Source organism: Streptomyces sp. NPDC051561 (assembly GCF_044454195.1).
Classification (GTDB): Bacteria; Actinomycetota; Actinomycetes; order Streptomycetales; family Streptomycetaceae; genus Streptomyces.
In genome coordinates, this window is record NZ_JBITDM010000003.1 from 114,797 (window position 1) to 230,139 (window position 115,343).

Below are 115,343 nucleotides of genomic sequence, written 5' to 3' on the forward strand. Positions count from 1 at the left end.
GCCCCGGTGCTGAAGGCGCTGGGCATGGAGGGCGCCCGGCTGGACACCACTCAGGTGCTGGGCGGGGCGCGGGTGGTGAACGCGGATCCGGTGGTCGGCGGGCTGCCGACGTACGGCTGGATGACCGGGATCCCGGTCGGGCCCGACGGTCAAGTGGTGGGTGGCAGCGGACAGTTGAAGGGCCTCAGCAAGGGGGCCGACTATCCGGTGGTCGACGCGGCGAAGGCCCTGGAGCTGCTGAACGGGGTGGGGCGCGGGGTGCGGCCGCCGGAGATCGGGGGCTGCGCCACGCCCGTACCGGTGAAGGAGCAGAAGCAGGACTCGGCGGACGACAACCCGTCGCCCGCCCCGCCGCAGGGGAAGATCCTTCCCTGCGAGCCGCGGCCGCAGAAGCAGTACACGGTGACGGTCGACCGGGCGGTCTTCGGACTTGCGGTGCAGTACGCGGACGGGCAGCAGATGCTGGTGCCGTCCTGGCTGTTCGAGGTACGGGGCAACGGTGACGCGAAGCCGGCGACGGTGACGTACCCGGCCGTCGACCCGAAGTTCCTGACCTCGCCGAAGCCGCCGAGGAGCACTCCCCCGCCGGAGCAGCGGGAGCCGCAGGACCCGGCGACGGCACCGGACCGGCACATCGAGTCGTACACGGCGGACGGCCGGAAGCTGACGCTCGGTTTCTGGGGCGGGGTGTGCAGCACGTACGCGGCGAAGGCGTCCGAGGACGGCGGGGCGGTGAAGGTGCGGATCGTGGAGAGCAACCCCGACCCGCAGCGGATCTGCATCGCGATGGCGAAGAAGCTGACCGTGTCGGTCACGCTGGATCGGCCGCTGGACGGACGGCGGGTGCTGGACGAGGACGGGAAGGCCGTACCGAAGGGCTGAGAGGCCTGAACCGAAGCGGGGCATGACGAAGGCGGTTGACCCGGAGTCCGGGTCAACCGCCTTCGTCGTGCCGCTCAGTGATGCTGCTTAGCTGAACGAGTCGCCGCAGGCGCAGGAGCCCGAGGCGTTCGGGTTGTCGATCGTGAAGCCCTGCTTCTCGATGGTGTCGACGAAGTCGATGGAGGCGCCGCCCAGGTACGGGGCGCTCATCCGGTCGGTGACGACCTTCACTCCGTCGAAGTCCTTGAGGACGTCGCCGTCGAGCGAGCGCTCGTCGAAGAAGAGCTGGTACCGAAGGCCCGAGCAGCCACCGGGCTGCACGGCGACGCGGAGCGCCAGGTCGTCGCGACCCTCCTGGTCGAGCAGGGCCTTCACCTTGGCCGCGGCGGCGTCGGACAGGAGAATGCCGTCGCTCACGGTGGTCTTGTCGTCCTGAACGGACATCTACATCTCTCCCGGGTTGTACGGACTGCTTGCCGACGGTTGCAACCGGCGGGGCCGCGGATTCATTCCGGGGCCGGGCGTCTGTCTTGTCCTTTCATGCTCGCACACCGGCGCCGGAGCGAGCGCGGGCCAGGGGGCACCCGGGTGCCGGGGGCCTGGAACCCGGGAATGCGTCACATCGACGAGATCGGCATCGTCAAAGTGACGCGAAGCGGTTATGATAGATAGTGTCAATTCGACGAAAAGGCCCCGTTCCTCGCTCTTCACGGGCCGCTCTCCTCGTAGAACAGAAAGGGTGCGTGTCGTGACCACCGCCCAGCCCCGCCAGGCCGTCGAGCTCGACGTCCAGCCCTCCCCCCTCGCCCTGCTGCTGCTCGGCCGCGAGGCCGACCCCAGGAGCGAGCGCGGCGTCGAGTGCCCCGGTGACCTGCCCTCGCCGTCCGATCCGGACCTGGTGGAGCGCGCCCGCGCGGCCAAGGAGAAGCTCGGGGACAAGGTCTTCGTCCTCGGCCACCACTACCAGCGCGACGAGGTCATCCAGTTCGCCGACGTGACCGGCGACTCCTTCAAGCTCGCGCGCGACGCGGCGAACAAGCCGGAGGCGGAGTACATCGTCTTCTGCGGCGTGCACTTCATGGCCGAGTCGGCCGACATCCTCACCGGCGACGACCAGAAGGTCGTGCTGCCGGACCTGGCGGCGGGCTGCTCGATGGCCGACATGGCCACCGCCGAGCAGGTCGCGGAGTGCTGGGACGTGCTGAGTGAGGCCGGGATCGCGGACCGGGTCGTTCCGGTGTCCTACATGAACTCCTCCGCCGACATCAAGGCTTTCACCGGCAAGCACGGTGGCACCATCTGCACCTCGTCGAACGCCAAGAGGGCACTGGACTGGGCCTTCGAGCAGGGTGAGCAGGTGCTCTTCCTGCCGGACCAGCACCTGGGCCGCAACACGGCGGTGCGGGACATGGGAATGTCGCTGGACGACTGCGTCCTCTACAACCCGCACAAGCCGAACGGCGGCCTGACCGTCGAGCAGCTGCGGGGCGCCAAGATGATCCTCTGGCGCGGGCACTGCTCGGTGCACGGGCGGTTCTCGCTGGAGTCTGTGGAGGACGTACGGGCCCGGATCGAGGGTGTCCGGGTGCTGGTGCACCCGGAGTGCAAGCACGAGGTGGTCGCGGCGGCGGACGAGGTGGGCTCGACGGAGTACATCATCAAGGCGCTGGACGCGGCCCCCGCGGGTTCGAAGTGGGCCATCGGCACCGAGCTGAATCTGGTGCGGCGACTGGCGAACGCGCACCCGGACAAGGAGGTCGTCTTCCTCGACAAGACGGTCTGCTTCTGCTCGACGATGAACCGGATCGACCTGCCGCACCTGGTGTGGACTCTGGAGTCGCTGGCCGAGGGCAATCTGGTCAACCGGATCGAGGTCGACCGGGAGACGGAGAGCTTCGCGAAGCTCGCGCTGGAGCGGATGCTGGCGCTGCCGTAGGGAATGTTGGCGCTGCCACCGCGGGTGTTCGCGCTGCCACCGCGGATGTTCACGCTGCCACCGGGAATGTTCGCGTTCCCCTCGCGGATGTTCGCGTTCCCATGGCCGGTACTCGCACCTCCGCGTAACGGAGTCGGACACTCCTGTGGCGGGCCCCGGACCGATGAGTTTGGGTGGGCGGGACGGTCTGCCTTCCATCGACCCATTGACCTTCGGACCGAGGAGCGTACGCACATGCTGTACATGATCCAGATGAATGTCGACATCGATGCGTGGGACGGCATGATGGCGGCGTACAACCAGGAAGACATGCAGGCGATGTTCGCCCACATGAACGCCCTCAACGAGGAGCTGACCACGGCCGGTGAGCTGGTCGAGGCACGCGGTCTCGGCGGGCCGGGGATGGCCAAGACGGTACGGGCGGGCTCCGACGGCGGCCCGCAGGTGACGGACGGCCCCTCCACCAGGGGCTCGATCCTCGCCGGGTACTGGATCGTCGACGTCAAGGACGAGCAGCGTGCGTACGAGATCGCCGCACGCGCCTCCGCCTCTCCCGGGCCCGGCGGCAAGCCCGGCAACGACCCGGTCGAGGTGCACGCGATTCCGCAGGACCCGACGGCCTGACAGCGCCGGACGCCCGCCCCGGCGTCTCCCCGTTACGGAACAGAACGAAGGGCCCCGGACCAGTAGCTGGTCCGGGGCCCTTCGCCGTGGGCCGGGGGGGCTCGCCCCCCCCCGTGTCAGGGCGCTCAGACTCCCGCGGGCTCGCGGTCGTCGTCGGTCTTCGGCGCCGGGGCCGCCTTCGCCTCGCGCTTGGCCGCCTTCTTGGCCGCGCGGCGCTCCTTGCGGAGCTCCACCATGGCGTAGAGGGTCGGGACGAGCAGCAGGGTCAGCAGCGTCGAGGTGATCAGACCGCCGATGACGACGATGGCGAGCGGCTTGGAGATGAAGCCGCCCTCACCGGTGATACCGAGGGCCATCGGGAGCAGGGCGAAGATCGTCGCCAGGGCCGTCATCAGGATCGGGCGGAGGCGGTGCCGGCCACCCTCGACGACGGCTTCGACGACGCCCATGCCCTGGGCGCGGTACTGGTTGATCAGGTCGATCAGGACGATCGCGTTGGTGACCACGATGCCGATCAGCATCAGCATGCCGATCATCGCCGGGACGCCCATCGGGGTACCGGTGGCGAGCAGCAGGCCGATCGCGCCGGTGGCCGCGAACGGGATGGAGATCAGCAGGATCAGCGGCTGGATCAGCGACTTGAAGGTCGCGACCAGCAGCAGGAAGACGATCGCCACGGCCGCGAACATCGCCAGGAACAGCTTCATGAACGTCTCGTCCATGTCGGAGGAGACGCCGCCGATCTCGACGGAAGCACCCTTCGGCAGCTGGTCCTTGAGCTCGTTGATCTTGCTGGTGAGCGCGGTGGTGACCGCGCCCGTGTCCTCGCCGACCGGCTTGGCGGTGACCGTGGCGGCGCGGGCGCCGTCGATACGGGTCATCGAGACCGGACCGTCCACCAGCTTCACGTCGGCGATCTGGCCCAGCTTGACCGGGCCGAGCGGGAGGTTCTTGAGCTCGGCGAGGGTGGTGGCGGGCTTGGCGGAGGTGATGACGATGTCGCGCTCGGTGGCGTCGAGCATCGCCTTGCCGGCGTTGGTGCCGCGGACGGCCTGGGCGACGGTGGCGCCGAGGGCCTGGTCGTTGAAGCCCGCCTCGGCGGCCTTCGGGGTGGCCTTGACCGAGATACGGGGCACCGACTGGGCGAGGTCGCTCTGGACGTCGGTGACGTTCTTGATGCCCGCGACGGCCGTACGGACCTGCTCGGACGCGGACTTGAGGACCTGCGCGTCACCGGCCTTGACGATCACGGAGAGGTCCTGGCTGCCCATGCCGCCGCCACCGCCGACCTTGGCGTCACCGATGCCGTCGAGCTTCTTCAGCTCCGACTCGATGCGCTCGGTCGTCCTCTCGCCGTCCTTGGCGTCCTTCAGGGTCAGCTGGTACGAGGCCTGGTTGGCACCCGAACCGCCGCCGAAGGCAGCCGCGAAGCCGGACGAGCCGATGGTGACCTGGTAGTCCTTGATGGTGTCGATCGAGTCGAGGGCCCGCTCGACCTTGGCCGCCGCCTTGTTGGTCTCCTCCAGGCTGGTGCCCGGCTTGAGCTTCTGGGTGAGCGAGAGGGTGTCCTGCTCGCCCTGGTCGAAGAAGTTCGTCTTGAGCAGGGGGGCCATCGCGAAGGTGCCGACGAGGACGACCAGGGCGATGGCGACGCTGGTGAGGCGGCGGCGGGTGGCGAAGCGCAGCACCGGGACGTACATCTTCTGGAGCTTGCTCCTCGCCTCCTTCTCCTCGGCCTTGCGGCGCAGCTCGGCCGGGTCGGCGTGCTCCGCACCCTTGGGGGCGCGCAGGAACCAGTACGAGAAGACCGGGACGACGGTGAGAGAGACCAGGAGGGACGCCAGCAGGGCGGCCGTCACGGTGATGGAGAACGAGCCGAAGAGCTGGCCCACCATGCCGCCGACCAGGCCGATCGGCAGGAACACCGCGACCGTGGTGAGGGTCGACGAGGTGACCGCGCCGGCCACTTCCTTGACCGCGGTGACGATGGCGGAGTGGCGCTCCTCGCCGTAGCCGAGGTGCCGCTTGATGTTCTCCAGGACCACGATCGAGTCGTCGACCACGCGGCCGATGGCGATGGTGAGCGCGCCCAGGGTGAGCACGTTCAGCGACAGGTCACGGGTCCACAGCACGACCAGCGCGAGAACCACCGAGAGCGGGATGGAGATCGCGGTGACCAGCGTCGAGCGGATAGACGCCAGGAACACCAGGATGATCACGACCGCGAAGAGCAGACCGAGGGCGCCCTCCGTGGTCAGGCCGGAGATCGACTTGGAGACGCCCGGACCCTGGTCGAAGACCGTGGTGATCTTCGCGCCCGCGCCGAGACCGGCGCCCAGGTCGTCGATCTTGTCCTTGACCGCGTCCGAGATGGCGACGGCGCTGCCGTCCTTGTCCATGGTGAGGGACAGGGAGAGGCTGGGCTTTCCGTTGGTACGGGTCAGGGAGGTGGCCGTCGCGGGCTTCTCCTCGACCTTGGCCACGTCACCGAGCCGGACCGGCTTCGGCGGGGTGGTCGCCCCGGGGGCGGGCTGGGCGGTGACGCGCAGGTCCTGGATCTGCTGCAGCGAGGTGAACGCGCCGCCGACCTGGACCGTGCGGCTCTGGCCGCCCTCCTCGAAGGAGCCGGCCGGGACGGACATGCCGCCCGCCTGGAGCGCCTGGGCGAGGGTCATCGGGTTGAGCCCGGCCTGCGCCAGCTTGCGGTCGTCGGGGGTGACGGCGACCTGGAGGTCCCGTACGCCTGCCACGGTGACCGTGCCGACGCCCTCGATCTTCTCCAGCTCGGGGACCACGCTGCGGTCCAGCTGGTCGGCGAGCGCCTGCTGGTCCCTGGGCGAGGTGACGGCGAGCACGACGGTCGGGATGTCGTCCGTGGAACCGGCGACCACCTGCGGGTCGACGTCCTTGGGCAGCATCGCCCGGGCCCGGTTCACGGCCTGCTGGACATCGGCCACGAGCTGCTTGGAGCCCTCGTCGCCGAAGTCGAACTGGGCCATGATCAGGGCGTTGCCCTCGCTGGCGGTGGAGGTGACGGACTCGATGCCGTCGACTGCCTTGAGGGTGGATTCCAGCGGTTCGACGACCTGCTTCTCGACCACATCGGGGGACGCGCCCTGGTACGGGGCGATCACGGACACCATCGGCAGCTCGATGGTCGGCAGCAGCTGCTGCTTGAGCTGCGGTATCGCGAGCGCGCCGAAGACCAGCGCGACGATCGATATCAGCCCGATCAGGGCCCGTTGGGCGAGGCTGAACCTGGACAGCCAGGACATGGGTGAGGTCTCTCTTCTGTGGCGAGCGAGGCAGGCGGACGCGGCCCATTCCTCCCGGTGGAGAGGAAGCCCCTCGACGGGAGGAAGCCCTCCGCACGGGGCGGCACGGGCGTCCTCTCATACGATCGGCCATCGCCGGGGGCCGATTTATCGCTCCCAGGTCCCGATTCCTCGCGGGCCGTACCGCAGGTGGAGTACGTGGGCGTACACCGTCACTCCACCCGTGGCCGTACCAGGCCCGATTCGTACGCGAATACCACCAGTTGCGCCCTGTCGCGGGCTCCGAGCTTGGCCATCGCACGGTTGACGTGGGTCTTGACCGTGAGCGGACTGACCACCAGCAGCTCGGCGATCTCGTCGTTGGAGTTGCCGCCGCCGACGTGCACCAGGACCTCGCGTTCGCGGACGGTGAGGGTGGCGAGGCGCGCGGCGTGCGCGCCGTTGGTGGCGGGTTCCGGGCCGGCGGGGTCGCCCTGCTTGAGGAAGGTGGCGATCAGGCCCTTGGTCGCGGCGGGCGAGAGCAGGGCCTCTCCCCCGGCGGCGATCCGGATGGCGTTGAGCAGTTCCTCGGGCTCGGCGCCCTTGCCGAGGAAGCCGGAGGCGCCGGCCCGGATCGACTCGACGACGTACTCGTCGACCTCGAAGGTCGTGAGCATGACGACGTGCACGCCGGTCAGTTCGGGGTCCGCGCCGATCGCCCGGGTGGCGGCGAGGCCGTCCGTCCCGGGCATCCGGATGTCCATCAGGACCACGTCGGGGCGGGTGCTGCGGGCCAGTTCGAGGGCCTGCGCACCGTCGGCGGCCTCGCCGACGACCTCCATGTCCGGCTCGGAGTCGACCAGCACCCGAAAGGCGCTGCGCAGCAGGGCCTGGTCGTCGGCGAGGAGCACCTTGATGGGGGGCAGCCGGCTTGCGCAGGACGGTGGGAATGCGGTGGTCATACGGTGCGGTCCTCCCCCTGGGCGGTCCCGGTGACGGCCTTCACGGCCGGGCGGGCCTTGTCCGGCAGGATGGCATGAACGCGGAACCCGCCGCCGTAGCGGGGTCCTGCGGTGAGGGAGCCGCCGAGTGCGCTGACGCGTTCGCGCATACCGATCAGGCCGTGGCCGCCGGAGCCGTCCGGGTGCGGGTCGCCGGTGGTGGTGCCGGTACCGTCGTCGAGGACCGTGACCTCGATCGACGTACCGACACGGACCACGCTCACCTCGGCTCTGGCGACCGGGCCCGCGTGCTTGCGGACGTTGGTGAGGGCCTCCTGGATGATCCGGTACGCCGCCAGGTCGACGGACGGGGGCAGCGGTGCCTCGTCGGTGCGGGCGACGGCGACCGGGAGTCCGGCGTTGCGGAAGGTGTCCAGGAGACCGTCGAGGACGGCGAGGCCGGGGGCCGGCTCGGTGGGGGCCGTCGGGTCGCCGCTCTGGCGCAACAGGCCGACGGTGGCCCGGAGTTCGTTGAGCGCGGAGCGGCTGGCCTCGCGGACGTGGGCGAGGGCCTCCTTCGCCTGGTCGGGGCGCTTGTCCATGACGTGCGCGGCGACCCCCGCCTGCACGTTGACCAGGGCGATGTGGTGCGCGACGACGTCGTGCAGGTCGCGGGCGATGCGGAGCCTCTCCTCGGCCACCCTCCTGCGGGCCTCCTCCTCGCGGGTGCGTTCGGCACGCTCGGCCCGCTCGCGGATCGCGTCGACGAAGGCACGGCGGCTGCGGACCGCGTCGCCGACGCTGGCCCCGACGCCGGTCCAGGCCAGCAGTCCGAGGTTCTCCTGCGCGTACCAGGGGCCGTCGCTGAACAGCATCGAGGCGGCCGTCAGCGCGACCATGGTGGACAGGCCGATCCGCCAGGTGGTGGGGCGGTCGGTGCGGGAGGCGACGGTGTAGAGCGCGACGACTGCGCTCATCGACACCGGAGCGGGCGGGTCGTCCGGCGTGAGCGCCATGGCCATCACGGTGAACGCGCAGGTCACACCCAGTACGGCGAGGGGCTTGCGACGACGCAGGGCGAGGGCGAGAGCGGCCAGCACCATCAGGACGACGCTGAGCACGTCGGGGGTCCTGGTCCCGAAGGTCGGCCCGTGCAGTCCGCCGTGCGGGTCGGTGAAGGAGCCGAGGACCATGCAGACGAGGACGGTCACGGCGAGGGCGGCGTCGACCGCGAGGGGGTGGGTACGCAGCCAGGAGCGCGGGCGGCTGAGGCCTGTGCCGAGGCTTCGGGGGGTCATACGTTTTACGGTACGTGGCCGGGGACGGCCGCACGCCGGTCACGACCCTCCCGGGGGCGGAACGGCGAGTGGCGGGCCGGCGGGGGGGCCTGCGGGTCGCGGGCCGGTGAGGCCGGCGAGTGGCGGACCGGCCGGGCCGGCGGGTCGCGGGCCGGTGGGGCCGGCCGGGCCGGCGGGCCCGGCAACGCAACGGCCCCGCCGTCCCCTGACGGGGAGGGCGGGGCCGGAGTCGTGTTGGAGGTCAGCCCGGGATGAGGCCGTCGTCGGAGAGCATGGACCGGACCTCTTCGAGCGTGGAGTCGGGGGCCGGGAGGATCAGCTCGGAGGGTTCGAGGGCGTCGTCGGGAAGGGGGCTGCCCAGCCGGCGTACCGCTTCGAGCAGGGCCTCCAGCGTGCGGCGGAAGCCCGGCCCGTCCCCGTTCTCCATCTCTGCGAGCAGCTCGTCGTCAAGCTTGTTCAGCTCGGCGAAGTGGCTGTCGGCCAGATCGAGCTGGCCCTCCCCCATGATGCGGATGATCATGGTGTCCCGCCTCCCGTTCCGGTGGATGCCTCTCGGCTACTGCTTGTCGAACTTCGGGTGGGACTGGCTCTGCCCGTTCCCGGCGGAACCCTGCTGCCCCTGGCCGCCCTCGATCGCCTGCTGCGAAGGACCGCCGGACAGCTCCGCCTTCATCCGCTGGAGCTCCAGCTCGACGTCCGTACCGCCGGAGAGGCGGTCCAGCTCGGCCTGGATGTCGTCCTTGGCGAGACCGGACGAGTCGTCCAGCGCACCCGAGGCGAGCAGCTCGTCGATCGCGCCCGCACGGGCCTGGAGCTGTGCGGTCTTGTCCTCGGCACGCTGGATCGCGACGCCGACGTCGCTCATCTCCTCGGAGATGCCGGAGAAGGACTCCGCGATCCTGGTCTGTGCCTGGGCAGCCGTGTAGGTGGCCTTGATGGTCTCCTTCTTGGTGCGGAAGGCGTCCACCTTGGCCTGGAGGCGCTGGGCCGCGAGGGTGAGCTTCTCCTCCTCGCCCTGGAGGGTCTGGTGCTGCGTCTCCAGGTCGGTGACCTGCTGCTGCAGCGCGGCACGGCGGGACAGCGCCTCGCGAGCGAGGTCTTCGCGGCCCAGCGCCAGCGCCTTGCGGCCCTGGTCCTCCAGCTTGGAGGACTGGCTCTGCAGACCGTTGAGCTGCAATTCGAGCCGCTTGCGCGACGTCGCTACGTCGGCGACTCCGCGACGTACCTTCTGCAGCAGTTCGAGCTGCTTCTGGTACGAGTAGTCAAGTGTCTCCCGCGGATCTTCGGCCCGGTCAAGGGCCTTGTTCGCCTTCGCGCGGAAGATCATCCCCATACGCTTCATGACACCGCTCATGGGCTTCGCGCGCCCCCTTCTGACGGACTCCGGCTCCTGGCCACTCCAACAGAACCCACAGTACGGGCCCTGTCTCTATTACCGCACTGTTCCGGTGCGGATGTGCTCCTCCTCCAGGACGACTGTGCGGAGACGGACTCAGGCGTAGGGAGTAGGGATTCCCCGGTGACACCCCGGGGGACGAGCCGGGTGACGAGGGGCGAAATCCGCGGAAAGCCGCCGACCGCCCGCATCCGGGCACAGGCGTTGCCGGATCGTTCCCCTCCGCGCTCGGGTCCATGCCTGTCAGCACGTACTCTGGGAATTGTGTTCCGTAGCCGTGCCAACTCCAGCGCCGAGAAGACCGCCGTCTCCGACAAGGTGACCGCCGATCTCTCCAAGACGCCCCGTGACCCGCAGGCGCCCAAGGGGCGCCCCACCCCCAAGCGCGCCGTCGCGCAGTCGCAGCGCCGCAGCGCCGTGACCGCACCGGCGAACCGCAAGGAGGCGATGAAGCGCCAGCGGGAGGCCCGCCGCGCCGACATGGCCAAGCAGCGGGAAGCCCTCGCGAGCGGTGACGAGCGCTACCTGCCCGTCCGCGACAAGGGCCCGGTGCGCAAGTTCACCCGTGACTTCGTCGACTCGCGCTTCTTCGTCGCGGAGTTCTTCCTGCCGATGGCAGTGATCATCCTGGTGCTCAGCATGGTCCAGGTCGGCAACCTCCAGACCATCGCGCTGACCCTGTGGATGCTGGTCATCGTGCTGATCGTGATCGACTCGATCGGTCTCGCGATCCGCCTGAAGAAGCAGCTCAAGGCCCGCTTCCCGAACGAGTCGCTGCGCGGCGCGGTCGCCTACGGCCTGATGCGCTCGCTCCAGATGCGCCGACTGCGTCTGCCGAAGCCGCAGGTCAAGCGCGGAGAGCGGCCCTGAGCCAGTACGCCCCAGACGCTCCGGGAGCCTCGTCGACCGCCGCTCCGGCGGGTTTCGACGGGGCTTCCGCCGCATGGCTGGCCGGTCTGGGGGGACTGCGCAACAGGGTGCGCCAGGAGCTGGTGGCCCGCCAGCTCGACGAGCAGATATCCGGCCGCTTCCCGGTGGGACAGCGGCTGCGCATCCTCGACGTCGGCATGGGCCAGGGCACCCAGGCGCTCCGCCTGGCCCGCGCCGGACACAAGGTCACCGGCCTGGAGTCCGACCCCGCGATGCTCCAGGCCGCCCACGACGCACTGTCCGGCGAGCCCGCCGGTATCCGTGAGCGGGTCCGCCTGATCCAGGGCGACGGTCACGCCACCGGGGTGCACTTCCTGCCGGGCAGCTTCGACGTGGTGCTCTGCCACGGGGTGCTGATGTACGTCGAGGAGCCGGACGCACTGATGGGCGGGCTGGCCCGGATGCTGGCCTCCGGCGGCCTGCTGTCGCTCCTGGTGCGCAACGCGGACGCGCTCGCGATGCGGCCCGGTCTTGCCGGGGACTGGTCCGGGGCCCTCGACGCGCTCTACACCGACGCGTACACCAACCGTCTGGGCCTGTCGGTCCGCGCGGACCGTCTCGACGCGCTGACCGCGACGCTCTCCGGGATCGCGGCCCCGCTGCACGCCTGGTACGGGGTGCGGGTCTTCACCGACAACGTGCCCAACGACGCGCCGCCGCTCCCCGAGGAGGAGCTGGCCAGGGTGCTGGCGCTGGAGGACCGGGCGGGGCGGACCGATCCGTACCGACGGGTGGCAGCGCTGCTGCATCTGTGCGGCGTACGGGGCTGAAACCCGCGGCGCGGCCCAGTCAGGCGGGGGGCACTGTTCTGCGTCTTCCGGTACGTGAGCCATGTGACCCCTGAGCAGTCGGCCCCCGCCCCCGCGGACGCCCCGGCCACCCCGAAACTGCCCGCCCGCGAGACCTGGCGGCACCTCTACCGGCACTTCCGGCCGCATCGCGCGGCCGTCCGCCCTCGGCGCGCTCTGCACACTGATCGGCTCGGCGAGCGGTCTCGCCCAGCCGCTGGCGGCCAAGGCGCTGGTCGAGCGGCTCGGCACGGACGGTTCGATCACCGGGATCCTGCTGGTGCTCACCGCGCTGGTGCTGTTCGGGACAGCGGTGCAGGCAGTCGGGCAGTACGTCCTGGAGCGCACCGCCGAGTCGGTGGTGCTGGCCGCCCGCAGGTCCCTGGTCGGACGGCTGCTGCGGCTGCGGCTGCCGGAGGTGGAGCAGACCCAGCCGGGCGACCTGATGTCCCGGGTCACCTCCGACACCACGCTGCTGCGTGCGGTCACCACCCAGTCGATCGTCTCGGCGGCGACCGGGACGCTCACCTTCGTGGGCATCATCGTGCTGATGTGGGTGATGGACCCGGTGCTGCTCGGGGTCACGCTCGGGGTGATCGTGCTGATCGGCAGCGCGGTGGCCGTGGTCATGCCGAAGATCGCCCAGGCGGCCAAGGAGTCGCAGGTGGCGGTCGGCGCGATATCGGCCGTGCTGGAGCGGGCGTTCGGCGCGTTCCGCACCATCAAGGCCTCGGGCGCGGAGGCACGCGAGAGCGCGGTGGTCGAGGCGGCGGCGCAGGAGGCGTGGCGGCACGGCGTGCGGTCCGCCAAGTGGCAGTCGGTGGCGGGGACCTCGATCGGCCTGGCGGTCCAGGTGTCGTTCCTGGCGGTGCTGGGGATCGGCGGGGCGCGGGTCGCGTCGGGCTCGATCTCGGTGGCCACACTGATCGCCTTCCTGCTGTACCTCTTCTATCTGATCGACCCGATCTCGCAGATCGTCTCGGCGGTCACCCAGTACCAGGTGGGGTCGGCGGCGGTGGCCCGGATCGTGGAGGCGGAGAAGCTGGAGACGGAGCATACGGAGGAGGAAGGGCCGGCCCCGGCACCGTCCGGCGGCGCCGCGAGCGTGGCCTTCGAGGGAGTCTGCTTCCGCTACCGCGACGGCCTCCCCGAGGTCCACCGCGGCGTCGACTTCGAGGTCCCCGGGCGCGGTACCACCGCCTTCGTCGGCCCCTCCGGCGCGGGCAAGACCACCGTCTTCGGGCTGATCGAGCGGTTCTACGAGGCGTCCGCCGGCCGCGTCCTGCTCGACGGCCGGGACGTACGCGACTGGCCGCTCGCCGAGCTGCGGGCGAACATCGGTTACGTCGAGCAGGACGCGCCCGTCCTCGCGGGCACCCTCCGCGAGAACCTGGTGTTCGCGGCCCCCGGCGTGAGCGACGAAGAGATCCACCAGGTGCTGGTACGGGCCCGGCTCGACGGACTCGTGTCGCGGCTGCCCGACGGGCTGGAGACCGTGGTCGGGCACCGCGGCTCCAAGCTGTCCGGCGGTGAACGCCAGCGGGTCGCCATCGCCCGGGCACTGCTGCGCAAGCCCAGGCTGCTGCTCCTGGACGAGGCGACCTCGCAGCTCGACGCGGTCAACGAGCTGGCGCTGCGGGACGCGGTCGCGGAGGCGGCCAGGGAGACGACGGTGCTGGTGGTGGCGCACCGGCTGTCCACGGTGACCCTCGCCGACCGGATCGTGGTGATGGACGCGGGCAAGGTGCGGGCGGTGGGCACCCATGCGGAGCTGGTGTCGGGCGACTCGCTCTACGCGGAGCTGGCGGCCACGCAGTTCCTGACGGCGGTGGAGACGGGGGACGCGGTGGAGGCGGCCGGGTCCACCGAGGCGGTGGAGTCCTCCGAGACGGTCAGGCCGGCGGAGGCCGTGGAGTCCGTCTGAGGGGCCGGGCCCCCTGTTCGGCCCCTGTCCGGAGGCCGTCACGTACGGACAGAAGAGACACTCCAGACATGTCAGACATGGACGGATCGTTTCACCGCGCCCCCGCACGTCGCCCCGCACGTCACCTGCTGCTCCCGCTCGTCGCGGGGACCTGTGCCGTGTCACTGCTCTCCGGCTGTTCCGACCCGGCGCCTCCCAAGTCCTCAGCCTCGGCCTCCGCCTCAACGTCGTCGGGCAGCTCCGACGGGCCCCGGGAGCTGGAGGACGACTACCAGCAGGTGATCAAGAACGTGCTGCCGTCGGTCGTGCAGATCGACGCGAGCGAGGGCCTGGGCTCCGGAGTGGTCTACGACGACAAGGGGCACGTCGTCACCAACGCCCATGTGGTGGGTGAGGAGAAGGAGTTCAAGGTCACCGTCGCCACCGGCGGCGACCCGCTGGCCGCCAAGCTGGTGGCGACGTACCCGGAGCAGGATCTGGCCGTCATCAAGCTGAACAAGGTGCCCGGCGGGATGAAGGCGGCCAGGTTCGGGGATTCGACCAAGGTCGAGGTCGGGCAGATCGTGCTCGCCATGGGCAGTCCGCTCGGTCTGTCCAGCAGTGTCACCCAGGGAATCGTCTCCGCGGTCGGCCGGACCGTGAGCGAGCCCCGTACCGGCGGCGGCACCGGGGCCACCATCGCCAACATGGTGCAGACCTCGGCGGCCATCAACCCAGGGAACAGCGGTGGGGCGCTGGTGGACCTGGACGGTTCCGTGATCGGTATCCCGACCCTGGCCGCGAGCGATCCGCAGATGGGCGGTGGGGCGGCACCCGGGATCGGGTTCGCCATCCCGGCCGCGATGGTGCGCACCGTCGCCGACCAGATCATCAAGGACGGCAAGGTCACGGACTCCGGCCGGGCGGCACTGGGCATCTCCGGCCGCACGGTGCTGGGCGACGACTTCCGGCCCGCGGGGGTCGCGGTGGCGTCCGTCGAGAAGGGCGGGCCCGCGGCGAAGGCGGGCCTGGAGCCCGGCGACGTCCTCATCGGCCTCGACGGGAAGCCGGTGGAGACCATCAACTCCCTCACCGAGGCGCTGGCTTCGATGAAGCCGGGCCAGCAGGTGAAGGTGGAGTACCAGCGGGACGGGGCGGAGAAGGTGGCCGAGGTGACGCTGGGCGAGATGTAGGGAGGTGAGGGGTGCGGCTCCTCGGCTCAGGAGCCGCTCCCCCGCTCCCTCGCCCTACCCCTCCGCGTTCAGGCTCATCGGGCCGTAGATCTTCTTGCCGTCCTCCGACAGGGTCACCTGCGAGGCCCCGCCCTCCAGAAGGTCCTTCCAGACCTCACCGAGCCAGGACTCCGCATCGCCCTGCGTGGTGAACTCCTCCGGCTCGACGGCCGGTTGGGTTTCCGTTCCTTCTGCCGTCTCGAACCGCCACGTCCACGCCATGTACGCCTCCCGGGTCGACCAGATGCTGCTGGCAGCGTAGCCGGGCGCGCAGAGCGCACAAGGACACGGGAGGATCGACCCGTGGAACTGACTCTCCTGGGAACCGGCGCACCGACCGGCCTGCCCCGCCCCGACTGCCCCTGCGCCACCTGCGCCACCGCCCGCGGCACCCTCGCACGTGGCGCGACCGCGCTCCTGGTGGACGGGGCGCTGCTGCTCGACCTCACTCCCGGGGCCGCGCTGGCGGCCGCCCGCGCGGGGCGCACGCTCGGCGGCGTACGGCAGGTTCTGCTCACCCATCCGCACGACGGGCCGCCCGTGGAACTGCCGCCGGGGCTGCCCCGGGCCGGGCGGGTGCCGGACGGCCAGGAGTTGACGCTGATCAGCGGGCACCGGGTGCGGGCGGTGCCGATGGACTCCCCCGGCACGGGTTACGAGGTGACGTCGGCGGAGGGCGAGCGGCTGCTGTATCTGCCGAGGGGCGGTGCTCCTGCCGGGGAGGGCAGCGGGACGCGGCCGTACGACCTGGTCGCGATGGACGTCGTCGGGCGCCCGGACGCGCTGGCGAAGCTCCGGGGGTGGGGGGCGGTGGTGGCGGCCACCGAGGTCCTCGCCGTACATCTGGACCATGACGTTCCGGGTGGCGCGGAGACGGACCGGCGGCTGGCGGCGCTCGGGGCGCGGGCCGTCGCGGACGGGACGACGCTGGTGGTCGGCGAGTACCTGGAGGTGCCGGACGTGCCGCGCCGCACGCTGGTCCTCGGCGGGGCCAGGTCGGGCAAGTCGGTGGAGGCCGAGCGTCGGCTGGAGGGTTTCCCCGGGGTTGTTTACGTTGCCACCGGCGGGCGGCGCGACGGCGACCGCGAGTGGGCCGAGCGGATCGGGCTCCACCGCGAACGCCGTCCCGGCAGCTGGCGCACGGAGGAGACCTGCGAGGTGGCCGGCCTGCTGGCCCAGGACGGGCCGCCGCTGCTGATCGACTGCCTGGCGCTGTGGCTGACCGACGCGATGGACCGGGTCGGTGCCTGGGACGAGGAGAGGTGGTCCTCGGGCGGCCGGGAGGCGCTGCGGGAGCGGGTTCAGGAGCTGGTGCGGGCGCTTCGGGAATCGGACCGGACAGTCGTCGCGGTGAGCAACGAGGTGGGGTCGGGGGTGGTCCCCGCGACCCCGTCGGGCCGCCGCTTCCGCGACGAACTGGGCCGGCTGAACGCGCGGGTCGCGACCGAGTGCGAGGAGGTACTGCTGGTGGTGGCGGGCCAGGTGCTGCGGCTGCGGTAGGGGCAGGGGGTCCGCGCCGCCCCGGCCGGTACTGTTCGGCAAATGAGCGCGTTGAATCTTGATGACTTCTCGGACCTGATCGAGCGTCCGGACAGCGGCGTACGCCGGGAAGCCGAGGACCGGCGCGAGCGCCTCGCCATCGCACCCGGCACCCTCGGCCGCCTCGACGAACTGGGCGAGTGGCTGGCAGCGGCGCAGGGGGCGGTACCCGTGCGGCCCGTCGCGCGCGCCAAGGTCGTCCTCTTCGCCGCCGACCACGGCATCGCCGACCTCAAGGTCTCGGCACGCGAGGCCGGTTCCGCGCACCGGCTGGTGCGCGCCGCCCTGGACGGCGAGAGCCCGGTGGCCGTGCTGGCCCGCCGGGCAGGCGCCCAGCTCCGTATCGTCGACGCCGGTCTGGACTGCGACCCGGACCTGCTCCCCGAGGAGGTCGTCCGCCATCGGGTGCGCCGGGGCTGCGGGCGTATCGACATCGAGGACGCCCTCACGCCCGAGGAGGCCGAGCAGGCCGTCCGTCTCGGCATGGCCATCGCCGACGAGGAGGCCGACGCCGGCACCGACCTCGTCGTGCTCGGCGACCTGAGTGTCGGCGGCACCACCGCCGCCGCCGTCCTGGTCGCCGCCCTCTGCGGCACGGACGCCTCGGTTGTCACCGGCCGCGGCGGCGCCCACATCGACGACCTGGCCTGGATGCGCAAGTGCGCCGCGATCAGGGATGCGCTGCGCCGGGCGCGCCCGGTGCTCGGCGACCAGCTGGAGCTGCTGGCCGCCGTGGGCGGGGCGGACCTGGCGGCGATGACCGGCTTCCTGCTCCAGTGCGCGGTACGGCGTACCCCGGTGATCCTGGATGGAGTCGTGTCCGCGGCGTGTGCGCTGGTGGCCCAGCGGGCCGCGTTCCGGGCACCGGACTGGTGGCTGGCCGGGCAGGTCAGCGGCGAGCCGGCCCAGGCGAAGGCGCTCGATCGCATGGCACTCAACCCTCTGCTCGATCAAGGCGTCACTGCAGGGGAAGGAACTGGGGCATTGCTGGCACTTCCGCTGGTCCAGGCCGCTGCCGCGCTCGCCGCGGAGCTGCCGGTACGGGTGGAGGAGACCGGCGAGGCCGAGGGCGCCGAGGACACGGACGACTGAGACGCAGGCTCTGAGCCCGGCCCGCCGGACAGGGCGGGCACGGCTCACTCCGTGAGCGACATCCCCCGAAGCGCAATGCCCCATATCATCGCGTTTTATGGGAGATGTCCGCTTGTCCGTCGAAGGAACACCCAAGGCCCCGACACCCAGGGCCGCTCCGCCCGCGTCCGCCGGGCATCGCAGCACCAAGCTGTCCCGGCGCAGCGCGACGGCCGCCGTCTGGTACCTGCGCTTCATGACGTTCGTCTGCTTCCTGAGCGCCGTGTGGGTCTCCCTCGGTCAGGACCTCAGGCGTCACAACGCCGGCGACTACTTCACCCCGTACCTGCTGACGGCCGGTTTCTCGTCCGGTCTGTTCGCACTGGTCATGGCGGTGACCATGCGGCGGCGCAAGCGGGCCGCATGGATCCTGAACCTGGTGCTCAGCGGGCTGTTGACACTGCTGTTCTCGGCGGTGATGTTCTTCCCCGAGATCCGCCAGTACGCGCACAACTGGGTCTCGCTGTTCCTGACCGGCGGGTTCTTCGTGGCGCTGCTGCTCGGCCGGCGCGAGTTCTACGCCAAGGGCGACCGGTCCAACCCGAAGCTGGCGGCCGTGGTCGCGGTGGGCGGGCTCCTGGTCACCTCGCTGCTGGCCGCACTGCTGGTCACGGTCACCAACACCGCCAAGCACGGGGCCGGTTCCTCGACCTTCCTGGAACGCTGGCGCTACGGCGTGGCCCGGCTGATCTCGCTGGCCGCGCCGGACGCCCAGTTCGCCGGGATCATGACGCCGGGCTGGGTCAACGTCACGATCAACATCATGAGTACGGCCCTGCTCATCGGCGTCCTCCTCGCGGCCTTCCGCTCCCGACGGGCCGTGGACCCGCTCTCCGAGGAGGACGAGGAGAAGCTGCGGGCACTGCTGGACAAGCAGGGCGACCGCGACTCCCTCGGCTACTTCTCGCTGCGCCGAGAGAAGAGCGTCATCTGGTCGCCGACGGGCAAGGCGGCGATCACCTACCGGGTGGTGGGCGGGGTTTCGCTGGCTTCCGGCGACCCGATCGGCGACCCCGAGGCCTGGCCGGGGGCGATCGAACCGTGGCTGACCGAGGCCAGGGAGCACGGCTGGACGCCCGCGGTGATGGGCGCCGGCGAGGAGGCCGGCACGATCTACGCCAGGCACGGGCTGAACGCCCTGGAGCTGGGCGACGAGGCGATCGTGGAGACCGCCGAGTTCACCCTTGAGGGCCGCGCGATGCGCACCGTACGACAGGCGTACAACCGCGTGAAGCGGGCCGGGTACCAGGTGCGGATCCGCCGCCACGAGGAGATCCCCGAGGCAGAGATGGCCGAACTGCTGCGCAAGGCCGACGACTGGCGGGACGGCGAGACCGAACGCGGCTTCTCGATGGCGCTGGGGCGCCTGGGAGACCCGGCCGACGGTCGCTGCGTGATGCTGGAGTGCACGGACGGCGAGGGCGCGCTGCGGGCCGTGCTCAGCTTCGTGCCGTGGGGGCCGAAGGGTCTGTCGCTGGACCTGATGCGACGCGACCGCGACTCCGAGAACGGACTGATGGAGTTCATGGTCATCGAACTCCTCCGGCGCGCCCCCGAGATCAAGATCACTCAGGTGTCGCTGAACTTCGCGATGTTCCGCTCGGTCTTCGAACGTGGTGCACGCCTCGGGGCGGGACCGGTGCTGCGGCTCTGGCGTTCGATGCTGAGCTTCTTCTCGCGCTGGTGGCAGATCGAGTCGTTGTACCGGGCCAATGCCAAGTACCGACCGATCTGGGAGCCTCGCTTCATGCTCTTCGAGAAGAGTGCCGACCTGCTGAGGATCGGCATCGCCGCAGGGCGCGCCGAGGGCTTCCTGGAAGCCCCGGGTCTGCCCAAGTGGCTGCACCGCAAGCACCTTTCGACGGGAAAGAGAACGTGAGCGCCACGGCCGTCCCCGTCTCCCCGCTCCGCCGGTTCGCCCGGCGCGAGTGGGGTCCGCTGTACGCGCGGGTGCGCGGGGCGCTGGTCACCGAGCGGTGGCGGGCCATTCCGATGACGCTGGCCGCCATCTGTCTGACCTCGGTCTTCCAGCTCGTGCAGAACCAGTCCTGGGGCTATCAGTTCGTCCAGAACATCGGCGCGGTGCGCGCCGAGGATCCCCTCCTGCTCTCCCTGCTCCGCACCCCGCTGTCCCTGTTCGTCCCCGCCCTCGACCTGCCGGTGTGGGGTGCGCTCGCGCAGATGCTGCTGGTGTTCGGCATCGCGGAGATCTGTCTGGGCCGCTGGAAGACGCTGTTCCTGGCGTACGTCGCCTCGCTCTCCGGCACGCTGTACGCCCGCGTGGGCGTGGGCCTGGGGCCGGACCACCCGATCGGGCTGCCGGAGATCGACAAGACGGTCGTGGACACCGGCCCTTCGGCGGCGGTGGTCGGGCTCGCGCTGTACGTGTGCTGGCGGTACGGGGCGCGGTGGACGGCCGCGGCGGTCGTGGTGGCGATGGTGATCGAGGTGATCGTCAAGACCAACCTGGCCGGCAAGGAGCACATCGCGGCGCTCTTGGGGGTGTTCGTACTGATGCTGATCGAGGCGGCGCTCCGTCGACGCAGGGAGCGGAGGGGCTGACGGCTGACGGCTGACGGCTGACGGCTGACGGCTGACGGCTGACAGATTTCAACTGACGGATACCAGCTGACAGATTTCAGATATCAGATGACAGTTTTCAATATCTGTCATCCCCCGTCTGTCATCCGTTTGCTGTCCTCCCGGTCCGGGGCCCCGCCCAGCCAGTCCTGGAAGGCGCGGCTCCGGCGGGCCCAACGGCGGTCGTGGCGGTAGACCCGGCGCATCGCCCTGGCGCGGGCCTTCGGGCGGTGGCGGTAGAAGCGGCGCGCCCAGGGAGAGTTGGGGCGGGCGAGCCGGATCGCGCCGACCACCCCGACCATCGGGACCACGATCCCGAACATGGCGGTGCGCACCTTGCCCTTGAACAGGGCGATCACCGACCACATACCGTTGAAGACCACGTTGGAGATGAGCAGCCCCCTGCTGTGCATCTCCTCGTCCGACAGGTCGTTCACCCCGAAGGGCAGCGACCCGGTGAGGACCAGCAGCACCAGGGCGGCGGTCAGCACCACGATCTCGACGCTGGCCCGCCCCTGTTCGGACCAGTAGACGTCGTCCAGGTGCAGGATCAGCGCGAACTCGTCCAGCACCAGCCCCGCGCCCATCCCGAAGATCACCGCGCAGATCGCCGATCCCACCCCGTGCCGTCCGCTGGCCACCGCCCCGAAGCCGCCGATGATGGTGAGGACCACCCCCGGGACCGCGTGGTGGATGTGCAGACCACCCGGGGTGATGTTCCGGAACGGCCCCCTCCCCGCCCGGATGAGCCGGGTGATGGTGCGGGTGACCAGGAAGGACAGCACGAAGGAGAGCAGCGCCAGGAAGAGCGGGAGCTTCCCCGGCTCGATGATGTTCCGGTACAGCCAGTGACTCATGCCACCCACTCCGCTATATGCGCTTTGCCCGTAATGCGTAACCTACCGGCCGATCCGGCCGGATAGCCTGCGGCCGGTGAGCACTCCTCCCCCGCCGTCGCCCTCCGTACCCTCCTCTCCCCCGGCCGCGTCCCTCCTCGACGGGCTGCGGTTCGCCTTCGGCACCCTCACCGTCCTTCCCGTGCGGCTCACCCGCTGGGACCGTTCGGCCGCCCGCACCGGGATGCTCTGCGCGCCCCTCGCGGGCGCGGTGGTGGGGCTCTGCGCGGCGGCGCTCGGCGGGCTGTTGCTGTTGCTCGGGGCGGGCCCGCTGCTCGCGGCCGTCGCCTCGGCCGCCGTACCTGCGCTGCTCACCCGAGGGCTGCATCTGGACGGGCTCGCGGACACCGCCGACGGTCTGGGCAGCGCCAAGTCGGCGGCGACTGCGCTGGACATCATGAAGCAGTCGGACATCGGCCCGTTCGGTGTGATCACGCTGTTGTTGACCCTGCTGGCGCAGGTGGCGGTGTACGCGCAGTTGTACGCCGACGGCTGGGCGCACGGTGCACTGGCCGCCCTGGTCGCGGGCGTCGCGGCCCGCCTCGCCCTCACCCTGGCCTCGCGCGAGGGCGTTCCGGCCGCCCGGCCCGAGGGGCTCGGGGCGGCGGTGGCGGGGGTGGTCCCGGTGCGGGGCGCGGTGGTCGCGGCTCTCGCCGTGACGCTGCTGTGCGCGGCGGCGGGGCTGGCCCTCGGCCCGTTCGCAATGCTGCACCACGCGGTGGCGGTGGCGGCCGGGCTGGGCGCGGCCCAACTGCTGCTCGGCCACTGTGTGCGTCGGTTCGGTGGAGTGACCGGCGATGTTTTCGGCGCGCTCGCGGAGGCCGCGGCGACCACGGCACTGGTCGTCCTGGCGCTGGGCTAGCGCCCCGGCGTCAGCAGGCCGTGCGCCACTTCCCCAGTTCGTACTTCTTCTCCATCGAGCTGAGCCGGAGCTCCCGTGCCTCCTCGCAGAACTCCCCCGCGTCGAGCTCGTACTCCACGTGGAAGACGGCCTTCCCGGCCGCGATGAACGGCTTCAGTTCCCCGCATTCGTCGAACTCCGCGCACTGCTCGTTCACCGCGAAGTCGAAGTCCCCCACCAGCTGGGGGATCTGTTCGAGGTCGTTCTTCAGCCCGACCGCCAGGCCCTCGCGGTGGGCGATGCGGGCGATCAGCCGGTTGTAGCGGAGCTGGTCGGCGGCGGTCAGCGGAAAGCCGGTCTCGTTGAGGTAGCCGTCCATGTTGTCCGGCTCGACGGCGTCGAAGCCCTTGGCACGGCACATCTCGATCCGGGCGGTCATCAGGGGTTCCAGTACGTCGGTGCGGCGGATGTCGAGCCAGCGCTCGCCCTTCCAGCCGTTGCCCTCGCCCAGGACCGCCTCCGGGAAGCGGGCCGCGTCCGGGCGGAAGTCCTCCCAGGCGCCGGTCGACAGATAGCAGATCACCTTGCGGCCCTTGGCGTGCAGTGCGGCCACGGTCGCGGCGGAGGTGGTGTGCGCGTCCACGTCGTACACCGGTACGTCCACCGAGAGGTCCAGCTTCCCGGTGAGCTGCCACTGCCAGGCCTGTCCTGGCCTGGGCTGCCAACGGGCTTCGGTGGGACGGGGTTTGGCGGGACGCGCCGTGGGGCCGGCCGGGTCGGTGGATTGGGCGGGGCCGGTCGTGGGTGTGGGGCTGCCGGACGTACCGGGCAGGCCCGGACCGCTGGGGCTGCTGGAGCCACCGGGTCTCGGCTCCTGCGTCGGCCCGGCCTCCGGCTCCGGCGGCGCCCCGCACCCCGCCACCAGGAACAGCATCAGCAGCAGAACTCCCGCGCGCCTCACCGGCGTACCCCCGCACCGAGACCGAGCCCGTGCGGCAGCGTCCCCCAGGGGTGCTCCCCGTCGCCGGGCACCGCGCAGTGCACCCCGGCGCCCCGCCCGGCCGCCAGCGCGGCGACGTCCGTCGGGGCGGCGTACACCAGATGACAGAAACGGTGCGCCGGGTGGGCCCGCGTCCACTCCGGAGGCCGGCCGTCCGCGAGATAGGTGTCCCAGGTGCCCTCGAAGGTCACCAGCACTTCGGCGAGGTCGAGGTACGCCGGATCGGGGTGCACGCCGTGGTTGAACACCAGGGTCTCGGCCCCGGCCGCCCTGGCTGCCACCGACAGCCGGCGGTAGTGGGCGTGGGCGTCGCGGCCGGAGGAGACCTGGTCGAGGAAGATTCCGTCGGTGGCGTACCAGTCGCGGTACTTCAGCAGCTCGTCCACCACCTGCGCGTGCGGGCGGCGCGCGTAGTCGGTGTCCGCGTAGCCCAGCACGCGCACCCCGGCGCCGCGCAGCCGGTCGGCGACCGCGACGAACGCCGGGTCGGGCGAACTGCCGGGTCCGCTGGCCGGGTTGAGGATCACCCCGTGCAGCCGCTCGGGCACGCGCAGGACCGCTTCCCAGGCGTCGGGGCGGTCGGCGGGGTGTTCGTAGAGCGGTACGAGGAGCTGGCTCACGGGGTGGGTCCTCAGGGTCCTCACGGATGCGGATGCGGGTGGAGAGGTGGAGGTGGGTGGAGAGGTGGAGGTGGGTGGAGAGGTGGAGGTGGGTGGAGAGGTGGAGGTGGGTGGAGAGGTGGAGGTGGGCGCGGGCTCGGGCCTGGGCTCGGGCTCGGGCCCGGGGGTCGGCGGGCGGCGGGCGGTCCTGGGGGATGGCTCTCATGGCCGGTGTGCCGCTGCCCTTCCCAGGGTGACGCAGACCAGGCCGGTCAGCAGCAGGGCCGCGAGGGCCGGTGCGGCGAGCGAGGTCTCCTGAGCGGCTCCGCCCAGTACGGCAAGAGTCTGTACGAGGGCGGCCGCGCCGCACACCGAGGCCGCCGCCAGCACCGCGCCGAACGCCTGGAGCAGCAGGCCGGTCCACATCAGGGTACCGATCAGCAGCAGGCCGAAGGCCCGTACCCCGTCGAAGCCCTCCGCCATTGGCCACAGCAGTGTCCCGGCTGCCGCGAGAGCGGCCAGGATCAGCAGATACAGGCCCAGGCAGCGGGCCAGCGTCCAGGCGGTGGACAGCCGGAACGCCTTGGGGGTCGTCGCCGCCCGCAGCCCGGCGAGAGTGCCGCTGCGGAAGCGGTGCAGCAGCCACTCGGCGGGCCCCATGCTGAGCGTCAGCGCGACCGCCCCGGGTGCGGCGGCGGCTCCCGTCTCCCCGCCGGACAGCACGTCGCCGAGCGCCGCGTGCAGCACCAGTACGCCGGTGGCCAGCCCGAACACCCCGTACGGCACCGACGCCAGCACCTTCGGTCCGCCAGGACCGCGCACCCGCCCGCGCCTGCCGCGCAGCACCTCGACCGCCGCGAGCACCAGCACCGTCAGCGGGGACACCGCGAGCAGCACGATCCTGACCGGGTCGGGGACGTCGTGCACCAGGGCGAGCACCGCGCCGACGGACATCGGGGCCAGCGCGGCGAGCAGCAGCCTCTCCCGGCCGAGCACCAGCAGGACGGTGGCCGCTCCCTGGTACAGGGCCTGTACGGCGGCGAAGGTGACGGCCGCCCCTTCGCCGGCCCCGGCAACGGCGAGCGCCACCGCGGTGCCGAGGAGGGCGCCGAGGGGGGCGCCGGTGAGCAGGGCGCGGGCGGCGGACGGGCGGTCGCCGAGGCCCAGCCAGGTGTACGCCCGGTGGGCCAGCGCCTGGTTCCAGGCCCAGCCGGTGAGGGCGCTGCCGATGAGGACGGCGATGGGGGTGGAGCCGGTGGCGAAGGGGGCGCCCAGGACGTAGGCGAGGCCGGGGAGGGCGAAGACGAGGCCGCGCAGCAGGCAGGGGAGGAGGCTGATGTGCCAGGGGTCGCCGGGAGCGAGGTCGGGTTCGGGGTAGGCGCGGGGGACGCGGGCGTAGAGCTCTTCGGCGAGTTCGAAGGAGTTGGCGCGGCCGTAGGTGAGGCGGATGTGTTCGTCGTTCATGCCGTCGGATTCGAGGATGGCGGCGATTTCGTCGGGGTGGACGGCGGCGGCGATGAGGTCGTGGAGGCGGTCGGCGAGTTCGTCGAGGGGGTCGGCGGCGGTGGCCCAGGAGGGGCGGGGGCGGGGGCGGGGTATGGCGGGGAGGGTGTCCTGGCGGTCGTCGGGGGTCAGCCACAGGGGGCCGCTCATGGGGTGCCTTTCGGGGCGGGGTGGGGGTGTCGGAGGGGCGGCCCGGGGGGCGTTACCGGTGGCGTAGGTGGGCCGGGGCGGGGGTTGCGACTCCGTCGGGGGCCGCCCCCTTGCCCGCCCGTTCCGCCCCCGGGGGGCGGCCCCGCCGCCCAAGAGGGCTACCGGGAGGGGAAGGGACGCGGCCGCCGGCGCCCGAGGGAGCGACGGCACGGGAAGGGACGCGGCCCCCGGCGCCCGAGGGAGCGACGGCATGGTGCGGAGGGGGCCGGCCCCGCCGCGCAAGCGGGCTGGGGTGGTGGGTTGGGCCTAGGCAGAGCGGGTGGCGTGGGTGGGGAGGTGGGGGGTGTCGTTGGGGGGGACGTACCAGGAGGAGCCGTCGGTGGTCAGGGCGCGCCAGGGGTCCGGCATGCGGAGTTGGACGGTCCACTCGTCGGGGAGGTGGTGGACGATCGGCTCGGGGACGCCGTCGAGCTCCTCGTAGATGCTGCGGAAGCCCTCGATGGAGCGGCGCAGGGTGAACTGGTCGATGACGCGCTGGCGGGAGGCCTCGCCGAGGCGGGCGCGGCGCTCGTTGTCGCGCAGGAGTTCCAGGGTGGCGCGGGCCATCGCCTCGGGTTCGCGCGGCGGAACGACCAGGCCGGTGTCGCCGACCGCCTCGCGCACTCCGCCGACGTCGGTCGAAATCGTCGTCCGGCCGCAGGACATGGCCTCGATGATGCTGAACGGGAAGCCCTCGCTGATGCTGGACAGCATCACGACGCTCCCCGCGGCGTAGGCCCGCGCCACGTCCGAGACGCGCCCCTCGTAGGTGATGCCGTCGCTCACCCCGAGTTCCGCGGCGAGCTTCTCCAGGGTGGTCCGGTACGGTTCGCCGCCCTCGGGCACCCCGCCGAAGAGGCGCAGCCGCAGTTCCGGGATCTCGGTGCGGCAGATCGCGTAGGCCCGTACCAGCGTTTCCAGGTCCTTGATCGGGTCGATCCGGCCCGCCCAGCTGAGGGTGGGCACTTCCGGTTCCGGCCCGGCGTGCGGGAAGAGCTGGGGGTCGACGCCGTTGTACACGGTGCGGATGCGGTCCGGGTCGGCGCCGCCGCGCTCCTCCCACCTGCGGTTGTACTGGTTGCAGGGGGTGATCAGGTCGGCCTCGCGGTAGCCGAGCGAGTTCAGTTCCCGGTAGAAGCCGAGGAGCAGGGCCTTGACCGGCCACCGCTGGGCGGCCGAGCGGTAGCCGAGGTAGCGCTCGCGGAGGTAGATGCCGTGCTCGGTGAGCAGGAAGGGCGCACCGTCGAAGTGCTTGGCGGTGAGCGCCGGCAGGGTGGCCAGGCCGCTGCTGACCGCGTGGGCGATGGAGCCCTCGGGGAGGCGGGTGCCGAGCGGGCGCAGCAGGTGGTCGATGAGGTCGGTGGCTATGAGTGCGTCGTGCAGGGTGGGCCCGGCCTTGGCGGTGTCCAGGTGCGGCATGGTCCAGATCCAGGTCAGGGTGCGCAGCACCTCCTCGCTGCTCAGGGCGGCGGTGAGCCGTCCCTCGCGGGCGAGTTCGGCCAGTGCGAACAGCTCACGGCCGAAGTCGCAGCCCGCCGACGGGTCGAGGATCGAGAGCAGGAAGCGCTCGTAGGTGGCGAGGAAGCCGCGCTTCTCCCGTCCCCTGGGCCTGGCCCTGCGGGAGGTGTCGGCCGCTCCCCACAGCGGCACGACGGAGTGTGCGTAGACATTGGCGGGCAGTTCCCAGGTGACGGGCTCACGCCCGGAGCCCGTGAGGGACACGACATGGAAATCGACATCGGGCATGCCCCGCACCAGTTGATCGCACCAGGTGCTGACACCCCCCTGGACATGCGGGTAGGTGCCTTCGGTAAGCATGCTGACATGACGCCCACGGCTCATGTTCGTGTCCCCCCAGGACGAGTTGCCGGCGACTGCGGTGGTTCTGCTGCCGGTGTTACGGAGTGGCCGGCAGCTTCAGCGTGAGCGCGGACTGCAGTGTGGCCGGCCCGTCCCACGCCGAACGTGCTCCCGCGTAGGGCGTCCCGAACGCGGGGGTGCCCAGCAGCAGGAGCTTCTTCGCCCCCTCCGGGACGGTGACCGGTGCGAGCACGCCCGCCGGTGCCTTGACGGTGACCCGGTCACCGATGCGGTACGCGGTGACCGTGCCGGCGGCCAGGGCCTTGTCCCAGGCGGCGCGGCGGGTGAACTCGACGCCGACCTCGCGCTGGGTGGGGTTCACCACGGGCGCGTTGTCCGCGTACAGGGCACGGTAGTCGCCGAGGGTCTTGTCCAGCACCGGGTAGAGCAGTCGCTCCTCGGCCAGGTTGGACTGGTGGACGTAGTGCGGGCGCGGGTCGTTGCCGACGACGTGGTTCAGGGCGGTGCGGGCTTCCTGCGGCACGATGTAGTCCGGGTAGCCGGTGGCCGGGTCGAGCGGGTCCTCCAGGCAGGTGGAGGCCGGGTTGTCCTCGCAGGCGCCGCTGCCGCCGTCGGCCCTGCCGGTGTAGATCCAGTTGTACTCGTCGGTCATCTCGGCGGCGGTGCCCACGTTGTAGTACACGTTCATCGGGTGCCGGGGCACGGTCAGCGCGGCGCCGGCGGCCCGCTGCTGCGGTTCGCGGGAGGCGTCACTGGCGAGCCACTTGACGCCGTTGTCGGCGAGCGCGGGGGCCAGATTGGGGTTGTCGACGGTCTGCTGCGGGGTGGTCCTCAGCCCGGAGTGCTCACCGGTGACCAGTTCCGACTTGTCGACCGTGATGCCCTTGGCGACGGCCCAGTTGTGGTTGTCGGAGATCTGCTTGGAGATCTCGGCGCGGCTCATCCACAGGGTGTTGCCCGCGGTGTCGGTGGCGCACTTCCACGGCACGACGGTGTTGTCCTGGGTGCAGCCCAGGAACGGGTGGGTGTAGGTGTGGTTGATCCAGCGGTACTGGGCCCGGTCGGCCACCAGTTGCGCGGTGAGCGCGTCGGTGTTGCCGTGCTCGGCCTTCCACTCCTCGCCCGCGCCGGCGTTGTAGACCATGTCGAGCTTGAAGTTCTTGTCCCGCTGCCACTGGGCGGCGTACTGCGCGTCGGCGGCGGTCATCCGGACCGGGTTCACGCTGCTCTCCTCACCGCCCTTGCAGTCGAAGTCGCCCGGGGTGCAGTTCAGTTCGCTGTCCCAGCGAGCGTCGGGGGCGAAGACGTCGTCGACGTGAACGGAGAAGTAGTTGCGGTTCTGACCCAGGTGTACGCCCTGTGTCAGCCACTCGACGACGCCGCGCGCCAGTACCCGGAACTGCCGCTGGTACTGGTTGTAGGCGAAGGTGACGACCAGTTCGCGGCGCCCGTCGTGGCTGTACTCGCCGACCAGGCTGCCGCGGGTGGCCCCGGTGCCGGTGGGCATGTCGACGTAACTGGTGAAGCCGGCGCGCGGGCGGGCGGCGTACCCGTAACTCTCCATCACAGTGGGCGAGTTGTCCTCGAACTTCAGCGGCCCGTCGAGGTACCCGAAGGGTCCCGCCCTGCCCGCGGCGGTGACGGTGGCGTCCACGCCGTCCATCGCGCCCGCGTAGCCCTCCTGGTCGGTGTAGTCGAGGCCGACGCCCGGGTGCGCCCAGGTGTAGGCGTCCACCTGGGGGATCCTGAAGGTCGTCTCGTACGCCGTGAGGGCGGCCGATTCGGCGGAGTTCGCGCCGAACGGTGCCTCGTTGGGCAGCACCACGCCCTGGAACTTGGCACGCGGCCTGCCGTCGACGGTGTCACTGAGGAACGCCGCGTTGATCACCGGCCGTCCGGCCGCGCCGATCTTGACGGTGGTGAACGGCACACCGCTGTCCCGGAGTTCGTCGGCGATGGCCGATACGGCCTCCCCGCCGTCGTCGACCACCAGCACCTTGAGATCGATGCGCGGAACCACTTCCGCGGCCATCGCGCCGGTGGGTGGCAGTGCCAGCACCACGCCGAGCAGTCCGGCGGTCAGCAGCGCCGCCCCCGCTCTGCCTGCCCGCATCGCCCCAGACGCGCTCTGACCTGCGTTTTTTTCGTACGGCATGCCGTACTCCCCTCCCCCTAGAAAGCTCCCTATACGCCATCCTTGCGGATTCGGTACGGGAGATCTGTGTAAATCATGCAAAGCAATCCCCTGATCCTTTGCACGAAGCCCCCCGATTGTGACGCATCGCTCACGCTCCGCGCTCCTGAAACCTCGGAGAGAAACCACTGACGAGTGAACCTGTTCCTGCCGTGATCGAAGGAGCCCGACGCGCGTAGTCTCGACCGATAGGCGCACATTCCCGCCCTCACCAGGAACCCAGGAAGCGAGAATTCACCACCGTGACTGCTCTCACTCTCAGCACCTCCGGTGCCGCGACGCTGCGCGCCGACGCGCTCGTCATCGGTATCGCCAAGGGCCCCAAGGGCCCCGTCGTCACCTCCGGCGCGGAGGCAGTGGACAAGGCGTTCGACGGAAAGCTGGCCTCCGTTCTGGAGACCCTGGGTGCCACCGGCGCCGAGGGTGAGGTGACCAAGGTTCCGGCCCTGTCCGGCCTGAAGACCCCGGTCGTCCTGGCCGTGGGCCTCGGCCCGGTCCCGGAGAAGGACGACGTCTGGGCCGCCGAGACACTGCGCCGCGCCGCGGGCGCCGCCGCCCGCGCCCTCACCGGCACCAAGAAGGCCGGCTTCGCACTCCCGGTCGAATCCGTCGAGGACGCCGAGGCCATCGCCGAGGGTGCGCTGCTCGGTGCGTACAACTTCACCGCGTACCAGGAGGACAAGGGCGACACCAAGCAGCCGCTCGCCGAGATCGCCCTGCTCGGCGCCAAGCCGCGCGACAAGGCGTTCAAGGCAGCGGCCGAGCGTGCGATCGCGCTGGCCGAGGAGATCAACCGGGCCCGCGACCTGGTGAACACCCCGCCGAACGACCTCTACCCCGAGTCCTTCGCCGCGGTGGCCCAGGCCGCCGCCAAGGAGCACGGCCTCAAGATCCAGATCCTCGACGAGAAGGCCCTGGTCAAGGGCAACTACGGCGGCATCCTCGGCGTCGGCGCGGGCTCCGCGCACGGCCCGCGTCTGGTGAAGATCTCCTACACCCACTCCAAGGCGGAGAAGTCGCTCGCCTACATCGGCAAGGGCATCACCTACGACTCGGGCGGCATCTCGCTCAAGCCGGCCGGCCACAACGAGACGATGAAGTGCGACATGGCCGGCGCCGCCGCCGTGTTCGCCGCCGTCGTCGCGGTCGCCCGCCTCGGCCTCAAGGTGAACGTCACCGGCTGGCTGGCGCTCGCCGAGAACATGCCGTCCGGCACCGCCACCCGCCCCGGTGACGTGCTGCGCATGTACTCCGGCAAGACCGTCGAGGTCCTCAACACGGACGCCGAGGGCCGCCTGGTCCTGGCCGACGCGCTGGCCCGCGCCTCGGAGGAGAACCCGGACGCGATCGTCGACGTGGCGACCCTGACCGGCGCCATGATGATGGCGCTGGGCAACCGCACCTTCGGGATCATGGGCAACGACGAGTCCTTCCGCACCGCCATTCACGAGATCGCGGAGGAGGTCGGCGAGCAGTCCTGGCCGATGCCGCTTCCCGCCGAGCTCCGCAAGGGCATGGCCTCGGAGACCGCCGACATCGCCAACATGGGCGAGCGGATGGGCGGCGGCCTGGTGGCCGGTCTGTTCCTCCAGGAGTTCGTCGGCGAGGACATCGCCTGGGCGCACCTGGACATCGCGGGCCCGGCCTTCCACGAGGCGGCCCCGTTCGGTTACACCCCCAAGGGCGGCACCGGCTCCTCGATCCGCACGCTGGTGAAGCTGGCGGAGCGCACCGCCGACGGCGACCTCGGTTAGTTCTCTCCCGTACGGCCCCGGGCTCATTCGGCCCGGGGCCGTACGCACGCGTTACGTCCGTTTTCGCCCGTAACGAAATATTTGTACGTACGTACGCGTTGGTAACCCCCGGGGCAGGCGTCAGCGTCCGTCCCGGAACCCGGCCCGGCGTCCCGCCATCCGTGAACAAGTGCGAAGATGGTTTACCGGCAGGACAGGGCCCCCACCACAGGGCCGAACAAAAAGCGGCCGTACACCCCCGCCGACCGGTCACGCGATGACCGGCGACCGGCGCACATGCATGGAGGACGTGACGTGGCGAACGACGCCAGCACCGTTTTCGACCTAGTGATCCTCGGCGGTGGCAGTGGCGGTTACGCCGCAGCGCTGCGCGGCGCCCAGCTGGGCCTCGACGTCGCACTGATCGAGAAGAACAAGCTGGGCGGCACCTGCCTGCACAACGGCTGCATCCCGACGAAGGCCCTGCTGCACGCGGGCGAGATCGCCGACCAGGCGCGCGAGTCCGCGCAGTTCGGCGTGAAGGCGACCTTCGAGGGCATCGACATCGCGGGCGTGCACAAGTACAAGGACGAGGTCATCTCGGGCCTGTACAAGGGCTTGCAGGGCCTGGTCGCCTCCCGCAAGGTGACGTACATCGAGGGTGAGGGCCGTCTCTCCTCCCCGACCTCCGTCGACGTGAACGGCCGGCGCATTCAGGGCCGTCACGTGCTGCTCGCGACCGGCTCCGTGCCGAAGTCGCTGCCGGGCCTGGAGATCGACGGCAACCGCATCCTCTCCTCGGATCACGCGCTCACCCTGGACCGGGTACCGGAGTCGGCGATCATCCTGGGCGGCGGCGTCATCGGCGTCGAGTTCGCCTCGGCGTGGAAGTCCTTCGGCTCCGACATCACCGTCATCGAGGGCCTCAAGCACCTCGTGCCGGTCGAGGACGAGAACAGCTCCAAGCTCCTGGAGCGCGCGTTCCGCAAGCGCGGCATCAAGTTCAACCTGGGCACCTTCTTCCAGGGCGCCGAGTACACCGAGAACGGCGTCAAGGTCACCCTCGCCGACGGCAAGACCTTCGAGGCGGAGGTGCTGCTGGTCGCGATCGGCCGCGGCCCGGTCTCGCAGGGTCTCGGTTACGAGGAGCAGGGCGTCGCGATGGACCGCGGCTACGTTCTGGTCGACGAGTACATGCGTACCAACGTCGAGACCATCTCCGCCGTCGGCGACCTCGTCCCGACCCTCCAGCTCGCGCACGTCGGCTTCGCCGAGGGCATGCTGGTGGCGGAGCGACTCGCCGGTCTCAAGACCGTGCCGATCGACTACGACGGTGTCCCGAAGGTGACGTACTGCCACCCCGAGGTCGCCTCCGTCGGTATCACCGAGGCCAAGGCCAAGGAGATCTACGGTGCGGACAAGGTCGTCGCCCTGAAGTACAACCTGGCCGGCAACGGCAAGAGCAAGATCCTGAAGACCGCGGGCGAGATCAAGCTCGTCCAGGTCAAGGACGGTGCCGTGGTCGGCGTCCACATGGTCGGTGACCGGATGGGCGAGCAGGTCGGCGAAGCGCAGCTCATCTACAACTGGGAAGCCCTCCCCGCCGAGGTCGCGCAGCTCATCCACGCGCACCCGACGCAGAACGAGGCGCTCGGAGAGGCCCACCTGGCCCTCGCCGGCAAGCCGCTTCACTCCCACGACTAATACGGTCGGTTACGACCGGCCAGGCCGGCCACCACCGGCCCGGTCGGTCAGCTGGGCGCGACGACCACTTCCACTTTTCGATAGGAGCAACTGAAACCATGTCGGTTTCCGTAACCCTGCCGGCGCTCGGCGAGAGCGTCACCGAGGGCACCGTCACCCGCTGGCTCAAGGCCGAGGGCGAGCGCGTCGAGGCCGACGAGCCGTTGCTCGAAGTCTCGACCGACAAGGTCGACACCGAGATCCCGGCTCCGGCCGCGGGCATCCTGGCCTCCATCAAGGTCGCCGAGGACGAGACCGTCGAGATCGGCGCCGAGCTGGCCATCATCGACGACGGCACCGGCGGTGGCGAGGCCGCCGCCGCGCCGGCCGCCGAAGAGGCCGCCCCGGCCCAGGAGGCTGCCCCGGCCGCCCCCGCCGCCGAGGCCCCCAAGCAGGAGGAGGCCCCCCAGGCCGCTCCCGCCGCCGGTTCTGCTGCCGAGGGCACCGACGTCACCCTCCCCGCGCTCGGTGAGAGCGTCACCGAGGGCACCGTCACCCGTTGGCTGAAGGAGGTCGGCGAGGAGGTCACCGAGGACGAGCCGCTGCTTGAGGTCTCGACCGACAAGGTCGACACCGAGATCCCGGCCCCCGTCTCCGGCGTCCTGCTGGAGATCGTCGTCGCCGAGGACGAGAGCGCCGAGGTGGGCGCCAAGCTCGCCGTCATCGGTGCCAAGGGTGCGGCTCCGGCCGCTGCCCCGGCTGCCGCTCCGGCCGCCCCCGCCCAGGAGGCCCCGAAGCAGGAGGCGCCCGCTCCGGCCGCCGCCGCTCCGGCCGCCGCACCGGCACCGGCACCGGCCGCGCCTGCCGCCCCGGCACCGGCCCCCGCGGCTCCGGCCGCACCGGCTCCGGCTCCGGCCGCACCGGCCGCTCAGAGCGCCCCCGTCACCCCGGCCCCGGCTCCGGCCGCGACCTCCGGTGACGACGGCGCGTACGTGACCCCGCTGGTCCGCAAGCTCGCCGCCGAGAACGGCGTCGACCTGGGCCAGGTCAAGGGCACCGGCGTCGGTGGCCGGATCCGCAAGCAGGACGTCACCGCCGCCGCGGAGGCCGCCAAGGCCGCCGCTGCCGCCCCGGCTCCGGCCGCCGCCGCTGCCCCCGCCGCGTCGAAGGCCCCCAAGCTGGAGGCCTCCCCGCTGCGTGGCCAGACGGTCAAGATGACCCGCATGCGCAAGGTCATCGGCGACAACATGATGAAGGCCCTGCACGGCCAGGCGCAGCTGACCACCGTGGTCGAGGTGGACATCACCAAGCTGATGAAGCTGCGTGCGGCCGCCAAGGACTCCTTCGCCGCCCGTGAGGGCGTCAAGCTGTCCCCGATGCCGTTCTTCGTCAAGGCCGCGGCCCAGGCGCTGAAGGCCTTCCCGGTCGTCAACGCCCGGATCAACGAGGACGAGGGCACGATCACCTACTTCGACACCGAGAACATCGGTATCGCGGTGGACTCCGAGAAGGGTCTGATGACCCCGGTCATCAAGGGTGCGGGCGACCTCAACCTCGCCGGCATCTCGAAGAAGACCGCGGAGCTGGCCGGCAAGGTCCGCGCCTCGAAGATCACCCCGGACGAACTGGGCGGCGCGACCTTCACGATCAGCAACACCGGCTCGCGCGGTGCGCTGTTCGACACGGTCATCGTTCCGCCGAACCAGGTCGGCATTCTGGGTATCGGTGCCACCGTCAAGCGTCCCGTGGTCATCAACCACCCGGACCTGGGCGAGACCATCGCGATCCGCGACATGACCTACCTGGCCCTCTCCTACGACCACCGTCTGGTGGACGGCGCCGACGCGGCCCGTTACCTGACCGCGGTCAAGGCGATCCTGGAGGCCGGCGAGTTCGAGGTCGAGCTCGGCCTGTAACGCCACCGAGTACATTCCGTACTCACATTCTCCACTTCAGCGGCCCCTCCGGAATTTTTCCGGAGGGGCCGCTGCGGGTTAGGGTCGCATCCAATTCATTCCGGTAGTGGGAGGGAGTCGGCGAATGCAGCCCGGCAGGATGAGCAGGGCAAAGCGCATATCCCTGGGTATTACGGGTGCTTTTGTGCTTGCTGGTGCGTTTACGGCTGGAATGGCCGGGTCCGCATCGGCCGACGGCGGGATCGCCTGGAGCAACGGGGCGGGCGGCGCCTCCTGGTGGGAGTCCACGGGCGATCACCATGTGGTGCAGGACCTCGCCAAGGACGGGCATTCGGCAGTGGGCCGGCTCTACGTCCCGTACCGGAACAAGGTCTACAACAACTGGGTGACCGGCGGGCTGAACTACCGCGCGGACTTCAATTTCAACCTCGCCGAGGACTCCGTCATCTCCTACCAGACCTGTGTCGGCGAGGCCGGTACGGGTGCGTTCAGCGCCTGCGGGCCCTGGGTGTACGGGAAAGCCTGACGCGTGCGGCAGTACGGAAAGGCGGCCCTCGCGGCCGCGGTCGCAGGGCTCCTGGCGGGCTGTTCCGCACCCGGCGGCAGCGGCGATCGTACGAAGACGCCGCCGGAAGCACCGTCAAAAGCGCCGGTGGCCGTCGGCCCGGCGGCCACTCCCGCCGGACCGACCAGCACCGAAATGCCGTTCGCCGCTTATCTTCCGGGTGAGCGGGAATTGGCCGCGATACAGCGGGCCGAGTCCGTGCTGCTGAATTCCTGTATGGCGGAATTCGGTTTCACGACGCATATCGACGCCCATTCGGATGCGGAACTGCTCGCCGATCTGCGCGGGGGCACGACGCTCCCCCGTACCCCCGCGGAAGCCGCCGCGTACGGCTTCCACAACGTGCCCGCCGCGGCCGATCCCCCGGAGCGCTCCTCCCCCGACCCCCGGCAGGCCGACCGCCTCCTGGTCCTGGGCGGCGCCGACCCCCGCCCCGCCCCCGACGGAGCTCCCGCCACCGGCCCCGACCGCAAGGTCAACGGCAAGGCCGTGGAGCGCGGCGGCTGCGCCGGACGCACCGAGCGGGCGCTGGCCGTGGGCAGCCCCGCCGAGAAGACCGAACACCCGGGCAACAGTGCGCTGAACACCTTGCTGCGGCTGCGTTCCGAGGCCTGGGCGCAGGGGGCGAAGGACCCGGCGTACACCAGGATGACGGCCGCCTGGTCGGCCTGTATGCGCACGGCGGGCTTCCGCTACGCCACCTTCGACGCGGCGGCCGAGGACCCGGCCTGGACGCGTACCGCGAAGGCCGGTTCCCGGGAGAAGGCCGCGGCCGGCGCCGACCTCCGCTGCCGGGGCGAGGTGAACTACCTCGGCGTCTCCGAGGCCGTCCACCTCGCGTACGAGCGGCGGGCGGTGCAGGACAACGCCGCCACCCTCACCTCCCTCAAGGCGCACTACGACGCGGTGGCCCGCAACTCCGCAAAGGTGTCCAAGGACTCCTAGAGCGGAGGCGCTGCGCCCTGCCGCCTCCCCGTATCGTCATCTCCGACACAGCCGGCCGCGCATGCATGCGTGAAGGAGCACCCCATGATGACCCCGCCCGTCGTCCACTCGCTGCGCGAACAGATCCGCGAGCACATCGTGGAGGGGATCGTCAGCGGGCGCTGGAAGCCGGGCGAGCGGATCGTGGAGCGCCGGATCGCCACCGAGCTCCAGGTGAGCCAGACGCCGGTGCGCGAGGCGCTGCGGGAGCTGGAGACGCTGCGGCTGATCGAGTCGGCTCCCAACAAGGGCGTGCGGGTGCGGAATCTGTCCGCCGCCGACCTGGAGGAGTCCTATCCGGTACGGGCGGGGCTGGAGCAGATCGCCGCCGAGCTGGCGGCGGGCGCGCTCGCCGACGACGTATCGGCACTGGAGCCGCATGTGGTGGCGCTGTACGCGGCGGACCGGGCGGTGGACGGGACGGCGCAGGTGCGGCACACGGTGGGCTTCCACCGGGAGCTGGTGCGGGCGGCCGGGAACGGGGTCCTGCTGCACACCTGGGAGGGCCTGGGCATCGAGGTGTTCACGGCGCTGTCGATCCGGTGGCTGGGGACCGTGCAGAAGTCCTACGCGGAGGAGCACGAGGAACTGGTGGACGCGTTCCGGCGGCGGGATCCGCGGATCGGCGAGCTGGTGAAGGCGCATGTGCTGGGGTGCGCACCGCGGGCGTAGGGCCCGTACCGGCCGCCTCTGAGACCCACGCAACACCCGCCCGTTCTGCCCGAATCATCCCGCTTACTAGTGACACTTCGTGCCCATTTTTGTGGCACGGGATGCCTATTTCGGTGCGCGGGAGAATTTTTTGGTCTCAAACTTTGATCGATCATCGATCAGTTGCTTACAGTCGACGGCGGACCTCATCCGGTCCGCACATCGGGTCCCGTCCTGCCAGACACAGACCCCCCGCACCACCCTCTCCACCCCACCCCCTCCTTTACCGGAAGGCGGCGTCATGACCGACTCCGTACGCAACCGTCCGAGCGAGCTCGACCAGCTCCCGGACCGCGACACCGAAGAGACCGCCGAATGGGCGGCCTCCCTCGACGCCGTCGCCAAGGCCGCCGGTTCGAACCGTGCCGAATACCTGATGCGTCGCACCCTCCATCACGCCGAGGCCGCCGGACTGGCGCTGCCCAAGCTGCTGGAGACGGACTACGTCAACACCATCCCCACCTCCGCCGAGCCCGAGTTCGACGGTGACCTGGAGATGGAGAGCCGGATCACCGCGTGGAACCGCTGGAACGCGGCGGCCATGGTGACCCGCGGTTCGCGCTTCGGCGTCGGCGGCCACATAGCCACCTTCGCGTCGGCCGCCTGGCTGTACGAGACCGGCTTCAACCACTTCTTCCGTGGCAAGGAGGGGGACGGCTCCGGCGACCAGCTCTACATCCAGGGCCACGCCTCCCCCGGCATCTACGCCCGCGCCTTCCTGGACGGCCGTCTGAACGAGAGCCACCTCGACAACTTCCGGCAGGAGTCGGGCGGCGAGGGCCTCCCCTCCTACCCGCACCCCCGCCGCCTCCCCTGGCTGTGGGAGTTCCCCACGGTCTCCATGGGCCTGGGCCCGCTGTCCGCGATCTACCAGGCGCGGTTCAACCGCTACCTGGAGAACCGCAACATCAAGGACACCTCGAACTCCCACGTCTGGGCGTTCCTGGGCGACGGCGAGATGGACGAGCCCGAGGCGACGGCAGCGCTCACGCTGGCCGCCCGCGAGGGTCTGGACAACCTGACCTTCGTCATCAACTGCAACCTGCAGCGCCTCGACGGCCCGGTCCGTGCCAACTTCCGCGTGGTGCAGGAGCTGGAAGGCGCCTTCCGCGGCGCCGGCTGGAACGTCGTCAAGTCGCTGTGGGGCTCGGCCTGGGACGAGCTGTTCCAGCTCGACACCACGGGTGCGCTGGTACGCCGGCTGCGCGCGGTCCCGGACGCCCAGTTCCAGACCTACGCCACCCGCGACGTCGCCTACATCCGCGAGCACTTCTTCGGCGCCGAGCCCGCCCTCAAGCAGCTCGGTGACGTCCTGACCGACGCCAAGATCGCCGAGTGCTTCCACACCTCGCGCGGCGGCCACGAGGCCCGCAAGGTGTACGCGGCGTACAAGGCGGCCGTCGAGCACAAGGGCGCGCCGACCGTGATCCTCGCCCAGACGGTGAAGGGCTACACGCTCGGCCCGACCTTCGAGTCGCGCAACGCCAACCACCAGATGAAGAAGCTCACCGGCAAGGAGTTCCGCGCGATGCGCGACCTGCTTGAGCTTCCGATCCCGGACGCCAAGCTGGACGACAGCCTCGTCCCGTACGGCCACCCGGGCGTCGACTCCGCCGAGGTCCGCTACCTCCAGGAGCGTCGCGCGGCGCTCGGCGGTCCGGCCCCGGCCCGTCGGGTGCACCCGGTCGCGCCCCTCCCCCAGCCGCAGGAGAAGTCCTTCGCCGCGCTGAAGAAGGGCTCGAAGCAGGGCATGGCCACCACCATGGCGTTCGTCCGCCTGGTGAAGGACCTGATGCGGGACAAGGAGACCGGCAAGCGCTGGGTCCCGATCGTCCCCGACGAGGCGCGCACCTTCGGCATGGAGGCGCTGTTCCCCTCCGCCGGCATCTACTCGCCGCTCGGCCAGACGTACGACCCGGTCGACCGCGACCAGCTGATGTACTACAAGGAGGCCAAGGACGGTCAGGTCCTCAACGAGGGCATCACCGAAGCCGGGGCCATGGCGGACTTCATCGCCGCGTCGACCGCGTACTCCACGCACGGCGAGACGATGATCCCGTTCTACATCTTCTACTCGATGTTCGGCTGGCAGCGGACCGGCGACCAGATGTGGCAGCTCGCCGACCAGCTCGGCAAGGGCTTCATCGTGGGCGCCACCGCCGGCCGTACGACGCTGACGGGTGAGGGTCTCCAGCACGCGGACGGCCACTCGCACCTGATCGCCGCCACCAACCCGGCGTCGCTCAACTACGACCCCGCGTTCGCCTACGAGGTCGCGGTGATCGTCCAGGACGGTCTGAAGCGGATGTACGGCGAGAAGCCGGAAGACGTCTTCTACTACCTGACGGTCTACAACGAGCCGATGCCGCAGCCCGCGATGCCCGAGGGCGTCGAGGAGGGCATCGTCAAGGGCCTCTACAAGTTCAAGGACGCCCCGGCGGCCACCTCGCCGGACGCCCCGCGCGCCCAGCTGCTGGCCTCCGGCACCGCGATCCACTGGATCCTTGAGGCCCAGGAACTGCTGGCCGCCGACTGGAACGTGTTCGCCGACGTCTGGTCCGCGACCTCGTGGGGCGAGCTGCGCCGCGACGCGCTGGACGCCGACGAGGCCGCGCTGCGGGGCGAGTTCCGCACCCCGTACGTGACGAAGGTGCTGGCCGACGCGCCGGGCCCGGTCGTCGCGGTCAGCGACTGGATGCGTCAGGTTCCGGACCAGATCAGCCAGTGGGTCGAGCAGGACTACACCTCGCTCGGCACGGACGGCTTCGGCCTCTCCGACACCCGTGAGGCGGCCCGCCGTCACTTCGGTGTCGACGCCCAGTCGATCGTGGTGGCGACGCTGGCCCAGCTGGCGAAGAAGGGCTCGGTCCCGGCTTCGGCGGTCAAGGAGGCCCGGGAGCGCTACGGGCTCTGAGGGGCTCAAGGCTCAGGGGCTGTGCCCCGAGGAGCTTCTGAATTGACCGGGGCCGGTGGCGCCGTGTGCGAGTGAGCACGCGGCACCACCGGCCCCGTGTCGTACGTCCCGCCCCGTAGCAGGATGGGGGCATGCGCGCTGCCCGCCTCATCAGAATGGTCCTGCTGCTCCAGTCCCGGCCGGTGATGTCGGCCGCCGAGCTGGCGCGCGAGCTGGAGGTCTCCGAGCGGACCATCACCCGGGACGCCCAGGCCCTCTCGGAGGCGGGTGTTCCGGTGTACGCCGACCGGGGCAGGACCGGCGGTTACCGGCTGATCGGCGGCTACCGGACCCGGCTGACGGGCCTGGGCCGCAGCGAGGCGGAGGCCCTCTTCCTGTCCGGACTGCCGGGCGCGCTGCGGGAGATGGGCCTTCAGGACGTGGCCTCGGCCGCCCGTCTTAAGGTGTCGGCGGCCCTGCTGCCCTCGCTCCGGGACGCCTCGGCGAGTGCCGCCCAGCGCTTCCACCTGGACGCCCCCGGCTGGTACCAGGAGCCGCAGACCCCTCAGCTGCTGCCCGCGATGGCGGAGGCGGTGTGGGGCGACCGGGTCGCCGAGACCCGTTACGCGCGGCGCGACCGCGAGGTGGAGCGGCGGCTGGAGCCGTACGGTCTCGTCCTCAAGACGGGCCTCTGGTACGTCTGCGCGCGGGCCGCCGACTCCGGCGACGTACGGGTGTACCGGCTGGACCGCTTCTCGGCGGTGACGGTCACCGATGAATCCTTCGTGCGGGACGAGGAGTTCGACCTTCCCGGCTTCTGGGAGGAGCGGGCGGCCGATTTCCTCCGGTCGATCCTGCGGATGCGGGTGGTGCTGCGGCTGACCCCGGCGGGGGTGCGGACGCTGCCCCGGGTGGCCGACCAGGCCGCCTCCCGCGAGGCCCTGGAGGCTGCTGGGGCACCGGATCCGGACGGCCGGGTGACAGTGAGTGTGCCGATGGAGTCGGTGGAGGTCGCGTACACCCAGCTGCTGGGGCTGGGTGCGGAGGCGGAGGTCCTGGAACCTCTGGAACTGCGGGAGTTGATCGCGGACACCGCCCGCCGGACGGCGGAGCTCTATCCCCCTCCCGGCGAGCGGCCTCGGCAGTAGGTGCCTCACCGGTAGCCCTCCCGTGCTGCGCCCTCAGCGGTAGTCGTCCGCCGACACCGTCTCCCCCGCCATGTACCGCGAGAGGTAGCCCCAGGCGTCCGGCTGCGAACCGTCCGCGTCGGTGACCCCGTACTCCTTCGCCAGCAGGGAGCTGGACAGCGACTGCCCGGTCCACCGGGCCCGGTCCGGGTCGGCCGCCAGGGCGGCGATGCCCCGGCCGACGTACACCGGCGACTCGGCGATCGCGAACGGCGGCTCCTTGGCGATGGCGTCGCGCCAGTTCGCCTCGGTGACGCCGAAGTGATCCAGCATCTGCTCGGAGCGCAGGAATCCGGGGGTGACCGAGACCGCCGTGCCGCCGACGCTCTTGAGGTCGTGCGCGAGGTTGAAGGCCATCCGGATCGGGGCGTTCTTGGCGAGGTCGTAGTAGAAGTTCTCGCGGAATCCGCGGTTCGTCTCGGCGGTGCCGTCGGTGATCTCGATGACCAGGCCGCCCTCACTCCGCGTCAGCAGGGGCAGGGCACAACTACTGGTGATGATGTGGCTCTTGACGCCGAGCTCCAGCATCCGCAGGCCGTGGTCCAGCCCGGTCTCCCACATCTTCTTGCCGAACTCGACCAGGTGCTCGCCGCCCCAGATGTCGTTCACCAGGACGTCGAGCCGGCCGCGCTCCCGGTCGATCCGGCCGACCAGGGCGCGGACCTGCTCGGGCTCCAGATGATCGGTGGGGACGGCGATGCCCTCGCCGCCGGCCGCCGTGACGAGCTCGGCCGTCTCCTCGATGGTTTCGGTGCTGCGCCCGACCTCGCTGAGGGCGGTACGGGTGGTGCGGCCGGTGACGTACACCGTCGCACCCCTCGCACCGAGCTGTACGGCGATGGTGCGGCCCGCGCCGCGGGTGGCTCCCGCGACCAGGGCGATCCGGCCGGTCAGGTCGCTCGATTGGCTCTTGTCGCTCATGGTGTGCTCCTTCGTACGGGGAGGCGTGGAGGGCCTCGTCCCGTACGAACGAGCATGTCGCTCAATCCGGACAGCTACTGTCGGGATTTCCGGCGAGCCGCGGAAATCCTCACGGGGGGAGTTCTCAGCGCAGCCCCTCCAGCTCCGAGCCGTCCGCCATCCTGGCCCGCAGCTGCGCCTGCGTCCCCTTCGGCGCCCTGACCGCCAGGAACGGCCCAGGTCCGGCCGCCTTCACGCCGCCGCTCGCCTCGATCCTGGTCACCTTCCGGCTGCCCGCCGCGAGCAGGTACCAGTTGCCGGACTTGGGCCCCTGCCAGCCGATGCCGGCCACCACGTGCTGGCCGAACCGGCTGCACGACGCGGTGTCCCGCACCTCCGCGACCGGCACTCCGGGCGCGGCCGGCCGGCCGCCCGGCAGCTGGAGCTGGATCAGTACCCGGCCGGGCCCGCGCCAGGTGTCGGCGCGGGTGCACACCCAGTCGGCGCGGCCCGCAGCCTCGGGGAGGTTCTGCTGGGCGTACACCCAGTTGTTGACCGCCCGGACACCCGCGCCGCGCAGCGAGGACAGGTGACAGGCGGTGCGTGCCCAGCTCTGCAGGGCGGCGGCGGAGGTGGCCTCGCGGGGCTGACGGGCGGGCGCGCCGCTGCCCGGGGGCGGGGTGTAGGTGAGGTGCACGGGGGCCTGGTCGCCGAGGTCGGTGAGGAGGAAGGCGTGCTTCTCGACGATCAGCTCGGAGGAGCGGAGCTGGAGGACCGGCCAGGAATCACAGGTTCCGCCCGCGCCGGGGCGGGGCACGGGGGCGGTCACTCCGTCGGCCCGTACCTCCAGGTTCCGGCCCGGCGCGTTCGGTTGCAGCAGATCACGCGTGACCGTCTCGTCGATCCAGGGCGCCGTCAGGAAGCGGGAGTTGGGGCCGTCCCGGGTGACGATCAGGGCGGCGCCGGTGACCACGTCGGCGTCGTCGGTGCGGGCGAAGTCGAGAACCGGCGGCTGTTTCGGGTCGGCGGGCTCGGCGTAGCGGACGGTGCGGTCGCCGTCGTTCAGCAGGACCACCGAGGTGCCGTCGACGTCGCCCGCGTAGAGCAGGCGGGGCGGCTGGGTGGGCGGCTGCGTCCCGGTACTGGGGGTGCTGGAGATCCGTACCGTACGGGCCGGACTCGCCCACACCTTGAGGGCGCGGTCCAGGAGCGCGGTGTCGTCCAGCCGGTCGCCGCGCGCGGGCCAGACGGTGAAGTCGACGCGCGAGGTGTCGGCCCATTCGTCCTTCCCGGCGCGTGCGAGGTTGCGGGGATCCAGGACGTGTTGGGCTATGGAGGCGTTGACCGTACCGGTGGCGGCCGCCCGTTCCTGGGGTTGCGGGCCTTCCCGCAGCACCAGCGGCAGGGTGACGGCGGCCACCGCGGCCACCACCACGGCCGCGCCCGCGGTACGGACGCGGTGGCGGCGGCGCAGCAGGTCGGTGGGGCGGGCGTGCACGAAGCAGGGGTCGAACTCGCCGGAGAGCAGGGGGTGCTGGGTGCCCTCGCCGGGCTCCCCCAGTGCCTGCCTGCCGAGCCGGTCGGCGGTGCGCAGGGCGAGGGCGGGTTCGGCGACACCGGCTTCGGAGAGCAGGGTGCGGGTGGTGTCCTCGTCCAGCTCCTCCACCCGGCGCAGGGCGAGGGCGGCTCGGGTGGCGGAGTCGGCCCCCGACAGGGCCTGTTCCAGGGCGAGTTCGGCGGCTCCACCGGCGGCGGGGAAGATCCGCAGGCCCCAGACGGCGGGGAGCGGGTGGCGCAGCCGGTGGGACCCTGGCCACCTGCCGGGCTTCTTCCCGTACGTCAGGGCCTCGCTCAGGACCCTGGCCCGGAGGGTGGCGTAGGCGCTGCGGGAAGCGGCCCGGGGGCCGCCGCGCTGGGCGGGGAGGTCCGGGGTCCTGCGCGTCCTGCGGGTGGGAAGCGCGCGCTGCACGATGCCGTGGGCGGCGAGGACCCGGCGATGACGGCCGAGGGTGGGCGGCAGGGTGATAAAGGCGATTCTGACCAGGCGCGGATAGTGCTCGACCAGGGCGGCCTCGGCCTGTGCCACGCCTAGTGGGGGCGGGGGGGCGCCGGCCGCGTCCGAGTGCTGCGTACGGTCTTCGATGTCCATCGCGAGGGCAACCCCTTTGAGGGTGAGAGTGCGTGCGTCGCTTTGCCCTTCAAACGAGTGAATCGTGGGACGGTCACACAGGTGGCGACAATGACGTCCGGAGGGACGTCGGAGCGGCCCGGTCCGGGGCCGCCGGCCGGAGCGTGAGTAACGAGACAGCCGACATCCGGCCGCTCCGCGTGCGTCGCACCCTCATAAGCCCGATGCTGGGTCACGTGATGGACGAGACGGAATTCTGGGAGATGGTCGACAGCACTCGCGCGGCCGCCGAGGGCGACCCCGAGGACCACGCCGAGCTGCTGGTCGAGCGACTGCTCCAGTCGGACCCCGACGCCGTCCTCGACTTCGCCAGACACTTCGAGGTGCGCTACAACCGCGCGTACCGCTGGGATCTGTGGGGGGCCGCGGCGGTGCTGCTGGGCGCGGCGAGCGACGACGCCTTCGACTACTTCCGGTGCTGGCTGATCGGCCAGGGCCGGGAGGTCTTCGAGGGGGCACTGCACGAGCCGGACGATCTGGCCGGGCTGCTGGACGAGTTCGACGACGAGATCGACGGGGACGGGGAGGAGTTGGGGTACGCCGCGGATGAGGCGTACGAGCAGTTGACGGGGGCGGTGGCACCGGATCTGGGGGTGCCCGGGCAGCCCGGGGAGCCGGTGGGGACGCCGATCGATCTGGACGACGACGGGGTGCTGGCTGACAGGTTTCCGCAGCTGTGGGAGCGGTTCGGGGACTAAGGGCCCGGCCCTTGGGGGGGGCAGGGCCTGTCCGGGGAGGGCTTGAGGCCTCTCTCCAGGGGGTGGGGCCTCTCCAGGGCGTGGGGCCTCTCTAGAGGCGGCAGCTGATCTCCATTCCGTCCTCCACCGGGAACGTGACGCTCTGATAGCCGTTGCGGGGGTCACGGACGTAGTCGAGGTAGGGCGCGAGGTCGTCCAGGTCGACGTCGTCGGCGACGACGAGGGTGCCGGGCGCGAGGCGTGGCTCCAGGAGGCGCAGGACGGGCAGGCAGAGGTCCTTCCAGCCGTCGAGGAGGACGAAGTCCGCGGAGCCGGCGGCCGCGAGGGTGTCGCGGGCATCGCCTTCGAGGACGGTGATCAGGTCGTCGAGGCCCGTCTCCGCGAACGTCCGGCGGGCGGCCGCGGCCTTCGCGGCGCTCAGTTCCGTACTGATCACCCGCCCCGTCCCGTTGTCGCGCACCGCGGCGGCGAGATGGAGCGTGGAGATGCCGAAGGACGTGCCGAACTCGACGACGGTGGCGGGGCGGGTGGCCCGGATCAGGTTGTAGAGGAGGCGGCCGCCCTGGGCCGAAATCGGCATGTAGACCTCCGCCTTGGCGTCGGCCTGCCCCTGCGGGTCGAGGTGCCGGAAGCCCTGGGGCCACGCCGCCCGGATCCGCTCGCTGGTCGCTTCGTCCTGTTCGGCATGCCGGAACATCCGGTCGAGAGCGGAGGCGACGCGGGGGTCTTCGAGGGTGTTGGTCGGTGTCATGGACTTAGAGTAGACGCACCGTTGCGTGCCGTCTAGAGTTCTGGCCTACTCTGGCAGCAGGAGGCAGACATGAAACGCGGAAGTACGGTCGCCAGGGCGGCCGGGCCGGCACCGACGGCACGCCATCACGGCAACAGGCACGGCCGTAGCGAGGAGGCCCGGCAGGCGGTACTGGAGGCGGCCGACGGCCTCTTGGTCGAGAAGGGCTTCACCGGCGTCACCATCGAGGGCATCGCCGCACGGGCGGGTGTCGCCAAGCAGACCGTCTACCGCTGGTGGAAGACCAAGACCGACATCCTCCTGGACGCCTTCCTCCAGGACGCGGCCGAAGCCCTGACCCCGCCGGACCACGGCGACCTGGCCGCGGACCTGCGCGCCCACCTGCACCAACTGGCCCTGTTCCTCACCGGGTCCGACGCGGGTGCCGTCTTCAGGGCCCTCATCGGGCACGCCCAGCACGATCCCGCGTTCGCCGCCGCCCTGCGGTCCGGGTATCTCGACGAACAGCGCCGCCGCGACCGGCTTCCGCTGGAGCGGGCGGCGGAACGCGGCCGGCTCCCCGCCGGGATCGACATGGCGGCGGAGATCGACCAGCTCGTGGGGCCGGTCTACCACCGCGTCCTGGTGACGGCGGAACCCGTTGACCGGGCGTTCACCGACCGCCTCGTCGAGGCCTTCCTGCGGCGCGTGGACGTAGCGGATGCAGCGGGTGCGGCGCATACGACGGACATGGCCGATGCGAGGGAGACGGGGAGCGGATGACTCTGAAGGCGGGCCAGCGGGTGGCGCTGGCAGTGGACATCCGGCTGACCGACTCTGCCGAGGTGGCGGGGGTCGTCGTCGGGATCCTGTCCCTGGCGGCCGGCACCGCCGGGACCGTGGAGCAGGTGGTCGGCCACCAGGACGAGAGCGCCGACGTACGCGAGTACGAGCGGCTCAAGTCGCTGCTCGACGCCTTCGGGGGCGAGATGCCCACCGGGAGCAGGGAGCAGCTCGAAGAGAAGATCGACTCCCTGGAACCCGCGTGGACCGCTTTCCAGGAACAGGCGCCCCGTGTGAGCGTGCGGGTCCGCTTCGACAACGGGTTCATCCTCGACGGGGCCCACGAGGACGTCTTCGTCCCTGCCTGAGGGTGCGTCGCGGAGCGGACCGGTGGCCGGTGACACCCCTGCCGGCCGGCCCCGGCCCGTACCCCGTCACAGCACTCAGTAGTGCGTGCCGCCGTGCACTCAGTAGTGCGTGCCGCCGTCGATCCGGATCTCCGTGCCCGTGATGAACGCCCCGTCCTCGGAGCCCAGCATGGCGACGACACCCGCCACCGTCTCCGGCCCCGCGAATCCCGCACCGAGGGCCGGGGCCAGCTTCATGAAGAGCGTCATGTCGGCGTCCTCGGGCAGGCCCGGGCCCCGGCCGCTGGTCATGTCGGAGGCGATGGAGCCCGGGGCCACGGCCACCACGCGCAGACCCTGCTTGCTGTACTCGGCCGCGAGGGCGTGCGTCATCGACTGGATGCCGCCCTTGCTGGCCGCGTAGGCGGACATGTAGGGGTGGGCGAAGGTGGCGGAGGTCGAGGAGAAGTTCACGACGACCGGCTTGTCACCGGCCAGCAGTGCCGGGAGGGACTCGCGGATCATCAGGAAGGTACCGGTCAGGTTGACCGTGATGATCTTGTCGAAGAAGTCCAGCGTGGTCTCGTGGGTGTGCGAGGAACGCAGGATTCCGGCGGCGTTGACCAGGACGTCGAGGCCTCCGAGGGTCTCGACGGCAGCGGCGACACCGGCCTTCACCGAGGCCTCGTCGGATATGTCCACGACGGCGGTCGCCAGACGCCCGGCGGCCTCCGCGGACACGGCCGCGGCCTGCTCGGCGGTCTCCTTGAGCCCGGCCTCGTTGACGTCGACGGCGACGACCCGGCCGCCCTCGGCGAGCACCCGGTGCACGGTGGCCCGGCCGATTCCGGAACCCGCACCACTGATCAGGACGCGGCGGCCTTCGTAACGCTTCATTCTCTGTCTCTCCCGGTTCCTACGAAGGGCCTCGGAGCGGCCCATGTCCAACACGGTACGCCTGCTTGGCACGTTTTGCCACTACGTCAACACACGCAGGCAGCTGCTCGGCGGGCGTAGTCTGCACTGGTGACCACCCAGCCATCGCCGCCGACCGCCCAGCCCTCCCTGACGGAGCGGCGCAAGGCGGCCACCCAGCTCGACATCGCCCGGGCCGCCGCCGAACTGTTCGCGGAGCACGGTCCGGACGGCACCACCGCCGAGGCCATCGCCACCCGCGCCGGGGTCGCGCTGCGCACCTTCTACCGCTACTTCCGCAACAAGCAGGACGCGGTCGCCCCACTGCTGGCGGCCGGCGGTGACCAGTGGCGCGAGCTGCTCGCGGCGGCGGAACCGGGGGCCGGAGTGCTCACCGCACTGGAGCGGGCGGTGGCGGAGGTGCTGTCCGCCCCGGACGCGCACGCCGTCGAGCAGCTGGGCTGGACCCGTGGGCTGCTGCGGGCGGCCGAGGAGGACCCGGCGCTGCGCGCCGTCTGGTACCGGGTGAACCAGGAGTCCGAGGAGCGTCTGACTCCGATCCTGGGCGCGCTGGCCGGGAAGGACGCCGACCCGCTGGAGGTGCGGCTCGCCGCCGCTGCCGCGACCGCCGCCATCCGTACGGCACTTGAGGCCTGGGCACTCACCGACGCCGCAACCGAGGGCCCGGGGTCACCCGCCGAACTGGCGGCCCGCTGCCTCAGGGAGCTGACGGGCGGGATGAGCCTGTCCTGACGGTCGGGGTGGGGTGAGTGGGGCAGGGTGGGGTGGTGGGGCACTGCCGACGGGCATCCGCCGCCTCGGCCTCAGTGGCCGTCCGGCTCCAGGAGCAGCAGTGCCACATCGTCGGCCCCGCTGCCGTCGGCACCCTTCTTCGCCCTCTTCGCGTTCCTCGGGTTGCCCGGATTCCTCGGGTTCCACGCGCTCTTCGCGGCGCCCGTGAACCGGGCCAGGTCGGCGAGGATCGCCTCCGTCAGCGCACCGGGCCCGTCAGCCGACGCCGCCAGCCCGGGCAGGCGGCGGGCCAGCGGATAGAAGTCGCCCTGTGCGTCGCGGGCCTCGGTGACGCCGTCGGTGTGGGCGAGCAGCCGGTCGCCGGGGAGCAGCGGGACCACGGTGACCGTCGGGGCGCCGAGTCCCGCCAGGCCGAGACCGAGCGGCGGGGCCGGGTCCAGGCGGAGCTCGGAGGCTTCGCCCGTGCGCAGCAGCAGGGGCGGCGGATGCCCGCAGGAGACGACCCGTACCTCCTGCTCACCCGACGGGAACTCCATCAGAACGGCGGTGGCGAAGAGCTCCGCGTGCTCGTCGGCGGCCGAGTCGACCACCAGTCGGCGGTCCATCCTGGCCGCCACTTGCGCCAGGTCCGCGTCGTCGAGCACGGCCTCGCGGAAGGCGCCGAGCAGGGCGGTGACGGTGGAGACGGCCGACAGGTCGTGCCCTTCCACATCGGCCACCACCGCCCGTACGCCCCAGGGCCCGGACCGTACGTCGTACAGGTCGCCGCTCACCAGCGCCCCCTGCTGGGCGGCACGGTAGAGACCGACGCAGCGCACCCGCCCGACCCGTTCGGGCAGCGGGGGCAGCACGGCGAGCTGGGCCGCGTCGGCGACGGTACTGACGCTGACCAGCTGGGCGTCGCGGCGGCTGCGCATCCAGGCGAAGCCGACACCGAGCAGCGCGGCGACGACGAACGACACGGTCGCGCCCGGATCGCCCTGCCAGCCGGGGGTGTAGGGGTGCACCAGGCCCAGCACCGCGAGACTGAGCAGCCCGGTGCCGAGCGGCCCGAAGGAGACGGCGGCGAGCGCGGGCAGCACGGCGAGGACATGGTCCAGTTCGGCCAGGTCGGAGAAGAAGTCGGCGACCGCGAGTACGGCCAGCAGCACCAGCGGCAGTGCACGCGCCCAGCGCGGCGCGGGCGCGCCCCGCAGCCACCCGGGAATCTCCTCGCCACGACGGGCACGGACCGAGCTCATACGGAACGGGCTCCTCTGCAGCCGTCGATCCGAGCGTTCAGGACGATCCGGCGCACCTGATGACACACCGGTTCGCCCCACTATGCCCCTATTGCGACAGGCGTGCGCCCTCAGTCGCCCGGCCCCGCCACAGCCGCGTCCGCCCTACTCCTCGGTGAGCGAGCGCCCCATCAGTACGTCGTCCACGTACTCCCCGCCCAGGAAGAACTCACCGGGCAGCACTCCCTCCACCACGAAGCCCTCCGACGCGTACAGGGCGCGGGCGGGCGCGTTGTGACTCAGCACCCGGAGGGTGAGCCGGCGGGCGCCGCGACGGGCGGCCTCCTCGCCGGCGGCCCGCAGCAGCAACCGCCCCAGACCCGTCCCCCGTGCGCTCTCGGCGACCGCGAGGCCGTTGATCTGGAGGACATGCGCGTTGCAGGCGAGCGGAGTGGGGCGCACCAGGCGGACGTATCCGCATATCGCGCCCCCCTCGGAACCGCCGAAGCCGCCGGAGTCCTCCGCGACGAGCACCTCGTCGGGCCGGTGAGTGACGTCGAAGTAGGGCTCGTACGGCGGCTCGGGCAACGGTGTGACGGCGTGCCGCGGCGACCAGGTATCGCGGTCGAGCCGCGCGAGCGCCGTGTCGTCGGCCAGGGTGGCGACGCGAATGGAGGGGGTGGGGGTGCGGCGCGCGGATTCCGTCTCTGGCATGGCGCCACTGTGCCACGGCGCGCACGGATGCCCTCTTCCGGGGCAGGATGGCCATATGCGGATCGCGATCAGCGGCTCTACGGGCCTCATCGGTACGGCACTTGTACGTTCCCTGCGCGCGGACGGGCACGAGGTGGTGCGTCTCGTGCGGCGTCCGGCCAGAGGCGGGGACGAGGTGACCTGGGATCCGAAACGCAGTTACGTGGACGCCGGCGGCCTCATCGGCTGCGAGGCGGTGGTGCATCTGGCCGGGGCGGGGATCGGCGACCACCGGTGGACCGACGCGTACAAGAAGGAACTGCGGGAGAGCAGGCTGCTCGGCACCGGGGCGCTCGCGGAGGCGGTGGCCTCGCTCGACGTACCACCGCGGGTGTTCGTCAGCGGCTCCGCGCTCGGTTTCTACGGGGAGACCGGCGACCGGCGGGTGGACGAGGAGGCGCCGCCCGGGGACGGGTTCCTGCCCGAGCTGTGCGTGGACTGGGAGGAGGCCGCGACGCCTGCCGAGGAGGCGGGGATCCGGACCGTGTTTCCGCGGACCGGGCTGGTGGTGGGGCGCGGCGGTGGCGCGTGGGGCCGGATGTTCCCCCTGTTCAAGGCAGGTCTCGGCGGGCGGCTCGGGGACGGGCGGCAGTACTGGAGCTTCATCGCCCTGCACGACGAGGTCGCGGCACTGCGGCATCTGATCGACACCGAGTCGCTGTCCGGGCCGGTGAACCTGACCGCCCCCGAACCGGTCACCAACCGCGAGGTCACGGCGGCGATGGGCCGCGTGCTGCACCGGCCCACCCTGTTCGCCGTACCGGCACCGGCGCTGCGGATCGCACTCGGGGAGATGGCGGGGGACGTCCTGGGCAGTCAGCGAGTGGTGCCGCAACGACTGCTGGAGTCCGGGTTCACCTTCGCCTTCCCGTCGATCGACGACGCGATCCGGGCGGCCCTGCACGACGACTGACAGACGACTGACATCGAACAGATGACAGATATCGATATCTGTCATCTGAAATTTGACGGCTGACGGCTGACGGCTGACAGAGGGCAGATATCAATTATCAATTTCTGTCAGCCCATTCCTGACTGAATCAACCCCCACCTCGATCATTCAGCGACCATTCCCCCCTCTCGTGCGACCGCCATGCATCGATGCCCGGGAGGTGCGCGGCTGCCGGAGCGCCGGGGCGGACTCTTACGCTGCACCTCCAGCGCGGGTATTCCGCAAGGCTGTTGGGGGCATGAGTCCTGCACCACAGCCGGGCCGACCTCGGGGAGGGGCACGTGCTCACCACAGCACACCATGCGGACGTCGTCATCGTGGGAGCAGGGGTCGCCGGCCTCTGTGCCGCCCACCAGCTCATCAACGCCGGGGTAACGGTCAGTGTCCTGGAGGCCGCCCCTTACGTCGGCGGCCGGATGTCCACCGAGCGGGTCGACGGATTCCGGCTCGACCGGATCGGTCAGGTCCTCAGTACCGCCTATCCGGAACTGCAGCGCACCCCCGGACTCGAAGGTCTCACTCTCCGCCCGTTCGCCCCTGGAGTCCTGGTCCACAGCGAGGGCCGGCGCTACCGGGCGGGCGACACCGGCGGCGGCCGGAGCACCCGGAGCGCACGGGGCGCACTCACCGCCGCACGCGCCCTCGCGAGCGCCCCACGGAGCTCCAACAACCGGGGCGGTACGCCGCCCTCGGCCGCAAACCCCCGCCCGCTCGGCAGCCCCCTGGACCAGGCGAGGCTGGGTACCGCACTGGCCAGGTTCGCCACCACTCCGACGGACAAGCTCCTGGCACGCCCCGAACTCCCGGCGCTGGAAGCCCTGTTCAAGCGCGGTCTGCCACCCCGTACCGTCAACGGCTTCCTGCGCCCGCTGCTGTCCGCACTCCTCTCGGACCCCGGCCTCACCACCTCCAGCCGGTGCGCCGATCTGGCCCTGCGCGGTTTCGCGGGCGGCCGGCTCGCACTGCCCGAGGGCGGGGCCGGGACCCTGCCTGAGCTGCTGGCGGCGGCCCTGCCGCCCGGCACCGTTCGTACCGGAGTCCATGTCACCGGGGCGTCCATCTCCACCGTCACCACCAAGGAGGACGGCGACCTGGGCTGCCGGTCCCTGCTGGTGGCGACCGGGGCACGGGCCGCCGCCGAGCTGCTCCCCGGCCTGCGGGTGCCGGGCTTCCACCCCGTGACCGTGCTGCACCACGCCGCCGACTCGGTGCCCGGGACCGGATCCGCCCTGATCCTGGACGCCGACCGGAGCGGCCCCGTCTCGCACTCCGCCGTCGTCAGCGCGGTCGACCCCACGCGCGCGCCCGACGGCCGGGTGCTGATCTCCTCCACGGTCCTGGGCACTCCCCCACCCGACCTGGACGACCGGGTCCGCTCCCATCTGTCCCGGATGTACGGCACGTCGACGGCGCGCTGGGAACTCCTCGCCGTCCATCACGACCCGGAGGCCGTGCCCGCGATGCCCGCACCGCACGACGTACACCGTCCGGTCCGCCTCCTCTCCGGCCTGTACGTCTGCGGCGACCACCGCGAGACCAGCACCGTTCAGGGTGCCCTGCACTCGGGCCGCCGGGCCGCCCGCGAGATCCTCCGCGACTTCGGCATCCGTCCCGGTTACGCCGCCGAGGAGCTGCGCGAGGCCGCCTAGGGGTGCCTCCGGGGCATCGCAGCCACTCCCCCATACCTCCGATCTATGGCCCCGGATCGGAGTCGGACCCGCAGGAAAGTCCAACTCCCTCTCCTGCGGGTCCCCTTGTCACGTGCGCGACCTCTCACTACGGTCCCGGGGAGCTCGTTCCCCTCAGGAACACCGGAGGCCGCAGTGAGACATTCATCGGATCGATTCCGCTCACGCTCGTCCCGTAGCCGCATCACCGACCGCACCCCCAGCCGCGCCCCCCACCGTGGTCGCACCCGCGGAAGACTCGCGGGCGCCGTCGCCCTGGCCGCCGCCGCAGGTCTCCTCGCGGCCCACCCGGCCCCCGCCGCCGACCGCGCCCCACAGCCCGGCCCGCCCCCGGCGGCCGCCGCACCCGGGTCGCAGCTGAAACTGTCGCCCCTCCCCTCGCCCCAGCCCCAGCCCCAGCCCCAGCCCCAGCCCTCGAAGGACTACGAGCCCACCACCGAGTCCCTCAACTCCCACCCCACCCCCCAGTGGTTCAACGACGACAAGTTCGGCATCTTCATCCACTGGGGCGCCTACTCGGTCCCGGCCTGGGGCCCACGCGGCAGCTACGCCGAGTGGTACTGGTCGTACCTGAACCAGAAGGGCAGCCCCACCAGCAAGCACCACCAGGACACCTACGGCACGGCCGCCGGCTACGACGACTTCATCGGACAGTGGAAGGCCGAGAAGTACGACCCGGCCGCCTGGGTGAAGCTCTTCAAGAGCGCGGGCGCCAAGTACTTCGTGCTCACCTCCAAGCACCACGAGGGCGTCGCCCTGTGGGACTCCAAGGTCTCCGGCCGCGACACCGTCGACCTCGGCCCGGGGCGCGACCTGGCGGGCGACCTCTTCCAGGCGGCCCGCGCGGACCGTACGCCGGGCGCCCAGCTCAAGCCCGGCTTCTACTTCTCGCTGTACGAGTGGAACCACCCGGCGTACACCGGCAAGCAGCCCACCAACCCGTACACCGGCGCCGAGATCCCGTACCTGGGCGCGCCGAGAATCAACAACTTCGTCGACGACCTGATGAAGCCGCAGCTGACCGAGCTGATCAAGAACTACGACCCGGACATCCTGTGGTGCGACGGCCAGTGGGAGAAGCCCGCCTCGTACTGGCAGACCGCCCCGGTCCTCGCCGACTACTACAACCGGGCCAAGAACCGGCCGAAGCCCAAGGAAGTCGCGGTCGCCAACCGCTGCAAGATCCAGACCGGGAACCTCGACTCCACCGAACTCGACTTCCAGACCCCCGAGTACACGGTGAAGCCCGACATCGACCCCGACAAGTGGGAGGCCAGCCGCGGCATCGCGCACTCCTACGGCTACAACCAGAACGAGCCCGAGGAGGACCACCTCACCTCCGATCAGCTCGTCGACTCCCTCTCCGACATCGTCTCCAAGAACGGCAACCTCCTCCTGGACGTGGGTCCCAGGGCCGACGGCACCATTCCCGAGATCCAGGCGAGCCGCCTGAAGGACATCGGCGCCTGGCTGCGCACCAACGGCGAGGCGGTCTACGGCACCACGTACTGGCACCACGCCGAGGAGCCCACAAGCGACGACAAGATCCGCTACACGGTCAAGGACGGCGCGCTCTACGCGACGACTCTCGAATGGCCGGGCACGGAACTCACCCTGGGAGCGGACACTCCGGTACGGAACAACTCCCGCGTCACCCTCCTCGGCGGCGACGGCAAGCCCCTCCCCTGGCGCAAGGACGCCCGGGGCCGCGTCGTGGTGAAGACCCCCGCGACCGCCCCCGCACACCTGGGGCACGCCTACGTCTTCGCGGTGACCACCCCGGGCGTGCACAGCCTGATCCGCACCCGCACCGAACTCCCGGCCGAAACCACCCCCGGCGCCACCGCCAAAGGCACCCTCCACCTCACCAACACCTCGCGCCGGTACGCCCCTTCGACCCGTCTCGGCCTCACCGGCCCGGCGGGCTGGCAGGTCACGCCCGCCTCGACCCGGCTGAGGCCCCTGCCGCCGGGCGCCGGTACCGCGCTCCCGATCACGGTCACCCCGCCCGCGTCGGCGGCCCCCGGGACGTACGACCTGAACATCACCGTCCGCCACAACGGCCTCACCAGCACCGTCAAGGTCACGGTGAACGTCGCGCACCCCAACCTCGCGCAGGGCAGGCCCGCCGCCCAGCAGAGCACGGGTTACGACGCTCCGGCGGCCCGCGCGGTCGACGGGAACACCAACGGCGCGTTCGACGGCGGTTCGGTGACCCACACCGCCGAGCCGTCGAAGCAGGCCTGGTGGCAGGTCGATCTCGGCAGGCAGGCCGAGCTCAGCGAAGTGGACGTGTGGAACCGCACCGACTGCTGCGCGGAGCGCCTCAAGAACTACTGGGTGCTGACCTCCGGCTCCCCGATCACCGCCGACGGACTGGCGGAGGCCCGTAGCACCCCAGGCGTCACGGCCGTCCGCGTCACCGCACAGGCGGGCAGGCCGAGCCGGATCGCGCTCCCGGCCGGGACGGCCGGACAGCACGTCCGCATCCAACTGGAATCCGCCACCGACCCGCTGACCCTGGCCGAGGTCCAGGTGCGGGGCCGAGCCGCCAACTGACATACCGCACCGCGGAACTGACGTACCGCACCACAGAGAGACACCGCACCACAGAAAAACGTACCGCACCACAGAATCGAGGCTCCATGCGTCGCGCCGTACCCGTCCTGTCCCTCCTCGTCGGCCTGCTCGCCACCGCCCTGACCGCCCCCGCCTCGGCGGCCCGCGCGGCACCCGGGCCGGTGCCCGACGTCGTGCCCCGGCCCACCTCGTGGACCGATCTGGGCGGGTCCGGCGCGCTCTCCGCCCGCAGCCGGATCTTCGTCGTACCCCGCACCTCCGGCCCCACCGGAAACACCCTCCCCGCCGCCCGCAGCGACCTCATCGCCCCCTCCTCCCAGTCCCCGGTCCAGGTCGCCACCCAGCTCCGTACGGACATAGCCGAGGTCAGCGGCCTCACCCTGCCGGTTCGCACCGACGCCCAGCGGGCCACCGCCGGCGACATCGTGCTGCGGCTCACCGACGACAGGGCGCTGGGCGCGGAGGGCTACCGGCTGGACAGTTCCTCGGCGGTACGGATCGAGGCCGCCTCCACCCACGGCCTCTTCTACGGCACCCGCACGCTGCTCCAGCTGCTGCGCGCCGCCCCCGGCCACCGCGCCCTGCCGCGCGCCCGCTCCCTGGACGTACCGGCGCAGCGGATGCGGACGGTGATGCTGGACGCGGGCCGCAAGTACTGGCAGCTGCCGTACCTGGAGAACCTGATCCGGAGGATGGGCGACCAGAAGCTCAACACGCTCTTCCTGCACCTCTCGGACTCCGAGGGCTTCCGCCTCAACAGCCCGAAGTTCCCCGGCCTCGCGCACCCCGCGAAGAGTTACAGCCGTGCCGACATCGAGCGGCTGAAGGTCTTCGCCGCCCGCCATCACGTCCAGATCATGCCGGGAATCGACGTCCCCGGGCATGCCACCGTGCTCACCGAGGCGTTCGGGATCGGCTTCGGGGACGGGCCGGATCCGTGCACCCAGGCGCAGACCCACTCGCATCTGACGCCCAACTGGATGATCGACATGACCAGTTCACGGGCGCTCGCGAAGTCCAGGGAGATCGTCGCGGAGTTCGCGGGCTGGTTCGACGCCCCGCTGTTCAGCATCGGCGCGGACGAGCTGCCCGGTCAGCTCGCCGAGTGCGCCCGGGTGAAGGACCACCTGGCGGCCGATCCGGCCGTCTCCACCCTCGGCGATCTGCTCAACCAGTACATCAACACCCTCGACCAGGTGATCACCGCGCAGGGCAAGCGCACCGCCGTGTACAACGGCTCGGAGCACATGAGTGCCCCGCAGCAGAAGGTGAATCCGTCGGTGGTCTTCATGACCTGGGAGGGCTCCGGGACCGATCCGATGATCCCCGGCCACGACGAGATCGCCATGGGCCCGTTCTACGTGACGCCGAACAACTACCACAGCCTCTACCCCAACGAGCCCTGGATGTACGGCACCTGGGCGCCCAGCACCTCCCCCGACATGCTCGGCTCGATGATCACCAACTGGGCGGACTACAACTTCTGGGCCGACGACGAGTACTTCGAGCAGCACACCCGGGCCCCCCGCGCCGTCCTCGCCGACCGCTCCTGGAACGCCTCCCCGGCCCCCGACACCCTTTCCGACTTCCGGACCCGGCTGGCCAGGATCGGCGATCCGCCGGGCGTCACGGCTCCGGTGTCCAAGCCCCGCACCGGCGCGTCCAGGCCCTCGCACCACTGGACCTTCGAGCCCAGGCCGTACCCCAGGGGCTGGACCTGGGCGGGCAGCCCCGGCAACACCCTGTACGCCGAGGACAGGGCGGGCTCGCTGCCCGGGACCTCGTACATCATCAACAACCCCACGCCGGTCGCCGACGGGATCCGGGGCCGGGCCTGGCGCTTCGACAGTGACCGGGACGGGGTCGGTTTCGGCGGTGTGGACGTGGCCGAGCCGTGGACGGTCTCGGCCTGGGTGCGCTCGACCGGGAGGACCGCCGACCAGGTGCTGCTCAGCTCCGCGGCGGGCGCGCTGAAGCTCCAGCAGTGGGGCACCGGCCGGGTCGGCTTCACCCGGTACGGCGTCGCCGACCACTCCTTCGACTACACGCTCCCGCTGGACGCGTGGGTGCAGCTGACCTGGGTCACCACCCCGGGCAGCACCACCCTCTACGCCGACGGTGAGCGCGTCGGTACGGTCGCCGCCTCGATGCCGCTGCCGCTGCGTTCGATCGGCGCCCCGAAGGCGGGTCTCCGCGGTGACCTGGACGAGGTCCTCACCTGGGACGCGGCGCTGACCCCGTCCCAGGTGCGTGACCGCTACACCGGCACCCGCCAGGCCTCGGGGAGCCGAATCTCCGCGGACCCCGGGAGCCGGATCCCCGGGGCCTGAATTCCCAAGGCCGGGTCGTCACCCCAGCGCGGCGACCCGGTCCCGATACCCCCGTACCGCCGCCGCGTCCCGGTACGGCTCCAGCCGCCGCTCGAACTCCCGCACATACTCGGTCGCCCGTGCCGAGCGCATCTCCGAGGCCTGCTGGGCCGCCTCGGCCCCCAGCGCACACGCCTGGTCAAGCTCCCCGAGCCCGAGCCTGGCCTGGGCGAGCACCACCCGGCAGAACAGCCGGCTGCGCGCATAGCCGTGCGGACGCAGCTGCAAGGACCGCTCGGCGTGCTGGGCGGACGCCCGGTACTGCTGGAGGTCCCGGTGGCAGTGCCCGAATTCGTCCGCCAGCTGCCCCTCGTCGAAGAACTTCGCCCAGTGCGGTACGTCGTCGCCCGGCCGGGACGCCTCCATCGCCCGTTCCGCCCGTACGAGGGAAGAGGTGCAGGCCCGGACCTCGCCGAGCACTCCGTGGCCCCGCGCCTCCACCGCGTGCAGCAGCGCCTGCACCACGGGCGGCGCGGAGGAACCGACCCCCTGCTGGGCGACCCGGGCGAGCTGGACGGCCTCCCGCCCGTGCCCGAGGTAGACGGCCTGACGGCTCATGGTGACCAGGACGTACGAGCCGTAGGCCCGGTCGCCCGCCGCCTGCGCCAGCCGCAGCGCCTGGACGAAGTAACGCTGGGCGAGCCCGTGGGCGGCGATGTCGTACGAGGTCCAGCCCGCGAGCCGGGTGAGGTCGGCGGCGGCCGAGAACAGCCGTCGCCCGGCCGCCTCCCCGTAGACCCCGCGCAGCATCGGCTCGGCCTCGTGCTCCAGGTAGCGGACCAGGGCCTGGCGGGCGTGACCGCCGCCGTACGCGTGGTCCAGGGTGCGGAAGAGGTCGGCCACCGAGCGCAGGGCCGCGATGTCCCCGGAGGTGACCCGCTGGCCGGGACCCCGGTCGGTCTGCCGCTGGCGGGGCATGGTGAGGCCGGGCGGCCTGCCTTGGGCGGGGACTCTCGCCGGTGCCGCCCCGTTGGCCTGCGGGGGTGGCTCGGCGCCCCGGCCGACCCGGTCGTCGGCGCGGCCGATCAGCCAGTCCCGGCTGGGGACGACGAGTCCGGCCGGGGTGAAGGCGATCTTGCGGAGTTCGGCGTGGCTGCCGGAGTCCTTGCGCCAGAGCCCGCTGACGATGTCGACGGCCTCTTCGGGGGTGGCCGCGAATTCGAGCCCCGCGTACACGGGGGCGCAGGCGTCGAGCCCGAGGTCCTGGGCGGACAGTCGTCTGCCGAGCCTCCTGGTGAACACTTCGGCGATCAGTGCGGGGGTGGTGCCGCGTGGTTGCTGGCCGCGCAGCCAGCGGGTGACCGACGTCTTGTCGTACCGAAGGTCGAGCCCGTGCTCCAGGCCGAGCTGGTCCACCCGTCGGGCCAGGCCTGCGTTGGAGAATCCCGCTTCTGCGATGAGCGCGGCGAGCTGTCGGTTGGGGATGCGCTGCGGAGGTCGTTCCGTCATCAGCTCTGAGCTCTCCTGCCTTCCGGGCCCCGGGTGGCAGCCCTCATGGAACGGCGCGAATTTAGCGATAACGGGCCCTTCAACCAGCCTCTGCGCCCCTACTTCATCCGATCGTGTGACGATTCACCGAAGGCGCTGACGGCAACCCCGTCGATCGCCCTGCCCATGGCCCCGCCTTTCCGCCGCCGTACAGTGGCCCGGGGCGTGGCGATACGAAGGAGACACCACCGTGAGTGAGCTGCGGTTTGTCCGACTGGGGTTCGGCGACGATGCCGTCGAGTACCAGGAGGCATGGCAGAAGCAGCGTGAGGTGCACGCCGCCCGTTTCGCGGACGAGGTGCCGGACACCTGTCTGCTCCTGGAGCACCCGCCCGTCTACACCGCCGGACGGCGCACCCAGGACAGCGAGCGCCCCCTGGACGGGACGCCCGTGGTGGACGTGGACCGGGGCGGCAAGATCACCTGGCACGGTCCGGGCCAGCTCGTCGGCTACCCGATCCAGAAGCTGCCGCGTCCGGTGGACGTGGTGGCGCACGTACGCCGACTGGAGGACGCCCTGATCCGGGCCTGCGCCGAATTCGGTCTGGAGACCACCCGTATCGAGGGCCGCAGCGGAGTGTGGGTGCTGGGCGATCCGGTCGAGCAGCGCCCCGCGATCGGCGGGCTGTCGCTGGACTTCGACCCCCGGCTGTCCGACCCCGAGTTCGACGCCCGGCTGAACGGTCCCCAGTACGCGCCGTCCAACGCCGGTCAGCGGCGCGAGGACCGCAAGCTCGCCGCGATCGGCATCCGGGTCGCCAAGGGCGTCACCATGCACGGGTTCTCGCTGAACGTGAACCCGGACAACACCTGGTTCGACCGCATCGTCCCGTGCGGCATCCGCGACGCGGGCGTCGCCTCGCTCGCGAACGAGCTGGGCCGGGAGATCACCATCGCGGACGTCCTTCCGGTGGTGGAGAAGCACCTGAACGCGGTGATGGCCGAGGCCACCCCCGCGCCCCGGGTCGTGGAGAAGGCCCCGCAGGACGCCCCGCAGAGCCCGCAGGCTGCCGAGAAGGCCCCGGAAACGGCCTCCGCCTAGGGAATGCCCTTGTCCGGGCGCAGGTTGACCGGACGTAAAGCCATACAAATATCGGGCGTACCCTGGTGTTCGCCGAAGAATCGAAGTCGTAGGGAGCTGGACGTGTCCGCTGTCGCACCCGACGGACGCAAGATGCTGCGTCTGGAGGTCCGGAACAGCCAGACCCCCATCGAGCGCAAGCCCGAGTGGATCAAGACCCGGGCGAAGATGGGTCCCGAGTACACCAAGATGCAGGCCCTGGTGAAGGCCGAAGGACTGCACACGGTGTGCCAGGAAGCTGGTTGTCCCAACATCTACGAATGCTGGGAGGACCGCGAGGCGACCTTCCTCATCGGCGGCGACCAGTGCACGAGGCGCTGTGACTTCTGCCAGATCGACACCGGCAAGCCCGAGGCGCTGGACCGTGACGAGCCGCGCCGGGTGGGCGAGTCCGTGGTCACCATGGACCTGAACTACGCCACCATCACCGGCGTCGCGCGCGACGACCTTCAGGACGGCGGCGCCTGGCTGTACGCGGAGACGGTCCGCCAGATCCACCAGCAGACGGCCGGCCGCGAGACCGGCCGTACCAAGGTGGAGCTGCTCGCTCCGGACTTCAACGCCGTCCCGGCGCTCCTCGAAGAGGTCTTCGCGTCCCGCCCCGAGGTGTTCGCGCACAACGTGGAGACGGTGCCGCGCATCTTCAAGCGGATTCGCCCGGGCTTCCGTTACGAGCGTTCGCTGGACGTCATCACGCAGGCCCGCGCGGCCGGTCTGATCACCAAGTCGAACCTGATCCTCGGCATGGGCGAGACCCGTGAAGAGGTCAGCGAGGCGCTGCGCGATCTGCACGAGGCGGGCTGCGAGCTCATCACCATCACCCAGTACCTGCGTCCCTCGCCGCGCCACCACCCCGTCGAGCGCTGGGTGAAGCCGATGGAGTTCGTCGAGCTGAAGGACGAGGCCGACGAGATCGGCTACTCCGGTGTGATGTCCGGGCCGCTGGTCCGCTCCTCCTACCGCGCGGGCCGTCTGTACGGCCAGGCGATGGAGCGTCGCGGGACTCCGGTGGCCGGCGCCCGGGCCGTATAACGGCCGGCACCGCCCGAGAGGCCGTGTGAGTCGCCGCACAAGCGGCGCTTGACCGGTGACTGCCGTAATGATGCGGCCCGTACAGCCCCCGCAGGTCGGGGCGTCGTACGGGCCGCATCAACGTTTTCACCCGTACCGTCAAGGTTTCATCGGTGTTTGACCGGTCGGTCACGTGCTGGTAACACCAATCAGTGACCCTGGGTTCACGCACCGCAGTTCTCCGGTCACGCCGTTACGCCGTATCTATGAGGGGGACCCCCGACATGCAGGCCGTACGCGCCAACGCCCTCCCGTCCGTCACCGACGCACTGCGCCTCGTCGAGTCGCTGCTCATCGGCACCGGCCAGCGCACCGCCCGCCGCAACGCCTGGACCGCCGTGCTGGACGACCGGCGCCGGGCCAAGGACAGGGTGGAGACGGAACACGTACTGGAGGCCGTGTCCGCTCGTACGTCCTAGGCAACGTAAACTTTCTCGCATGGCGAGGAAGGAACGCGCAGCGAACGCGGACACTGCGAACCCCGGGCGACTCAAGCAGATTGCCCAGACCTACAAGATGACCCGGCGGCACGACCCCAAGGTGGGTCTGATCGTCGCGGGCGTGGGCATCGTCATTTTCGGTGTCCTTCTCGGCCTCGGGTTCTTGATCGGTCACCCGGTCTACCTGGGCATTCTCGGCTTCCTGCTGGCGTTCCTCGGGATGGCGATCATCTTCGGGCGCCGCGCCGAGCGCGCCGCGTTCGGGCAGATGGAGGGACAGCCGGGGGCCGCCGCGGCGGTGCTGGACAACGTCGGCCGTGGCTGGACCACGACCCCCGCTGTGGCGATGAACCGCAGCCAGGACGTCGTCCACCGGGCCGTCGGCAAGGCCGGCATCGTGCTGGTCGCCGAGGGCAACCCGAACCGGCTCAGGACGCTGCTCGCGGCCGAGAAGAAGAAGATGGCCCGCATCGTCGGCCCCGAGGTTCCGGTGCACGACATCATCGTGGGCAACGGCGAGGACCAGACCCCGCTGAAGAAGGTCCGCACCAAGATGCTCAAGCTGCCCCGCCCCCTCACCGGCCCGCAGGTCACCGCGACCAACGACCGGCTGCGTGCGATGGGCGACCTGATGAGCAACATGCCGCTCCCGAAGGGCCCGATTCCTGGGCGTGGGAATGCTGGTCGCCCCCCTCGCGCACGCTAGTCGCGGCCAGGATTACACCAGGTCGCACCCTTCCAGTCATCTCCATCCTTGGGAGCCTGTGCCGGGGGGCCACAGGCTCCCCGGCACAGCCGTTCATGGCCTCTATGACGCGCTCCCAACGCCCCTGACTGCTCCACCTCTTCCAGTGCCCTACAAGGCCCGTAGAGCCGTACTCAGCGTCAAGCTCCGGCCATGCAACACCGGTACGCGCCTTCTTCAAGAGAGCTTCCAGCACTGTCCTCGGGGCCAAACCGCCCCGCTGACGTGGCCGTAGTCCACCATGCGGGAAGCCCTCTAGCTCGACAATCCGGTCCCACACCTGGTCGTCAAGAACCGGAACCCCTCTTTCACGCTCCTGGAACCACTGACCGACAGGACAAGCCAGCCCTCTTCGCATCGGAGGCGGAGTTTCAAGGATCTTGACCTCTATATCCAGCAGAGCAAGTAACTCAGCCTGCTGCACCTCGGAGAAATTAACCAACCGGTTCTGAGCAGAGGCGGCAAGTGAATGAAGGTCCTTCAACCTTTGGCCAGTCTGCTGGGCGTCTGACTGCCAAGATTCAATATCAGCCCTCTCACTGCGCAGCTCCTCAATCTCCGCGTACAACGGCTTTAGCTTTCGCTCTACTGCAACTTCAGCAGCCCGGCCTACAAGACCTTGCCGAGTAACCTGCTTTGCAGCCACAGCCATCATCAGATCAATCGTGCCATCTTTCTCCGCGATCTTTTGATCGAGCGAAGCAAGCCGGGATGAGTAGTCGATTTGCTTCGATGTCGCCCTACTCGTCCACTCTTCGGCCAATGACACGAGCCGACTTCTATCCCTCAGCAAGTCACAGACGTTTTTCCAAACCCATTCTTCAATTCCTTCAGCCCACACCTGAGGGCAGGAACACCCTCCTGCACCCGCGTACTCTTCCCTTTTACCGGAGCACACATAGTGAGGGCTCTCCACCTTCGAAGGGCTGCTACCAATGTAGTGGCCCCCGCATATACTCAGCAGTCGGCCTGACAACTGGTACACCCTCCCAGCTACGGAGGGCGCTCGGACAGGCTTACTTCCAGGGCCACACAACTCGGCAACCTCTTCGGGGGTAAACATTTCGGGCAGCTTTAGGGTAACCGACTCCCCCCAAATGGGGTTTCCGGCAGCATCTATCTGCGCACCGTTTTCAACGTTCCGGAATATGTACTCGGCATTCAAGAGACCGTCATTCAGCAAACGCCCACGAATGTTTGCAGCAGACCACGGCTTACCTGACCGCGTGTAGAATCCCTCAGCGTTCAGGTACGAGGCAACTCTATTCCAGTTCCTTTTCACACGGACAGCTACATTCCGAGCAAAGCGCAGCACGTCAGCTTCGTGTACCGCCTCGCAGGGGAAGGTTCGAGTGCACGCACTACCCCCATCACATACATCGAGCGCAAGTAGCTGTTCGCCTTTGACGCCTTGATTTTCAATGCGGTACCCATAGCGAGCTTGCCCCCCGGGGAACCCGCCCATCTCGGCTTTCTGCTGTATGCCACCCTGGGTACGCATTCGGATCTTCGCTAGTTCCTTGAATGCCTCGTTGGCCTTGTCGCGCATCCGCGACTCGCCCTCTTCTGTGGTGTTATCGATATCTTCATCCGCAACGGCCACAAAGATGCCAAGATCCTCAAGAGCGTAAACCCACTCCCAAAAAACGCGGTTCTTCCTGCCGATGGCCCGCGTCTCATACACACATACAAGATCAAACGGGCGGGGTTGTTGAACGGCAAGTTCCATGATCTTGGCGGCACCGTCTCGCAGTTCCCAAGGCAGGGTCCCCGACTCGCCCTCGTCCGGGAAGGTTCCCACGTGAACCCATTGCTTTCGAGCGATGTGGGCAGCGGTGCGCTTCCCCGTGTAGGCGATGCCATAACCTTTTGCCTGGTCTTCGGTAGAAACGCGCAGATAATCAACGGCCCGAAGATTCCCGGCCTGGTTGCGGGCTGCAATATTGATCGCAGATATGACAGACTTACCCATGTCAGTCCTCCCAGACTGGCCAGACCCCGGGGCGCTTCCAACGCCGCCGGGGTCACCCATGTGATGCCGCAACTGTACGACAGTCAGGCGCAGTTGGGGCCGAAGAGCATTTCAAGCAACCTTCGATGTGCCGCGTCAGCCTCCAAACCTTCCGCTGGACGCCATGTGACCTGCGGTGACACATCCGCTGTGCGGTGCTGCCGTGAGGTCTCACCACTGCGCCCACCAACACCACCTGAAGCGGCCTCGGCCAACCGTCCACCGTCGCCGCTCACCACAGCCGTCGGCGCTTCGCCTCCCGGCTCACGGCCTCGAAGCAGGCCCCAAGCGAGATGGCCTCAGCGTCCTCAAACTCACCTGGGTAGTGATGCGCGTGATCCACGCGCTCCCAAAGGGCCTTATACAAAGTGCTGATATCAACGTCAGGGATGGCACTCAGATCAACCGACTCCACCAGCAGGCCCCCTCAGATCAGATATGAGCTGCTCCACCGCTCGATCATCCTTGCCGTCACAGACATCCAAATAGTTCGCCAGCGCCCGACGAATCAGCAGCAACTCATCAGCAGAGAGCCTCACTTCAACTCCCAGGTATCTGCTTATTGCCATCAGCGGTTCTCCTCCAGCCACGGGAGGTCAAGGGCGTGAGAGCCTTCCTCCACCCTGAAAATGAGCTGCCACTCATCCCCGAGCCTCCAGTAAATTTCCCCGCCTCTGACGCCCTGATAGGTGTGCGCGAATTCATGCCCATCCCAGCGGACATGCGGGGGCCTCTCCCAGCCCACACCAGCCTGAGCGCCGAGGAGGGACTCGTGATACCTGATCTCGGGGCTTCGCCCCGGAACGATGGAAGCGAACACCTCCGCCTGAAGCATGCGCCGGAAGCCGTCGCAACGGGCCTCCATCTTGGTCGGCATCAGTCGAGCCCCTCTATCTGCTCTTCCCAGATGACCCGGGCCCGCTCGATTCCGGATCCCACGACGCCCTCCAAGGCTTCCCCGCCGGCACCGATTGTGTGGCTCGTACGCTGCCCCTTGGCAACCCCCAGCGATGTGTAAGGCCCGTAAACAGACCTCACAGTCTCGGTGTCGCTGTAGATGCACCGCTTACGCCTCTCGGGGTCCTCGCTGTGCCACAGGTAATCAGGGTTGTGCGCCCATGCCTTTCGCAGGACGACCACCCGGTAAAACTCAGTGTCATCATCAGCCATTTGCCGTGCTGCCATCAGTCCTCATCCCCTTCAATAACGGTGTGCGGGGTACTCATTACCGCAACCCAGTAGTCAGAGGTCATTTCCCGAGCCAGATCCGAAGGGACGCCGGCACTCACAGCAGTGCGGCAGATCAGGCCTGCCAGTTCCACAACCACCAGGGCGTAAGCCGCCTGGACCTTTGCCCGCTCTGCATTGATCTCAGATTCAAGGGCCTGAACCATTGACTCGAAGCTTTCGTCATCCATTCCAGACCTCGTATCGCATGTTGTCCCCAGCCCGCCACTCCAGGTCTGTGGCCCCCTGACTGGAATCATCAATGTGACTTACTTCAACGGTCGCCCACTCATCGTCTGGCTCCCAAATGGCTGGCTCGATGATGAGCCCATACTCCAGGCTCAGGGCGGTGAGCTTCTCCAGAAACTCCGGAATGTCTTGGTACTTGATCTCGCTCAATGCTTGCTCGCCTCCAGCTCCAGGACGCTCCCCCAGGAACGCCCGCCTATCTCGACGTCAGTGGGAATAAGGACACCCCTGAATGTGAACTCCATGATCTTCGCTGCTTCCCTCGCCAGATCCTTTGCCTCTTTCTCCGGGAAACTGAAGATCAGTTCATCATGGATTGGGAGTCGCATCAGATCCGTGAATCCGGCCTCCGAGAGATTCAGGATTGCTCGGGCAGTCACATCACGACTGCCGCTCTGAACCGCATAGTTCTGGGCGCTGTATTCGCGGCCCCGGTCTACTGGGAGCCTCCGGCCTGTGGCTGTGTAGATATAACCACTCTTCCGGGCTTCTTCACTCAGACCCTTCGAGTACTTACCTACGCCAGGGTAAGTATCTCCGAATGCTCCGATGATTCTCTTTGCGGTTGCCTCATCAATTCCATCTCCCATGAGGGCCCTCCAACCACCACCGAATACAGTCAGAAAATTCGCGCGTTTCCCAAACTTGCGAGGAACTCCCGCAGCATCAGCGGTTATCTGGTGGAGGTCAAGCCCCTCCCTGAAAGCCTGCAACATAGTGGGATCTCGGCAGAGAGCTGCCAGAAAGCGAAGCTCCATGGTCTTGTAGTCGATACTGCAACTGACGTGCCCCTCTTCAGCCAGGAACATATGCCGAACGTATCCAGAACCAGCGGGGAATGTCTGGGCTGGCACACTGCCAGTAATTGTCATCCTCGCTGTCCTGGCAGCCAAGGAATTCAATGATGCGTGCACCCTGTCTGAGGAATCCCTGCCAGCCAGGGCATTTTGAAACCAGGTCTTGCGGAACTTCCCGGCACGCTTGGCGTCGATTACCGCTTGCGCCAGTGGGTGGTCAATAGACTGCAACACAGCATCGTCAACAGAAGTATTTCCCTTTGGCGTCTTCTTACCCAGCCTGGATCCATGCCCGAGCCGAGTGAACGCCTCAACTAGCTGATCTGTGCTGCCTACCTTGCTGACTCCATAGGAGAGAGCTGTATAGGCCGCCTCCTCCTGCTTCGCTGTCAGCTCTGCACAGCAGCGCTCCGCGTACTCGACATCGAGGAGATAGCCAGTCCGCTCCATCTGGGCACAGGCATGGGCTAGTCGGTGCTCCCAGCCAATGAGGCCGGAGGCCTTAGACCTCGCCGGCACCAGGGGATAGAGGATCTTGAATAGCCGATAGGCAAACACGGGGTCCATCCCTGCGTACAGCAAGAAATCGGGATCCTGGAGTTCCACCACCTTCCACATGACCGCCTTGGTGGTCTTGTACTTCTTCGCCAACTCCCTTGCGGAGCCTTTGACTTCGTCAGCCGCCACCGGGTCGATGTAGTGCCGAACGAGGTCTTCCAGGCTCAGACCTGGGCCGCCCTCTCGGGTGGCCCTCGGATCCACCAGGTGGGCCAGCAGCTTGGTATCCCAGACCTTGGGTGCCAGCTCCTCCATGGGGATGCCTAGGCACTCCTCCACTACGTGGAGGTCGTACGAGGCGTTCTGAGCCACCAAGGCCTCAACACCTCGGAGGGCCTGGACCACAGCGGCCCCGTACTGGGGGCCCGCCTCCACGGGGACCACCCAGGACTCGGCCCCTGTACCGAACTGCGCCAGGCGGAGGCGGAACCCCCCTGACTTGGCATGCCACCAGTCCAAGCCTGTTGTCTCTGTGTCCCAGCCCAAAGCCGGATGGCGTCGCCAGAAGGCCTCAAAGGCCTTCAGATCCTCAGGTGACTCAACAACATTGATCTGGATGGGCTGCCCTCGCAGCCGGTACAGAATCTCTCGCATTGCCCTCCCTCAGGGGCTAGCTGATGAAGTCGCGGACGAACGAGAAGCTCACGCAGAACAGAACAAGACCGAATCCAGCTCCGAACCCGAGGACCATTCCGGTCCAGAGATCAGTCAATGACTTCACGTCGACTCCTTTAGGTGGTTCAGGAACGCCCTGCCTATGTGCTCCGTGTACACAGGAGGGATGCACTCACGGATTCCCTCACGGGACATCCAAGGGACTTTCAGGTCAGACTTGGCGTCCTCTACGCCGATGAAGTTCCCGACGTATACACCCATTTCCTCAGGCTGTCGGCGGCGCCCCATCTTGGTTTGGCGCCTGATGTGTTCGGGGTGCTCGGGAGGCCTCAGGTCCCATCCACCAGCCTCAAAAAGGCGATGCCGATAAGTGTGGAGGCCGAAGGACGCACCGCAGAAGAGGACTGGATCCCGCATTTCTGGTGCTGCGCCCATGACGTTCTCAATCACCCAGGGGATCCCAACAGCGTTGAGCGCATCCCGAGTTGGGGCCAACAAGTCTGGGTGATCGTTCTGCCGTATTCGCTGCGTCTTGCTGTAGAGCTGGCACGGCGGGGACGCATGTATGAAATCGAATCGGTGGCCGTAGGTGAGGAGGAACTGAATAGCCTCGGCCTGTATGAACTCATAGGGATAGCGGGGCTGGAGGCTGATATCTACGCCCACCAGTTCAAACCCCGTGCTGTAGTAGCCCGCTCCTGCGCCTCCCTGGCAGCAGTAGAGGTCAAGAACTTTGGGGATCGTTAAACCCGCCTATGCAGTTGTGTATTCGGTTGTAAGAGGGGGCCGAGCCGAGCCCAGCCCCCTCCGGTTACGCGGTACTACTTGGCCTTGTAGGTGCCGTCCTTCTGGCGCCAAAGGGGGTCACACTGGGACGACTTGGGTTCGGCCTGGCAGAACATGGCCGCCCAAGTGCCCTTCTCCACCAGCTTCCGGCCGTGAGTGCAGTCGTCATCGCCAGCACTCTCCTTGGCGACGACTCGCCCGCCCTTGAACTCCTTGGGGCCATTTCCCGAGGGGGCGGGGCCGTAGACGCTCTGAGCCTTGGTTGAGGCCTGGCTCAGCAGCTCCGGAACTCCGTTGTCAATGAAGGCCTTCAGCACGGCTGCGTTGTTCTTCGCCGCCTCATCCGGGGTCATGCCAGAGGACCGAAGGACCAGCCAAGGGGCATCAAATCCGGCACCAAACTTGATGGTGTTCGACGCCTCAAAAGGGTTAGCAACATTCTCAGAAATCTCGGTCAAGTTCTCTTCTTTCTTAGGGGTGTTGGACTCGCCCCAGGGGGACGGTCCGCCAAAGGGTGTGGTCAAACTCGGTGGCTCCTCAGGTCTCGGTTCATCTGCCGGGCCAACATGTCTACGGCCCGGTTGGCAGCCTTGCGCTCTGTGTCGCCTTCACAGGGGATGCCAAATACGTACCGCCTCATTGCCCTTTCCCTCTGATCCTTAGGGAGCCGGTCCAGGGCCTTGTCTGCATCCAGTCGGGCAGACACGAGATTGTCAGTGATACGGCAGCCGAGAAGGTCATCCCTACGCCCCATCATCTGGCCTATCTCTTCGTCAGAGTAGATAAAGGAGGCAAGGGCCAATCGGGCCTCAGTGGGGGTGTAGTAATACTGCTCGTCATTGACGTCCCGGGCGTCTCTTTCCCGGGAGGCGTATTGCTGTCCGATCATCTTGCAGAAGCCCCACAGGAAGCCTTGATTCTCTGCATGCGGCTCAAGCGCCGTGCGCTGCTCATAGCAGGCCATCAAAATCTCTTGCTTGACATCGTCCTTTTCAACGATGGGCCAACTGGCGGCAATGGACCGTGCCACCTTGTCCGCTGTATCAGCCATAGAGGCCCAGTCGATCTCTGTCAAAAAGTCACGCCCCTTACGAACTTTCCATCAGGCCCCCTGCTCGGACCCCCGTACAACTCCCCTTCGACGATGAATGAGCCGTCTCGGGCGACGTCTACAGCAACCGGCGCCACCTGCTTGTCAGTCACATAGAGGATCGCGAATCCCGACTGCCAATTAGCTACACCACCAGGGCCAAGGTAATTCGCTTTGGAAGGTGCCATCAAATGACCCACTTCGAGCCCCCATCGGATGCCTCGCCGGCCACCCTGGTGCCCTGTACCTACCCGCTGCACACCAAGCCGATGGGTATGCCCCATGACCACATTTGTATCTGCCTTGAGTGCGTGCCGAAGGGCAGTCTTACCGGCTTCCTGAGAAAGGCCCTTGATTTCATGTCCGTGCATCAGGGCTGTATCCGGCCCCACCTTGAAAAATGGCGGAATGAGGTCAACGCCGAAACCATCAAAATCAAGGAGTTTGGAAAAATGGAAGGCGTCCGCATATTCGGCCAACGCCGGGGCCTGCGCCGATAGATACGTTCTCGGCCGTAGGTCGTGGTTTCCCTCTAGGATTCCAAACGGCCCGCTCCATCGTGCTCTGATGGGCTCCAGAAACACACGCTTAGTGGTCTCGGAATCCCTCCTTACATGCTGCTCGTACTCAAGGCGTGTGCCCGTGCTCCACCGTGACGGAGTGGGATAATCGCAGAGATCGCCAATTTGGTACAGCTCATCGAGATCGTAATCACCGATGAAGGTGATCAGGTTTTTCAGTAGCTTGGATGCATGGTATGGAATCTGCACATCCGGTATGACAACAATTTTCTTCAAACGCGCTTCCCCATGGCTGCCTCATACGCACCTTCCCAGGAATAGCCACTGTCCTGGTATTCCTGAATGCAGTCAAAAGTGCGCAGGGTAGGCGAGGAAAGGGACGGGAACAGCTTCGAAAAAACCTGTTGTGCGGCATTGCCCTCATGCATGGCAAGCTCTTCGAGGGGCACCCCCAGCCGGTACGCCACGTGCCCAAACAAACAACCGGGCCCTACCAGGCCCCCACTCACATTGGTGTGTACGTAGTAACACGCGTCGCCATTCTCCTGATGCGCCGGCGCCTGGTAGACACGCTCGGGATCATGTTCAACGACTTCCTGAAGCATGGCAATGGCCTCTGAATCAGCGTGTGTGTTCATGCGGCCCACTTCCCCATGACGCTCTCAAGCGTCACCTTGAATATCGCGTCTGCCTGCGTGTGGTAAACACAGACACCCTCAGGCTTCGAAAAGAAGGGCGAGGCAATGGAACCGATCTGGTGGAGGTTTCCCAAAGCCCGAACGATTTCTGCCTCACTGAAGGGACCCCGGTACATGACCGGCACTACTTCGATGTATGAATCCCCCGCCTTCCGGCGCATCAGATCACCCCAACGGGAAGTATTAAATAGGCTGAAGGTCCGGTAGGGTACCCCATAGCCCCTCTGAATTCCCTTGCCCCACCACTCGCCGTAATGAGTGCCAGGTCCAAGCAGGCTTGCCAGGAAATTGGAATTCTCGTGAACCCACTTGGCGAAACCGTAATTGTCGCTTTCAGGCGTAATCAATCGCTTCCGCGACTGAGCAGCGACTACGTAGGCGCCTCGGTCGTCTTGGGCCACATGGATAGCTGCATTGGTACCGTCGATCTTTTCGGTAACAACGATCTCTCGAATGAGTCGGGCAGTCTTGGGCCATGCCTTGAACTCGATCTCAGCCACTTGCCTTCTCTTTCTTCAGCCGATCGATTTCTCGGTCGACGTACCATCGGGCCTTTTCTAGGTCTTCCAGCTCCGTGCTCGCGCTCTTGCGGCCGGCGCGAAGCGTGTACTTGACGACATTCCCGAGACAGAAACTGAGTCCCTCGGTCAAGTCAATGACCTCAAGCCCCTGAGGTAGCCACGTGTAGTGACTTGGGGAATTCACAGGATCAGAATCGGCAGGGCTGATCTCGTCTGCGTTTACATGCGAAGCGTGAGTAATCTTCCCTGCGTCAGCCTCCCAGGCCACCTCATAGGGATACGGCACTGTGGGGGCCTCATTCACCGACTTTACGCGCCCTCTCCGAAGCATTCCGCCTTGGCTGATCCAAACCTGATCACCCTCCGTGAACTTCAAATGCCCAGCCTCTCCGTCAAGGCCTGCGGCCCGTGCTCTATCAGCACTCGATTGCTGTCAAAACCATCAGGAAGACGAATCACTTTCGCATTACTCATTTCAGCGGCCAGAGCTTCCATGCAGTCCTGGCCGGCCTGGTCTCCCTCAGCTATCAGGTAGACCACCTCGTATCCGAAGAACGGCGGATGCCAGTAGTCCCGCCAGGAGCCCGTTCCGGGGATGCCAACCGCCGGCACGCCGACCACAGTCCATGCCAAAGCGTCGAATTCGCCTTCGACCACAACCATGAATGCACTGTCAGCGATCAGGGCACGTGTGTTGTGCACCCGGGGCGGATCACCGGGCAGGCTCAAATACTTACCATGGCCCTGGTGAATCTCCTTCTGATCGCTCAAGAACAGATACTCTCCATCGGCGCCCTTCACACACTGGTCTGCAACACATCGGAATCGGACAGAGGCAACGCCCTCCGCCCCGCCGGCGGGGCGGAGGTAAGGAATTGAAAGGAAACCGCGGTAGCGGTCATGACCAGGAAGCGCCGAATGGACGTAGCCCAGTCCGACCGACTCGGCTACGGGACCTAGGCCCCGAGCCCCCACGTACTCCTCCGCCGGGCTTCCCGGCATCATCTGGTGATACGTCCTCGCCGCGTCCCCAGCGCCGGCTACGTGCAAATTCTTGGGCGTCAGTGAACCCACATGACTCCTCTCTCATAATCACTGCATAGGAGTCCTCAGACAGTCGACAGACAAAGCAACTCCACCGGCAGGCAACGGTGTTGACCGAGGCACTAGGCGAAGAGTCGTCATGGAGAGGGCAGGAGACCTTTTGGTGACCGGCCCTCTCCTCGACCCGAAGCCCGTAGTAGTGCCGTAGGACTGCCGCTATGGGGGGCTTACTCATCCGGCCCATGGCCGGGCGTGTACCGAGGCCCCAAGGCCTCCCACGCGGGATAGGCCTCTAGGTAGTCGGCTGCTCTGCGGAGGACTTCAGGCCTGTCCCGCGCTCCGCGCGCCAGGAGCTGGGAGTTACAGCGGGCACAGAGCAACCCTCGAACCGCCTCCGTCCGATGGCAGTGATCCACCGCCAGATGCGTACGCCGGGTCTCCCGGCAGATGGCACAGCGGCCCTCCTGGTGGTCCAGGAGCTGCTTGTAGTCCTCGGCGCTCAGGCCGTAGGTCCGCTCGATCCGGCTGTCCCGGCTTGCCGTCCTCCTGGAGGACGTCCGACAGGTGGCGCAGACCCGCCCCCGGGGGCTTGAGAAGAACTTCTCAGCTCTGCTCTTGGTGCACTTCGCACAAGGCCTGTAGCCCTTGCGTACGGCCATCAGGCCGCCGCGCGGATAGAAGCCTCTAGCCGCAACTCGCGCTTCAGGTGGGCCTCTTGCTCGACAACCATCAACAGCGTCAGGATTGGCAGTACTTCAACCAGATCCTGAGTCTTGATGTGGATCACTGCGGTACCCACACCGCCCTTGGCGGCCTTCATCAGAACCGTGAACAACGCGTTCAGGCTGAACCACTTTGGATCCAACACAGTCACCACCAGGGCCACGGCGTCCGCCGGCACCCCGGATGTGTCCAGCTTCGGGAACATCTCCCCAAGGGAAGAAGTGAACTCCCGAGTGGCCGTGAAACCGCCCTTGATCTTTTCCTCAGTACCGAGCATTGCAATCCCCCCACAGGATTAAGAAGCGAAAGCTACTGGAAACTCTTCCTCCAGCTCCTCCAAGCGGAGGCTGGAGCGATTCAAACGGTAGCTGGCAAAGGTCTTACCACTACTGTCTTCAAAGCCCTCTCGGTTTTTCACCGGACTGAAATTGAGTATGCGTCCGCCCATATCGTCGATCTCTTTGTGGATGGTCAGCGCCCCGGCGGGAACGCGGGCGTTCTTACCCTTGATGCCGGAGAGCGGAATGGGGGTGAGCCCATCTGACCATTCGCCCGTCGTGTGATGGGTACCAAGGACGTGAGCGTCTGTCTCTCGGGCCATCTCCGAGAGATACTCACTCAGGTTCTCCAGCCCGAACGAGAAGCTCTCAGCATCCGACATCGGCCCCGTATCAACGTTGGTGATGTTGTCAACGCAGATGAGTTGAGGCAGACATCCAAAGGTCTCCAGGAACGCTAGGAGATCCTTTTCCATTTCACTCGGCGTTGGCCTGGCGGAGAAATTGAACCGCAGCCACCAACGTTCGCCAAGGGCTTTTCTGTAGTGCTCAAACTCTCCGGCCAAAAGGGCTGCCTTGACCTTTTTGGAGTCGTCGCCCGTAATCATTGCGGCGGCTCTGGCAACCTGAGTGGCAGCCGTGGAATCCGCACTGAAGTACAGGCAGGGAATGTTTCCGTAGGTCGCCAAATTCAGAGCAACGATGCTCTTTCCCGTCCCAGGGCCGGCAACTGCTAGGGAGAACTCCCCTCGCCGGAATTCGTACTCCATACGGGACAAACTCTTGAACGGGTTCGGGATCGGCTCCCCCGCAGACCCCCGGATCCTGACTGACTGCGTTAGTGAGTACATGCAGTTCCTTTACGGTCTCAACCATTTAATGTTTTGGCAACCACCAGGACAAAAAAAATGGTTACCTCTTGAAGCTGCAAGCATGTGAGACGTCGCAGAATCGACAGAGAAACCCGGGCTTGGCCGGGAAGTTACCAGCCTTCACGCCCTCGTCAAGAGCCTTGAACGACTCTCCTACTTCCTCTTCCGTGACTTTGGTGAGATCGACCGTACGGGAAAGGCCGCCCGTTTTTGCCAGGTACCAATCAGCGGAGTTAACCACCGCCCCCAACACCTTCCTAGCAAGGATCCCATACGTTTTCAACTGGAATTTGGATTTTGTGGATCCAGTCTTGAGGTCTCGGATTCTGAGTGAACCATCAGGCTCCGTGGGAACCTGATCAACGTAGCCCTGCACCTTGATGCCGGAGATCTCCGCAGTCAAGTGCAGCTCAATACCTAGTCTGCCCCCCTGAGACTTCCAGAGCTGTGGCTGATTCTTCTCCGCCCATGCCACATAGGCCGCAGTCTGCCTCATCCCCAGCGTGTACCGCTGGGCGATGTCGTCGGCCCCCGAGGGGCCGGCAGTCATCCACTTGTCCGTATCAGGCTCCTGGTCGAGCGAAGCGTTCGCAAGAGCGCTGTAGCGCTCGCTGTAGACCTCCTCAACCTCCGCACTGCCCATAGCCCGACCGCTGCCCTCGTATACCTCGCAGGCCTCGTGAAAGGCGGTTCCTTGGTGGGACCACGCCGCAGGCCTGGGGCTCACCTTTTCGACCCGTCGCAAGCGGTACTGTTCCGGGCACTTCTCATATTGTTCTACCTGACTCACTGAACGAGTCATGGTGGCTACTTTTTCAAACCGGGTGCTCATAAGGCCTTTCCTACATGAATCACGTGAACCGCGTAATGCGTCGAACAGAAGAGTTTCGGGTGGGGCCGATCATAATGATCCGTCTCCACCACAAAGTCCCTCCAGCTACCTGGCAGATCTCGCTCCATTTCCCTGACTGCTGCTACGTCCGAGGCCTGGATCAGATCACATTCGGCCATGTACCACACTGGGCCGTTTTCTGTCTGCCCACGACAGATCAACATTGACTCAGACCGGTAGATTTCGCGTACCTGACTTATGGAAACTCCAGACAGAACATGCCTGCCCGCCGTACCCGTGCTCACTAATTCGCCCCCCAGAGCGACAGGGCAGAATTCTCGGCCCTACGTGTGCGTAATAGGTCCTCCGCGCGCTCCCCAGAGCACGGAGGACCCTCCTGCATGGTCTTGCAATCAAGCTATCCCCAGCTCACATCACCCGGGGTGCTGGCTGGCACAGGCTCAACAGGGGGCTGTGGGGCCTCTACAGCAGCATGTGAGGTCTTCTGCCAACTCACGTCATCAGCGCTTGCCACCCCCGTCGCCCCAGCAGTCCCCAGGACCGCCAGCGCAATAACGGCGACCAATTTGCTACCCAGCCTGCTATGCATCTGCAACTCCTTCGGGGCATATGCCCCTAGATACACTGAGTGTTACCTGCGTAGGATCCGACAACTCGACTCCGACCAAGGCTGTTGGGAACCCGCAGGCCACCGGAGTTCTGCGCCTCCGATGCCCTGCCCCTCCGAAGGGACTTGGTCACATTCGGTAGCCTGGGGGCACTGCACAGGGAGTGGCAAGCGTTTGCAGGGGTCACATGTGTCCGCGCACAAAAAATAGGGGGCCAGAAGTGGGCGAAGAGGACATTGAGATGGTCGACACCGCCGACGCACTAGAGGCGATGGCCTTGCTCAAATCTGGGGCATACCCGCCGCTAGATCACCCGGGAATCAGCGACCTTGTCAGCCTGGGTGTGCTGAAGCGGCAGCCCATAGAGGGCCCTGACCATATGCCTTACGCCGTGCTGGATCCATTGGACGTGGGACAGCGTGTCCTCGAAGCCCGCCTAAAGAAGATTGTGGCAGACGCTGAGTCGGCGGCGAAAATCCCGGCAGTGTATGCCGCCCTGGCTAGAGTCAGAGAGGCCGAATCCGCAGTTCCCGGTATTCATTTTCTAGCAAACTCGGGTGAAGCAGACAACGTCATTGCTTCCGCCATGGAGTCCGCCAGAAGAGTTTATGCAATCCATAACGACGGAACACCGAGAAAAGAATCGAACCTGAAGGCGCGTCTACCTATTGACCTTGAGCAGGCCGATAGAGTTCAAGACTGGCGTGTTATTTACACGCGTGCGCACAGGTCAAACAAACACTTGGCAGACTGGGGCAACCAGTTGGCCCCAAAAGGCGTCGAGATCAGAACCACGCACGAGCAAGTGCATCGAGTCCTCATCATTGACGACCAAGCATTGATCATGGACGTCACAAAAGATGTGGAAGACCGGTCCGCCTGGCACATAGAGATTCCGTCGATTACGGAATGGATGGCCGGCTATTTCGAAGCGCTTTGGAAGCGCTCAGAACGATGGATAGGTGGCGGAGTGGGCCCCATAAGAGGGGAAACCATCAGCTCGGACACCAGCCGACGCATCATGCATCTCTACCTTGAAGACAAAAACAGGGCCGAAGTAGCGAAGGCCATGGGGGTGCATCCCACCAGGATAAACCAGCTCTTGGAGCCGCTATATAAGAGTCTGGGAATCAAGAATCTACACGCGTTGCTTGCTTGGTTCGTTCAGAGCGAGGAAAGACACCTCAGCCCTTGAGCCTCGCCGCCCCATTGAGGTCACACATTTCCTGGGCCTTGGCAGGATTCCATGTAAGCAATCGGCGAACTTGCGGGCCCGGCTCCCCCATGATGTCGGGCCACGCAACTACCAGATTGGCCGCATCTGAGCGTGGTTCGTAAACGAACTTCTCACCCTCGCGAAATGAAACCACCTCGCCCTTGAGGAGGCGATTTATCAACGTCTTACGAGCGGTGAAATCCTCCATCGAAACAGACCTGCCATCTAGCCATGAGACGTACCCCCTAAGGCCTTTGTAAATATGTAGCCGCAAAAGTGCAGGCCTTGAAGGCACCGATGAAAGATCCCATGGCAACAGGTCGACAATCACGGGGAAGGTCTGCCGACTAACAACCTTCCCTTTCAGTCGCTGTGAAACAGCCTGCCTCGACACTCCGTAAGCATCTGCGATTTGTTGATGGGTATAGCCAGCTACGACAAGCTTGATCAATGTATTGTCGTCTTCAGGAAGATCACTGCGGCTTCTCACTGGGGCCTCTCCGTCACCAAACGCCCAGGCAGGACGCGCCGAGGATACATGTCCAGGCAACTGGCTAGCAACGCAACACCGTCCGTAACGTGACCTGCATCACACTTTCACCCAGGCTGTCCCAGCAACCCCCAGGGGACACCAACGTACTTAGTGAGATCAGTTAGAAATTAACTAACTCCTTAGATACCTATTGGATACTAAGAGTTAGAGACCTAATCTAATAGAAGTAGACCTGTTACTAACTGTTTACAGAATTTCTATTGACTTCCCTCCTGTTGAACTCCCTGTAGATCTTCATAGATCCAGGTAGAGAGCCAGGGTGGGACAGTGGCCCCGGCGCCAGATCAGTACCCGCCGGGGCCACCACCAACCACCTAGGGGGTGAGGGCCAGTGCCTAGAGCTGCCTCAATCTGTTACCGCCCCGGCTGTCCTCGCCGAACACTCCGCCTCGGCCGCTGTGCCCTTCACGCACCGCCGGCACAACCCTGGGCCAGGACAAGCGCCAGGAACCAGGACCGGACCCAGCACCCCGTATGGCAACGGAGGATCAAACCCCGGGCCCTGGCCCGGGATGGCTGGGCCTGCGTCGCCTGCGGCTCCAGAGAGGCCCTGGAGGTCGACCACATCATCCCCATCGCCAAGGGCGGTGAATGGTCCTTGGAGAACGCACAGACCCTCTGCCAGCCCTGCCACAGGAGCAAGACCCTGAAGGACAGGCAGCCCTAGAACGCCCCTCCCTTGTGGGGAGGGAGCCAGCAGGCCCCCTTGAGGGTCTGCCCCGCCTCATTTGCTCAGCTTGGCAGAGCGTCGCCCTCATAAGGCGGAGGTCCCTGGTTCGAATCCGGGATGAGGCACAGGGAGTGATTCACGGTCTTACTCCCTCCAAAAACTCTTCCCGTGCGCGCTTTCCGGTACAGCGTGGAGAAACCGGCTTAGTCATGGGGGTAGCTCCCCCAGTGCTCAGAGGCTGCCTAGGCCAAGGCAAGAATGTGAGCGGTGTCCATCGTCTAACGGTAGGACCCCTCCCGTGCAGGGAGGAGATGCCGGTTCGAATCCGGCTGGACACACCACTACAAGGCAGCCGCCCATCAGTAACCACGGCCAACGGCCGTGCCGAACGGGGTTGTAAGCCCGCTGGCTTGTAGTCCTCTGGCTGTAGCTCAGTTGGTAGAGCACCCGCTTTGGGAGCGGGAGGCCACAGGTTCGACTCCTGTCGGCCAGACCACCACTCAGGCCCCTCCTCCCCCGGAGGGGCCTTCTTCATGCCCACAGGAGTGATGCCCCCATGCAGCAGGACCAGGACCACCAGGACCAGGCCGAGGAGTACGAGGCCCTGCCGGCACCTCCTACCAGGGCGGCTCAGCAGCGCTCATGGCGACAGGAGGCCCTTTGGGACCTGGAGGAGTGGAACGAACTGCACCACGGGGCCCAGCCCCTCCCTGAGGTGAGGCTGTGACCAGAGGGCCCCGCCCCAAGGACAACGCTGTACGGCGGAACGCTCACCCCTTCGCCCAGGCCCTCGCCGACGAGGCCCAAGAGGGCCGCGAACTCCCCAAGGCGCTCGGAATCAAGACCGGCGGGGCCAAGAGGTTCTGGAAGACCTGGAGCACCTCCCCCCAGTCAGCCGGATGGGCCGAAACGGACTGGGCGGAACTGGAGCTGACAACCAAGTTGGTAGACGCCCTGTATCAGGGGGATTTGAAGCTAGCCGGAGAGATCCGCCAAAGGGTCGCCAAGTGGGGCGCGACCGTTGAGGACAGGGCTCGGCTCCGTATGACCCTGGAGAGCCCCGAGGGAGACCCTCAGGAGGCCCAGGAAGTGTCTCAGGCAGTCGACATGGATGAAGAGCTGTACAAGCTCCTCAACGGCTCTTAGGCCTCTTTGCAGTCCTCATGCGGCTGGTCAAGTGGTGCTGCCTTTACGAAGTTGAAGGCTACTTGGAAGACCTCTCCGCACTCCTCGCATTCGTACATCGCATAGGCAGACATGATGTTTCCTACGGGCTTCTCATTCTCCATAGGGCAAGTCTAGTTACGTAGGGGGGTGGTCGTCTCGCAGACGGGCAATCTTCCTTCAGAAGTACCGAAGCCTAACGAGACTCTCGGGTATCAGATCATCCGTTGGTGCCAGACGTACATTGTCCATCCTGACGGCGACCGTGCCGGCGAGCCCTGGCAGTTCACCCCTGAACAACTCAAGTTCGTCTTGCACCTCTACCGGGTCACCCCAGATGGGGGGTGGGCCTACTCAGCCGCAACGCTCCGCAGAGCAAAAGGCTGGGGCCTAGCAAGACCCCCCTTCTCGCAGCCCTCGCCATTGTCGAGTTCCTTGGACCCTGTCGCTTCAGCCACTGGGACGCCTACGGCCTTCCCGTAGCAAAGCCTGTTCCCTTGCCTGTAGTTCAGATCGGCGCCACGGCGCTTGATCAGTGTGAGCAGACAATCGACTTCATACGAGGGATGCTCTCTGAGTCTCCTGCTGAGTCGGAGTACGGGCTGGAGATCGGCAAGAGCGTCATTCAGTTCAAGAGCGGTAAGCCTGGAAGTATCAAGCCAAAGGCGACCGCGGGGCGAACCAACGAAGGGAATCGCCCAACTTTTTGCGTCATGGACGAATGCCATCACTGGGTTGGTTCGACAGGCGGCCCAGAATTCTTCCAGACCTTGAAGCGGAATATCGAAAAAACCGCCAAGGCTGGTAGTCGGTGGATCTCAACGACCAATGCGTATAACCCCAATGAAGATTCCGTTGCTCAGATCATCCACGAGTCTGACATGGTCTCTAAGGGCTATTGGCTGTACGACTGCCTAGAGGGCGCGGTCTCCCCTGAGGAACTCAGGGATGAGGCCAAGGTTCGTGCGGCCCTTACAGAGGCCTACGGGGATGCCTCGTGGGCTGACATCGACGGTCTGACTCGTACGGTCCTCTACGACCGTACGACGCCTGACAGCACCTATCTGCGCTTCTTCTTCAACGCTATTGCGGAGTCGTCAGACGGCTGGATGTCCAAGTCAGAGTGGGACGCCTGCTTCTCTGAGGACAACCCGATTCAGGATGGTGACCTCATAGCCGTCGGCTTTGATGGCTCAATTCGAGGCGACGCCACGGGACTTGTTGGTGTCCGCCTGAGGGATGCCAAGTGCTTCGTGATCGGTGTGTGGGAGCGCCCCAAGAACGCTCACGATGACTGGGAAGTCGACGTATTGAGCGTGGAAGCGGCTGTAGCTGACACCTTCCGGAAGTACCGCGTTGCGTGGATGTACTGCGACCCGCCCTACTGGCAGGAAAACATTGGCCGTTGGGCCCTTGAGCACGGGGATGACACCGTTTTTGAGTTCTGGACGAACAAACCTTTGAGGATGGTTCAGGCAACTGAACGCTTCCGGACTGCTGCCATGGTCGGAGACCTCAAACACGATGGGGACTACCGCCTGACTCGGCATGTTCTCAACGCAGTTACCCGTGAAGTACCTCAAGGGTTGATGATCCAGAAAGACAGTCCACGTAGCCGACGCAAGATAGACCTAGCCGTCTGCGGAATTCTGGCGATTGAGGCTCGCGCTGATGCAATCGCAGATGGGCGAATGACCATACGACGGAGCCGTGTAGTGGGCTTCTAAGGAGGCCCATTGATTGTTCCCCCAGCCGGAGGCGGCTCCTTCATAGGAAAGCCTGAGACTCCGCAACAGTGGCTTATGTATCTCCATGGGAAGCTGCCGGGACCTGCCCACCCTTCGCAGATCTACTCTCAGTACTATGAGGGTGAACAACAGAAACTAATGTTTGCTCAGTTGCGGTACAAAGCCGCTTTCGCCGAAGTCTTTGAGCGGTGGCGGGACAACTTCTGCGGCGTCGTGGTGGACGCAACGAGCGAGCGACTGCACGTCGACTCATTCCGGATTCCAGGTGAGGACGACAACGCGCAAGCCCGCGACTTCTGGCAGCGGTCTTCCATGGACGCCTACTCCACCTCTGTGCACCTGGAGGCCCTCATCACAGGGACCTCATACGTTCTGGTGTGGCCTGACGATAAGGGCGATCCCCGGATTACGCCTGTCTCGGCCGACCGTATGGCAGTCAGCTACAAGGCTGGAACGCTTTGGGAGATAGAGGCCGCAGCCCGCTTTGAGCCCGACCCCTGGGGCCGGCAGCAGGTGACGCTATGGACTGAGGACTACGTCTATGAGATCCCCTACGGCGTTGACTCCTGGGACCAGGGGATCCGGAGTACGAATCCTCTAGGCACCATTCCCGTGGTCGCATTTCAGCGACGCCCACGGCTTGGCCGTCAACCCACCTCAGTTCTGGTCAACTGCGTCCCCATTCAGGACGCGATCAATAAAACCTTGATGGACGCTCTCACCGCCTCTGAGGCGGCGGCCTACCCCCAAAGGTATGCCACAGGTATTGAGATCCAGGAGGACGAGAACGGTAATCCCGTTGCTCCGTTCCATGTTGGACTAGACAAACTCCTCCAAGCAGAAGACCCTCAGGCCCGATTCGGATCCTTCCCGGCAGTTGATCTGAGTAACTACGTGTCCCTCGTGGACCTTTTGGTTCAGCACCTTGGCGTAACGTCGAGGGTCCCCAGTCACTATTTCTTGGTGAACTCGTCCAACTCCCCTTCTGGTGAAGCCATCATCTCCGCTGAAGCTGGGCTAGTCGCACAGGTCAAGGAATTGATGCTCCACTTCGGAGAGTCCTGGGAACGTGTCATCCGCCTGTGCTTTGCGGTCATCGGTGACGCACGTCAGCACGCCTTCGAAATGGAGACCCGTTGGCGTGACTGCGAGTACAGGACTGAGGCCCAACACATCGACGGGCTATTGAAAATGAAGCAGCTTGAAGTACCCCTAGAGGTTCTCTGGGGAGAGGCAGGCTTCACCGCAGCCCAGATCAGTGACTTCCGCGAAATGCGGAAAGCCGACGCCAAGGCCTCCGCCGAGATTCAGGAGCTGGGGCCACAGCCCCAGCAGGACCCTGCGGCGCTGGAGGCCAAGAAGGCGGCTTCCAAGCCACCTCAGGGCAACTCAGGGAACGTCAGCAGGAAGCTCCACGAGGCCAAGTAACCACCTTCAGGCGCCAGGGGAAACCCCAATTGGCTCCCCGGTGCCATTGACCCGAAACGGACGGCACCAAATGACTGAACAGAACCAAACTCAGAATCAGACCACCCCGCCCACCTCCGAGTCCGTCCCTGATTCGGCTGCACTTCAGGCTGAGGTGGAGAAGTGGAAGGCGCTGAGCCGTACCAATGAAAAGCGCTGGAACGAAACTAGTACGGAGCTTGATCAGTTCAAGAAGGCATCTATGTCCGACCAGGACAAGGCTCTTGAAGCTGCGCGGACAGAGGCGCGAAATGCGGCTCTCTCTGAGGTAGCAACCTCCCTCGTTGAGGCAGAGATTCGCGCCCAGTCCGCCGGTGCCGGCATCAGCGTTCCCACTGAGTATCTGGACTTCTCCCGGTTCCTCACCGATGAGGGAAAGGCCGATACGGGGAAGGTCAAGACCTTCGTGGACTCCCTCCCGAAGCCGAGCACCCGACCCGTTTTTCCCAAGATCCAGGGTGGAACCAGTCATTCCCAGCCCGGCAGCACCCAGCCAACTTCCATGGACCCCACTGAGCTTGCGGACCTTATCGCGGGCGGGCGGTTCATCTAACTTAAGGACTGCCTTTGCCTACTACGCATCACTTTAATCTTGACCCAAAGCAGGTCACCATTGCGGCTCTTGGCCTCTTGGACCGACAGCTAACCCTTGGCGGGCTTCCGGCCCGATATTCCGAACTCTCTTTCACTGGTGGCCTCGGTGACGTGATCAACGTCAATCGAGAGTCGCGGGGGATTCCCGTTCAGGCAGCGGGTATCTCGGCTCCCATTGCGAATCCTGTGAAGGGTGACAAGAACCTGTTTGCGGCTGCGTCGGATCGTCCTCTTCCAACGACTGACCGACGGGCGGCCAACGGATTCATCCGCGAAAGCCGCTTTCCTGTTCAGCTTACGACCTTGGCCCAGAACGCAACTACTCTGAGCATGGAGCAGGTTGCCTTTGACCTTCGCCAGTTCGGCTCTCAGGTACTGACCAAGCTGACTCGGGGTTTTGCCGAGTATTTTGATGACACGACTGCGGCTTTCATTAAGGCCAATATCAACCGGAACGGCCTGAGCGCAGCCGCTAAGAAGGCAGTTGGCGGAGACATCGCAGTGACCATCCCTACTGCGGACGGCACTCCTGCGAACCTCACGGCCCGCGCCCTTGGTATCCGAACCTCTCTGGTGGATGCCCGTATGGCTCTGAGTCTGGCTCAGGTGCCGGCCTCTGAGCGGTATCTCATCGCAGGCCCTGAGGTAGAGGCCATCCTCCTCAAGGATCCTGAGTTCGTGGCTGTTGATTACTCGGGCGACACCAACGCCCTTCGCAGGGCAATTGTTGGCCGGATCTACGGTTTCGACATCGTGATTCACAACTCCTTCGGCCTGGAAATGTACCTCTTCCACAAGAGTGCAATGCTCCTGGCTTCTGCCTGCCCTGCTATCCCTATGGGTGCTGTTGTGGGCTCGACGCAGAACATCAACGGGATTGCTACTCGGATGCTCGTGGATTACGACTACGGCCTGAAGGCCGACACGGTTGGTCTCGACACCATGTATGGCCTCGCTGTCGTCAATGAAGACCCTGACTACGCAGTCCGGGGAACGGTCATCGGGGAGGCCTTCGTACGAGGTCTGAAGATCAGCATCACCGAGAAGGCCCCGACCGGAGGCGCCTGATAGGAGGCGCCTTGCTTGCCACAGTCGATGATGTAACCGCCAGGCTCGGGCGCCCTCTGACAGCTGAGGAGGCTCTCAGGGTCCCCGCCCTCCTGGCGGACGTGACCGGCCTAGTAGAGGACCACTGTGGGCGGGACTTCACCCGCCACCAGGACCAAGTCCTCAGCCTCCACTCAAAGGGCGGGACCGTCCTTCCTGTCCCTGGGCGGCGCACTACCTACCTGACTGTCTCTGCCGTCCACCAGGACGGCCAGCAGCTCGACGGCTGGCAGCTCGCCGGCACTCGGCTACTCCGGGATACGGAATGGCCCCCGGGACCTGTAGAGGTGACTGCCTCCTGGGGATACATCGAGATACCTGCCGCTCTTCGAGCCGTCGCATGCTCGGAGATCATCAGGTGGCTTGCCCTCTCTCCTGGCATCGAGTCGGAAAGAGTCGGAGAGGTCGAAGTCAGGTTTTCGGGCGGAGGCGTCTCCCTCTCCTCCGCCACCAGGTCCGCCCTCCGTCGCTACAGGCGGGCAGGCCTGGCCAGCATTCCGCTAGAGCGGGAGCCCTCCATCATCAGCAGGTGGGAGGCCAATGCTCCCCGGTACTGACCTCGTGCACATCGAGGTGCACAGAGCCCCAGTGACTGACTCCGCCTACACCTCTCGCCCCGACTGGGACCAGGCCGTCAGAGTCTGGAGGGGAATGGGCTCGGTCCAGCCGGACCGAACCTCTGAATCCCCAACCCCCTCAAGGGCGTTGACCCAAGAGCGACTCTCGGCCTGGCTCCCCCTAGAGGCCTCTGTCGAGGCCTCAGACAGGCTCCTGGTCGGCTCCCTCTGGTACGAGGTCGACGGGGAGCCACAGAGGCACACACAGACCTCACGGAGGCACACACGCCTCACGGCCTGGAGGGCAGTCAAGTGACCCCCTCCCGAGTCAAAGTCGTCTTCCATCGTGGATGGGAAGACATCGCCTTTCGGTCTACTGAGACCAAGTCCCTGATTTCCCTGCATACAGCCAAGCTCACAGCAGCAGCCATCAAGCAGGCGCCCAAGAGACTCAGGAACAATTCCTACACCGCGACCAAGAACAACATTGAAGGATTCGTCGAGAATTCTTACCGCGGCTGGTATGGAAATGTAATTGTCGATCGAAATTCGAGAGTACGTCACGCCCTGCTGACTGATCGCGGATTCAGTGACCGAGGGGGCCGCCGGCACCCGGCAAGAAAGTGGCTCAAGGCCGCTCTCTTGAAACAGCGGATTGAATAGGAGGCAGCCTCTGAGAATCGATCCCGTTGACATCCTGGTGACCTACCTCAGGACCCAGCAGGACATTCCGACAGAAGCCCCCAAGGGCGACATGACCCGCCATCAAGTGGGAGATACCACGGTCTACCTGGAACACAATGGCGGTTACCGCGTCGTCAGGGACTCTGCTGACAGGGCTGACATTGAATACGACGTGTACGCCCTGGACCGCAAGGCCGCCGTGGATCTGGCCTACCTCGTACGGGAGAGGCTTCTAGAGGATCTCCCTGAGACCTCCCTCCTGGGCTGTCTGGTCCTGGACGTGGAAGAGATCTCCTCCCCGGTGTACTACCCGGATGACTCCTCCCGAGAGCACATGTACGGCGGAGAGGTGGCCGTGTACATCGTCGCTGTCTGACTGCCCCTCACGCATATACGCAGGCCCCCTCTTTGGGGGCCTTTTTCATGTCCCCGATCAGAGGAGGCCTCCTCTTGGCCAACGACGCTAAGAAGATCAGGTTTGCACCTAACGGAAACATTTATATTGCTCCCGCTCCGGTTGACGGAGCGACCGGTGGCACGGTCGTGCCGATTGATCTGGGAACGGTAGATACAGCCCCTGCCGGCTACAAGGCAGTTGGATACGCGGACGAGTCGGGCGTGACCATCACCCCTGCCGTGGAATCGAAGCCCGTCACGGCCTGGCAGTCAGCCGTACCAATTCTGTACAACGTGGAATCGGCGAGCTTCTCTGTCAAGGCTACGTTGATTGAGACCAACGAGCTGACCACGGAACTCTTCTTCGGTGCCCAGTGGGAAGAGGTAAAGGGCCAGGACAACACTCCAACGGGGATCTTCCGCCTGGACCTCTCCTCCACGCCTGAGTTCAAGGAAATTTCGATTGTGGTCGATTGGAATATGGCCGCTATCCGGTATCGCTGTGTCATCCCTCGGGCCATGATCTCCGACCGTGGGGCAATTCAGCTCCAGCGTTCCGAGAGTGGCAAGTACGAGCTGACTCTAGAGGCGCTGGACTTCCAGGGTCGGCTTGGCTACCTCCTGACGAATGACGACATCATTCCGACTGCTAAGCCGTAAGGCCCTTGCCGGGGAGGCCCTAAACCCCCGGCGCCCAAGCTTTCCCCATCTCCCTCTTCCTCCCTGGAGATCACATGACCGAGCCTGCTAAGAAGACTGCTGCCAAGAAGACCACGGCCCAGAAGGCGGAGGCCTTGGCCGAGTCCACCTCCTTTGAGTTCAACGGCATTACTTATACCTTTGGTGACTTCAAGACCTGGCCTCTGGAAGTGCTGGAGACCGAAGACGAGATTGAGGCAACTCGCCTTATTCTGGGCGAGGATCAGTGGTCCGCCTTCCGGAGTGCCGGCCCAACTATCGGCGACTTCTTCGGTCTCGCTGAGGCCATGTCTGCGGCCAAGGGCGAGGACGCTGATTCGGGAAACTGATGGCTGTCCTCCGGGTGGTGCACGAATACCCGGAGGAACTAGAGGCTGATTTGCTGGAGTACTTCCAAGTCGATCTACTCGACCTCTGGAGAGGATCCCTCTCCCTGCGCCGTGTAGGCGTACTCATCAAGTCCCTGATGGCCAAGCATGGCCGCTCAACTCTCCTTCTTGCTATGGATGAGCGGTCTCGGTGGGCTGAGTCTGACTACCTCCTGGCCCGCATCAGTGATGCCATGGAGCTAAGCAACTTCATCGCCATCAAGGCGAACGCTGAGGGCGCTGAAGATCTCGAATTTCCCTCACCTGTCCCACGCCCTGGAGACCCCGAGCCTGAAGACACTATTCCCACGCCCTCCCGTATGTCCTCTCCGGATGAACTCACGGACTTCTTCGGGCACATGAACAGCCTCTAGGAGGTCCGTATGGCAGAGGGCAGGGCTCCCATAAAAATTGGGACCGGGTACATAGAGATCGTCCCCAAGGCCACCACGAAGGACATGGCGGATCTTCGCCGGAAGGTAACTTCTGAGCTGGAGAAGATTGGTGCCTCCGCCTCGAAGGTCATGAGTAAGGCCGCTAAAGACGGACTCCAGTCCCTTCCCCGGGACTTGGCAACTCAGGCCAAGAAGGCAAAGGCAGCCGTTGAGAAAGAGGCTGTCGACACCAAGAAGACTCTGAACCGTATTGAGAAGCTGATCACCCGAGAATACGGGGAAGAGGCGGGCAGGCGGTTCCGGGAATTCCAGAAGCTCGAAGTCAAGAAGCGCAAGGAGCTGGAGAAGACCTCAGCTGAGACCCGCAAGGCCTTGGGTGACGCGGTCCGCCTGGAGGAGAAGGCCAACAGGGACAGGCTCCAGTCCGCGACCCGCCTTGAACGTGACCGCCGGCGCATCGTGAATCAGGCCCACACGGAGGCCTTGAAGCTGCTGCGGGACCAGGAGCGGGCCGAGGCCCGCGCCTTCCAAGAGCGTCGACGGATGCTCAATCAGGCTCACGGTGACGCTCTGCGCCTTATGCGGGATGAGGCGCGTCAGCGGCGTCAGGTGGTGAACCAGGCCCACTCAGATGCCCTCCGCATGATGCGGGAGGAGACGGCAGCCCGAAGGGCCGCCACACAGGCTCAGATAGCCGAGATCCGCCGTATGGCAGCCGCAGAGCGCCAGTGGCTGCAAGCAGGCATCGCCGGACGGCAACGGCATATGGCCGACCTCAGAACTCAGATGACGGCTGCACGACGGGATATCACTGCGACGTCCAACACAACTGCGGGATTCCTAAAGCGTGTTGAGACCGGAATGAAGAAGACTGGTACCTGGTTCCATGAGCTGGGGACATCCGTGGTGGAGGCCGGAAATCTTCTGACAACCAGGTTCCTGGCTCCTCTCGCCGCTGCTGGAGCGGCACTTACCGCCATCGGTGTTAAATCTGCGGATCAGCGTCTCTTGGGACAGCTTGGCCTTGGTGCGGCCGGTGTAACGCCTTCTCAGTCGGCCAAGCAGATGAACAATATTCAGACCTACGCGATTGATACTCCCTTCAGCATCGACGTAATGCACGAGTACCAAATGAAGCTGATCAGGTCCGTTGCCGGCGCCGACAAGAATTGGTACGGCAAGGGTGACAAGCGGACCAAGGCAGCGAACTCCGCTGCCGAGAAGACCACTGACCTGATCATGGCTATTGGTGACTCGATGGCTCGTGCGGGAAACCTGAATCCTGAACAGTTCAGGCGTGCTATGTACGCGATGGACATGATTATGGATATGGACCGGGCCCCTACCCGGTCCGTCAAGCAGCTTGCTGCCGCGTCAGGTATGCCAGCCTCTGAGCTTGCCAATCTCCTTGGGTTTAAGAATTCTCAGGAAATGTGGAAGGTCATTGGTACACCTGCTGCCAAGGGCGGCGGCGTATCGGGTACTCAGATCATGAACTCGATGCTTAATTACTGGGACCCTGAGAAGTACGGTGAAAAGTACGGCCCCATGCGTGATGGAGGCTCCGTAGGCTCTGCTGAGAAGATGACCAGTGAGACCATCACAGGCCGCATTCAGCAGATGAAGGAGCTTGCTTCCTTCAAACTGGGAAACCTCTTTGTAGATGAAGGCAAGGGCGGAGCCTACGCGTACACCAAGCTTGGTGAAAAGCTGATGGGCAAGCGGGTTCCCCAGTACAGCCAGGACAAGTTTGGTGGCCAGTACGTCAGTGGGTACAGCACTGAGGGCGGCCTGATTGAACAGGTCCAGGGCATGGGCGAGAAGTACGGCCCGGACATCAAGAAATTCCTTGGCCTCTTCCTGGACTCGCTGAAGAATTTCATATCAATGGTCGACCGTGTGACCACCTGGTTCAGGGATAGCCAATTCGCAGGCATCACAGTTGCCCTAGCAAAATTCCTGGTGGAGTGGGGCCCCCTCATTCTTGCCGTAGGCCTTCTCTCAAAGCTCATCGGCAAAATTATTGGGGTGGGCGGTCGTCTCCTGTCCCCCCTCCGCGTCCTTGGTACGGGTGTGACCCAGGGAGGCCGGGCAGCAGCTCGCACCCGCTCTCAGCGCCAGGCCCGCTCTGCTGCACGCACCGCAGCTCAGTCCCGGGGGGAGTCCCGCCGGGAGGTCACCCAGGCAGGCCGCCAGGCCTACCGGGAGCGTCGAGCCGAGAACCGCAGTGGAGACAGCCGGGGACCTGTGGCCCGTAGTCGTGACTCGCTCCTGGGCGTATCCGTCGGAGGAGATCAGCAGCGCCGACAGTTGGCGGAGCTGGACAGGCAGATGGAGGAGGCCAGAGCGGAAGCGGCCCGCCTCCGGGACGAGCTGCGACAGGTCAATGAGCAGTCCCTCAGGAGCATTCAGCAGGCACTTGGAGGCTCAGGGGGCAACTCGGTTCAGGGGGCTGCCAATCAGGCTCAGAATGCCTTGAGGAACACAGTCACTCAGGGAGTCCAGCCGCTGAACGGGGCCAACCTGGGATCCCTCCGCCAGGAGATTGACCAGGCGGAAGCCAGTGTTCGGAAACTGAGCAGTGAATTCGACCAGGCGAAGGCCAAGGCCGACAACCTCAACGGGGCTGACCTGGGGAAGATCTACCGGGAAATCAATCTCCTCGGCGTCGCAGCCGAGGAAGCCGGCAAGGACATCACCAGCGTCGAGACTCGTACAACCAACCTGCGAAACAAGGACGTTGGGCCTGTCACGGAGTCCTTCCGAGGACTGACCAAGGCTGCCAAGGACTCCGCCGACCAGATCGGCATTGGCACCATGAGCGCCTCTGTCTCCGGGCGGATCGAGAACCTCCGAAAGCGTCGACTGACCGACATCATTGGCGAGTTCGAGAAGCTCACGGCTGCTGCCCAGGACACCTACGTGAAGGTTGGGCAAGGCACAGGAGCAGGGTCGCTTGCGGGCCGTATAGGGCTCCTCAACGGCCGTTCTCTGAAGTCCATCAAGGGCCAAGTGGACGACCTGGCCAAGGCTCTCAAGCGGGCCAAGGATGAGGGCGATGGTCTTGATGGGGCTCTCGACAGGATCGGGAAGAAGTCCCCAGGAGGAGGGGGCGGAAGTTCTGGAGGAGGCAAGGGGAAGGGCAAGGGGAACAGAAATGCCCGAGGTGGTGTTGCCACACAGGCTGATGCCTCCCGGTACGGGGTTCTCCCCGGCTATTCCCCTTGGGTAGACAACATCCCCTCAATCCTCTCCCCTGGTGAGTCCGTTCTCAGGCCTGAAGTCACTAGCCACCTTGGCGAATCCACAATTAACACCTGGAACGAACTGGCCATCCGGGGTCAGCTTTCCCGCAGGGCACGGGGCGGAGTCGTTGGCAGTAACGGCGGAGGCCGTCTAGGACTCGACCAGCTCTCACGAATGATGGAAATCACCAATGAGATGCCTCGAATTGGGTCCGCGGTTGTAAAAACAATGCGCCTGGACGGGACTTCTGATGCCCTTGGCGGCAGCACACAGGCGGGAATTCTCGGCACAGGGACTAAGGCTTCGGAGGTCACGGGTAAGGCCGGAGCGAAGAATTTCCGGGGCGCCTATGACTGGATGTCCAAAGATATTTGGTCCTTCCTCAAGAGGGCTCCAACTCTTGTAGGCCAGGCGGCCGGTGCTCTCGGCGGTGCTCTTGCCCCTGTTGCGGCTGACTACTTTTGGCCGGATGTTTGGAAGGGCTCCGGGAACATCGTCCAGCGTGGCGAGCGCTTCATGGGACACATCTTTTCCATGGACACTCTTGGCCGAGTGGTGACGGATCTTCTCGGAGGAGTCTGGGAATCCGGCAAAGCCATCTGGGATGTTGCATCAGACCCAATAGGCTCCCTCACGGGGGCCGTAAGCACAATCTATGAAACTGTCGCGGATGACATCAATGGTGTCGTAGGAATGGTCGACATGGTAAGGGATCTCAACGGAATCTCCCTCCCCTACGCAGACCGTGTGAGGTCTGAGTTTATGGATAACGCCGAAGAGGCGATGCCCAACACAAAGGGCCTATTTGACTTCGGACAGGATTCAAAGGTATCTGCGACACAGAAGGTGCCGTTCGACGTTGCAGCCGTTTTCGGCAAGCCGAATGCTGGCAGCAAGGTCACAAGGTGGACGAATGTGGTTCTCCAAGCGCTCTCAGCTCTCGGACTCCCTCCCAGCCACCTGGGTCTGATCCTCCACAGAATCGGTGTGGAGTCCGGCGGAGACCCCAATGCAATCAACCTCTGGGACTCCAATGCAAAGGCGGGACATCCGTCTCAGGGTCTGATGCAGACCATCCCCAGTACCTTCAACGCATATGCCGGGCCGTATAGAGGTCTGGGAATCACCAATCCGCTTGCATCGGTCTATGCGGGCATCAATTACGCCCGCAGCCGGTACGGCTCCCGATGGACTTCCGTCCTCGCAGGAACCACGGGATACGCCACAGGCACCCTTTCCGCCTCACCTGGTCTCGCCATGGTCGGCGAGAAAGGCAGGGAACTCGTTGACTTCGGTGGAGGAGGCGCCAGGGTCTACAACAATGACGAAACTGAGGCCCTCCTCAGTGGCGGCAAGAAGTACGAGATCCACATTCACGAGGCTCGTACGGAACCGACACCTCACGCAGTAATCCGAGCGCTCCAGCAGGCGGAGGCCCTTTACAGCACACTCTAAGGAGGTCTCTTGCCTATTCCGGTAAGGGTGGTACCGACTCGGCCACCGGTCGTGTACCCGGTACCGCCCACCCCGGTCCTTTGGGACCGGACAGCAGTCAGCATTACAGGGGCCAGCGGTGCCGGCGAGGAGATTCCCCTCACGGGCTTCACAGGGAGGGCCTGGCCCTCCATCGTCATGCAGGCCGGGGCCACAGGTCTTGATATGCCGCCCTACGCGATTTTCAGTGACGATTCGCCGAGTCTCGACGGATCCATTTACCGGTCTTCCCGGACCACTTCCAGAGAGATTATGATTCCGCTCTATCTGTACGGGGTCGACAGGCAGACCCTGAACGCCCTCAAGCGGAAACTCTTTCAGGCACTCAATCCGAAGCGCGGTTTCTGTGTTCTGAAGTTCACCGAGGGCAGCGGGCAGGCCCGCCGGATATCGGTCTATTACAAGGATGGATTGGACGGGGCCGAAGGCGTTGACGTATCAGGTTTCACCTGGTGTAAGTATGCTCTGCTGCTCACCGCAATGGATCCCTGGTTCTATCCCTCCGCCTCAGAGTCCACACGGTGGGACTTCGGGACAGGACTTCCCTTCCTCAGTACCTCCCGGAAATTCTTCCCCATGCAGATCAGTAGGGGGACGATGGGAGGGCCTGGCAGTGAGTACCTGGTATCCAATCCGGGGGATGAGGACGCCTGGCCCGTCTGGGAGCTCACGGGGCCTATCAAAAGCTTCTCTCTCACCTCTCCAAAGGGAGAGGTCCTGAAGGCTGCCCCTCCTGACAACGGAATCGACCTTGTACCCGATGGCCGAGTCATGGAGATAGACACCAGGCCGGGAAAGAAGACTGTCAAGGATGACCAGGGCATGAACTATTGGGCTGCCCTTGATGCCAACCCCTCTTTCTGGCCGATCGAACCGGGCGACTCCAAGTGCTCAATTTCCGTGGTCGCCGGCAGTGGCAGAGCTTCCGTCCGGCTTGCCTACACCCCTCGCTACGCGAGCTACATTTAGGAGGGTCATTGGGCTACCGGGTTGAGGTATTCGACAGAGCCAAGAAGCGAGTAGGGGAGATCGATACATGGATCTCCCTGGACTTCACAGTCAGATGGTGTGCAGAAGGAATCTGGCAACTCCTCATCAAGGATGGGACTCCTCAGGCCGACCTCATCGAGAAAGGCGGCGGGGTAGCCATCTGGCAGGAGGGTGTTTCTGAGCCTCTTCTCAGTGGTCAGGTGGATCAGTACCAAAAGTATTGGACCAAGGTCCAGCACACGGGACCCGGTTCTCTTTACATATCAGGCAAGTGTCACAACCGGTTGGCATACAGCCGCCTGGCCTTCCCTGAGCCCGCCTCTCCCATTCCAAGGCAGTACGCAGGACGTAGTACCCGAGCTGTTGCCTCAGGTGCCGGCTCTGCCATCTGGTCTGAGCTGAGTTCAGCTCTGGGGCCTTCCGCTCTTCCTGATCGCAGAATCCTGGGCCTGAATGTCGGTACGGATCCTCAGTCAGGAGGGAAGGTCACAGACAGCCTGAGGTACGACGTGATCGGCACCAAACTTGAAGAGTGGTGCAAGGCACGCGACTTGGGATACCGGTTCATTTACAACGCCGACAGTCAAGAGGTCGACCTCAAGGTCTATGCCCCTCGGGACCTGTCCAGGGAAATCCGCTTCAGTCCTGAGCTGGGGAACCTTCGGGAATACATCTACACCCTGACTGGCCCTCGGATCACAAGAGTTGTTGTGGCCTGCCAGGGCGAGGGCAGCGCCCGCTACATCTGGCAGTTGATCGATAGCGCCTCTGAGTCCGAGTGGGGCACGTCCTACGAGCAGTTCGTAGACAGACGAGATGTGCCCTTGAAGACCTCCCCCACCGGAGCCCCCGAGCTGGTGACCACCACAGGCTCAGACGGTTTCGAGGACATCGGGCAGAACCCCAGCGGCGCCGACTGGACTCCCTTGGTCATAGCCGCCAGGAAGACGCTCACAGGCGCCGAGACTGCGGCTCAGAAGGCTGACGAGACGCACGACAAGGCCAAGGGGCCGTACAACCAAGCTGTCAACGCCCTAGAGGACGCTCAGGGAGCCGTCACGCGGGCGAAGAAGCGGCTTGCCGATGCGGATACCGCAGCCGAAAAGGCGGCGGCACAGAAGGCCCTGGATGAGGCTGAGACAGACCTAGGCAAGGCAACCACAGCGCACACGAAGGCCAAGGGGGATTTTGATACCTCCAAGGCTGCGCTGACGGAAGCCACATCAAATCTGACTGCGGCTAAGAACGCACTCAAGGCCGCCCTGACAGCGGCAAAGCCCGTAGCGGTTGAGCACTACCTATCGGTGATCCGAGAGGCAGCAGAGGCAGCCCTCAAGGAGGGTGAGAAGTCGGGGAACTTCCAGGTCTATCCCATTGACACTGACTACTGCCAATTCGGCAGGGACTATTTCGTGGGTGACAAAGTCACTGTCGCAGTCGACGGCACCGAGTACGTAGACATAGTGCGCGAGGTGTCCATCAACGTCGATGAGGCAGGGAAGACGAATGAGGTAAGTCCCAAGATCGGGCAACAAGGTTCCGGGGAGCCTCTGAATCTGTACAAGACCGTGTCTGAGCTTCAGAAGAAACTCAGGCGACTAGAGGCGAGAATGTGAGGCCCCATTGGCTGAGATCAGCTATCCGTTCAATGCAGACTCTGCCAGTGGCGGAACTTCTGTTGTGTCTCAAACGCAGTGGCAAGAAATGGCCCACATGTGGGGCGGAGACAGGGTTGATTTCCAGCTCACTGCCTCCACCTACTCAACTGCGGCCCTGCCCTTCAATGGGCGCGTCACCAATAACCGGTCCGTTGAGATCCAGCCGGGCAAGGCCTTCGTGGGAGGCTTCTACTACCAACTCACTGCGCCTCAGGCTGTGTTGGTCGCTGCCAACGCGGGCGACAAGGCCCGGAAGGATCTGGTGGTGATCCAGGCTGACTCTGCCAAGGGCTCTGTGAATCTGGCGGTTCTCCAGGGTGCCCCTGGCGCTACCCCCGTACCTCCTCAGCCCCGCCGCAAGGCTGGCGGGCTCTGGGAAATGCCCCTCTTCCTGGTGGACGTAGCCGCCCGCAATGCTTCAGTGACCGTCACTGATGTGATGCCCTACAGCACTCCCCCAGCGGCTAGTTACCCCTGGAATGTGGTCGACGGAGCAAGGTTCCTGCCCCGGGGATCCCTTGTCTATGACGCGGACTCGAATACCAATGACTCTCAGCTAGAAGGGTTTGTGGGGCGGGATGGCTATGTGGTCACTCGCCACTTCGGAAAGTCCCGCACCTATATCCCCAGTTTCATGAACGGCCAGACCCCCAACGCGGTCAACCGTAAGGGCCGTTACCGGTGGATCGCCCCGAATACGATCTACTTCAGCGCGAGTATTGAGAACCCCACCAACGCTGACATGTGGCTTTACAAGGATCAGTGGATCAGGGGTATCACCCTCCCCGTTGACGCCTGCGGCCTTACTGGTCAGGTTTTCACAGGTCATCTGAACAACAACAACAAGGCCAACCAGACGCTGCCCAACTTCGTATCTGTCACAGGGAAGACCTCCACCGGAGGAAGTCAGGGTGCGGTGTACCTCTACATTCCCGGCTTCAAGAATTCGGGGCAGGGTCTTGATGCTCTGGCAGTCCTTCCCCGAGGAGCAGTCCTCACCATCTCAGGCACCTATGAGGCCAACGAATTCAAGGAGTGATCCGCATAGCTAGATATCTGTATGGCGGTACAGCCGCCGATGCGGCGGAGGACTCCGCTGGTGTCCGTGCTCCTGGCGCTCGTGGATCCGTCTGGGACGGACTCTCCGCAGGAGCTACCCAGCTCACTGACCTGATGTCCCTCGATGACGTACCTATGGCCGAGCTGGTGGCTGACGACGCGGGCATGGTGCCCGCCTTCCGGGGCCCCGACGGAGGCCCTGAGCGGGTCTACGTGGACTTCGGCGGGGGCCGCGTCGCCCTGGTCCCCGATGTGAGTACGGTCCTCCGTGATCACCAGGCCGCGCCCGATCCGCATGGCACTGCGGCCACTGTCCTCGGTGACATCCAGGCTCGTGCCGGCGCCCCCGGAGGCCTCGCCACTCTCGACGAAATGGGACTCGTCCCCCTGGCCCAGCTCCCAGAGGGAATCGGTAGCGGCGGGGGTGGCAGCCGACCGCCGGTCGACTGGATCAACGTCCGCTCCTACGGAGCCAAGGGCGACGGGGAGACCGACGACACCAGGGCGATTCAGAGGGCCATTGATGCCGCAGGCATCGGCGGAATCGTGTACTTCCCCAAGGGAATCTATGCGATCTCTGCCCCTCTCGACCTCCCCAAGGGTGTAACCCTCATGGGATCCCACTCAAATCTCATGGTGGGCCCTGGCATGCTGGACGAGGATTTCCCCTGCTACATCCAGGCCCTCCCCTCCTTCAAGGGCATAGCGATGATCACCATCATTGGCCAGGACGACGGGGAACATCCCGCGATCAACGGAGAGCAAAGACTTTTCAATCTGATGCTGGACGGATCCCGCCTTACGGCGGGGTTGACTGACGGAATTTACAGCCGCGGGAACGTCCAAAATGTTGTTCTGAGGGATGTATGCATTCGGAAGGTTCCGAACAACGGAATCATCACCGCATCCAATCCCGGGGGAGAGTGGCCCTATTCATGGCGCCTTCATTCCGTCATGGTCGACAACTGCCGTGCTAATGGCATCGTCTTTGAGCGACAGACTGACCTCAGTCTCATTGACTGTCAGGTGATCGGCGTATCCGCCGTAGGAGTCAAGCTTTCGAACTGCGCCAATACCATTTTGATGGGCTGCCGAGTCGAGTGGACCGGATCCCATGGCTACCACTTCACCGGTGACTGGGGGAACTGGCCTGGCTCTGGGGCCATGACTATGACTGCCTGTTCCACCGACAGATGCGGCCATGACGGAGTCAGGATCGATGCCACAGGTAACGGACCCTTCCTGATCAATGCCCTGATGACCCGTAGGGACGGACGTAACGGAGGGCCAGGAGGCGGAGGGTACGCAGGCCTCTCCCTCATGGGTCGAGCCCCCGTCGTCGTCCAGGGCGTGACCTGCTACCCGGGAACGGATGACCAGGGCACGGCCACCACGAGCCCCCAGTACGGCGTACGGATCTCCAAAGCCCGTGATGTCCAGCTCGACGGGGCCTACCTGCATGCGGCCCTGAAGGGCCTGTATGACGACGGAACGAACGAACGCGTACAGCTCGGAACCAACATCACGACAGTCGCCGGCACCAACTACTCGGAGGCCCGTACTCAGCTCCATACCTACGCCAAGACTTCTCAGAGCGACTACACAGCCAAGGGCATCTATGTTCCGCCCTCCTGGGGGGAGTTCTGGAAGCCCAAGCGGGATGCTGCTGCCACTGGAGGGAAGGCCCGAATCATCGTTGTCGGAGGCTCTGCCTCACAGGGTTACTTTGCCTCCAACCTTCAGACAAAGGGATGGGTGGGTGAAGCCAGGACAGCCCTTCAGGCGAAGTATGGAAACGGCGGATCCGGGATGTTCACCGCTTCCCGGTCCATGTCCTGGGTGGGCAAGCCGGACACTGTGCCGGCCATCACTGAATGGCTGGCTAATGGCTCTGCGGCTGCCCAGACTGGTACTTGGTCGACTGGAGCCAGCACCTACGGTCCAGGTATCGGCTACGTCATCACCGATACCACCGGCTCCTCCATGACGTTCAAGGTCACTGGCTCAACTGTCAAGATCTACACGCTTACTGGCCCTACCGCGAAGGCCGGATACATCTACAAGATTGATGCTGCTGCGCCTGTGACTGTGGCCAATGGCGGGGGCACCACAGCGGCTGTTCAGACGACCACTGTCGGAGGCCTCACGCCGACTGAGCACACGGTGACTCTCACCTGGAACGGAACTGCTCCGGGTACGGGTCAGTACCTCTCAATTATGGGAGTCAGCGGAGAGAACGCCTCAGGGATCGTCGTTGACAATCTGGCTAAGGCAGGAGCTAAAGCCTCTGACTATGGCGATGCCACAGACGCAGGCCTTAACGCCGTTTGGAACGGCGGAAAGATGTTCCCGGCAGATCTTGTCATCTTCACGGCAGGCCCTAATGACGCCTCAACCGGTACGACTGGAGACGCATGGGCCAACTCGGTTGCCCGGTATATCCAGGCGGTCAAGAACGCCAACAACGGATCCACTGACGTAATGCTGATGCTCCCTCACTTGGGGAAGCACGATACGACCAACTACCTCTACCAGGACTACGCACAGCGGGCCCGAGGGCTGGCGGAATCCTACGGGGCAGCCTTTGTGAACATGTGGGCTATCGGTCGAAACTCCTGGGACTTCTGGAACTCCCTCGGCTACTGGGGAACTCCGGCCGCAGCCGGCCAGGCGGGTACCAATTCTGTGCACCCCTCGGATCTTGGTTACGCCCACATGGCAAACCGGATTACCCCCATCCTCATGTCCTGACCTCACCTGAAACGACACAGGGCCCCGGCTGATGCCGGGGCCCTCCTCATGCTGCCCACATTGGAGGCCTATGGACCTCTCTCAAAGCACAACCCTTATTGCCTGCCTGGCAACCGTCTCCGCTGCCGTAATCGTGGTCATCGCTTCTCTCCGGACCAATACCGCGAAGGTCTGGCGGGAGGAAGCGGAAGCCCAGAAGGAACGAGCCGACAGGCTTGCAGGAGACCTGACGGAAATCAAGAACCGTCTTGCTCGGATTGAGTCCGAGAACGCCCGGCTGATAGGGCTCCTGACTGCTCTCGACCCTGCCCGGCTTTCTCTCGTACGACTCACACAGGAGGACTGATTTTGGATACACCAATGACCGCTGAACAGTTTGTGAAGGCCCTCAAGACTGAGGGTGTCACTGTCAAGGAGCATCCCGGTTGGAAGACCCATAACCGGAATCACAAGGGCTCTTGGGGCCCTATGCACGGAGTGATGATCCATCACACCGCAGGGTCTGACTCCCTGAATTTCTGTTTCAACGGATCGACGGATCTTCCGGGGCCCCTCTGCCACACCCACCTGAACAAGGCGGGTACCGCCACGATGGTGGGTAACGGCCGAGCGAATCACGCTGGGACCATTGCTCAGAACGCATTCGATGCCGTCCTGAATGAGTCCAAGACTCACCCAAAGCCCGGTGCCTCAGAGCCCGTTGACGGCAATCGGCACTTCTATGGGATCGAGATCGAGAACCGGGGCGACGGAAAGGATCCTTATCCATCGGCCCAGTACCAGGCGGCTGTCCGCTGGGCGGCGGCGATCTGTCGCCATCACGGTTGGTCTGCGGACTCTGTGATCGGTCATGGGGAGGGCACTCGACGGAAGGTCGACCCCTCCTTCCCGATGGGCCAGTTCCGCAAGGACGTAGCGGCTCGCCTGGCCGGCAAGCCCGAGACTCCCAAGCCCCCGACCAAGCCAAGTCTTCCCCTCTTCCCTGGGAAGGGGTACTTCCGTCCTGGCGCCAAGAACAGCCACGTGACCGTTCTCGGCAGGCAGCTCGTAGCCAAGGGCTACGGGCGGTACTACTCCCAGGGTCCTGGGCCCTCCTGGACCAACTCCGACCGCACCGCAGTACAGGCCTTCCAGAAGGCTCAGGGCTGGACTGGGACTGATGCGGATGGCTACCCCGGTCCCTCGACCTGGAGTCGTCTTTTCTCCTGACGGAGACCCCTTTAGACCCCTCGATTCACCTATCTATGGAGTGGTGCTCTATCAACATCCTTTCCCAGCATGCTGTTCGTATCTACGCCGTTGCCACGGCGCTCATGCCTCTGCTCCTGGTCCAGTGGCCGGAGCTTCCAACCGTCGCCCTCCTGGCGCTCATTGCTGCCGTCCTCGGTGTGGGTGAGGTGGCTCAGCGGGTCGAGAACACCAAGACCCGCCGGGCCCTCCAGGAGACCCCTCCTGCGACCCCTCAGGGTGACGTCAACTGGGGCTGAGGCCCTGGTGACCTGACCTCCGGAAGTACGTCATGGAAACGTGGTCCTGGTTCTCGGGCCTTGCAGCGCCTGACCTGCTCTGAGGCAACAAAAAAGCCCCCTCCCGAATGGGAGGGGGCTTTTTTGCGTTACGCCTCAGTCCAAGCAGGCCGGTTGCTTCTTGCCGGATCCGGTCCGCACTGACAGGGCGAGTGCCCGTCACTCTGGCAGGCGTGACACGGGGCCTGATGCCACTCCCTCGCCTCTTCGGGGTAGTCCCTGCGGCAGTTAAAGCAAATCACTTCCTAGCCCTTCTTTGGTTCCAAGTCTTAGAGGTTTGGGTTCAGCGACTTGAGCCCATCTGAGAAGTCTCCAAGGGTGGTGACCAGTTCATCCCAAGCACCATCCTTGTCCTCTGTTTCGAAGTCACTAGGAGATTCAATCATCTCTTCCATCTCGTCCAGCTTCTCAGTGAACTCCCCCCCATTTATCAGTCAGGCCGGCGACGGGATCATCCTCACTGATGAACGCCTCCCAGGCGTTCTGTACAACCTCAAGCCGCGCCGTATAGGCGTTAGATGTGAGGCCCTGGGAATTCAGTTCCTGTGCGGCGGTAACCAGCTCAGAAAGTTCAGCTCCAGCGCCTTCACGAAGAGCGTCGAGCTTCTCCGCCAAAGCCTCGATGTGCTCATACGAGGTATCTTCGAAATCCTGCTTCCATTCACTGATTGCCTCATAGCTAGCCTTGCTGCGCTTACGCTTGCACAGCTTCTCAATGCGCTGAATCTCAGAACCCATCAGATTCCCTTCCCTTCCTCGGTCCCACTCTCGGGATCTAACTCAGCCTGATGGCGTCCGCTTCCTGAGCATCTTTCCTGTAGGCAGTAGCGTAGCGCTCTCGGTCTGCTTTGATACGGGATTCAGGAGAAGGGGCGTCCTGAGGGAAATCACCCTCCCTCTCCATGTTCTTCAGGAGGATCAAAGCTGCATCCTCCATGCCCTTAGCAACTTGCTTGACCCTCGCAAGAGAGGCCTTCTTGCCAGGGTGATACCGCTCACTGTTATGGACCAGGGACCAAGCCGCAGTCACAATATCGGCGTACGTTCGATTGACTTCCTCTACAAGCCCACCATGTAGGTATCGCCGTTCATTCATGGCCCTCCCCATTCCCCTTTCTCATTCTGCCGTGCCAGCTGCCTTTTGGCCTGATTCTCTTTGGGCCACGCTCAAGTACTCCGGGGCGGTGAGGAGACCATTTCGCTCAGTGCCCTGATTACCCTGCGCCTGTGCTGAGGCCCCCTGCCTCTGTTGCCCGCCGTCCTCTTCTGCTGTTCCTCGTAGTCCCTCAACAGCTCCTCAGCATCGCCCCTGCGAAGCACTACCGAGACCCACTGTGTAGTCACTCTCCTGACCGCCCTCTCTAGCCCATCCTCCCTCAGCAACCGCCCCACTGGGGGCGGTTGCCGAAGGCGCTACGGAGAAGGCCCCCGCCATGGTGGCGGGGGCCCTAATACTCGTCCTGCTAGTGCTGGAGGTCAGGAGTTGGCCTTCTTGTAGGCCTCCTGGATGGCAGCAGGGATGCGGCCCCTCTCGTTCACGTTGTGCCCGTGCTTCTTGGCCCACTGACGGATAGCCGCCGTGTCACTACCGCCACCCGTGGAAGCCTTGCTGCTGCCACGGGTGACCCTGCTGGCAACCTGCTTGCCCCCCGTACGGCGACCGTTCTTGGTGTAGGGGTCCAGCAGCCCCCGGAGCTTCTCCGCATTCGCGGTGGTGAGGTCGATCTCAAAGGCCTTGCCATCGAGAGAGAAAGTCACAGTCTCGTTCGCCTCTCCCCCATCGATGTCGTCAATGAGGAGGATTTCAACCTTCTGCGCCATGATCTTGTTACCTTTCAAGGTGCTGTCTTAGTGCGCTCATTAGAGCACACGGATTCAAGTGGTGAGAACTTTTAGGGAAAGCTCTCAAGGTGGAACAAGTCAGTCAGTCAAGCTTCCCGGGGAGGCGTCTTCCCACTCCCGAGACATCCCCTCACTGTCCTTGAGGAGATATCCTACGAGGACATCCGTACCCTCCCGGAAGACTTCGTGTCGCCAGAGCATCCCGTGAACGGGGTGGAGCTTCAGCTCATTGAATTCCTCTTCATCCTCTACCTCTTCCGGCACCTGGACCGGCTTGGCCGGAGACTTCTCCTCAGCCACCTTCTCAGCCTTGGCCTTCAGCTCCGGGGGAGCCTTATCCTCAGGGAAGAGCGACGCTGCAAAAGGATCCGCAGCAGGCTTCCGCTTCTTCGCCTTCTTCTCCTGCTTGGCCTCAGCCGCTTGGGCCTCTTGGAACAACCCCTGATAGTCAGCCATAAAGTCCTTGGCTCTCGTCCGCTGTGTTTCGGAGCAGTACACTCCATGCCGTGTCAAGGGCTTGAGTGTATCCAGGAGCCATCCCAGGGTGCTGTGAGATACCGATCCCAGGTTCCGGTGGAACGCTTCAAGCTCCGCCTTGATCTCCGACCGCTCCTCTCCCTTCCCTACTGCCGTACCGTCCAGGTACTTCATGAGGCTTGGGACGATCTTGACTTTGTACGTTGGACCCATCACTGTCCTCTTTCTCTCTCAGATAAGGTGGGCAAAGGATCCTTGCGGAACCTTCTTGGTCTTGGGCTTGGACTTGGGCGCCTTGCGCCTGGCCGACACAGGGACAGGTCTGGGCACTGCCGGAGGTCGGACAACCCGGAGACTGGGGCGAGTTGCGGATTCAGCCTCTCCGGCCGCCAGGAGCCGCACCTCTAGAGGGGCGGGGCCCGGCTTCCCTGGATCCTTCGGAAGAACTCTTGTGGCAACGTCGGGCATCTCCCTGAAGGCTTCCCGAACCTTGTCCGCAGGCGTCCGTCCACCACCGAGCGCGCTGGTTAGTGCCGAGAGAGTCATTACGCCACCGTGGCGCTTCAGGGCATCGCGGATGCGGTCCTGCAAAGACCGTGCACCCGGCCCAGAGGAGGCTGGCGAGCGCATCACCTCAGTCGCAGACTGGGCCGCATAGTCCACGATGGCCGCCGCTGCTCTGACTGCATCCGCAGGAATGACGTTCCGCATCTGTGTGACAGCCAGGATTGTTGCGACGCGCATGATCTGTTCAACGGACCTCTCAATGAACACCCCTAGTTCCTCAGGGAGTTCATCTATCAAGCGGTCATAGTGCGTGGTCAGGTCGTCCAGAACGTCTATGGCCTCCTCGCTCCACTCCATAGCGGGTTGCTCTTCCATCACCCACCGGAAGGCCTCCGCCAACCCCTTGCTGGGCTTGATCTCATCAAAGGGCCGCTGGACCCTCTGAGAAAGACGCTTGCTGCGCTTGGAGTTGAACAACAGGAAACGGTTATAGAGCCCCGTGGCAGCCCTCTGCGGCTTGATGGCGAGTCGCAGCGTCCGAGGTTGCACGTGGGCATGAAAGCCCATGAGGGGGTGCTCTACGTGCTCCTCCACGGGCTCCGCGCTACCTCCCCTTCCCTTGGTGGTGTTGGAGATTGACTCTCCATCCCACACATTGATCATTACTTCACCGTATGAGGAACATTTGTTAGTGCGGGCCATGTCGTTTGACCATTCAAAAGTGAGATACATCCTCCCCGGGAAACTGGACCTTCGGTCAGCAGCGAGCACTTGCACAAGGCCAGGCCCTGAGTGAATAGCGGAAAGCTTCGCAGCAGTGAGGTACCGCTCAAAGTTCTTTCCCAGAATCCTAAGAGCCGCTTTATAAGAAGTTCCCTTGGCTCCCTGATTCGACGGGCCCACCAATGCCGTCCAGACCACAGCCGGGCGCCCGTTCGGCTGTACCACGTATGGTGAAGCCAACCCGGAGAACAGGGCCAGGAGTGCGGCTAGGACGGCCACGGGATCCCCCTCGGTGTGGGGCATGGCCTTCCTCACGCTCTTCCCCATAGGCCCGTACGCCATGTCTCCGAAGGTGGGCAACACCCTTTCTTCCGCCACCAGTTCCGTCATGCCGCATTCCCGTTCTCGACAGACCTATTAAAGGTCAACCGAAGTTCCCTCTTGAATCGGTCACCGTGCACCTTGCAGAGGTCGTACACATCCCCATCGATCTTCATTTGCATGATTGAGGGCTCCTCCTCTCCCTTGAGTTCACAGGCATCACAGACAAGCTGTGAGACCACTTTCTTTGCCATGCGTCTTGCCTCCTGTCTGTGAGTGGCCATGGAAAAGGCCGGACGCTCGGAAGCATCCGGTCTCAGCCAAGGCAACTCAGGTTCTAGTCAGTCCACCTCATCAGACTTTGCGTGACCTCCATCTATCTCTAGTGCCTCAGTCGAAATCTTGACTGCACAATCGATTGCGGACTCAAATTCCCTTCGCTGTTCTTCGGACCAGTTGTTCCAGTCCTCCGGCCAAGTGGTCCGCCCATGCGCCTGCCAGTCAGCCGCCACCTCACTCAGTGCGCCATAGACAGACCATCGGGCCTCACACTCCAACTTCTCAAAACTTGGAAAGTCGGCCACCCTGCCTTTCCTCCAACTCTGCTCGGTATGCCCGAACTGCTGCATGTACGAGAGCCCGAGCGACTCTCGTAGGATCACTGAACTGTTGGGCCGACTCCCCCAGATCTCGCCAGAGACCTGCGAATCCCTGGATCCGGGCAGGCCTGTCCCCTGTGCCGGCCAGAGCCCGCGCCCTGTTGCAGGCCTCTGTCACCTCCTGGTCGTACAGGAGGACCAGGCTCACAGACCCCAGTCCTTCCGCCATGCCAGGCCTTCATGTCGCCGACCCGTCCGGCGGGTCACCTTCCGCCCCCTTCGGTTCGCCACCAGGGGGCTACAGCAGCGACACCCAAACGCCGGGGCGAAGTTCCGACCACTCATGAGCATTCCCCGCACGCTGTCGCCTCCTCTACTGGCAGCAGGCCGTAGCTGTACGGCTGTTCCGGGCCACCAAGAGCCCACTGGACCGATACGACCTCCCCGTGACGGGCCCACGGGTGGATCTCAACCGACGAGACCCAACCTGCCTCCGCCCCAACAGGCCGAGACCAATGGGCTACGGCCTGCCCCACCTCAAAGGTGTTTGCCATGTCTCCCCCTCTATCTACGCCGCCGAAGCGGCTTGATCCGGACCCCTGCTGATGGGCACGCCCCGAAGGGCGGGACTGGCGTCCCTTCGACGCGGGCCACCAGGAGCAAGCGCCCGTAGCTCTGGCGCCACTCCTGGGTAGGCACGTCCCCAAACTGTCTTTGCTTGCGCCTGAGTTGCTCACGCTTGGCTGTGGCGCCCCGTGTGTAGGGCCAGACCATCCATTGGTGCTGCATCTCCCGTAAGCCGTCCCGAGGGCTCACAGAGCCCCTCTGGCGAACTTCTCGGTCATCCACTTCCAACCCCACTCAAGGGAGTAATGGGCAGCAGTTGAGACAGAGTCGGTCGTCCACCCTTCTCCGTCGATACTGAAGGGATGCAGGACCCTGTGAACCGACTCGTTCAATTGCTCATCAGAGGGACTTGGGTACCACTCCGTACCTCTAAGGGGTCCGCTGAAGATCAGCTCTTGACTCCCAGTGTCCGAGTCATACAGGGCCATACGAACCTTCTCGCTGGACCACTCCCATTCCACCTCTACCCGCAGTGACAGCGGCTCCCCGATGACACCAACGGCCTTATGCGTGTGCTCAACCATCTCTTCCCCTTCTCGTAGTCCGAGCAAGGGACACGGGAAGTTCTGGACTCACCGCGCCCCAAACTCCAGCTACGAACGAGCCTTAGCCAAGGCCTGCACCGCCCGCGTTTGAAGATCCTTGGGCAAGCAGTTCCTATGCCTACGAGCTCTTCTCATGTGGCTGTAGAACATGACCCCTTCCCAGTTCTCCCCTTCCCCTTGGCAGTTCAGGAGGCAACGCACTTTCCAATGCGTGTCACTCCCCGGGTAGGGGGAGAGGGGCTCCCAGCCCAGTTCATGGATTCGGGAAAGTGCCTTACGGGCAGCATCAATGTTGCGTGGACTCAACCCCGTTCTGAGTACTGGGTCCAGTTCCGGAAGTTCGCAGCTCTCTTCACTCATTAGTCCCCCATCGGATCATTTGCATGGGCCCTGGCATGGACCAGGTCTATGCCCCCATCCGAACAGTGAGGGCAGGGCAACGTGTCCTCTCTCCGCCACTGGGCCACGCTGATTCGAACCTGTCCGTCACAGCAACCACAGCTCATGAACACGAGCTGTGTGTACTCGTTGAAGTCATCGTGCTCATGGGCATTGCACAGCCCGTTACCGTGCTCGCCTCCATGCCCGTAGAAGCACACCGCGCACCTGATTCCGGCGCCTATGGCAGCGGATGAAACGTCATCCCGCTGGGGCGGGAATCCGCTGGGTGTATTCCACAACTCCATCTCTTCGACCTTTCGGTCTACCTTGATCGTCGGGCAGTACCCGTCACCCGAGATGGTGTGATGTCGATGATCAGGCTCACATTCAGGGCGATACCAGCGCCAGGACACCGCGTATGCACGCGGGTACCGCTTCCGCTGGGCATCCGCACGCTTTCCCCAGGAAGCCCACAATCCCCAGATGTCCTCAGGAGCGGAGCAGACAACGCCTAGTGAAGATGCGTCCCGAGTACCCCCGTAGGAATCCGCCTCAATGTCCGACCATGCCAGCCTAATTGCATCCTCTTCGCTGGCTGCTAGGACCCAACGCCTTTTCAGCACTTCGCCTCACCCTGACTCGGTCCAACAATCCGCCTGCCCACAATTGACGTGTCTGAGTGACTGATCCCCTCTCTGATCGAGTAGTTGCGGATAATCTCTCCTGCCCATCGGGAGAAAACAACGGATCGCGAATGCGGCTCACACAGGATGATTCGCGTTTCCGGCTCCTCGTATCGGTGCCTCACGAAGAATCCAGGCGCCGTGCAGTGACCCATCTGTTTGTGCGAGAAGATCTCACAGGGGAACAACGTCCCAAGGAGGAGGTCTTGAGCTTCCTCCTTGGATCCCGCCTCACCGATGTGAGAATGCGTCTCACTGCTGGCCGACCACTGATAGGCAAACCAGATTTCGGCCCCGCTTTCTAGCACCTGGGTCCGTACGACGTAACCGCCGTATTCCTCCGTCCTTGTGCCTAGGTAGGACACACCGTCATATCCTGCGGTGCTGGGTGTCCATTTCATCTCTTCCCCTTTCACATCCCCGAGACTCTCTCTAGAGATGCAATGCAAGGGGCGGGGTGACACGGCCCGCTTTCGCGGGTGTACTTCCCTGCCCTTCACATTGCACCGCTAGTCAGTGCCCACGGGCGTGACCTCTCTGAGGATGCGGGAAAACACGCCGCAGGCAACCCTCCATTCCGATGCGATGAACGGATCCAAGAATGCAATGATCGGCGTCTCTAGGTATTGCCCGTATGTCGCGGTAACCGTTTCCGTGCGCCCGATTGCCAGAATGCTTGCGTATCCGCAATGGCTGGTCGCATAGAACACGTCATCCCCCGCCTTCAAATCCCAAGGGCTGACATTTGTCTCCACTTCAAAGCTTCTGCCGTTGTCAGCGGTCATAACGAGCACGCCCAAGACCTCCCCTATTCTTGCCACTCCTTATGAGCGGGCATGGAAAGGGCACGTGGCCGACTGCTGCCACGTGCCCCACCAAACCCGTTCACCTAGGCTGCTAGGCCTTCCCTCAGTCGGTCCCAAATGGTGCCCCAAAGGGCTTCAATGCTGACCCCCCGGTTTTCCATGGAGGCTACATAGTCCACGTGCGTGGGTACCGGTCTGGGCTCCTCTGCTGTTATTAGGTCTACGACTTCCCCGCAGGCTCCGACCACCAGTGCGGGCACCAATGCGGCACCCGGACCCAGAAACGCCACCCTGTCACCCTCTCGGTACTCATTCACCCTCTTGCCCATCCTCCGGAGCCTCACGGAATGCGACCGCCCAACCGGCGGGCTCATCATCAGTGGTGTACACCGCAAGGACGCACCAATATCCAGGGGTAGCCCGAATGTGTTCCGCCAGTGCACCGCCCACGCGCTCACTGTCATGCATGAGCGGACCTGAATAGCCCCATTGACCCGTCCACCCAGATTCGAGCACCCAACCCTGAGAAGCTACGGATTCACACATGGCGGATTCATGTTCCGTCAGAATCTGCCCTGAGTTGTCGGTGTCAACTGATACTTCAGGTGCATAAACGCCCTCTGTCTGTCCCTGAACCTCCCCGTTCGAAAGAATCCTGATTACGCGGTCAGTCTCCATAAGCGCATTGAGATCCACTCTCCTTACCCCCTTACCTAGTTCCGGACATCCAACGCGTCATCTTCGGGAGTCCTGTCCTGAGTGCACTCCCAGATTTCCCATGCAAGATCAAAGGAGGCATGAGCTTTGTCAGCCAGAAGTTGGCCGTGTTCATGCTCCTTACCGGGAAGACTGGAGCCGTCACTATCTACGTACGGCTCCCTTTCATTCTGAAAATCCTTTACCAACTGGATCAAGGCGTCAACGGTCCGCCAGAACTTCGCGGTATCAGCGTCAGCCCGAGATTCACTCATAGCCTTTCCCCTACCCCTCAATTTCAGTGAAGCGGTCACCCTTTCTAACCCTCCACCTCTAGCTACTACTGGACGCAGTAGACAGAAAAGCGCACGTCCCCTTGATTGAAGACGTGCGCCAATCCGAGCACTACCCACAGATCACCTCTTGCCGGCCACCGGACAGAGTTCTCCCATCTCCCCTCAGACCTCTGTTGCCTCTCCCTCTGCAAGTCCCAGCTCTTGAGAAACACGCTCCCTCAGCGCGTCTCCAAGTTTGCTGCCAGGGTGCATAACAGCCAAGGCGAAGAATTCCCAGTCCTCTTCCGCGAGATGCATCACGTACCGCATTTCCTTCCCATCAGGAATGCTGTCCGATTCCGCATCCCCAATTGCATCAGACACTCTGCTTATTTGCTTTCTTCGCGCTGCTGCCGAGAATCTCTTGGCACGCCTACTGAATCCCTCAACTGCCTTCCGCCAGTCTTCTTCCTCTAGGAAAACCGCGTACCGCATTGCCTGGCCCATCTGAGGCCCCTTCCTCTAGTCCTGCCAACTCTGACGCAACAGGTAAGAGGATGCTCGGGAACGCCCGAGCATCCGATACCGATTACGGCTTGGGTGGCTCCAAAACCCATCCATCAGGATTCGCGCACAGATTCCCGTCGGAGTCCTCATAGACTTCCGAGCCGTCCTTGAAATCGATCTGAGAGCACTCAGTTACTCTCTTCTCGGCATCAGACCCAAAGTCCTTGTGTCCTAAGGTGAGCCATAGAGCCCCGGCAACCGCCACCACGAGGAGGCATGCGGCGATAGCGAATCCACTACGTTCCTTGTCCATGACATTCCGTCCCTAGCCACTGTCTGACGCAGTGGACAAGAGGGCACTCAGGAGACCTGAGTACCCGATGCCGACTAGTCAGGGTTGTTGTCCCAATAGCCATCCACGCTCTTAGACACCACCACACCGTGGGGGAACATGTCGTCATTGGCGCATGACTCATCCCCTCCACAAGTGCATTCCTTGCGGAACTTCTCCGCTTGGCTCTCTGCCTTTTCTCGTGTCCTGTGTGGTCCGGACAAGTGATCCCCAAGCACGTGAAACACGTGGAATTCAGTAACCATGTTCATACCCCGCTTTCCAGTTCCACGTACGGCCGAATGCGGAGACCCTCCCAGGTACGTTGGCGCATTTCACAGTCAACGCACCAATCCGACGTCATGTTGCATGAATTGACGACAACAATCGTTGCGTCATTCGGGCACCCCTCCTCTGTGGGCCAACCCATGCACTTCCCCTTTTCCCAAGCCATTTCAAGCCCTCCCCTTGTTGCTGGCTACCGACTAACCAGGCATGGCAAAGGCACGTAGCCTCAATCCCGCTACGTGCCCCGCCAAATCTGTTCGCTCAGTTGTCGGAAGCGTGCTTTCGTGCGCACGCCTCACAGTTGCAGCCAGACTGTCCAAAACAGTACATGGCCGAGTAGCCGTATACAGGCAGTACCTTGTTTGCCCGCAACTTGACGTTGCCGGAAAGCCACCATTTGGCCATCGTTACAACTGACTCCCACTTACCCCCCTCTATGAACCTCCCACCCCCAATAGGGGTGTCCCGAATCCAAAAGGTGACTTCACTCCGGGCAACCAGGTCTCCCCGCTTGTCCAGATGGATTTGCACTGAACATGCCTCACTCAATGACTCCGTGAGCACAAGGGAGGTCTTACCGATCCACTGTTCCCGCATCACTCTTGCTCCCCTCCGCTATCTGCCTGCCACCATGGCTAAGACGAATCCAATGAACGCAGCTACTAGCAGTGCGGCTACTTGCCAAACCCCTTTTTCATTGTCCGCGCCAGTGACACGCCGAACCCTCCGAATGCCGTTGCTAACCCTAGGAAGGGTTTCAGCACACGCAAGGCAGGCGTGAAACTCTGCTCCTGATCTGCGGACCATGACCCAAGTTGCTGGGACGTTTCGGCCCCCATGAATGAACTCCGCGCAGTAGTACATACTTCCCCCCTTATTCCCCTGATTTTGGGCAGAGCTCTCCCCTGTGCCGGCCACATACTCATTTGAAGACTGGTCACTCAGGAAGAGGTGCAGTGCCTTTCTGACACTCCCCTCGGTGCACGCACTCTCAGGTACCTAGGAGCAGATCCAGTAAGCGGGTGAGTATCAGTCACCCTGCCTCTCATCTGTCCGGCAGTAGCCGTGTTGGGCACGTGCGCCGTAGGTAGTACAGAAGTGCTTCGGTTGTGCTCTCAGAACAGCCGCTACAGGGGCCCTTACCCCTCCTTTTGCGTCACCAGTAGATCGCTCGTTATTGCCTACGCCCGTTCATACGACACATGCCCGCATGGATTAGGGATCGTCTCCCCTCAGGTGCCTACTCCTGAGGCTCTGTAGGTATAAGCGCCGGTCCGCCCAACTGTCTGAGTACTGCTGTGTTACTCGCCCTACCGCTCTTGCCTTGACGTACTCCCCAATGCGCTTCACAGCGTGTTAGGGGCGTTCAGGCTTCAACCCGTATCTATTCGCTTCAACGGGCGCTCAGGCTCTTCTGTTAGCGGTTGCTGGTCACTGCCAGTCCGTTTACTTTCCCGTCGGGCGCATTGACGCCCCTCCCTACGGTTCCGCGCTTGTGGGGAGGTGGACTCACTCCCTTGCCCTTCCGCTTGGCCCGTCCGTATTCGCGCTTCTACGTTTCCCTTCGCCCTTCGGGGCGGGTACTCCGTGGCGCTCGGTCGGTGCGGTTGGTGCGTCATCAGTAAGCACAGATGGCACATGTTTTGGCAATCAGGAGATGAGTGGGCCTGAGAGGAAGCGCGCACGCGAGGGAATCGCAAACACACAGGTCAGAGCGCTATGTGACCGAGCTACCTCAGCTCTAAATCAGTTCATGTTTAGGCAACTTCGTTATCCCCTCGTGACATTTGAATGCCGCAAAGCAATTCATAAAGGACAGATGTAAGCCGCATGTATGGCCAATGCAGGAATGGACATAGGCGCCCATAATGACTGGGATTTGAGGCCGAGGGGCAGGAGGAAGGGGTACCGAGGGTGCGTGAGGAAGAGTTGTCTTCACGCTTCCTCCACATATGTAGGAACGTCTCTTCCTCACCTCCTGATCAGGGGGCGGGGTGTCTATTCCTCAGTCAGGAGTGGGGGTAATGAATAACGTTATTCATACAGAGAACCGCCGGAGGGCCTTCCATTCACCGTGTACGGGTATTGATGTTTCACAAGGGGGCAAGCTCCTGAGAGGCTCCGTGCGGGCCCGGCGGGCCCCGGAACAGGAAAAGGGGCCACAGGAAGGCCGCTAAGCCCTCTGAAGTCCCTCCATGAACCGCCTTGCCGTAGTGCAACCGAGGAGCGAGTGAGGAATAGACGTTTCCTAAATCTGAAGGTCATCAGGGGGCAGGCAGTCCCAGGCCTCAAGTGGCCTCAGCCGGTCCGCCTCCAGCGCCTTGCGCCTTGCGCCTTCTGACTACGGGAGAGGTCTCCTGGCAGGAAATACACGTGCTGCTGCGGCCTCGATGCCCCATGTGCAGTGCGCTGAACTGCGCCCAAGCCTTGAACATGTAGCAGCCGGCACTCACGGCAAGCCTCTTTCAGAGATTCAGTGAAGTGCATCACAAGGGTGCCTGATTGGGGTTCAAAGGACACTTACATTCTTAGTGAGGGGTTGTATATACCTCACCACCTTCTACCTCTATAGACCTGTAGGCACCCCATCAGAGGGTGCCTAGTTGGGTCCTACTCCCCCGGCTCTCCTCGAAAAGGAAGAGGGGCATCCGGGCCAAAGATCCTGAGCCGTAGCTGCTCTTCGGCAGAGTCTCTGAAATGAGGCGAATGAAGGCCCCCGTGTCGGTCGAATAACAGGCAGGGGCCGTACCTGGGATCCTTGTAGCTACACCCACTTCGGAGGACAGTGTTTCGCTGTCCCCCTCGGTCCCATCCATGCCAGACCTCAGATTCCCCGAGGGTCATTTCTGCTTCGGCAAGCACCCAGTGAAGTTCGTTGGAGGGATGAGTGGCGAGCTGGCAGCGATGGAGGCCTCGGATCCACTGAGTCCCCCGGTTTTCCTCAGGAGCTACGTCCTTGCAGGCCTCTACCGAGGCGGGGCCGAAATACAGGGCATGAGGGCAGCGCTCTGCTACGCCCAGGGTCTGTCTGACAAGGTTCTGTACCAGGTTGAAGTCCCTGCGGATCCGCTGCAAACGGGTTCCTGGGGTCCTCTCCTCCAGCTCCCAGGAGTGAGCACCTGAGTGCGCTGGGAAGAGGTCACACGGCTGGCTGCCGGTCCCCATGGCGGAGCAGAAGTCAAGGATTTGCACATGGAGACCTCCGCCGGCAGAGGACCAGTAGCCCCAAATGGAGCCTTGGTGTCCCGTGCCCAGGATCAGGAGATTCGTCCAGTGCGCCTCATCCGGAGAGTGATCCTGCAACTCACAGGAGATCTCCCCGTGTCCTTCCTCCAAGAGGTGGCTGTGTTCCGCCAGGAGCAGCCTCAGGGCCTCAGAGGAGACCTCCAGGCTTTCCGCACACCTATACCGCGTCATGAGGTACCTCTCTGCCCTCTGTGGTGACTTGGGCAATGTGCTGAGCTATGCGCCGGGCCTCGGGGTCATCAAATTCGTGGAAACAGCCTCCGGGATGGCCGCTGTAAAGGGGGCAGGGCTTCCCATCGGGCCCCTTCCTCAGGCACCAGGGCCTAGCTTCAATATCCTGGATCCGAAGGCCTGTGGCCCACCAGCTCCACACTGCTTTGGAGACATCTAAAGCAAGGGTCCTGATGATTGCTGCATGCCTAACCCCCTTGCTGTGCTCCTCCAGGGCGCATTGAACGGCAGGCAGGGAGACCTCTCCGGGCTTGCGGGGAGCCCATAACCGGGCTGTGGTGCTGATCTTGTCCGTTGGGTATCCGTAGACATCACATCGGAGCTTCATACGCGGATTCCTGCCTGATTTTGGCAACAAGAAGCCCCGGTCTCCCCCCATCGGAGGTTAGAGGGAGGCCGAGGCGGCTTTCAGAGTGGAAGAAGGAGAGTTTTAAAGGCGTCTATGCGCTTCCCATTGCCCAAGAGCAGTCAGCATGTCCCGTAGCCACTGCCTCTCAGGCCGCTTTTCGGTGAGTGACCTGTACTTGCGCGTCTCAGCCGAAATGAATGCGGAGACGGCAGCAGGATCCGCCTCCAACCATGCGGGGCACCGTGCTGCGTGGAACTCGGCCCCGGCAGGCGTGTGGCCGGCTGCGATGAGTTGGAGTACCAGGCAGGCAGGATCAATAAAGGCTGCGCCCCGGGTGGGCCATGACCAGTCCACAACCCACGAGGACTCTTCTCCGATCAGGAAATTCCCGGGATGGATGTCCGTAAAGAGCAGCGCATCGCCACGGAAGTAGTTGGATTCCTGAGGTTCAGTCCACCGATCCCAACGCGTTTCGTGCCATTCCTGGGCGATGGTAGGCAGTGGGATGTCACCGATCAGTCGGACGAGATCCACTACGCGGTCCACGTCCGGGGAGCCCGGGAGGAAGCTCGAAGTGCGCCCCGGTACCGCCTCATACCCGAGCACCGACCAAGCGGCGTCTTCCGCAGTCCACAGCAGTGCCGGGGAGACCTCCCCCACGTGAGGGGCGATGTCCCGCTCCCGGTACAGAGATTCCAGCCGCCCCCCGGCCCTGTTGGCCATGACCTTCACAAAGACAGGCCCCCTCTCGCATTCCACTACGGCTGTCAGGTCCGACATGTTTCCCTCTGTCGGAGTCATGCCCCTGATAGAGCCGGTGTGCGGGAGGATCAGGTGTTCAAGGCCGGGGGTTTCCACGGTGGTCCTTCTTGGTCAGGAGCGGGGGGTGCAGGAACTTGTTGGCGTGCCGGGGTTGCACTCGTCGTCAGGGCTGCATCCGTCGTTGCGGCCGGTGATTCCCTGAATGTGTGCTGTTGCCTCTGCCATTGCGGTGCCACGCAGAATATCGGCCAACGGTTCTTCCTTGACGTTGCCGACTGTCTTCCATGTGGCCATTACGCAGGGGGTCACGTTGCCGTCAGGGCTGATCGCGGCCTTTTTGTCGCCGCACCTGCCGCACAGCGCTCCCTCCCTGACAGTAGGGATGCCTAGCGTGTCCCCGGCCCGCCCTATGGCCCTGATTCGGTCGGTCCTGATCTGAGTGACCCCGAGTGCAGTCAGCTCCTGGTGGGCCCGCTCGGCTGCCCCGGGGACTCCTGTGTCGAT

At 65.6% G+C, this 115,343-nt stretch carries 105 protein-coding genes, 3 tRNA genes and 1 pseudogene (2 of these 109 running past the window's edge); 57 read left to right on the plus strand and 52 right to left on the minus strand.

What is annotated here, in order from left to right; genetic code table 11:
- Positions 1-882, plus strand: partial view of a hypothetical protein gene (locus tag ACIA73_RS08540; protein WP_399437582.1) — the 3' portion only. The gene continues 633 nt to the left of window position 1, outside the view; 882 of the gene's 1,515 nt are visible here — the last part of the coding sequence; its start codon lies off the left edge, out of view; its stop codon occupies positions 880-882.
- An 87-nt stretch (positions 883-969) separates the two neighbouring features.
- On the opposite strand, the gene ACIA73_RS08545 is transcribed toward ACIA73_RS08540, so the two are convergent.
- Positions 970-1,326, minus strand: a complete 357-nt coding sequence (locus ACIA73_RS08545) for a HesB/IscA family protein (protein WP_399437583.1) — start codon at positions 1,324-1,326, stop codon at positions 970-972.
- A 295-nt stretch (positions 1,327-1,621) separates the two neighbouring features.
- Here ACIA73_RS08545 and nadA point away from each other — a divergent pair, with 295 nt between their 5' ends.
- Both nadA and ACIA73_RS08555 read left to right on the plus strand, forming a co-directional pair.
- A complete protein-coding gene (gene nadA, locus ACIA73_RS08550; RefSeq protein WP_399437584.1) occupies positions 1,622-2,818 on the plus strand; it encodes a quinolinate synthase NadA in 1,197 nt (398 codons plus the stop codon).
- A 234-nt stretch (positions 2,819-3,052) separates the two neighbouring features.
- On the plus strand, positions 3,053-3,442 hold the full coding sequence (locus ACIA73_RS08555) for a YciI family protein (protein WP_399437585.1): 390 nt from the start codon (positions 3,053-3,055) through the stop codon (positions 3,440-3,442).
- Between the two features lie 125 nt (positions 3,443-3,567).
- Here ACIA73_RS08555 and ACIA73_RS08560 read toward each other — a convergent pair whose 3' ends face one another.
- The 5 genes from ACIA73_RS08560 to ACIA73_RS08580 all read right to left on the minus strand — a co-directional run bounded on the left by ACIA73_RS08560 (position 3,568) and on the right by ACIA73_RS08580 (position 10,289).
- A complete protein-coding gene (locus tag ACIA73_RS08560) occupies positions 3,568-6,717 on the minus strand; it encodes an efflux RND transporter permease subunit (RefSeq protein WP_399437586.1) in 3,150 nt (1,049 codons plus the stop codon).
- Positions 6,718-6,929: 212 nt separating this feature from the next.
- A complete protein-coding gene (locus ACIA73_RS08565; protein ID WP_399437587.1) occupies positions 6,930-7,658 on the minus strand; it encodes a response regulator in 729 nt (242 codons plus the stop codon).
- Positions 7,655-8,935 (minus strand): sensor histidine kinase, encoded by a 1,281-nt coding sequence (locus tag ACIA73_RS08570; RefSeq protein WP_399437588.1) that lies wholly within the window; start codon positions 8,933-8,935, stop codon positions 7,655-7,657. Before ACIA73_RS08570 ends, ACIA73_RS08565 begins: the two co-directional genes overlap by 4 nt.
- Before the next feature lie 241 nt (positions 8,936-9,176).
- Positions 9,177-9,455 (minus strand): hypothetical protein, encoded by a 279-nt coding sequence (locus tag ACIA73_RS08575; protein ID WP_399437589.1) that lies wholly within the window; start codon positions 9,453-9,455, stop codon positions 9,177-9,179.
- 36 nt (positions 9,456-9,491) lie between these two features.
- Positions 9,492-10,289: a PspA/IM30 family protein gene (locus tag ACIA73_RS08580; protein ID WP_399437590.1), complete on the minus strand. Its 798-nt coding sequence runs from the start codon at positions 10,287-10,289 to the stop codon at positions 9,492-9,494.
- Positions 10,290-10,595: 306 nt separating this feature from the next.
- On the opposite strand from ACIA73_RS08580, the gene ACIA73_RS08585 reads away from it, so the two are divergent.
- The 4 genes and pseudogenes from ACIA73_RS08585 to ACIA73_RS08600 all read left to right on the plus strand — a co-directional run bounded on the left by ACIA73_RS08585 (position 10,596) and on the right by ACIA73_RS08600 (position 15,145).
- Positions 10,596-11,201 carry a DUF3043 domain-containing protein gene (locus ACIA73_RS08585; RefSeq protein WP_399437591.1) on the plus strand — a complete coding sequence of 202 codons (606 nt, stop codon included), beginning with the start codon at positions 10,596-10,598 and terminating at the stop codon, positions 11,199-11,201.
- A 107-nt stretch (positions 11,202-11,308) separates the two neighbouring features.
- Positions 11,309-12,031, plus strand: a complete 723-nt coding sequence (locus ACIA73_RS08590) for a class I SAM-dependent methyltransferase (protein WP_399437592.1) — start codon at positions 11,309-11,311, stop codon at positions 12,029-12,031.
- Positions 12,032-12,094: 63 nt separating this feature from the next.
- A pseudogene (locus tag ACIA73_RS08595) lies at positions 12,095-13,973 on the plus strand (ABC transporter ATP-binding protein).
- Positions 13,974-14,050: 77 nt separating this feature from the next.
- Positions 14,051-15,145, plus strand: coding sequence for a S1C family serine protease (locus ACIA73_RS08600; RefSeq protein ID WP_399438027.1), 1,095 nt, complete (start codon positions 14,051-14,053; stop codon positions 15,143-15,145).
- A 54-nt stretch (positions 15,146-15,199) separates the two neighbouring features.
- Here the strand turns inward: ACIA73_RS08600 and ACIA73_RS08605 are convergent, their stop codons facing one another.
- On the minus strand, positions 15,200-15,406 hold the full coding sequence (locus ACIA73_RS08605; protein WP_399437593.1) for a hypothetical protein: 207 nt from the start codon (positions 15,404-15,406) through the stop codon (positions 15,200-15,202).
- Between the two features lie 81 nt (positions 15,407-15,487).
- Between ACIA73_RS08605 and ACIA73_RS08610 the strand changes: the two genes are divergently transcribed.
- The 4 genes from ACIA73_RS08610 (at position 15,488) to ACIA73_RS08625 (ending at position 20,416) form a co-directional block, all read left to right on the plus strand.
- Positions 15,488-16,684 (plus strand): bifunctional adenosylcobinamide kinase/adenosylcobinamide-phosphate guanylyltransferase, encoded by a 1,197-nt coding sequence (locus ACIA73_RS08610; protein WP_399437594.1) that lies wholly within the window; start codon positions 15,488-15,490, stop codon positions 16,682-16,684.
- 42 nt (positions 16,685-16,726) lie between these two features.
- Positions 16,727-17,815: a nicotinate-nucleotide--dimethylbenzimidazole phosphoribosyltransferase gene (gene cobT, locus ACIA73_RS08615; protein WP_399437595.1), complete on the plus strand. Its 1,089-nt coding sequence runs from the start codon at positions 16,727-16,729 to the stop codon at positions 17,813-17,815.
- Positions 17,816-17,912: 97 nt separating this feature from the next.
- Positions 17,913-19,733 (plus strand): phosphatidylglycerol lysyltransferase domain-containing protein, encoded by a 1,821-nt coding sequence (locus tag ACIA73_RS08620; RefSeq protein ID WP_399437596.1) that lies wholly within the window; start codon positions 17,913-17,915, stop codon positions 19,731-19,733.
- Positions 19,730-20,416 (plus strand): hypothetical protein, encoded by a 687-nt coding sequence (locus tag ACIA73_RS08625; RefSeq protein ID WP_399437597.1) that lies wholly within the window; start codon positions 19,730-19,732, stop codon positions 20,414-20,416. Before ACIA73_RS08620 ends, ACIA73_RS08625 begins: the two co-directional genes overlap by 4 nt.
- A gap of 107 nt (positions 20,417-20,523) precedes the next feature.
- Here ACIA73_RS08625 and ACIA73_RS08630 read toward each other — a convergent pair whose 3' ends face one another.
- Complete coding sequence (locus ACIA73_RS08630; protein ID WP_399437598.1) at positions 20,524-21,291, minus strand: hypothetical protein; 768 nt, start codon at positions 21,289-21,291, stop codon at positions 20,524-20,526.
- 76 nt (positions 21,292-21,367) lie between these two features.
- On the opposite strand from ACIA73_RS08630, the gene ACIA73_RS08635 reads away from it, so the two are divergent.
- Positions 21,368-22,192, plus strand: coding sequence for an adenosylcobinamide-GDP ribazoletransferase (locus ACIA73_RS08635; protein ID WP_399437599.1), 825 nt, complete (start codon positions 21,368-21,370; stop codon positions 22,190-22,192).
- A 10-nt stretch (positions 22,193-22,202) separates the two neighbouring features.
- On the opposite strand, the gene ACIA73_RS08640 is transcribed toward ACIA73_RS08635, so the two are convergent.
- From ACIA73_RS08640 to ACIA73_RS08660, 5 genes are all read right to left on the minus strand, one after another.
- Positions 22,203-23,105, minus strand: coding sequence for an endo alpha-1,4 polygalactosaminidase (locus tag ACIA73_RS08640; RefSeq protein WP_399438028.1), 903 nt, complete (start codon positions 23,103-23,105; stop codon positions 22,203-22,205).
- A gap of 23 nt (positions 23,106-23,128) precedes the next feature.
- A complete protein-coding gene (locus ACIA73_RS08645; RefSeq protein WP_399437600.1) occupies positions 23,129-23,791 on the minus strand; it encodes a spherulation-specific family 4 protein in 663 nt (220 codons plus the stop codon).
- A 201-nt stretch (positions 23,792-23,992) separates the two neighbouring features.
- On the minus strand, positions 23,993-25,423 hold the full coding sequence (locus tag ACIA73_RS08650) for a hypothetical protein (protein WP_399437601.1): 1,431 nt from the start codon (positions 25,421-25,423) through the stop codon (positions 23,993-23,995).
- A 306-nt stretch (positions 25,424-25,729) separates the two neighbouring features.
- Positions 25,730-27,304 carry a GT4 family glycosyltransferase PelF gene (pelF, locus tag ACIA73_RS08655; RefSeq protein WP_399437602.1) on the minus strand — a complete coding sequence of 525 codons (1,575 nt, stop codon included), beginning with the start codon at positions 27,302-27,304 and terminating at the stop codon, positions 25,730-25,732.
- 55 nt (positions 27,305-27,359) lie between these two features.
- Positions 27,360-29,396 (minus strand): hypothetical protein, encoded by a 2,037-nt coding sequence (locus ACIA73_RS08660; RefSeq protein ID WP_399438029.1) that lies wholly within the window; start codon positions 29,394-29,396, stop codon positions 27,360-27,362.
- Between the two features lie 323 nt (positions 29,397-29,719).
- Between ACIA73_RS08660 and ACIA73_RS08665 the strand changes: the two genes are divergently transcribed.
- The 8 genes from ACIA73_RS08665 (at position 29,720) to ACIA73_RS08700 (ending at position 41,110) form a co-directional block, all read left to right on the plus strand.
- Positions 29,720-31,231 (plus strand): leucyl aminopeptidase, encoded by a 1,512-nt coding sequence (locus ACIA73_RS08665; RefSeq protein ID WP_399437603.1) that lies wholly within the window; start codon positions 29,720-29,722, stop codon positions 31,229-31,231.
- A gap of 294 nt (positions 31,232-31,525) precedes the next feature.
- Entirely contained in the window at positions 31,526-32,914 is a 1,389-nt protein-coding gene (gene lpdA, locus ACIA73_RS08670; RefSeq protein WP_399437604.1) for a dihydrolipoyl dehydrogenase, read from the plus strand.
- A 98-nt stretch (positions 32,915-33,012) separates the two neighbouring features.
- Positions 33,013-34,809: a 2-oxoglutarate dehydrogenase, E2 component, dihydrolipoamide succinyltransferase gene (gene sucB / locus ACIA73_RS08675; RefSeq protein WP_399437605.1), complete on the plus strand. Its 1,797-nt coding sequence runs from the start codon at positions 33,013-33,015 to the stop codon at positions 34,807-34,809.
- 211 nt (positions 34,810-35,020) lie between these two features.
- Positions 35,021-35,335, plus strand: coding sequence for a hypothetical protein (locus ACIA73_RS08680; RefSeq protein ID WP_399437606.1), 315 nt, complete (start codon positions 35,021-35,023; stop codon positions 35,333-35,335).
- 3 nt (positions 35,336-35,338) lie between these two features.
- Positions 35,339-36,319, plus strand: coding sequence for a hypothetical protein (locus ACIA73_RS08685; RefSeq protein WP_399437607.1), 981 nt, complete (start codon positions 35,339-35,341; stop codon positions 36,317-36,319).
- An 87-nt stretch (positions 36,320-36,406) separates the two neighbouring features.
- Positions 36,407-37,030 (plus strand): GntR family transcriptional regulator, encoded by a 624-nt coding sequence (locus tag ACIA73_RS08690; protein WP_399438030.1) that lies wholly within the window; start codon positions 36,407-36,409, stop codon positions 37,028-37,030.
- A gap of 280 nt (positions 37,031-37,310) precedes the next feature.
- A complete protein-coding gene (aceE, locus tag ACIA73_RS08695) occupies positions 37,311-39,983 on the plus strand; it encodes a pyruvate dehydrogenase (acetyl-transferring), homodimeric type (RefSeq protein ID WP_399437608.1) in 2,673 nt (890 codons plus the stop codon).
- Positions 39,984-40,114: 131 nt separating this feature from the next.
- The gene (locus ACIA73_RS08700) at positions 40,115-41,110 is read left to right on the plus strand and encodes a helix-turn-helix transcriptional regulator (RefSeq protein ID WP_399437609.1); all 996 of its coding nucleotides are present in this window, start codon (positions 40,115-40,117) and stop codon (positions 41,108-41,110) included.
- Between the two features lie 33 nt (positions 41,111-41,143).
- Here the strand turns inward: ACIA73_RS08700 and ACIA73_RS08705 are convergent, their stop codons facing one another.
- Both ACIA73_RS08705 and ACIA73_RS08710 read right to left on the minus strand, forming a co-directional pair.
- The gene (locus ACIA73_RS08705) at positions 41,144-42,070 is read right to left on the minus strand and encodes an SDR family oxidoreductase (protein ID WP_399437610.1); all 927 of its coding nucleotides are present in this window, start codon (positions 42,068-42,070) and stop codon (positions 41,144-41,146) included.
- A gap of 124 nt (positions 42,071-42,194) precedes the next feature.
- Entirely contained in the window at positions 42,195-44,198 is a 2,004-nt protein-coding gene (locus ACIA73_RS08710; protein WP_399437611.1) for a hypothetical protein, read from the minus strand.
- 218 nt (positions 44,199-44,416) lie between these two features.
- Here ACIA73_RS08710 and ACIA73_RS08715 point away from each other — a divergent pair, with 218 nt between their 5' ends.
- Complete coding sequence (locus ACIA73_RS08715; protein WP_399438032.1) at positions 44,417-44,935, plus strand: DUF4240 domain-containing protein; 519 nt, start codon at positions 44,417-44,419, stop codon at positions 44,933-44,935.
- Positions 44,936-45,026: 91 nt separating this feature from the next.
- Here ACIA73_RS08715 and ACIA73_RS08720 read toward each other — a convergent pair whose 3' ends face one another.
- Positions 45,027-45,686, minus strand: coding sequence for an O-methyltransferase (locus ACIA73_RS08720; RefSeq protein ID WP_399437612.1), 660 nt, complete (start codon positions 45,684-45,686; stop codon positions 45,027-45,029).
- A 69-nt stretch (positions 45,687-45,755) separates the two neighbouring features.
- On the opposite strand from ACIA73_RS08720, the gene ACIA73_RS08725 reads away from it, so the two are divergent.
- A complete protein-coding gene (locus ACIA73_RS08725; protein ID WP_399437614.1) occupies positions 45,756-46,448 on the plus strand; it encodes a TetR/AcrR family transcriptional regulator in 693 nt (230 codons plus the stop codon).
- Positions 46,445-46,816 (plus strand): hypothetical protein, encoded by a 372-nt coding sequence (locus ACIA73_RS08730; RefSeq protein ID WP_399437615.1) that lies wholly within the window; start codon positions 46,445-46,447, stop codon positions 46,814-46,816. The genes ACIA73_RS08725 and ACIA73_RS08730 overlap by 4 nt, the downstream gene beginning before the upstream one ends.
- A 99-nt stretch (positions 46,817-46,915) precedes the next feature.
- Here ACIA73_RS08730 and ACIA73_RS08735 read toward each other — a convergent pair whose 3' ends face one another.
- Positions 46,916-47,692: an SDR family NAD(P)-dependent oxidoreductase gene (locus ACIA73_RS08735; RefSeq protein ID WP_399437616.1), complete on the minus strand. Its 777-nt coding sequence runs from the start codon at positions 47,690-47,692 to the stop codon at positions 46,916-46,918.
- 129 nt (positions 47,693-47,821) lie between these two features.
- Here ACIA73_RS08735 and ACIA73_RS08740 point away from each other — a divergent pair, with 129 nt between their 5' ends.
- On the plus strand, positions 47,822-48,463 hold the full coding sequence (locus ACIA73_RS08740) for a TetR/AcrR family transcriptional regulator (RefSeq protein WP_399437617.1): 642 nt from the start codon (positions 47,822-47,824) through the stop codon (positions 48,461-48,463).
- A gap of 71 nt (positions 48,464-48,534) precedes the next feature.
- On the opposite strand, the gene ACIA73_RS08745 is transcribed toward ACIA73_RS08740, so the two are convergent.
- Positions 48,535-49,704, minus strand: coding sequence for a PP2C family protein-serine/threonine phosphatase (locus ACIA73_RS08745; protein ID WP_399437618.1), 1,170 nt, complete (start codon positions 49,702-49,704; stop codon positions 48,535-48,537).
- A 144-nt stretch (positions 49,705-49,848) separates the two neighbouring features.
- On the minus strand, positions 49,849-50,397 hold the full coding sequence (locus ACIA73_RS08750) for a GNAT family N-acetyltransferase (protein WP_399437619.1): 549 nt from the start codon (positions 50,395-50,397) through the stop codon (positions 49,849-49,851).
- Positions 50,398-50,452: 55 nt separating this feature from the next.
- On the opposite strand from ACIA73_RS08750, the gene ACIA73_RS08755 reads away from it, so the two are divergent.
- The 4 genes from ACIA73_RS08755 (at position 50,453) to ACIA73_RS08770 (ending at position 57,986) form a co-directional block, all read left to right on the plus strand.
- Complete coding sequence (locus tag ACIA73_RS08755) at positions 50,453-51,349, plus strand: TIGR01777 family oxidoreductase (protein ID WP_399437620.1); 897 nt, start codon at positions 50,453-50,455, stop codon at positions 51,347-51,349.
- Between the two features lie 320 nt (positions 51,350-51,669).
- A complete protein-coding gene (locus tag ACIA73_RS08760; RefSeq protein ID WP_399437621.1) occupies positions 51,670-53,037 on the plus strand; it encodes an NAD(P)/FAD-dependent oxidoreductase in 1,368 nt (455 codons plus the stop codon).
- Positions 53,038-53,211: 174 nt separating this feature from the next.
- Positions 53,212-55,635, plus strand: coding sequence for an alpha-L-fucosidase (locus ACIA73_RS08765; RefSeq protein ID WP_399437622.1), 2,424 nt, complete (start codon positions 53,212-53,214; stop codon positions 55,633-55,635).
- Between the two features lie 86 nt (positions 55,636-55,721).
- A complete protein-coding gene (locus ACIA73_RS08770) occupies positions 55,722-57,986 on the plus strand; it encodes a family 20 glycosylhydrolase (RefSeq protein ID WP_399437623.1) in 2,265 nt (754 codons plus the stop codon).
- Positions 57,987-58,004: 18 nt separating this feature from the next.
- Here the strand turns inward: ACIA73_RS08770 and ACIA73_RS08775 are convergent, their stop codons facing one another.
- A complete protein-coding gene (locus ACIA73_RS08775) occupies positions 58,005-59,474 on the minus strand; it encodes a regulator (protein ID WP_399437624.1) in 1,470 nt (489 codons plus the stop codon).
- A gap of 229 nt (positions 59,475-59,703) precedes the next feature.
- On the opposite strand from ACIA73_RS08775, the gene lipB reads away from it, so the two are divergent.
- The 4 genes from lipB (at position 59,704) to ACIA73_RS08795 (ending at position 62,811) form a co-directional block, all read left to right on the plus strand.
- Entirely contained in the window at positions 59,704-60,555 is an 852-nt protein-coding gene (gene lipB, locus ACIA73_RS08780; RefSeq protein ID WP_399437625.1) for a lipoyl(octanoyl) transferase LipB, read from the plus strand.
- Positions 60,556-60,657: 102 nt separating this feature from the next.
- Positions 60,658-61,626, plus strand: coding sequence for a lipoyl synthase (gene lipA / locus ACIA73_RS08785; protein WP_399437626.1), 969 nt, complete (start codon positions 60,658-60,660; stop codon positions 61,624-61,626).
- A gap of 263 nt (positions 61,627-61,889) precedes the next feature.
- Positions 61,890-62,084 (plus strand): hypothetical protein, encoded by a 195-nt coding sequence (locus tag ACIA73_RS08790; RefSeq protein ID WP_399438034.1) that lies wholly within the window; start codon positions 61,890-61,892, stop codon positions 62,082-62,084.
- A gap of 19 nt (positions 62,085-62,103) precedes the next feature.
- Positions 62,104-62,811 (plus strand): DUF4191 domain-containing protein, encoded by a 708-nt coding sequence (locus tag ACIA73_RS08795; protein ID WP_399437627.1) that lies wholly within the window; start codon positions 62,104-62,106, stop codon positions 62,809-62,811.
- Here the strand turns inward: ACIA73_RS08795 and ACIA73_RS08800 are convergent.
- The 7 genes from ACIA73_RS08800 to ACIA73_RS08830 all read right to left on the minus strand — a co-directional run bounded on the left by ACIA73_RS08800 (position 62,696) and on the right by ACIA73_RS08830 (position 68,286).
- A complete protein-coding gene (locus ACIA73_RS08800; RefSeq protein WP_399437628.1) occupies positions 62,696-64,822 on the minus strand; it encodes a recombinase family protein in 2,127 nt (708 codons plus the stop codon). The genes ACIA73_RS08795 and ACIA73_RS08800 overlap by 116 nt on opposite strands.
- Before the next feature lie 440 nt (positions 64,823-65,262).
- Entirely contained in the window at positions 65,263-65,430 is a 168-nt protein-coding gene (locus ACIA73_RS08805) for a hypothetical protein (protein ID WP_399437629.1), read from the minus strand.
- Positions 65,430-65,738, minus strand: a complete 309-nt coding sequence (locus ACIA73_RS08810) for a hypothetical protein (protein ID WP_399437630.1) — start codon at positions 65,736-65,738, stop codon at positions 65,430-65,432. Before ACIA73_RS08810 ends, ACIA73_RS08805 begins: the two co-directional genes overlap by 1 nt.
- The gene (locus ACIA73_RS08815) at positions 65,738-66,031 is read right to left on the minus strand and encodes a hypothetical protein (RefSeq protein ID WP_399437631.1); all 294 of its coding nucleotides are present in this window, start codon (positions 66,029-66,031) and stop codon (positions 65,738-65,740) included. Before ACIA73_RS08815 ends, ACIA73_RS08810 begins: the two co-directional genes overlap by 1 nt.
- A gap of 14 nt (positions 66,032-66,045) precedes the next feature.
- Positions 66,046-66,279, minus strand: coding sequence for a hypothetical protein (locus ACIA73_RS08820; protein WP_399437632.1), 234 nt, complete (start codon positions 66,277-66,279; stop codon positions 66,046-66,048).
- Positions 66,272-66,487: a hypothetical protein gene (locus tag ACIA73_RS08825; RefSeq protein ID WP_399437633.1), complete on the minus strand. Its 216-nt coding sequence runs from the start codon at positions 66,485-66,487 to the stop codon at positions 66,272-66,274. Before ACIA73_RS08825 ends, ACIA73_RS08820 begins: the two co-directional genes overlap by 8 nt.
- Positions 66,484-68,286 carry a DNA polymerase gene (locus tag ACIA73_RS08830; protein ID WP_399437634.1) on the minus strand — a complete coding sequence of 601 codons (1,803 nt, stop codon included), beginning with the start codon at positions 68,284-68,286 and terminating at the stop codon, positions 66,484-66,486. Before ACIA73_RS08830 ends, ACIA73_RS08825 begins: the two co-directional genes overlap by 4 nt.
- A gap of 141 nt (positions 68,287-68,427) precedes the next feature.
- Here ACIA73_RS08830 and ACIA73_RS08835 point away from each other — a divergent pair, with 141 nt between their 5' ends.
- Positions 68,428-69,054: a hypothetical protein gene (locus ACIA73_RS08835; protein ID WP_399437635.1), complete on the plus strand. Its 627-nt coding sequence runs from the start codon at positions 68,428-68,430 to the stop codon at positions 69,052-69,054.
- A 74-nt stretch (positions 69,055-69,128) separates the two neighbouring features.
- On the opposite strand, the gene ACIA73_RS08840 is transcribed toward ACIA73_RS08835, so the two are convergent.
- The 12 genes from ACIA73_RS08840 to ACIA73_RS08895 all read right to left on the minus strand — a co-directional run bounded on the left by ACIA73_RS08840 (position 69,129) and on the right by ACIA73_RS08895 (position 75,672).
- Positions 69,129-69,551: a hypothetical protein gene (locus ACIA73_RS08840; protein ID WP_399437636.1), complete on the minus strand. Its 423-nt coding sequence runs from the start codon at positions 69,549-69,551 to the stop codon at positions 69,129-69,131.
- A 62-nt stretch (positions 69,552-69,613) separates the two neighbouring features.
- On the minus strand, positions 69,614-70,168 hold the full coding sequence (locus ACIA73_RS08845) for a hypothetical protein (protein WP_399437637.1): 555 nt from the start codon (positions 70,166-70,168) through the stop codon (positions 69,614-69,616).
- A complete protein-coding gene (locus ACIA73_RS08850; protein WP_399437638.1) occupies positions 70,165-70,980 on the minus strand; it encodes a metallophosphoesterase in 816 nt (271 codons plus the stop codon). Before ACIA73_RS08850 ends, ACIA73_RS08845 begins: the two co-directional genes overlap by 4 nt.
- A complete protein-coding gene (locus tag ACIA73_RS08855; RefSeq protein ID WP_399437639.1) occupies positions 70,977-71,342 on the minus strand; it encodes a hypothetical protein in 366 nt (121 codons plus the stop codon). Before ACIA73_RS08855 ends, ACIA73_RS08850 begins: the two co-directional genes overlap by 4 nt.
- Positions 71,339-71,902, minus strand: coding sequence for an RNA ligase family protein (locus tag ACIA73_RS08860; protein WP_399437640.1), 564 nt, complete (start codon positions 71,900-71,902; stop codon positions 71,339-71,341). Before ACIA73_RS08860 ends, ACIA73_RS08855 begins: the two co-directional genes overlap by 4 nt.
- Entirely contained in the window at positions 71,895-72,299 is a 405-nt protein-coding gene (locus ACIA73_RS08865) for a DUF3310 domain-containing protein (protein ID WP_399437641.1), read from the minus strand. The genes ACIA73_RS08860 and ACIA73_RS08865 overlap by 8 nt, the downstream gene beginning before the upstream one ends.
- Positions 72,296-72,694 carry a toprim domain-containing protein gene (locus tag ACIA73_RS08870; protein ID WP_399437642.1) on the minus strand — a complete coding sequence of 133 codons (399 nt, stop codon included), beginning with the start codon at positions 72,692-72,694 and terminating at the stop codon, positions 72,296-72,298. Before ACIA73_RS08870 ends, ACIA73_RS08865 begins: the two co-directional genes overlap by 4 nt.
- 127 nt (positions 72,695-72,821) lie before the next feature.
- Positions 72,822-73,211 carry a CHC2 zinc finger domain-containing protein gene (locus ACIA73_RS08875; protein WP_399437643.1) on the minus strand — a complete coding sequence of 130 codons (390 nt, stop codon included), beginning with the start codon at positions 73,209-73,211 and terminating at the stop codon, positions 72,822-72,824.
- The gene (locus tag ACIA73_RS08880; RefSeq protein WP_399437644.1) at positions 73,195-73,626 is read right to left on the minus strand and encodes an endonuclease VII domain-containing protein; all 432 of its coding nucleotides are present in this window, start codon (positions 73,624-73,626) and stop codon (positions 73,195-73,197) included. The genes ACIA73_RS08875 and ACIA73_RS08880 overlap by 17 nt, the downstream gene beginning before the upstream one ends.
- Positions 73,626-73,967 carry a hypothetical protein gene (locus tag ACIA73_RS08885; RefSeq protein ID WP_399437645.1) on the minus strand — a complete coding sequence of 114 codons (342 nt, stop codon included), beginning with the start codon at positions 73,965-73,967 and terminating at the stop codon, positions 73,626-73,628. Before ACIA73_RS08885 ends, ACIA73_RS08880 begins: the two co-directional genes overlap by 1 nt.
- Before the next feature lie 18 nt (positions 73,968-73,985).
- Positions 73,986-74,819 (minus strand): AAA family ATPase, encoded by an 834-nt coding sequence (locus ACIA73_RS08890; RefSeq protein WP_399437646.1) that lies wholly within the window; start codon positions 74,817-74,819, stop codon positions 73,986-73,988.
- A gap of 61 nt (positions 74,820-74,880) precedes the next feature.
- Positions 74,881-75,672, minus strand: coding sequence for a RecB family exonuclease (locus tag ACIA73_RS08895; protein ID WP_399437647.1), 792 nt, complete (start codon positions 75,670-75,672; stop codon positions 74,881-74,883).
- Positions 75,673-76,521: 849 nt separating this feature from the next.
- On the opposite strand from ACIA73_RS08895, the gene ACIA73_RS08900 reads away from it, so the two are divergent.
- The gene (locus tag ACIA73_RS08900) at positions 76,522-77,496 is read left to right on the plus strand and encodes a hypothetical protein (RefSeq protein ID WP_399437648.1); all 975 of its coding nucleotides are present in this window, start codon (positions 76,522-76,524) and stop codon (positions 77,494-77,496) included.
- Here ACIA73_RS08900 and ACIA73_RS08905 read toward each other — a convergent pair.
- Positions 77,486-78,007, minus strand: coding sequence for a sigma factor-like helix-turn-helix DNA-binding protein (locus tag ACIA73_RS08905; RefSeq protein ID WP_399437649.1), 522 nt, complete (start codon positions 78,005-78,007; stop codon positions 77,486-77,488). The two genes, ACIA73_RS08900 and ACIA73_RS08905, sit on opposite strands and share 11 nt — an antisense overlap.
- A gap of 394 nt (positions 78,008-78,401) precedes the next feature.
- Here ACIA73_RS08905 and ACIA73_RS08910 point away from each other — a divergent pair, with 394 nt between their 5' ends.
- The 6 genes from ACIA73_RS08910 (at position 78,402) to ACIA73_RS08935 (ending at position 79,886) form a co-directional block, all read left to right on the plus strand.
- Positions 78,402-78,737 carry an HNH endonuclease gene (locus ACIA73_RS08910; protein ID WP_399437650.1) on the plus strand — a complete coding sequence of 112 codons (336 nt, stop codon included), beginning with the start codon at positions 78,402-78,404 and terminating at the stop codon, positions 78,735-78,737.
- Between the two features lie 54 nt (positions 78,738-78,791).
- A tRNA-Met gene (locus ACIA73_RS08915) sits at positions 78,792-78,865 on the plus strand.
- A 142-nt stretch (positions 78,866-79,007) separates the two neighbouring features.
- Positions 79,008-79,081, plus strand: a tRNA-Ala gene (locus ACIA73_RS08920).
- 79 nt (positions 79,082-79,160) lie between these two features.
- Positions 79,161-79,236 (plus strand) — tRNA-Pro (locus ACIA73_RS08925).
- Between the two features lie 60 nt (positions 79,237-79,296).
- Positions 79,297-79,467 (plus strand): hypothetical protein, encoded by a 171-nt coding sequence (locus tag ACIA73_RS08930; RefSeq protein ID WP_399437651.1) that lies wholly within the window; start codon positions 79,297-79,299, stop codon positions 79,465-79,467.
- On the plus strand, positions 79,464-79,886 hold the full coding sequence (locus tag ACIA73_RS08935) for a hypothetical protein (RefSeq protein ID WP_399437652.1): 423 nt from the start codon (positions 79,464-79,466) through the stop codon (positions 79,884-79,886). Before ACIA73_RS08930 ends, ACIA73_RS08935 begins: the two co-directional genes overlap by 4 nt.
- On the opposite strand, the gene ACIA73_RS08940 is transcribed toward ACIA73_RS08935, so the two are convergent.
- Entirely contained in the window at positions 79,883-80,029 is a 147-nt protein-coding gene (locus tag ACIA73_RS08940; protein WP_399437653.1) for a hypothetical protein, read from the minus strand. The two genes, ACIA73_RS08935 and ACIA73_RS08940, sit on opposite strands and share 4 nt — an antisense overlap.
- A 372-nt stretch (positions 80,030-80,401) precedes the next feature.
- Between ACIA73_RS08940 and ACIA73_RS08945 the strand changes: the two genes are divergently transcribed.
- The 17 genes from ACIA73_RS08945 (at position 80,402) to ACIA73_RS09025 (ending at position 100,604) form a co-directional block, all read left to right on the plus strand.
- On the plus strand, positions 80,402-81,631 hold the full coding sequence (locus tag ACIA73_RS08945; protein WP_399437654.1) for a hypothetical protein: 1,230 nt from the start codon (positions 80,402-80,404) through the stop codon (positions 81,629-81,631).
- Between the two features lie 9 nt (positions 81,632-81,640).
- The gene (locus ACIA73_RS08950; RefSeq protein WP_399437655.1) at positions 81,641-83,080 is read left to right on the plus strand and encodes a phage portal protein; all 1,440 of its coding nucleotides are present in this window, start codon (positions 81,641-81,643) and stop codon (positions 83,078-83,080) included.
- 70 nt (positions 83,081-83,150) lie between these two features.
- On the plus strand, positions 83,151-83,672 hold the full coding sequence (locus tag ACIA73_RS08955) for a hypothetical protein (protein WP_399437656.1): 522 nt from the start codon (positions 83,151-83,153) through the stop codon (positions 83,670-83,672).
- A 152-nt stretch (positions 83,673-83,824) separates the two neighbouring features.
- Positions 83,825-84,781 (plus strand): hypothetical protein, encoded by a 957-nt coding sequence (locus ACIA73_RS08960; protein WP_399437657.1) that lies wholly within the window; start codon positions 83,825-83,827, stop codon positions 84,779-84,781.
- 11 nt (positions 84,782-84,792) lie between these two features.
- Positions 84,793-85,377: a phage gp6-like head-tail connector protein gene (locus ACIA73_RS08965; RefSeq protein ID WP_399437658.1), complete on the plus strand. Its 585-nt coding sequence runs from the start codon at positions 84,793-84,795 to the stop codon at positions 85,375-85,377.
- Positions 85,378-86,077: 700 nt separating this feature from the next.
- On the plus strand, positions 86,078-86,437 hold the full coding sequence (locus tag ACIA73_RS08970) for a hypothetical protein (RefSeq protein WP_399437659.1): 360 nt from the start codon (positions 86,078-86,080) through the stop codon (positions 86,435-86,437).
- A 74-nt stretch (positions 86,438-86,511) separates the two neighbouring features.
- Positions 86,512-87,117, plus strand: coding sequence for a hypothetical protein (locus tag ACIA73_RS08975; protein WP_399437660.1), 606 nt, complete (start codon positions 86,512-86,514; stop codon positions 87,115-87,117).
- 74 nt (positions 87,118-87,191) lie between these two features.
- Positions 87,192-87,485, plus strand: a complete 294-nt coding sequence (locus tag ACIA73_RS08980) for a hypothetical protein (protein ID WP_399437661.1) — start codon at positions 87,192-87,194, stop codon at positions 87,483-87,485.
- Entirely contained in the window at positions 87,485-87,898 is a 414-nt protein-coding gene (locus ACIA73_RS08985; protein WP_399437662.1) for a hypothetical protein, read from the plus strand. Before ACIA73_RS08980 ends, ACIA73_RS08985 begins: the two co-directional genes overlap by 1 nt.
- Before the next feature lie 9 nt (positions 87,899-87,907).
- The gene (locus ACIA73_RS08990; RefSeq protein ID WP_399437663.1) at positions 87,908-92,620 is read left to right on the plus strand and encodes a transglycosylase SLT domain-containing protein; all 4,713 of its coding nucleotides are present in this window, start codon (positions 87,908-87,910) and stop codon (positions 92,618-92,620) included.
- Between the two features lie 9 nt (positions 92,621-92,629).
- Positions 92,630-93,628: a phage tail domain-containing protein gene (locus tag ACIA73_RS08995; protein WP_399437665.1), complete on the plus strand. Its 999-nt coding sequence runs from the start codon at positions 92,630-92,632 to the stop codon at positions 93,626-93,628.
- 8 nt (positions 93,629-93,636) lie between these two features.
- Positions 93,637-95,265, plus strand: coding sequence for a hypothetical protein (locus ACIA73_RS09000; protein ID WP_399437666.1), 1,629 nt, complete (start codon positions 93,637-93,639; stop codon positions 95,263-95,265).
- Positions 95,266-95,272: 7 nt separating this feature from the next.
- Positions 95,273-96,346, plus strand: a complete 1,074-nt coding sequence (locus ACIA73_RS09005) for a hypothetical protein (protein ID WP_399437667.1) — start codon at positions 95,273-95,275, stop codon at positions 96,344-96,346.
- A 134-nt stretch (positions 96,347-96,480) separates the two neighbouring features.
- Positions 96,481-99,117, plus strand: a complete 2,637-nt coding sequence (locus ACIA73_RS09010; RefSeq protein ID WP_399437669.1) for a glycosyl hydrolase family 28-related protein — start codon at positions 96,481-96,483, stop codon at positions 99,115-99,117.
- Positions 99,118-99,187: 70 nt separating this feature from the next.
- Positions 99,188-99,463 carry a hypothetical protein gene (locus tag ACIA73_RS09015; protein ID WP_399437670.1) on the plus strand — a complete coding sequence of 92 codons (276 nt, stop codon included), beginning with the start codon at positions 99,188-99,190 and terminating at the stop codon, positions 99,461-99,463.
- A 122-nt stretch (positions 99,464-99,585) separates the two neighbouring features.
- Positions 99,586-100,326, plus strand: coding sequence for a peptidoglycan-binding protein (locus tag ACIA73_RS09020; RefSeq protein WP_399438035.1), 741 nt, complete (start codon positions 99,586-99,588; stop codon positions 100,324-100,326).
- Positions 100,327-100,430: 104 nt separating this feature from the next.
- Positions 100,431-100,604 (plus strand): hypothetical protein, encoded by a 174-nt coding sequence (locus ACIA73_RS09025; protein ID WP_399437671.1) that lies wholly within the window; start codon positions 100,431-100,433, stop codon positions 100,602-100,604.
- Positions 100,605-101,051: 447 nt separating this feature from the next.
- Here the strand turns inward: ACIA73_RS09025 and ACIA73_RS09030 are convergent, their stop codons facing one another.
- From ACIA73_RS09030 to ACIA73_RS09080, 11 genes are all read right to left on the minus strand, one after another.
- Positions 101,052-101,381 (minus strand): hypothetical protein, encoded by a 330-nt coding sequence (locus ACIA73_RS09030; protein ID WP_399437672.1) that lies wholly within the window; start codon positions 101,379-101,381, stop codon positions 101,052-101,054.
- 37 nt (positions 101,382-101,418) lie between these two features.
- Positions 101,419-101,739, minus strand: coding sequence for a hypothetical protein (locus ACIA73_RS09035; protein ID WP_399437673.1), 321 nt, complete (start codon positions 101,737-101,739; stop codon positions 101,419-101,421).
- Positions 101,740-102,119: 380 nt separating this feature from the next.
- On the minus strand, positions 102,120-102,464 hold the full coding sequence (locus ACIA73_RS09040) for an Lsr2 family protein (RefSeq protein WP_399437674.1): 345 nt from the start codon (positions 102,462-102,464) through the stop codon (positions 102,120-102,122).
- 99 nt (positions 102,465-102,563) lie between these two features.
- Positions 102,564-103,175, minus strand: coding sequence for a hypothetical protein (locus ACIA73_RS09045; protein ID WP_399437675.1), 612 nt, complete (start codon positions 103,173-103,175; stop codon positions 102,564-102,566).
- An 18-nt stretch (positions 103,176-103,193) separates the two neighbouring features.
- Positions 103,194-104,582, minus strand: a complete 1,389-nt coding sequence (locus ACIA73_RS09050; protein WP_399437676.1) for a DUF3987 domain-containing protein — start codon at positions 104,580-104,582, stop codon at positions 103,194-103,196.
- Positions 104,579-104,767, minus strand: coding sequence for a hypothetical protein (locus tag ACIA73_RS09055; protein WP_399437677.1), 189 nt, complete (start codon positions 104,765-104,767; stop codon positions 104,579-104,581). Before ACIA73_RS09055 ends, ACIA73_RS09050 begins: the two co-directional genes overlap by 4 nt.
- Before the next feature lie 1,157 nt (positions 104,768-105,924).
- Positions 105,925-106,263 carry a hypothetical protein gene (locus ACIA73_RS09060; protein ID WP_399437678.1) on the minus strand — a complete coding sequence of 113 codons (339 nt, stop codon included), beginning with the start codon at positions 106,261-106,263 and terminating at the stop codon, positions 105,925-105,927.
- A 1,594-nt stretch (positions 106,264-107,857) separates the two neighbouring features.
- Complete coding sequence (locus ACIA73_RS09065; protein WP_399437679.1) at positions 107,858-108,142, minus strand: hypothetical protein; 285 nt, start codon at positions 108,140-108,142, stop codon at positions 107,858-107,860.
- A gap of 1,166 nt (positions 108,143-109,308) precedes the next feature.
- Positions 109,309-109,632 (minus strand): hypothetical protein, encoded by a 324-nt coding sequence (locus tag ACIA73_RS09070; RefSeq protein WP_399437680.1) that lies wholly within the window; start codon positions 109,630-109,632, stop codon positions 109,309-109,311.
- A gap of 4,526 nt (positions 109,633-114,158) precedes the next feature.
- A complete protein-coding gene (locus ACIA73_RS09075; RefSeq protein ID WP_399437681.1) occupies positions 114,159-114,935 on the minus strand; it encodes a phosphotransferase in 777 nt (258 codons plus the stop codon).
- A gap of 15 nt (positions 114,936-114,950) precedes the next feature.
- Positions 114,951-115,343, minus strand: partial view of a radical SAM protein gene (locus ACIA73_RS09080; RefSeq protein ID WP_399437683.1) — the 3' end only. 480 nt of this gene lie beyond the right edge of the window; 393 of the gene's 873 nt are visible here — the last part of the coding sequence; its start codon lies off the right edge, out of view; its stop codon occupies positions 114,951-114,953.

Coding starts and splice junctions, on each gene's coding strand:
- ACIA73_RS08545 (WP_399437583.1), bottom strand. CDS start 1,326: ATGTCCGTTCAGGACGACAAGACCACCGTGAGCGACGGCATTCTCCTG.
- ACIA73_RS08555 (WP_399437585.1), top strand. CDS start 3,053: ATGCTGTACATGATCCAGATGAATGTCGACATCGATGCGTGGGACGGC.
- ACIA73_RS08560 (WP_399437586.1), bottom strand. CDS start 6,717: ATGTCCTGGCTGTCCAGGTTCAGCCTCGCCCAACGGGCCCTGATCGGG.
- ACIA73_RS08565 (WP_399437587.1), bottom strand. CDS start 7,658: ATGACCACCGCATTCCCACCGTCCTGCGCAAGCCGGCTGCCCCCCATC.
- ACIA73_RS08570 (WP_399437588.1), bottom strand. CDS start 8,935: ATGACCCCCCGAAGCCTCGGCACAGGCCTCAGCCGCCCGCGCTCCTGG.
- ACIA73_RS08575 (WP_399437589.1), bottom strand. CDS start 9,455: ATGATCATCCGCATCATGGGGGAGGGCCAGCTCGATCTGGCCGACAGC.
- ACIA73_RS08580 (WP_399437590.1), bottom strand. CDS start 10,289: ATGAGCGGTGTCATGAAGCGTATGGGGATGATCTTCCGCGCGAAGGCG.
- ACIA73_RS08600 (WP_399438027.1), top strand. CDS start 14,051: ATGGACGGATCGTTTCACCGCGCCCCCGCACGTCGCCCCGCACGTCAC.
- ACIA73_RS08605 (WP_399437593.1), bottom strand. CDS start 15,406: ATGGCGTGGACGTGGCGGTTCGAGACGGCAGAAGGAACGGAAACCCAA.
- cobT (WP_399437595.1), top strand. CDS start 16,727: ATGAGCGCGTTGAATCTTGATGACTTCTCGGACCTGATCGAGCGTCCG.
- ACIA73_RS08620 (WP_399437596.1), top strand. CDS start 17,913: ATGGGAGATGTCCGCTTGTCCGTCGAAGGAACACCCAAGGCCCCGACA.
- ACIA73_RS08630 (WP_399437598.1), bottom strand. CDS start 21,291: ATGAGTCACTGGCTGTACCGGAACATCATCGAGCCGGGGAAGCTCCCG.
- ACIA73_RS08640 (WP_399438028.1), bottom strand. CDS start 23,105: ATGCTGTTCCTGGTGGCGGGGTGCGGGGCGCCGCCGGAGCCGGAGGCC.
- ACIA73_RS08650 (WP_399437601.1), bottom strand. CDS start 25,423: ATGAGCGGCCCCCTGTGGCTGACCCCCGACGACCGCCAGGACACCCTC.
- pelF (WP_399437602.1), bottom strand. CDS start 27,304: ATGAGCCGTGGGCGTCATGTCAGCATGCTTACCGAAGGCACCTACCCG.
- ACIA73_RS08660 (WP_399438029.1), bottom strand. CDS start 29,396: ATGCGGGCAGGCAGAGCGGGGGCGGCGCTGCTGACCGCCGGACTGCTC.
- sucB (WP_399437605.1), top strand. CDS start 33,013: ATGTCGGTTTCCGTAACCCTGCCGGCGCTCGGCGAGAGCGTCACCGAG.
- ACIA73_RS08680 (WP_399437606.1), top strand. CDS start 35,021: ATGGCCGGGTCCGCATCGGCCGACGGCGGGATCGCCTGGAGCAACGGG.
- ACIA73_RS08690 (WP_399438030.1), top strand. CDS start 36,407: ATGACCCCGCCCGTCGTCCACTCGCTGCGCGAACAGATCCGCGAGCAC.
- aceE (WP_399437608.1), top strand. CDS start 37,311: ATGACCGACTCCGTACGCAACCGTCCGAGCGAGCTCGACCAGCTCCCG.
- ACIA73_RS08700 (WP_399437609.1), top strand. CDS start 40,115: ATGCGCGCTGCCCGCCTCATCAGAATGGTCCTGCTGCTCCAGTCCCGG.
- ACIA73_RS08705 (WP_399437610.1), bottom strand. CDS start 42,070: ATGAGCGACAAGAGCCAATCGAGCGACCTGACCGGCCGGATCGCCCTG.
- ACIA73_RS08710 (WP_399437611.1), bottom strand. CDS start 44,198: ATGGACATCGAAGACCGTACGCAGCACTCGGACGCGGCCGGCGCCCCC.
- ACIA73_RS08715 (WP_399438032.1), top strand. CDS start 44,417: ATGGACGAGACGGAATTCTGGGAGATGGTCGACAGCACTCGCGCGGCC.
- ACIA73_RS08720 (WP_399437612.1), bottom strand. CDS start 45,686: ATGACACCGACCAACACCCTCGAAGACCCCCGCGTCGCCTCCGCTCTC.
- ACIA73_RS08725 (WP_399437614.1), top strand. CDS start 45,756: ATGAAACGCGGAAGTACGGTCGCCAGGGCGGCCGGGCCGGCACCGACG.
- ACIA73_RS08730 (WP_399437615.1), top strand. CDS start 46,445: ATGACTCTGAAGGCGGGCCAGCGGGTGGCGCTGGCAGTGGACATCCGG.
- ACIA73_RS08735 (WP_399437616.1), bottom strand. CDS start 47,692: ATGAAGCGTTACGAAGGCCGCCGCGTCCTGATCAGTGGTGCGGGTTCC.
- ACIA73_RS08745 (WP_399437618.1), bottom strand. CDS start 49,704: ATGAGCTCGGTCCGTGCCCGTCGTGGCGAGGAGATTCCCGGGTGGCTG.
- ACIA73_RS08750 (WP_399437619.1), bottom strand. CDS start 50,397: ATGCCAGAGACGGAATCCGCGCGCCGCACCCCCACCCCCTCCATTCGC.
- ACIA73_RS08755 (WP_399437620.1), top strand. CDS start 50,453: ATGCGGATCGCGATCAGCGGCTCTACGGGCCTCATCGGTACGGCACTT.
- ACIA73_RS08770 (WP_399437623.1), top strand. CDS start 55,722: ATGCGTCGCGCCGTACCCGTCCTGTCCCTCCTCGTCGGCCTGCTCGCC.
- ACIA73_RS08775 (WP_399437624.1), bottom strand. CDS start 59,474: ATGACGGAACGACCTCCGCAGCGCATCCCCAACCGACAGCTCGCCGCG.
- ACIA73_RS08790 (WP_399438034.1), top strand. CDS start 61,890: ATGCAGGCCGTACGCGCCAACGCCCTCCCGTCCGTCACCGACGCACTG.
- ACIA73_RS08795 (WP_399437627.1), top strand. CDS start 62,104: ATGGCGAGGAAGGAACGCGCAGCGAACGCGGACACTGCGAACCCCGGG.
- ACIA73_RS08800 (WP_399437628.1), bottom strand. CDS start 64,822: ATGGGTAAGTCTGTCATATCTGCGATCAATATTGCAGCCCGCAACCAG.
- ACIA73_RS08805 (WP_399437629.1), bottom strand. CDS start 65,430: ATGGCAATAAGCAGATACCTGGGAGTTGAAGTGAGGCTCTCTGCTGAT.
- ACIA73_RS08810 (WP_399437630.1), bottom strand. CDS start 65,738: ATGCCGACCAAGATGGAGGCCCGTTGCGACGGCTTCCGGCGCATGCTT.
- ACIA73_RS08815 (WP_399437631.1), bottom strand. CDS start 66,031: ATGGCTGATGATGACACTGAGTTTTACCGGGTGGTCGTCCTGCGAAAG.
- ACIA73_RS08820 (WP_399437632.1), bottom strand. CDS start 66,279: ATGGATGACGAAAGCTTCGAGTCAATGGTTCAGGCCCTTGAATCTGAG.
- ACIA73_RS08830 (WP_399437634.1), bottom strand. CDS start 68,286: ATGCGAGAGATTCTGTACCGGCTGCGAGGGCAGCCCATCCAGATCAAT.
- ACIA73_RS08855 (WP_399437639.1), bottom strand. CDS start 71,342: ATGAACACACACGCTGATTCAGAGGCCATTGCCATGCTTCAGGAAGTC.
- ACIA73_RS08875 (WP_399437643.1), bottom strand. CDS start 73,211: ATGGGCCGGATGAGTAAGCCCCCCATAGCGGCAGTCCTACGGCACTAC.
- ACIA73_RS08880 (WP_399437644.1), bottom strand. CDS start 73,626: ATGGCCGTACGCAAGGGCTACAGGCCTTGTGCGAAGTGCACCAAGAGC.
- ACIA73_RS08885 (WP_399437645.1), bottom strand. CDS start 73,967: ATGCTCGGTACTGAGGAAAAGATCAAGGGCGGTTTCACGGCCACTCGG.
- ACIA73_RS08890 (WP_399437646.1), bottom strand. CDS start 74,819: ATGTACTCACTAACGCAGTCAGTCAGGATCCGGGGGTCTGCGGGGGAG.
- ACIA73_RS08895 (WP_399437647.1), bottom strand. CDS start 75,672: ATGAGCACCCGGTTTGAAAAAGTAGCCACCATGACTCGTTCAGTGAGT.
- ACIA73_RS08930 (WP_399437651.1), top strand. CDS start 79,297: ATGCAGCAGGACCAGGACCACCAGGACCAGGCCGAGGAGTACGAGGCC.
- ACIA73_RS08940 (WP_399437653.1), bottom strand. CDS start 80,029: ATGGAGAATGAGAAGCCCGTAGGAAACATCATGTCTGCCTATGCGATG.
- ACIA73_RS08955 (WP_399437656.1), top strand. CDS start 83,151: ATGACTGAACAGAACCAAACTCAGAATCAGACCACCCCGCCCACCTCC.
- ACIA73_RS08980 (WP_399437661.1), top strand. CDS start 87,192: ATGACCGAGCCTGCTAAGAAGACTGCTGCCAAGAAGACCACGGCCCAG.
- ACIA73_RS08985 (WP_399437662.1), top strand. CDS start 87,485: ATGGCTGTCCTCCGGGTGGTGCACGAATACCCGGAGGAACTAGAGGCT.
- ACIA73_RS08990 (WP_399437663.1), top strand. CDS start 87,908: ATGGCAGAGGGCAGGGCTCCCATAAAAATTGGGACCGGGTACATAGAG.
- ACIA73_RS09010 (WP_399437669.1), top strand. CDS start 96,481: ATGTCCCTCGATGACGTACCTATGGCCGAGCTGGTGGCTGACGACGCG.
- ACIA73_RS09015 (WP_399437670.1), top strand. CDS start 99,188: ATGGACCTCTCTCAAAGCACAACCCTTATTGCCTGCCTGGCAACCGTC.
- ACIA73_RS09020 (WP_399438035.1), top strand. CDS start 99,586: ATGCACGGAGTGATGATCCATCACACCGCAGGGTCTGACTCCCTGAAT.
- ACIA73_RS09025 (WP_399437671.1), top strand. CDS start 100,431: ATGCCTCTGCTCCTGGTCCAGTGGCCGGAGCTTCCAACCGTCGCCCTC.
- ACIA73_RS09030 (WP_399437672.1), bottom strand. CDS start 101,381: ATGGGTTCTGAGATTCAGCGCATTGAGAAGCTGTGCAAGCGTAAGCGC.
- ACIA73_RS09035 (WP_399437673.1), bottom strand. CDS start 101,739: ATGAATGAACGGCGATACCTACATGGTGGGCTTGTAGAGGAAGTCAAT.
- ACIA73_RS09040 (WP_399437674.1), bottom strand. CDS start 102,464: ATGGCGCAGAAGGTTGAAATCCTCCTCATTGACGACATCGATGGGGGA.
- ACIA73_RS09045 (WP_399437675.1), bottom strand. CDS start 103,175: ATGGGTCCAACGTACAAAGTCAAGATCGTCCCAAGCCTCATGAAGTAC.
- ACIA73_RS09050 (WP_399437676.1), bottom strand. CDS start 104,582: ATGACGGAACTGGTGGCGGAAGAAAGGGTGTTGCCCACCTTCGGAGAC.
- ACIA73_RS09055 (WP_399437677.1), bottom strand. CDS start 104,767: ATGGCAAAGAAAGTGGTCTCACAGCTTGTCTGTGATGCCTGTGAACTC.
- ACIA73_RS09060 (WP_399437678.1), bottom strand. CDS start 106,263: ATGGTTGAGCACACGCATAAGGCCGTTGGTGTCATCGGGGAGCCGCTG.
- ACIA73_RS09070 (WP_399437680.1), bottom strand. CDS start 109,632: ATGGGCCAGGCAATGCGGTACGCGGTTTTCCTAGAGGAAGAAGACTGG.